The organism is Paracoccus mutanolyticus (assembly GCF_003285265.1).
Taxonomy (GTDB): domain Bacteria; phylum Pseudomonadota; class Alphaproteobacteria; order Rhodobacterales; family Rhodobacteraceae; genus Paracoccus; species Paracoccus yeei.
Map to the genome: position 1 here is coordinate 2,809,949 of NZ_CP030239.1, position 108,370 is coordinate 2,918,318.

Annotated in this window: 118 protein-coding genes and 42 pseudogenes (1 of these 160 only partly in view); 100 read left to right on the forward strand and 60 right to left on the reverse strand. The window is 63.9% G+C overall.

Annotated elements, in window-relative coordinates:
• Positions 1-23: 23 nt before the first annotated feature.
• The 3 genes from DPM13_RS15100 to DPM13_RS21165 all read right to left on the reverse strand — a co-directional run bounded on the left by DPM13_RS15100 (position 24) and on the right by DPM13_RS21165 (position 2,351).
• The gene (locus tag DPM13_RS15100; protein ID WP_112888317.1) at positions 24-1,310 is read right to left on the reverse strand and encodes an IS5 family transposase; all 1,287 of its coding nucleotides are present in this window, start codon (positions 1,308-1,310) and stop codon (positions 24-26) included.
• Between the two features lie 393 nt (positions 1,311-1,703).
• Entirely contained in the window at positions 1,704-1,829 is a 126-nt protein-coding gene (locus tag DPM13_RS25285; RefSeq protein WP_145963398.1) for an aromatic acid/H+ symport family MFS transporter, read from the reverse strand.
• 375 nt (positions 1,830-2,204) lie between these two features.
• On the reverse strand, positions 2,205-2,351 hold the full coding sequence (locus DPM13_RS21165) for a hypothetical protein (RefSeq protein ID WP_189654706.1): 147 nt from the start codon (positions 2,349-2,351) through the stop codon (positions 2,205-2,207).
• 316 nt (positions 2,352-2,667) lie between these two features.
• Here DPM13_RS21165 and DPM13_RS21170 point away from each other — a divergent pair.
• A pseudogene (locus DPM13_RS21170) lies at positions 2,668-3,367 on the forward strand (ABC transporter ATP-binding protein); the annotation flags it as partial.
• Between the two features lie 603 nt (positions 3,368-3,970).
• Here the strand turns inward: DPM13_RS21170 and DPM13_RS19935 are convergent.
• Positions 3,971-4,174 (reverse strand): hypothetical protein, encoded by a 204-nt coding sequence (locus DPM13_RS19935; RefSeq protein WP_145963399.1) that lies wholly within the window; start codon positions 4,172-4,174, stop codon positions 3,971-3,973.
• Between the two features lie 23 nt (positions 4,175-4,197).
• Between DPM13_RS19935 and DPM13_RS15115 the strand changes: the two genes are divergently transcribed.
• The 7 genes and pseudogenes from DPM13_RS15115 (at position 4,198) to DPM13_RS15140 (ending at position 7,131) form a co-directional block, all read left to right on the forward strand.
• Complete coding sequence (locus tag DPM13_RS15115; RefSeq protein ID WP_112888318.1) at positions 4,198-4,425, forward strand: hypothetical protein; 228 nt, start codon at positions 4,198-4,200, stop codon at positions 4,423-4,425.
• An 85-nt stretch (positions 4,426-4,510) separates the two neighbouring features.
• Positions 4,511-4,633, forward strand: a pseudogene (locus DPM13_RS26210) (ABC transporter substrate-binding protein); the annotation flags it as partial.
• A 57-nt stretch (positions 4,634-4,690) separates the two neighbouring features.
• A pseudogene (locus DPM13_RS15125) lies at positions 4,691-4,955 on the forward strand (hypothetical protein); the annotation flags it as partial.
• 548 nt (positions 4,956-5,503) lie between these two features.
• The gene (locus tag DPM13_RS27295; protein WP_145963401.1) at positions 5,504-5,806 is read left to right on the forward strand and encodes a hypothetical protein; all 303 of its coding nucleotides are present in this window, start codon (positions 5,504-5,506) and stop codon (positions 5,804-5,806) included.
• 501 nt (positions 5,807-6,307) lie between these two features.
• Complete coding sequence (locus DPM13_RS21175; protein ID WP_189654707.1) at positions 6,308-6,448, forward strand: hypothetical protein; 141 nt, start codon at positions 6,308-6,310, stop codon at positions 6,446-6,448.
• Between the two features lie 202 nt (positions 6,449-6,650).
• Positions 6,651-6,893: a hypothetical protein gene (locus DPM13_RS23795; protein ID WP_223252073.1), complete on the forward strand. Its 243-nt coding sequence runs from the start codon at positions 6,651-6,653 to the stop codon at positions 6,891-6,893.
• Positions 6,847-7,131: a hypothetical protein gene (locus DPM13_RS15140; RefSeq protein WP_145963402.1), complete on the forward strand. Its 285-nt coding sequence runs from the start codon at positions 6,847-6,849 to the stop codon at positions 7,129-7,131. Before DPM13_RS23795 ends, DPM13_RS15140 begins: the two co-directional genes overlap by 47 nt.
• 258 nt (positions 7,132-7,389) lie before the next feature.
• On the opposite strand, the gene DPM13_RS15145 is transcribed toward DPM13_RS15140, so the two are convergent.
• The 3 genes from DPM13_RS15145 to DPM13_RS21180 all read right to left on the reverse strand — a co-directional run bounded on the left by DPM13_RS15145 (position 7,390) and on the right by DPM13_RS21180 (position 8,440).
• Positions 7,390-7,605 (reverse strand): P-loop NTPase family protein, encoded by a 216-nt coding sequence (locus DPM13_RS15145; protein ID WP_112888321.1) that lies wholly within the window; start codon positions 7,603-7,605, stop codon positions 7,390-7,392.
• 216 nt (positions 7,606-7,821) lie between these two features.
• Complete coding sequence (locus DPM13_RS27300) at positions 7,822-8,166, reverse strand: peroxidase family protein (protein WP_397244757.1); 345 nt, start codon at positions 8,164-8,166, stop codon at positions 7,822-7,824.
• Between the two features lie 91 nt (positions 8,167-8,257).
• Positions 8,258-8,440 carry a hypothetical protein gene (locus tag DPM13_RS21180; protein ID WP_189654948.1) on the reverse strand — a complete coding sequence of 61 codons (183 nt, stop codon included), beginning with the start codon at positions 8,438-8,440 and terminating at the stop codon, positions 8,258-8,260.
• Between the two features lie 143 nt (positions 8,441-8,583).
• Here DPM13_RS21180 and DPM13_RS15170 point away from each other — a divergent pair.
• Positions 8,584-8,727, forward strand: a pseudogene (locus DPM13_RS15170) (GTP-binding protein); the annotation flags it as partial.
• 460 nt (positions 8,728-9,187) lie between these two features.
• Positions 9,188-9,472 (forward strand): helix-turn-helix domain-containing protein, encoded by a 285-nt coding sequence (locus DPM13_RS23805; protein WP_223252618.1) that lies wholly within the window; start codon positions 9,188-9,190, stop codon positions 9,470-9,472.
• Positions 9,473-9,508: 36 nt separating this feature from the next.
• Here DPM13_RS23805 and DPM13_RS15180 read toward each other — a convergent pair whose 3' ends face one another.
• Entirely contained in the window at positions 9,509-9,769 is a 261-nt protein-coding gene (locus tag DPM13_RS15180; RefSeq protein ID WP_223252075.1) for a hypothetical protein, read from the reverse strand.
• 196 nt (positions 9,770-9,965) lie between these two features.
• On the opposite strand from DPM13_RS15180, the gene DPM13_RS19945 reads away from it, so the two are divergent.
• The 7 genes and pseudogenes from DPM13_RS19945 to DPM13_RS27305 all read left to right on the forward strand — a co-directional run.
• Positions 9,966-10,211, forward strand: a complete 246-nt coding sequence (locus DPM13_RS19945; RefSeq protein WP_145963403.1) for a hypothetical protein — start codon at positions 9,966-9,968, stop codon at positions 10,209-10,211.
• A gap of 609 nt (positions 10,212-10,820) precedes the next feature.
• A complete protein-coding gene (locus tag DPM13_RS15195; protein WP_112888322.1) occupies positions 10,821-11,282 on the forward strand; it encodes a TraM recognition domain-containing protein in 462 nt (153 codons plus the stop codon).
• A gap of 203 nt (positions 11,283-11,485) precedes the next feature.
• Positions 11,486-11,617: a hypothetical protein gene (locus tag DPM13_RS25295; protein ID WP_262983149.1), complete on the forward strand. Its 132-nt coding sequence runs from the start codon at positions 11,486-11,488 to the stop codon at positions 11,615-11,617.
• A 16-nt stretch (positions 11,618-11,633) separates the two neighbouring features.
• Positions 11,634-11,801: pseudogene (locus DPM13_RS15205) on the forward strand (substrate-binding domain-containing protein); the annotation flags it as partial.
• A gap of 1,355 nt (positions 11,802-13,156) precedes the next feature.
• Entirely contained in the window at positions 13,157-13,324 is a 168-nt protein-coding gene (locus DPM13_RS21185; protein WP_189654708.1) for a hypothetical protein, read from the forward strand.
• A gap of 504 nt (positions 13,325-13,828) precedes the next feature.
• On the forward strand, positions 13,829-14,032 hold the full coding sequence (locus tag DPM13_RS21190; RefSeq protein WP_189654949.1) for a hypothetical protein: 204 nt from the start codon (positions 13,829-13,831) through the stop codon (positions 14,030-14,032).
• Positions 14,033-14,053: 21 nt separating this feature from the next.
• A pseudogene (locus DPM13_RS27305) lies at positions 14,054-14,173 on the forward strand (AAA family ATPase); the annotation flags it as partial.
• 537 nt (positions 14,174-14,710) lie between these two features.
• Here DPM13_RS27305 and DPM13_RS15230 read toward each other — a convergent pair.
• A complete protein-coding gene (locus DPM13_RS15230) occupies positions 14,711-14,971 on the reverse strand; it encodes a hypothetical protein (protein WP_112888324.1) in 261 nt (86 codons plus the stop codon).
• 177 nt (positions 14,972-15,148) lie between these two features.
• Here DPM13_RS15230 and DPM13_RS19955 point away from each other — a divergent pair, with 177 nt between their 5' ends.
• Positions 15,149-15,340, forward strand: coding sequence for a hypothetical protein (locus tag DPM13_RS19955; RefSeq protein ID WP_145963405.1), 192 nt, complete (start codon positions 15,149-15,151; stop codon positions 15,338-15,340).
• Between the two features lie 656 nt (positions 15,341-15,996).
• Here DPM13_RS19955 and DPM13_RS27310 read toward each other — a convergent pair.
• A pseudogene (locus tag DPM13_RS27310) lies at positions 15,997-16,396 on the reverse strand (DDE-type integrase/transposase/recombinase); the annotation flags it as partial.
• 327 nt (positions 16,397-16,723) lie between these two features.
• Here DPM13_RS27310 and DPM13_RS15250 point away from each other — a divergent pair.
• Positions 16,724-17,404: pseudogene (locus DPM13_RS15250) on the forward strand (IS110 family transposase); the annotation flags it as partial.
• Here DPM13_RS15250 and DPM13_RS27315 read toward each other — a convergent pair.
• From DPM13_RS27315 to DPM13_RS15270, 4 genes and pseudogenes are all read right to left on the reverse strand, one after another.
• Complete coding sequence (locus DPM13_RS27315; RefSeq protein WP_223252619.1) at positions 17,350-17,619, reverse strand: PLP-dependent transferase; 270 nt, start codon at positions 17,617-17,619, stop codon at positions 17,350-17,352. The pseudogene DPM13_RS15250 and the gene DPM13_RS27315 sit on opposite strands and share 55 nt — an antisense overlap.
• 385 nt (positions 17,620-18,004) lie before the next feature.
• A pseudogene (locus DPM13_RS15255) lies at positions 18,005-18,268 on the reverse strand (transposase); the annotation flags it as partial.
• A gap of 652 nt (positions 18,269-18,920) precedes the next feature.
• Positions 18,921-19,163, reverse strand: a pseudogene (locus DPM13_RS15265) (pyridoxal-phosphate dependent enzyme); the annotation flags it as partial.
• A 461-nt stretch (positions 19,164-19,624) separates the two neighbouring features.
• Positions 19,625-19,792: pseudogene (locus DPM13_RS15270) on the reverse strand (LysR family transcriptional regulator); the annotation flags it as partial.
• 485 nt (positions 19,793-20,277) lie between these two features.
• Between DPM13_RS15270 and DPM13_RS15280 the strand changes: the two are divergent.
• The 7 genes and pseudogenes from DPM13_RS15280 to DPM13_RS19965 all read left to right on the forward strand — a co-directional run bounded on the left by DPM13_RS15280 (position 20,278) and on the right by DPM13_RS19965 (position 23,679).
• Entirely contained in the window at positions 20,278-20,451 is a 174-nt protein-coding gene (locus DPM13_RS15280) for a hypothetical protein (protein WP_223252076.1), read from the forward strand.
• A gap of 3 nt (positions 20,452-20,454) precedes the next feature.
• Complete coding sequence (locus tag DPM13_RS19960) at positions 20,455-20,790, forward strand: hypothetical protein (protein WP_145963406.1); 336 nt, start codon at positions 20,455-20,457, stop codon at positions 20,788-20,790.
• A 324-nt stretch (positions 20,791-21,114) separates the two neighbouring features.
• On the forward strand, positions 21,115-21,300 hold the full coding sequence (locus DPM13_RS15285) for a hypothetical protein (RefSeq protein ID WP_189654710.1): 186 nt from the start codon (positions 21,115-21,117) through the stop codon (positions 21,298-21,300).
• Positions 21,301-21,522: 222 nt separating this feature from the next.
• A complete protein-coding gene (locus DPM13_RS21200; protein WP_189654950.1) occupies positions 21,523-21,702 on the forward strand; it encodes a hypothetical protein in 180 nt (59 codons plus the stop codon).
• Between the two features lie 454 nt (positions 21,703-22,156).
• Positions 22,157-22,846 carry a hypothetical protein gene (locus DPM13_RS21205; protein WP_189654711.1) on the forward strand — a complete coding sequence of 230 codons (690 nt, stop codon included), beginning with the start codon at positions 22,157-22,159 and terminating at the stop codon, positions 22,844-22,846.
• Positions 22,847-22,918: 72 nt separating this feature from the next.
• A pseudogene (locus tag DPM13_RS15295) lies at positions 22,919-23,069 on the forward strand (IS110 family transposase); the annotation flags it as partial.
• A 412-nt stretch (positions 23,070-23,481) separates the two neighbouring features.
• Positions 23,482-23,679: a hypothetical protein gene (locus DPM13_RS19965; protein ID WP_145963409.1), complete on the forward strand. Its 198-nt coding sequence runs from the start codon at positions 23,482-23,484 to the stop codon at positions 23,677-23,679.
• Positions 23,680-23,862: 183 nt separating this feature from the next.
• On the opposite strand, the gene DPM13_RS23840 is transcribed toward DPM13_RS19965, so the two are convergent.
• Positions 23,863-24,219, reverse strand: a complete 357-nt coding sequence (locus tag DPM13_RS23840) for a hypothetical protein (RefSeq protein ID WP_223252077.1) — start codon at positions 24,217-24,219, stop codon at positions 23,863-23,865.
• 89 nt (positions 24,220-24,308) lie between these two features.
• Between DPM13_RS23840 and DPM13_RS23845 the strand changes: the two genes are divergently transcribed.
• The 7 genes from DPM13_RS23845 (at position 24,309) to DPM13_RS23855 (ending at position 28,229) form a co-directional block, all read left to right on the forward strand.
• Positions 24,309-24,551 carry an ATP-binding cassette domain-containing protein gene (locus tag DPM13_RS23845; protein ID WP_223252078.1) on the forward strand — a complete coding sequence of 81 codons (243 nt, stop codon included), beginning with the start codon at positions 24,309-24,311 and terminating at the stop codon, positions 24,549-24,551.
• Positions 24,552-24,945: 394 nt separating this feature from the next.
• On the forward strand, positions 24,946-25,152 hold the full coding sequence (locus tag DPM13_RS15310; RefSeq protein WP_223252079.1) for an ABC transporter permease: 207 nt from the start codon (positions 24,946-24,948) through the stop codon (positions 25,150-25,152).
• 795 nt (positions 25,153-25,947) lie between these two features.
• A complete protein-coding gene (locus DPM13_RS15315; RefSeq protein ID WP_112888327.1) occupies positions 25,948-26,229 on the forward strand; it encodes a hypothetical protein in 282 nt (93 codons plus the stop codon).
• Positions 26,226-26,468 carry a hypothetical protein gene (locus tag DPM13_RS19975; RefSeq protein ID WP_145963410.1) on the forward strand — a complete coding sequence of 81 codons (243 nt, stop codon included), beginning with the start codon at positions 26,226-26,228 and terminating at the stop codon, positions 26,466-26,468. The genes DPM13_RS15315 and DPM13_RS19975 overlap by 4 nt, the downstream gene beginning before the upstream one ends.
• A 260-nt stretch (positions 26,469-26,728) precedes the next feature.
• Complete coding sequence (locus DPM13_RS15325; protein ID WP_189654712.1) at positions 26,729-26,905, forward strand: hypothetical protein; 177 nt, start codon at positions 26,729-26,731, stop codon at positions 26,903-26,905.
• A 119-nt stretch (positions 26,906-27,024) separates the two neighbouring features.
• Positions 27,025-27,405 (forward strand): efflux RND transporter permease subunit, encoded by a 381-nt coding sequence (locus DPM13_RS27730; RefSeq protein ID WP_112888329.1) that lies wholly within the window; start codon positions 27,025-27,027, stop codon positions 27,403-27,405.
• A 119-nt stretch (positions 27,406-27,524) separates the two neighbouring features.
• Positions 27,525-28,229: a hypothetical protein gene (locus DPM13_RS23855; RefSeq protein ID WP_317616329.1), complete on the forward strand. Its 705-nt coding sequence runs from the start codon at positions 27,525-27,527 to the stop codon at positions 28,227-28,229.
• Positions 28,230-28,664: 435 nt separating this feature from the next.
• Here DPM13_RS23855 and DPM13_RS15350 read toward each other — a convergent pair whose 3' ends face one another.
• The 7 genes and pseudogenes from DPM13_RS15350 to DPM13_RS15380 form a co-directional block, all read right to left on the reverse strand.
• A complete protein-coding gene (locus DPM13_RS15350) occupies positions 28,665-28,922 on the reverse strand; it encodes a RidA family protein (protein ID WP_112888330.1) in 258 nt (85 codons plus the stop codon).
• A 1,965-nt stretch (positions 28,923-30,887) separates the two neighbouring features.
• Positions 30,888-30,983: pseudogene (gene glnQ / locus DPM13_RS23860) on the reverse strand (glutamine ABC transporter ATP-binding protein GlnQ); the annotation flags it as partial.
• A gap of 246 nt (positions 30,984-31,229) precedes the next feature.
• Positions 31,230-31,565, reverse strand: a complete 336-nt coding sequence (locus DPM13_RS21215) for a hypothetical protein (RefSeq protein ID WP_189654713.1) — start codon at positions 31,563-31,565, stop codon at positions 31,230-31,232.
• Between the two features lie 288 nt (positions 31,566-31,853).
• Positions 31,854-32,150, reverse strand: coding sequence for a BCCT family transporter (locus DPM13_RS15365; protein WP_397244774.1), 297 nt, complete (start codon positions 32,148-32,150; stop codon positions 31,854-31,856).
• Positions 32,151-32,325: 175 nt separating this feature from the next.
• The gene (locus tag DPM13_RS27320) at positions 32,326-32,490 is read right to left on the reverse strand and encodes a BCCT family transporter (RefSeq protein WP_112888331.1); all 165 of its coding nucleotides are present in this window, start codon (positions 32,488-32,490) and stop codon (positions 32,326-32,328) included.
• A gap of 7 nt (positions 32,491-32,497) precedes the next feature.
• Complete coding sequence (locus DPM13_RS27325; RefSeq protein WP_112888332.1) at positions 32,498-32,710, reverse strand: BCCT family transporter; 213 nt, start codon at positions 32,708-32,710, stop codon at positions 32,498-32,500.
• Between the two features lie 86 nt (positions 32,711-32,796).
• Positions 32,797-32,919, reverse strand: a pseudogene (locus tag DPM13_RS15380) (IS481 family transposase); the annotation flags it as partial.
• A gap of 252 nt (positions 32,920-33,171) precedes the next feature.
• On the opposite strand from DPM13_RS15380, the gene DPM13_RS15385 reads away from it, so the two are divergent.
• Positions 33,172-33,480, forward strand: a complete 309-nt coding sequence (locus DPM13_RS15385) for a hypothetical protein (RefSeq protein WP_145963411.1) — start codon at positions 33,172-33,174, stop codon at positions 33,478-33,480.
• Here DPM13_RS15385 and DPM13_RS15390 read toward each other — a convergent pair.
• Positions 33,477-33,947, reverse strand: a complete 471-nt coding sequence (locus tag DPM13_RS15390; RefSeq protein WP_189654714.1) for a glycosyl hydrolase — start codon at positions 33,945-33,947, stop codon at positions 33,477-33,479. The genes DPM13_RS15385 and DPM13_RS15390 overlap by 4 nt on opposite strands.
• A 39-nt stretch (positions 33,948-33,986) precedes the next feature.
• The gene (locus DPM13_RS15395; RefSeq protein ID WP_112888335.1) at positions 33,987-34,661 is read right to left on the reverse strand and encodes an aldehyde dehydrogenase family protein; all 675 of its coding nucleotides are present in this window, start codon (positions 34,659-34,661) and stop codon (positions 33,987-33,989) included.
• 142 nt (positions 34,662-34,803) lie between these two features.
• On the opposite strand from DPM13_RS15395, the gene DPM13_RS21220 reads away from it, so the two are divergent.
• Complete coding sequence (locus tag DPM13_RS21220) at positions 34,804-34,965, forward strand: hypothetical protein (RefSeq protein WP_189654715.1); 162 nt, start codon at positions 34,804-34,806, stop codon at positions 34,963-34,965.
• Positions 34,966-35,941: 976 nt separating this feature from the next.
• Entirely contained in the window at positions 35,942-36,121 is a 180-nt protein-coding gene (locus tag DPM13_RS27330; RefSeq protein WP_397244781.1) for a DUF4277 domain-containing protein, read from the forward strand.
• Here DPM13_RS27330 and DPM13_RS15410 read toward each other — a convergent pair.
• Positions 36,097-37,404, reverse strand: a pseudogene (locus DPM13_RS15410) (IS5 family transposase); the annotation flags it as partial. The gene DPM13_RS27330 and the pseudogene DPM13_RS15410 sit on opposite strands and share 25 nt — an antisense overlap.
• A 547-nt stretch (positions 37,405-37,951) precedes the next feature.
• Positions 37,952-38,254 carry a hypothetical protein gene (locus DPM13_RS15415; protein ID WP_223252080.1) on the reverse strand — a complete coding sequence of 101 codons (303 nt, stop codon included), beginning with the start codon at positions 38,252-38,254 and terminating at the stop codon, positions 37,952-37,954.
• A gap of 1,199 nt (positions 38,255-39,453) precedes the next feature.
• Here DPM13_RS15415 and DPM13_RS21225 point away from each other — a divergent pair.
• The 4 genes and pseudogenes from DPM13_RS21225 to DPM13_RS15440 all read left to right on the forward strand — a co-directional run.
• Positions 39,454-39,684: a hypothetical protein gene (locus tag DPM13_RS21225; RefSeq protein ID WP_112888338.1), complete on the forward strand. Its 231-nt coding sequence runs from the start codon at positions 39,454-39,456 to the stop codon at positions 39,682-39,684.
• 593 nt (positions 39,685-40,277) lie between these two features.
• On the forward strand, positions 40,278-40,580 hold the full coding sequence (locus DPM13_RS15430; RefSeq protein WP_145963414.1) for an ABC transporter permease family protein: 303 nt from the start codon (positions 40,278-40,280) through the stop codon (positions 40,578-40,580).
• 384 nt (positions 40,581-40,964) lie between these two features.
• On the forward strand, positions 40,965-41,075 hold the full coding sequence (locus DPM13_RS27335; protein WP_223252081.1) for a hypothetical protein: 111 nt from the start codon (positions 40,965-40,967) through the stop codon (positions 41,073-41,075).
• A gap of 202 nt (positions 41,076-41,277) precedes the next feature.
• Positions 41,278-41,604 (forward strand): annotated as a pseudogene (locus DPM13_RS15440) (transposase); the annotation flags it as partial.
• Between the two features lie 152 nt (positions 41,605-41,756).
• Here DPM13_RS15440 and DPM13_RS27345 read toward each other — a convergent pair.
• Positions 41,757-42,248: a LysR substrate-binding domain-containing protein gene (locus tag DPM13_RS27345; protein ID WP_112888341.1), complete on the reverse strand. Its 492-nt coding sequence runs from the start codon at positions 42,246-42,248 to the stop codon at positions 41,757-41,759.
• Between the two features lie 51 nt (positions 42,249-42,299).
• On the opposite strand from DPM13_RS27345, the gene DPM13_RS23875 reads away from it, so the two are divergent.
• A complete protein-coding gene (locus tag DPM13_RS23875) occupies positions 42,300-42,614 on the forward strand; it encodes a substrate-binding domain-containing protein (RefSeq protein ID WP_223252082.1) in 315 nt (104 codons plus the stop codon).
• Between the two features lie 46 nt (positions 42,615-42,660).
• The gene (locus DPM13_RS15460; RefSeq protein WP_262983150.1) at positions 42,661-42,840 is read left to right on the forward strand and encodes a nitrilase-related carbon-nitrogen hydrolase; all 180 of its coding nucleotides are present in this window, start codon (positions 42,661-42,663) and stop codon (positions 42,838-42,840) included.
• 871 nt (positions 42,841-43,711) lie between these two features.
• Here DPM13_RS15460 and DPM13_RS21230 read toward each other — a convergent pair.
• Together DPM13_RS21230 and DPM13_RS21235 are read right to left on the reverse strand one after the other, a co-directional pair.
• Positions 43,712-43,864 carry a hypothetical protein gene (locus DPM13_RS21230; protein WP_189654717.1) on the reverse strand — a complete coding sequence of 51 codons (153 nt, stop codon included), beginning with the start codon at positions 43,862-43,864 and terminating at the stop codon, positions 43,712-43,714.
• A 387-nt stretch (positions 43,865-44,251) separates the two neighbouring features.
• Positions 44,252-44,560, reverse strand: coding sequence for a hypothetical protein (locus DPM13_RS21235; RefSeq protein ID WP_189654718.1), 309 nt, complete (start codon positions 44,558-44,560; stop codon positions 44,252-44,254).
• A gap of 595 nt (positions 44,561-45,155) precedes the next feature.
• Here DPM13_RS21235 and DPM13_RS23885 point away from each other — a divergent pair.
• Positions 45,156-45,581, forward strand: a pseudogene (locus DPM13_RS23885) (hypothetical protein); the annotation flags it as partial.
• Between the two features lie 107 nt (positions 45,582-45,688).
• Positions 45,689-45,940 (forward strand): annotated as a pseudogene (locus tag DPM13_RS23890) (ATP-binding cassette domain-containing protein); the annotation flags it as partial.
• Between the two features lie 487 nt (positions 45,941-46,427).
• Here DPM13_RS23890 and DPM13_RS27350 read toward each other — a convergent pair.
• The gene (locus tag DPM13_RS27350; RefSeq protein ID WP_397244789.1) at positions 46,428-46,598 is read right to left on the reverse strand and encodes an N-6 DNA methylase; all 171 of its coding nucleotides are present in this window, start codon (positions 46,596-46,598) and stop codon (positions 46,428-46,430) included.
• A gap of 563 nt (positions 46,599-47,161) precedes the next feature.
• Between DPM13_RS27350 and DPM13_RS15485 the strand changes: the two genes are divergently transcribed.
• The 3 genes from DPM13_RS15485 (at position 47,162) to DPM13_RS23900 (ending at position 49,533) form a co-directional block, all read left to right on the forward strand.
• Positions 47,162-47,404, forward strand: a complete 243-nt coding sequence (locus DPM13_RS15485; RefSeq protein WP_189654719.1) for a hypothetical protein — start codon at positions 47,162-47,164, stop codon at positions 47,402-47,404.
• Positions 47,405-48,727: 1,323 nt separating this feature from the next.
• Positions 48,728-49,015 carry a hypothetical protein gene (locus DPM13_RS15490; RefSeq protein WP_145963415.1) on the forward strand — a complete coding sequence of 96 codons (288 nt, stop codon included), beginning with the start codon at positions 48,728-48,730 and terminating at the stop codon, positions 49,013-49,015.
• A 110-nt stretch (positions 49,016-49,125) separates the two neighbouring features.
• On the forward strand, positions 49,126-49,533 hold the full coding sequence (locus DPM13_RS23900) for a hypothetical protein (RefSeq protein WP_223252083.1): 408 nt from the start codon (positions 49,126-49,128) through the stop codon (positions 49,531-49,533).
• A 150-nt stretch (positions 49,534-49,683) separates the two neighbouring features.
• Here the strand turns inward: DPM13_RS23900 and DPM13_RS15505 are convergent.
• Positions 49,684-49,818: pseudogene (locus tag DPM13_RS15505) on the reverse strand (IS3 family transposase); the annotation flags it as partial.
• Positions 49,819-49,879: 61 nt separating this feature from the next.
• Here DPM13_RS15505 and DPM13_RS21240 point away from each other — a divergent pair.
• From DPM13_RS21240 to istA, 7 genes and pseudogenes are all read left to right on the forward strand, one after another.
• Positions 49,880-50,020 (forward strand): hypothetical protein, encoded by a 141-nt coding sequence (locus tag DPM13_RS21240; RefSeq protein WP_189654720.1) that lies wholly within the window; start codon positions 49,880-49,882, stop codon positions 50,018-50,020.
• A gap of 99 nt (positions 50,021-50,119) precedes the next feature.
• A complete protein-coding gene (locus DPM13_RS19990) occupies positions 50,120-50,323 on the forward strand; it encodes a hypothetical protein (RefSeq protein ID WP_145963416.1) in 204 nt (67 codons plus the stop codon).
• Between the two features lie 368 nt (positions 50,324-50,691).
• Positions 50,692-50,865: pseudogene (locus DPM13_RS15515) on the forward strand (IS110 family transposase); the annotation flags it as partial.
• 189 nt (positions 50,866-51,054) lie between these two features.
• On the forward strand, positions 51,055-51,243 hold the full coding sequence (locus DPM13_RS21245; RefSeq protein ID WP_189654721.1) for a hypothetical protein: 189 nt from the start codon (positions 51,055-51,057) through the stop codon (positions 51,241-51,243).
• Positions 51,244-51,326: 83 nt separating this feature from the next.
• The gene (locus DPM13_RS21250; protein ID WP_189654951.1) at positions 51,327-51,581 is read left to right on the forward strand and encodes a hypothetical protein; all 255 of its coding nucleotides are present in this window, start codon (positions 51,327-51,329) and stop codon (positions 51,579-51,581) included.
• Between the two features lie 58 nt (positions 51,582-51,639).
• Positions 51,640-51,876, forward strand: a pseudogene (locus DPM13_RS15525) (sodium:solute symporter family transporter); the annotation flags it as partial.
• Positions 51,877-52,145: 269 nt separating this feature from the next.
• Positions 52,146-52,976, forward strand: a pseudogene (istA, locus tag DPM13_RS15530) (IS21 family transposase); the annotation flags it as partial.
• Between the two features lie 178 nt (positions 52,977-53,154).
• On the opposite strand, the pseudogene DPM13_RS15535 reads toward istA, so the two are convergent.
• The 3 genes and pseudogenes from DPM13_RS15535 to DPM13_RS23905 form a co-directional block, all read right to left on the reverse strand.
• Positions 53,155-53,388 (reverse strand): annotated as a pseudogene (locus DPM13_RS15535) (transposase domain-containing protein); the annotation flags it as partial.
• 335 nt (positions 53,389-53,723) lie between these two features.
• Positions 53,724-53,900 (reverse strand): hypothetical protein, encoded by a 177-nt coding sequence (locus tag DPM13_RS21255; protein WP_189654722.1) that lies wholly within the window; start codon positions 53,898-53,900, stop codon positions 53,724-53,726.
• 1,801 nt (positions 53,901-55,701) lie between these two features.
• A pseudogene (locus DPM13_RS23905) lies at positions 55,702-55,880 on the reverse strand (recombinase family protein); the annotation flags it as partial.
• A gap of 228 nt (positions 55,881-56,108) precedes the next feature.
• On the opposite strand from DPM13_RS23905, the pseudogene DPM13_RS15555 reads away from it, so the two are divergent.
• The 3 genes and pseudogenes from DPM13_RS15555 to DPM13_RS23915 form a co-directional block, all read left to right on the forward strand.
• Positions 56,109-57,218: pseudogene (locus tag DPM13_RS15555) on the forward strand (IS110 family transposase); the annotation flags it as partial.
• Positions 57,219-57,538: 320 nt separating this feature from the next.
• Positions 57,539-57,772 carry a hypothetical protein gene (locus DPM13_RS23910; RefSeq protein ID WP_223252084.1) on the forward strand — a complete coding sequence of 78 codons (234 nt, stop codon included), beginning with the start codon at positions 57,539-57,541 and terminating at the stop codon, positions 57,770-57,772.
• 94 nt (positions 57,773-57,866) lie between these two features.
• Positions 57,867-57,992, forward strand: a pseudogene (locus DPM13_RS23915) (acyl-CoA dehydrogenase family protein); the annotation flags it as partial.
• A 77-nt stretch (positions 57,993-58,069) separates the two neighbouring features.
• On the opposite strand, the gene DPM13_RS15570 reads toward DPM13_RS23915, so the two are convergent.
• Complete coding sequence (locus tag DPM13_RS15570; RefSeq protein ID WP_189654952.1) at positions 58,070-58,225, reverse strand: D-arabinono-1,4-lactone oxidase; 156 nt, start codon at positions 58,223-58,225, stop codon at positions 58,070-58,072.
• On the opposite strand from DPM13_RS15570, the gene DPM13_RS15575 reads away from it, so the two are divergent.
• On the forward strand, positions 58,226-58,564 hold the full coding sequence (locus DPM13_RS15575) for a hypothetical protein (protein WP_145963417.1): 339 nt from the start codon (positions 58,226-58,228) through the stop codon (positions 58,562-58,564).
• Between the two features lie 18 nt (positions 58,565-58,582).
• Here the strand turns inward: DPM13_RS15575 and tnpB are convergent, their stop codons facing one another.
• Both tnpB and DPM13_RS15585 read right to left on the reverse strand, forming a co-directional pair.
• Positions 58,583-58,744, reverse strand: coding sequence for an IS66 family insertion sequence element accessory protein TnpB (tnpB, locus tag DPM13_RS15580; RefSeq protein ID WP_145963418.1), 162 nt, complete (start codon positions 58,742-58,744; stop codon positions 58,583-58,585).
• Positions 58,745-58,812: 68 nt separating this feature from the next.
• Complete coding sequence (locus tag DPM13_RS15585; RefSeq protein ID WP_223252086.1) at positions 58,813-60,906, reverse strand: recombinase family protein; 2,094 nt, start codon at positions 60,904-60,906, stop codon at positions 58,813-58,815.
• Positions 60,907-61,133: 227 nt separating this feature from the next.
• Here DPM13_RS15585 and DPM13_RS19995 point away from each other — a divergent pair, with 227 nt between their 5' ends.
• The gene (locus DPM13_RS19995) at positions 61,134-61,340 is read left to right on the forward strand and encodes a hypothetical protein (protein WP_145963419.1); all 207 of its coding nucleotides are present in this window, start codon (positions 61,134-61,136) and stop codon (positions 61,338-61,340) included.
• A gap of 255 nt (positions 61,341-61,595) precedes the next feature.
• Positions 61,596-61,670: pseudogene (locus DPM13_RS27355) on the forward strand (hypothetical protein); the annotation flags it as partial.
• An 86-nt stretch (positions 61,671-61,756) separates the two neighbouring features.
• Here DPM13_RS27355 and DPM13_RS20000 read toward each other — a convergent pair.
• A complete protein-coding gene (locus DPM13_RS20000; RefSeq protein ID WP_145963420.1) occupies positions 61,757-62,071 on the reverse strand; it encodes a hypothetical protein in 315 nt (104 codons plus the stop codon).
• Positions 62,072-62,166: 95 nt separating this feature from the next.
• Between DPM13_RS20000 and DPM13_RS21260 the strand changes: the two genes are divergently transcribed.
• Positions 62,167-62,319 carry a hypothetical protein gene (locus DPM13_RS21260; RefSeq protein WP_189654723.1) on the forward strand — a complete coding sequence of 51 codons (153 nt, stop codon included), beginning with the start codon at positions 62,167-62,169 and terminating at the stop codon, positions 62,317-62,319.
• Positions 62,320-62,352: 33 nt separating this feature from the next.
• On the opposite strand, the gene DPM13_RS15595 is transcribed toward DPM13_RS21260, so the two are convergent.
• From DPM13_RS15595 to DPM13_RS21265, 4 genes are all read right to left on the reverse strand, one after another.
• Positions 62,353-62,679, reverse strand: a complete 327-nt coding sequence (locus DPM13_RS15595) for a hypothetical protein (protein ID WP_112888348.1) — start codon at positions 62,677-62,679, stop codon at positions 62,353-62,355.
• Positions 62,680-62,723: 44 nt separating this feature from the next.
• Entirely contained in the window at positions 62,724-63,716 is a 993-nt protein-coding gene (locus DPM13_RS23925) for a hydantoinase/oxoprolinase N-terminal domain-containing protein (protein WP_223252087.1), read from the reverse strand.
• Between the two features lie 189 nt (positions 63,717-63,905).
• Positions 63,906-64,172: a GntR family transcriptional regulator gene (locus DPM13_RS15610; RefSeq protein ID WP_112888349.1), complete on the reverse strand. Its 267-nt coding sequence runs from the start codon at positions 64,170-64,172 to the stop codon at positions 63,906-63,908.
• A 1,112-nt stretch (positions 64,173-65,284) separates the two neighbouring features.
• Positions 65,285-65,455: a hypothetical protein gene (locus DPM13_RS21265; protein WP_189654724.1), complete on the reverse strand. Its 171-nt coding sequence runs from the start codon at positions 65,453-65,455 to the stop codon at positions 65,285-65,287.
• A gap of 360 nt (positions 65,456-65,815) precedes the next feature.
• Here DPM13_RS21265 and DPM13_RS23930 point away from each other — a divergent pair.
• Positions 65,816-65,948: pseudogene (locus DPM13_RS23930) on the forward strand (DUF2924 domain-containing protein); the annotation flags it as partial.
• Positions 65,949-66,259: 311 nt separating this feature from the next.
• Here the strand turns inward: DPM13_RS23930 and DPM13_RS27360 are convergent.
• Entirely contained in the window at positions 66,260-66,901 is a 642-nt protein-coding gene (locus DPM13_RS27360) for a GTP-binding protein (RefSeq protein ID WP_397244803.1), read from the reverse strand.
• A 590-nt stretch (positions 66,902-67,491) separates the two neighbouring features.
• Here DPM13_RS27360 and DPM13_RS15625 point away from each other — a divergent pair.
• The 3 genes from DPM13_RS15625 to DPM13_RS20005 all read left to right on the forward strand — a co-directional run bounded on the left by DPM13_RS15625 (position 67,492) and on the right by DPM13_RS20005 (position 69,309).
• Positions 67,492-67,902, forward strand: a complete 411-nt coding sequence (locus DPM13_RS15625; protein WP_145963421.1) for a hypothetical protein — start codon at positions 67,492-67,494, stop codon at positions 67,900-67,902.
• A 241-nt stretch (positions 67,903-68,143) separates the two neighbouring features.
• A complete protein-coding gene (locus DPM13_RS15630) occupies positions 68,144-68,437 on the forward strand; it encodes a hypothetical protein (RefSeq protein WP_145963422.1) in 294 nt (97 codons plus the stop codon).
• Between the two features lie 116 nt (positions 68,438-68,553).
• Positions 68,554-69,309, forward strand: coding sequence for a hypothetical protein (locus DPM13_RS20005; protein WP_145963423.1), 756 nt, complete (start codon positions 68,554-68,556; stop codon positions 69,307-69,309).
• A gap of 136 nt (positions 69,310-69,445) precedes the next feature.
• On the opposite strand, the gene DPM13_RS15635 is transcribed toward DPM13_RS20005, so the two are convergent.
• On the reverse strand, positions 69,446-69,646 hold the full coding sequence (locus DPM13_RS15635; RefSeq protein WP_145963424.1) for a hypothetical protein: 201 nt from the start codon (positions 69,644-69,646) through the stop codon (positions 69,446-69,448).
• A gap of 56 nt (positions 69,647-69,702) precedes the next feature.
• Here DPM13_RS15635 and DPM13_RS21275 point away from each other — a divergent pair, with 56 nt between their 5' ends.
• The 3 genes from DPM13_RS21275 (at position 69,703) to DPM13_RS27365 (ending at position 71,930) form a co-directional block, all read left to right on the forward strand.
• A complete protein-coding gene (locus DPM13_RS21275; protein WP_189654725.1) occupies positions 69,703-69,846 on the forward strand; it encodes a hypothetical protein in 144 nt (47 codons plus the stop codon).
• A gap of 204 nt (positions 69,847-70,050) precedes the next feature.
• Positions 70,051-70,779, forward strand: a complete 729-nt coding sequence (locus tag DPM13_RS20010) for a hypothetical protein (protein ID WP_145963425.1) — start codon at positions 70,051-70,053, stop codon at positions 70,777-70,779.
• Between the two features lie 998 nt (positions 70,780-71,777).
• Positions 71,778-71,930, forward strand: a complete 153-nt coding sequence (locus tag DPM13_RS27365; RefSeq protein WP_189654726.1) for a hypothetical protein — start codon at positions 71,778-71,780, stop codon at positions 71,928-71,930.
• A gap of 254 nt (positions 71,931-72,184) precedes the next feature.
• On the opposite strand, the gene DPM13_RS20015 is transcribed toward DPM13_RS27365, so the two are convergent.
• Positions 72,185-72,373: a hypothetical protein gene (locus DPM13_RS20015; protein ID WP_145963426.1), complete on the reverse strand. Its 189-nt coding sequence runs from the start codon at positions 72,371-72,373 to the stop codon at positions 72,185-72,187.
• A 1,097-nt stretch (positions 72,374-73,470) separates the two neighbouring features.
• Between DPM13_RS20015 and DPM13_RS23940 the strand changes: the two are divergent.
• Positions 73,471-73,992: pseudogene (locus DPM13_RS23940) on the forward strand (transposase); the annotation flags it as partial.
• A gap of 8 nt (positions 73,993-74,000) precedes the next feature.
• Here DPM13_RS23940 and DPM13_RS15655 read toward each other — a convergent pair.
• Positions 74,001-74,767, reverse strand: a protein-coding gene (locus tag DPM13_RS15655) for an IS5 family transposase (RefSeq protein ID WP_262983151.1) whose coding sequence is annotated in 2 segments (ribosomal slippage) — positions 74,001-74,455 and positions 74,455-74,767 — 768 coding nt in all. Because the reading frame shifts where the segments join, the coding sequence is not laid out codon by codon here.
• Entirely contained in the window at positions 74,764-74,919 is a 156-nt protein-coding gene (locus DPM13_RS21285; protein WP_189654954.1) for a hypothetical protein, read from the reverse strand. Before DPM13_RS21285 ends, DPM13_RS15655 begins: the two co-directional genes overlap by 4 nt.
• Before the next feature lie 97 nt (positions 74,920-75,016).
• Between DPM13_RS21285 and DPM13_RS15665 the strand changes: the two are divergent.
• The 4 genes and pseudogenes from DPM13_RS15665 to DPM13_RS23950 all read left to right on the forward strand — a co-directional run.
• Positions 75,017-75,409, forward strand: a pseudogene (locus DPM13_RS15665) (IS701 family transposase); the annotation flags it as partial.
• An 898-nt stretch (positions 75,410-76,307) separates the two neighbouring features.
• Positions 76,308-76,472: a hypothetical protein gene (locus tag DPM13_RS15670; protein ID WP_223252088.1), complete on the forward strand. Its 165-nt coding sequence runs from the start codon at positions 76,308-76,310 to the stop codon at positions 76,470-76,472.
• Positions 76,473-76,802: 330 nt separating this feature from the next.
• On the forward strand, positions 76,803-77,096 hold the full coding sequence (locus DPM13_RS23945) for a lytic murein transglycosylase (RefSeq protein ID WP_223252089.1): 294 nt from the start codon (positions 76,803-76,805) through the stop codon (positions 77,094-77,096).
• Positions 77,097-77,264: 168 nt separating this feature from the next.
• Positions 77,265-77,735, forward strand: a complete 471-nt coding sequence (locus DPM13_RS23950) for a hypothetical protein (protein WP_223252090.1) — start codon at positions 77,265-77,267, stop codon at positions 77,733-77,735.
• A gap of 212 nt (positions 77,736-77,947) precedes the next feature.
• Here DPM13_RS23950 and DPM13_RS20025 read toward each other — a convergent pair whose 3' ends face one another.
• Positions 77,948-78,256, reverse strand: coding sequence for a hypothetical protein (locus tag DPM13_RS20025; RefSeq protein WP_145963429.1), 309 nt, complete (start codon positions 78,254-78,256; stop codon positions 77,948-77,950).
• 363 nt (positions 78,257-78,619) lie between these two features.
• On the opposite strand from DPM13_RS20025, the pseudogene DPM13_RS15695 reads away from it, so the two are divergent.
• From DPM13_RS15695 to DPM13_RS15710, 3 pseudogenes are all read left to right on the forward strand, one after another.
• Positions 78,620-78,890 (forward strand): annotated as a pseudogene (locus tag DPM13_RS15695) (ABC transporter substrate-binding protein); the annotation flags it as partial.
• 170 nt (positions 78,891-79,060) lie between these two features.
• A pseudogene (locus tag DPM13_RS23955) lies at positions 79,061-79,198 on the forward strand (SH3 domain-containing protein); the annotation flags it as partial.
• A 2,921-nt stretch (positions 79,199-82,119) separates the two neighbouring features.
• A pseudogene (locus tag DPM13_RS15710) lies at positions 82,120-82,389 on the forward strand (4-hydroxyphenylpyruvate dioxygenase); the annotation flags it as partial.
• An 827-nt stretch (positions 82,390-83,216) separates the two neighbouring features.
• Here DPM13_RS15710 and DPM13_RS20030 read toward each other — a convergent pair.
• Both DPM13_RS20030 and DPM13_RS27370 read right to left on the reverse strand, forming a co-directional pair.
• The gene (locus DPM13_RS20030; protein ID WP_189654728.1) at positions 83,217-83,420 is read right to left on the reverse strand and encodes a hypothetical protein; all 204 of its coding nucleotides are present in this window, start codon (positions 83,418-83,420) and stop codon (positions 83,217-83,219) included.
• 872 nt (positions 83,421-84,292) lie between these two features.
• Positions 84,293-84,502 carry an MBL fold metallo-hydrolase gene (locus DPM13_RS27370; protein ID WP_397244814.1) on the reverse strand — a complete coding sequence of 70 codons (210 nt, stop codon included), beginning with the start codon at positions 84,500-84,502 and terminating at the stop codon, positions 84,293-84,295.
• Between the two features lie 768 nt (positions 84,503-85,270).
• On the opposite strand from DPM13_RS27370, the gene DPM13_RS15725 reads away from it, so the two are divergent.
• Entirely contained in the window at positions 85,271-85,462 is a 192-nt protein-coding gene (locus DPM13_RS15725; RefSeq protein ID WP_112888359.1) for a hypothetical protein, read from the forward strand.
• Between the two features lie 1,516 nt (positions 85,463-86,978).
• On the opposite strand, the pseudogene DPM13_RS26230 reads toward DPM13_RS15725, so the two are convergent.
• Positions 86,979-87,089: pseudogene (locus DPM13_RS26230) on the reverse strand (carboxyl transferase domain-containing protein); the annotation flags it as partial.
• A 317-nt stretch (positions 87,090-87,406) separates the two neighbouring features.
• Between DPM13_RS26230 and DPM13_RS15735 the strand changes: the two are divergent.
• The 7 genes from DPM13_RS15735 (at position 87,407) to DPM13_RS20035 (ending at position 92,698) form a co-directional block, all read left to right on the forward strand.
• Positions 87,407-87,610 (forward strand): MBL fold metallo-hydrolase, encoded by a 204-nt coding sequence (locus DPM13_RS15735; RefSeq protein ID WP_223252091.1) that lies wholly within the window; start codon positions 87,407-87,409, stop codon positions 87,608-87,610.
• A 320-nt stretch (positions 87,611-87,930) separates the two neighbouring features.
• On the forward strand, positions 87,931-88,413 hold the full coding sequence (locus tag DPM13_RS27375; RefSeq protein WP_397244819.1) for a helix-turn-helix domain-containing protein: 483 nt from the start codon (positions 87,931-87,933) through the stop codon (positions 88,411-88,413).
• 1,134 nt (positions 88,414-89,547) lie between these two features.
• On the forward strand, positions 89,548-89,706 hold the full coding sequence (locus DPM13_RS21290) for a hypothetical protein (RefSeq protein WP_189654955.1): 159 nt from the start codon (positions 89,548-89,550) through the stop codon (positions 89,704-89,706).
• On the forward strand, positions 89,703-89,891 hold the full coding sequence (locus DPM13_RS15750; protein ID WP_112888361.1) for a hypothetical protein: 189 nt from the start codon (positions 89,703-89,705) through the stop codon (positions 89,889-89,891). The genes DPM13_RS21290 and DPM13_RS15750 overlap by 4 nt, the downstream gene beginning before the upstream one ends.
• 745 nt (positions 89,892-90,636) lie before the next feature.
• Positions 90,637-91,116: a hypothetical protein gene (locus tag DPM13_RS15760; protein ID WP_112888363.1), complete on the forward strand. Its 480-nt coding sequence runs from the start codon at positions 90,637-90,639 to the stop codon at positions 91,114-91,116.
• A 73-nt stretch (positions 91,117-91,189) separates the two neighbouring features.
• The gene (locus DPM13_RS21295) at positions 91,190-91,735 is read left to right on the forward strand and encodes a pentatricopeptide repeat-containing protein (protein WP_189654956.1); all 546 of its coding nucleotides are present in this window, start codon (positions 91,190-91,192) and stop codon (positions 91,733-91,735) included.
• Between the two features lie 435 nt (positions 91,736-92,170).
• Complete coding sequence (locus DPM13_RS20035) at positions 92,171-92,698, forward strand: hypothetical protein (protein WP_145963431.1); 528 nt, start codon at positions 92,171-92,173, stop codon at positions 92,696-92,698.
• Positions 92,699-93,227: 529 nt separating this feature from the next.
• Here DPM13_RS20035 and DPM13_RS23965 read toward each other — a convergent pair.
• A complete protein-coding gene (locus DPM13_RS23965; RefSeq protein ID WP_223252092.1) occupies positions 93,228-93,539 on the reverse strand; it encodes a hypothetical protein in 312 nt (103 codons plus the stop codon).
• Positions 93,475-93,612: a hypothetical protein gene (locus DPM13_RS25305; protein WP_262983152.1), complete on the reverse strand. Its 138-nt coding sequence runs from the start codon at positions 93,610-93,612 to the stop codon at positions 93,475-93,477. The genes DPM13_RS23965 and DPM13_RS25305 overlap by 65 nt, the downstream gene beginning before the upstream one ends.
• A 639-nt stretch (positions 93,613-94,251) precedes the next feature.
• On the opposite strand from DPM13_RS25305, the gene DPM13_RS15785 reads away from it, so the two are divergent.
• From DPM13_RS15785 to DPM13_RS15820, 9 genes and pseudogenes are all read left to right on the forward strand, one after another.
• On the forward strand, positions 94,252-94,662 hold the full coding sequence (locus tag DPM13_RS15785; protein ID WP_112888365.1) for a hypothetical protein: 411 nt from the start codon (positions 94,252-94,254) through the stop codon (positions 94,660-94,662).
• Between the two features lie 354 nt (positions 94,663-95,016).
• Complete coding sequence (locus DPM13_RS23970; RefSeq protein ID WP_262983153.1) at positions 95,017-95,271, forward strand: helicase RepA family protein; 255 nt, start codon at positions 95,017-95,019, stop codon at positions 95,269-95,271.
• Positions 95,272-95,333: 62 nt separating this feature from the next.
• Complete coding sequence (locus DPM13_RS15795; RefSeq protein WP_189654729.1) at positions 95,334-95,690, forward strand: AAA family ATPase; 357 nt, start codon at positions 95,334-95,336, stop codon at positions 95,688-95,690.
• Between the two features lie 318 nt (positions 95,691-96,008).
• Positions 96,009-96,170 carry a hypothetical protein gene (locus DPM13_RS21305; protein WP_189654730.1) on the forward strand — a complete coding sequence of 54 codons (162 nt, stop codon included), beginning with the start codon at positions 96,009-96,011 and terminating at the stop codon, positions 96,168-96,170.
• A 529-nt stretch (positions 96,171-96,699) separates the two neighbouring features.
• A pseudogene (locus tag DPM13_RS27380) lies at positions 96,700-96,777 on the forward strand (hypothetical protein); the annotation flags it as partial.
• A 716-nt stretch (positions 96,778-97,493) separates the two neighbouring features.
• Positions 97,494-97,697, forward strand: a complete 204-nt coding sequence (locus tag DPM13_RS15810) for a substrate-binding domain-containing protein (RefSeq protein ID WP_189654731.1) — start codon at positions 97,494-97,496, stop codon at positions 97,695-97,697.
• Between the two features lie 464 nt (positions 97,698-98,161).
• The gene (locus DPM13_RS23985; RefSeq protein WP_223252093.1) at positions 98,162-98,431 is read left to right on the forward strand and encodes a ParB/Srx family N-terminal domain-containing protein; all 270 of its coding nucleotides are present in this window, start codon (positions 98,162-98,164) and stop codon (positions 98,429-98,431) included.
• Between the two features lie 283 nt (positions 98,432-98,714).
• Positions 98,715-99,401, forward strand: a complete 687-nt coding sequence (locus DPM13_RS23990; protein ID WP_223252094.1) for a hypothetical protein — start codon at positions 98,715-98,717, stop codon at positions 99,399-99,401.
• Positions 99,402-99,468: 67 nt separating this feature from the next.
• Positions 99,469-99,726 (forward strand): DUF7220 family protein, encoded by a 258-nt coding sequence (locus DPM13_RS15820; RefSeq protein ID WP_317616331.1) that lies wholly within the window; start codon positions 99,469-99,471, stop codon positions 99,724-99,726.
• 781 nt (positions 99,727-100,507) lie between these two features.
• Here the strand turns inward: DPM13_RS15820 and DPM13_RS15825 are convergent.
• On the reverse strand, positions 100,508-100,711 hold the full coding sequence (locus DPM13_RS15825; RefSeq protein ID WP_145963432.1) for a hypothetical protein: 204 nt from the start codon (positions 100,709-100,711) through the stop codon (positions 100,508-100,510).
• Positions 100,712-101,219: 508 nt separating this feature from the next.
• Here DPM13_RS15825 and DPM13_RS23995 point away from each other — a divergent pair.
• Complete coding sequence (locus tag DPM13_RS23995; protein ID WP_223252663.1) at positions 101,220-101,405, forward strand: hypothetical protein; 186 nt, start codon at positions 101,220-101,222, stop codon at positions 101,403-101,405.
• Positions 101,406-101,977: 572 nt separating this feature from the next.
• Here DPM13_RS23995 and DPM13_RS24000 read toward each other — a convergent pair.
• Positions 101,978-102,136: pseudogene (locus DPM13_RS24000) on the reverse strand (acyl-CoA dehydrogenase); the annotation flags it as partial.
• 204 nt (positions 102,137-102,340) lie between these two features.
• On the opposite strand from DPM13_RS24000, the gene eutB reads away from it, so the two are divergent.
• Positions 102,341-102,952 carry an ethanolamine ammonia-lyase subunit EutB gene (gene eutB / locus DPM13_RS15840; RefSeq protein ID WP_262983154.1) on the forward strand — a complete coding sequence of 204 codons (612 nt, stop codon included), beginning with the start codon at positions 102,341-102,343 and terminating at the stop codon, positions 102,950-102,952.
• Here eutB and DPM13_RS21310 read toward each other — a convergent pair.
• The gene (locus DPM13_RS21310) at positions 102,949-103,203 is read right to left on the reverse strand and encodes a hypothetical protein (protein WP_189654732.1); all 255 of its coding nucleotides are present in this window, start codon (positions 103,201-103,203) and stop codon (positions 102,949-102,951) included. The two genes, eutB and DPM13_RS21310, sit on opposite strands and share 4 nt — an antisense overlap.
• A gap of 51 nt (positions 103,204-103,254) precedes the next feature.
• Here DPM13_RS21310 and DPM13_RS27385 point away from each other — a divergent pair.
• Positions 103,255-104,167: pseudogene (locus DPM13_RS27385) on the forward strand (integrase core domain-containing protein); the annotation flags it as partial.
• On the opposite strand, the gene DPM13_RS15855 reads toward DPM13_RS27385, so the two are convergent.
• Both DPM13_RS15855 and DPM13_RS15860 read right to left on the reverse strand, forming a co-directional pair.
• On the reverse strand, positions 104,145-104,390 hold the full coding sequence (locus tag DPM13_RS15855; RefSeq protein WP_112888371.1) for a hypothetical protein: 246 nt from the start codon (positions 104,388-104,390) through the stop codon (positions 104,145-104,147). The pseudogene DPM13_RS27385 and the gene DPM13_RS15855 sit on opposite strands and share 23 nt — an antisense overlap.
• 67 nt (positions 104,391-104,457) lie before the next feature.
• Positions 104,458-104,719: pseudogene (locus DPM13_RS15860) on the reverse strand (transposase domain-containing protein); the annotation flags it as partial.
• A gap of 216 nt (positions 104,720-104,935) precedes the next feature.
• Here DPM13_RS15860 and DPM13_RS15865 point away from each other — a divergent pair.
• Positions 104,936-106,119 (forward strand): annotated as a pseudogene (locus DPM13_RS15865) (IS110 family transposase).
• Positions 106,120-106,322: 203 nt separating this feature from the next.
• Here the strand turns inward: DPM13_RS15865 and DPM13_RS15870 are convergent.
• A pseudogene (locus DPM13_RS15870) lies at positions 106,323-106,820 on the reverse strand (IS256 family transposase); the annotation flags it as partial.
• Positions 106,821-106,922: 102 nt separating this feature from the next.
• Between DPM13_RS15870 and DPM13_RS27735 the strand changes: the two are divergent.
• The 3 genes and pseudogenes from DPM13_RS27735 to DPM13_RS20040 all read left to right on the forward strand — a co-directional run.
• Positions 106,923-107,221, forward strand: a pseudogene (locus DPM13_RS27735) (transposase); the annotation flags it as partial.
• Positions 107,222-107,232: 11 nt separating this feature from the next.
• A complete protein-coding gene (locus tag DPM13_RS15875) occupies positions 107,233-107,442 on the forward strand; it encodes a hypothetical protein (protein WP_112888372.1) in 210 nt (69 codons plus the stop codon).
• Between the two features lie 464 nt (positions 107,443-107,906).
• Positions 107,907-108,098, forward strand: a complete 192-nt coding sequence (locus tag DPM13_RS20040; RefSeq protein WP_189654733.1) for a hypothetical protein — start codon at positions 107,907-107,909, stop codon at positions 108,096-108,098.
• A 121-nt stretch (positions 108,099-108,219) separates the two neighbouring features.
• Here the strand turns inward: DPM13_RS20040 and DPM13_RS15885 are convergent.
• Positions 108,220-108,370 (reverse strand): annotated as a pseudogene (locus tag DPM13_RS15885) (IS256 family transposase); its annotated part runs 296 nt beyond the window's last position; the annotation flags it as partial.

Genomic DNA, 108,370 nt, shown 5'->3' on the forward strand with positions numbered 1-108,370 from the left:
CCTAGTCGGTTCTGAACAACTCCTCAGGCGGCCACTGCATGGCGGTGAAGGGTCCTTTCGCCCCGGATGATCGCCGTGATCAGGTGAAGCAATAGAGTCCAAAGAGCCCTGAGATGGGCGAGGATCTTGCGGATATTGTGCCCGCAGGCGCAGAGGACGGCGAAGACCGCGTCGCCGATGCGGCCTTTCAGCGGGCATCTGGCCAGGCGACCATCGCTCTTCATGTGCCCGATCTCAGGCTCGATGGCACTTCGTCGCCTGAGGAGCTTTGCCAGGAGCGGGGTGATGCCGCGTCTTGTGCCGCTGATCAGGACCTTGGTGGTCTCCACGCCATGGCCGCGATAGCCGCGATCGACGACGGCGAGATCCGGCACCTGCTCGGTCAGGATGGCAACCTGCTCCAGTGCAGGCGCCAATGTATGGCCGTCGTAGGGGTTGTCAGGGAAGCTGCGGGCGCCGACGACAAAGCCTCCGTCGAGGGTAGTAGCAAGGCTGACCTTGGTGCCGAACTCATAGCGGATGCGCGCCTTGCCCTTGGAGATGCAGTCGACCTCGGGCTCGTGCAGGGCGTAGATCTTGTTCTTGCTCTTCGGTGTCTGTTCGAGCAGGCGACCGACCAGCCAGAGCGCCTCCAGCACCCGTCCGCGCAGCGCGCCTTCGGGGATGTCCTGCAGGTGGCGGCGCAGGTCCCGGCGCACGCGGCCAACATAGCCCTTGAGTTGGCGCAGGGCCTTGCGCATGCGCTTGAACTGCCGGGCATGGGCATACCGCCCCACCTGGGCGGCCAGCCGCGGGGCAAGGCGCGCGTAGTTCTGGCGCAGATCGACCCCCGCTTCCTTCGCCAAGCCGACCAACAGCGCGCGGGCGCGCTCGTAAAGCCGCGCATCCGTGGGATGGGCGATGGTCTTTTCCATCACGGTCGTATCCACAGCCACCCGCTTCAGGCTCTTGTCGGTGACCGCGCCAGAAGCTCGGCCTGCCTCGATCGTCTTGGTCAGCAGCCACTCCACTCCTTCCTCCCCGATCCGCTTGCGCCAGCGCACCAGCGACGAGGGATCGATCGGGGGACGGTGCTGGAAGAACGTCTCGCCGGTGAAGTGCTGGTAATACGGGTTCTCGACCCACCGGGCGACGACTGCCTCGTCAGAGAGCTTGAAGGCGTGCTGGAGATACATGAGCCCCGCCACCAGGCGTGGAGATGTCGCTGGCCGTCCCTGGCGAGACGGAAAGAAGCTCGCCCACTCCCGTTCAAAGAAATCCCAGTCGATCAGTGCCGCAAGCTTCACCAACTCATGGCGGGCGTCGATCATGTCGACCAGTCTCGGGCGGAGCAGGTCATCCTGTTCAGGGGCGAGAGGATAGGCGAGAGGCAGAGCGGGAGAATGGCAGGCCTGCCAAGGGCCGCGATACGGAGTGGGAGAGATAGGACAGAGCCGCTCTAGCTCGAAGCGCGAACCTCATAACGTTCAGGACGGGAAGTGAGGCGCAAGCCGAATACCCCATCTGAACCCAGCCACCCCGCACGGTCGCAGGCATCGGACACAACGCGTCAACTCTTCTCTTTACAAACCAGTGAGCGGCTCACAACCTCAAGGTGAATTGATTACCAGTTAGCCGTGAGCTCCACTTGCCGATAGTCGATTACCCGCATGTCGCCGCTGCCAGCGCGGTCACGTCACGCCGAACGAAGCAGAGGAGGCCTTCTACGAAAGCGTGCCGAAAAAGCCGCCTAGGTTGAATACGGCCCCGGCATAGATCGCGCTTTCCAGCGGCAGGCCGGCCTGGACGGACAGCTGCGTGATCCAGGACACCAGGAAATAGAACGTCATGAAGACCAGAATGATCGAGGTCCAGCCGATGCCCGCAGGGCACGAAGATCATCGTCGTCGGGCCACGGCGGGCCATCCCCGCCATTCCACCAACAGGAGCTGCATCGCCCAGCATGAAGCTGTCCTGGTCATGAACGCTCATTATTTCCTCCGGTACTGCTAGACGCTTCCAACAACCTGCGGAGTCCTGTAGGATTGCGGCATGGCTTCAGTCACGTTCTCCGAATTGGTTCTGGCCGGCTTCATCATCAGGTTGGGATTCATATACATGGCGGTGTCGACGATCAGCCAGTTCTGGAGCGATGGACAGCCATTACCCAGATCGCCCTATTTTGCTGCCTCATTGTGGGAGTAACCGCCAGCGCAGGCTGATCGCTAGACCCAGCAGGCATAGGCGCTGGCGCAGGAGGCGGTGTAGTCCTCATCCGTCAGGTTGGTTACGTTCAGCTGCGCCCGCAGCCCTTCGTAATCGCGGTCGAAGGCGCCGAAATCATAGCCCACCGCCATGTCGAACGATCTCACGCCAGTTATCTCGTTGAAGGGATGACAAGCCACGCCACAGGACATCTGGCCGCGATAGCGTCCAATTACCAGATCCAACTGATCCAGCCGGTTCGTAGCCACGCCTGGTAGAAGTCACAAACCGGTGATGCGGGGTCTTCAAGGGACTGCCAAGTCCAAGTCGCAGCAGACCACGCGTGTCGTTGCAGAACGGACTCACACCGTCGCGAGCCCTAAATCAAATTTCGGAGGATGAACTCTGAGCTTGCCACAACTTTATTCCGTTCGCTATGTTTTTTTGCAAGCGTATGCAAATCGATTCCCGAGGGAGGGCGCGATGGCTGAGATCCAGCTGCGGAATGTCGGAAAGCGTTGGGGCTGCGATGCCTGGACGGCCATTTTCGATCGCTCGACGTCGTCATTCCCGACCGGACTTCATTGATGCTGCTTGGGCCTTCGGGCGTGGCAAGACCACTTGAGCAGCATATCGCCGGGCTGGAGAAGGGAATGAAGCTCTGAGATATTGATCGACGGTAAGGTGTCAAGATTTGCAGCACCGGACCGCGACGTGGGATGATGTTCCGGTAAAAGCAGCCGCTTATGACATGAATGTCTATGATAGCCTTCGGTTTCCGCTGAAGGTGCGGGGCATTTCGATGCAGCGTTCATGACGAAAAGGTGCGTCGCGCGGCCTCGATGGTAGAGCTGGACGATTTTCTGCATCGCAAGCCTGCGGAACTGTCCGGCGGTCAGCGTCAGCGCGTCGCCTTGGCCCGCGCCATCGTGCGAGAGCCAGATGTCTTCCTGATGGACGAGCCGTTGTCGAACCTTGACGCGAAGCTGCGGGTCTCGACGCGGGCGCAGATCAAGGATCTCAGCCACGAATTGGCTGTTACGACCATCATGCACCCATGATCAGGATCGCAGCGATGACGCTGGCCGACCGGGTCGTGGTGATGAAGAAGGGTGGTCCAGCGCATGGCAGCCCCACCGAGATCTATGATCGCCCAGCCAATACCAGCGTGGCCAGCTTCATCGTCACCTCGTGGTCCGAGGAAGAGGCCAGGAACTTCAACCGCGAGAAGCATTTCGAATATGACGAACGCTATGAGCGGGCGGCGGAATTCGTCGAGGTGGCCAAGGGGCTGTGGGATTCTTGGGACGAGGACGCCTTTCTGCGCGACAAGGACGCGGGCGTGTTCTTCGACCCCGGAAAGATGCATGTGCTGATGTGACCATGAACCATTCGGGCAAGCATTTCAGCGTTCGCGGCCCGCTGACCGGTGGCGCGGTGATCGACGCCAAAATGCCGTCAGGCACTGACGGAAAGGCTTTACATCTACCGTCGCAGTGAATCATCACCAACAACCCCGATGAGATAATCAAGCTCTTTTAACTACATTCTGTATCAAGTATGACGAAACATAAGCGCACTACGAAGACTAAGATGACGCCCGAAGACCACTATTCTTGGCGCTTTGTCGCTTGCGTCGACCTCGGACTGGGCAGACTTGCGCTTTTGACTATGACGTGACGCTCAAATCCCTGACCGCCGGATTCGCAGGCCTGGAAGGCCGCAACCGCGCGATGGCGGAGTGCGGAAACTTCTCGGCCATGCGTTGCACCAGGAATCAGGACAATCAACCCGACGCCCTTGCCGCCAATCCCGATCCTCCTCTGAGTGAGATCGGCGGCGTGGCGAATGACACGGTAATTCCGAGCAGAATGCCGGCAGCATCCGCACGCTGGACAAGCATGGTTGCCAGCTCTGGTCGGCCTGAGCCCGAAAGCTGATCGCCGTCGACGGCAAGATCATGGCGATCCATGATGTGAACGCCCAGCATGTGGTCATCGTGCCGCCCTATTCTTGGGCCTCGGCCGAAGATGCGAAGCGATTGCCGAGTGGTATTTCCCGCTGAATGCGTCGCTGTCGCTGGGGGTGGAGGGGTTCCGCCCCTCGGCCGTCACCTTCGCGACCGGCTGGCAGACCGCCTATTGGGTCGCCAAGCACCGTGCCAGCGCGGAAAAGCTGTATTTCGTACAGGACTTCGAGCCCGATCTTCTCGCCCGAGGCATCAAGGCGCTGGCACCCTGAAGGCGATGACCGCCAATGACCCTGAAATCTCGTGCCGTGATTCGACCAATGTTCGGCAGAAGGAACGCACCAGGGGAGGAATGAAATGCGAAAGTTTCTGCTGTCGACCGTTGCGGTCGGCCTGTCCGTCACGCCTGCGCTGGCCGAGGTTTCGGACGGCAAGGTCAAGATCGGCATTCTGAACGACCAGTCCGGCGTCTATGCCGACGACTTCGCTGTGCAGGGATGGCATGTTCTGGCCAAGAACATGACCGACGAACAGGCCTACGCCGCCGCGACGGTGCCGATCTTCGCGGATGATCCCCGGCCTCGGCTCCTCGGCCAGCTATGCGCCGGTGCCATTGCTGATCCTGATCTATGCGACGCTGCTGCGCAGACGCCTGCCGGAAACGGCGCGCGGCCTTGCCATCGGCGCCGGGATCCTGATCGTCTCGCTGACCTTCCGCACGCTGGACCAGCCGCTCTGCGGCGCCCTGCCCTTCGGCACCCATTTCCTGTGGCATGTGCTGAACGCGGTGATGCTGGGCTGATGACTGAACCCATTCTCCGCCGGACCGGGGGGTCGCCCTCTGCCGTCCGGCGGCCCCGAACAGACCCATGAGAAAGGCAGAGACATGAATTGACCGCACCTATGCCGCCTTTGAACGAAGTAAATCTTATCATGATGTTGCTGTTTCGCTGATGCCGCGATGGATGATCTGAACAGAAAGCTTCTGATGCGCCGGCCGTCTATGGAACGTTCGAGGCCAAACCTGCACCCCGCGTGCCCACGCCGCCTGCGTGACAGAACGCCAGCATGGGTACCCGTGCTGGATATTGCACGGCTCGATTGTCCAAGAGGCGCGGTGTCGGCCGAAGGCTGCATCGAACGTGTTCGACCCCGACGCACCTCCGGTGCCGAGGTTCACTGTTTTCGCCCGCGTTTCAGTCTATCGACTTTTGGAAGGCCCTGCGCTTTACCCTGACCTTCACGCTGTTCACCCTACCGCTTTCTGGGTCTGGGCCCGAGCATGTGCACTGAGTCCCGCAACAACACCGCCAAAAGGCCCGCATTCGTGATCTCGTCGAGGGTCACGACATGCTGGCACCGGTGATCGGCGCGATGCTGAAAGCGCGGGCTGCTTTGTGGGCGGAATTCACCCGGCTGCATCGCGAGATGCTGAAGATCTCCCGGGCCGATCCTGTTTGCCGGCGGCTGACGCGTGCGTGCCCGGCGTCGGAGCTCTGGTGCCGCGCTTTTGCCGCGATCGTCCGCATGCCTGGTTCCAGACCGTCAACATCGACCGCTGGACAGCGCGTGACGACGGCCAGCCTCGCGCTGGCTAGCGCCAGCGCATGTCGTGAGCAAGCATGTGATGCCGTCACAGCAATATGCCGATGAGCCGCTCAGGACGCGACCGCCTCTGCGGGGGCGATGGGCTTTTCCAGCCGGAGGACATGGCAGAACCTTGGTGGAATGACCGCCTGATCATACCCGGTGGCGAACAGGACGGCAACCGTTCCATCAGCTGGGCATAGGTCAGCGCCATGCTGACCATGATTGGAATATCCGTGGTGCGGATCCGAGCCGAAGCGCACCTGGCGCGATCATTCAAGGAGGAAACCTATGCAAGCCATTCAGAACCAACCCCATCAGATGCGGGAACTGACCTCGGCCGAATTGGCCGCGGTCGGCGGCGACCGCCGCATTCCCCATCTTCTGGTGCGGTGAGAGCTTCAAGCTCCCAACCGAAGCGACTCTGACTGAAGCAACTTTCACCGCTCCAAGCCCCCGATTTTATTCCCATAAGGGCGGCCGCGTCAGGGCAAGGACGTATGCCGGGTCTTGGTCAGCCTTGGAGCCGGTGATGATCTGGGCTACGGCCCGTGTTGCATCGGGCTGATGCGGCGCGGGATCTATCCGACATACGAGGCCGCCTATGTGAACCAGGCCTATGTCGTCGGGGTTTCGGTGGTGCTGCTGGTCTTCGGGCTGCTGCTGCTCAAGCGCTTTCACCGCGACCTGCTGGAACGCTGGGGCTGACGTGATGGGACTTTCGACCGAGCATTATAAGACCGTCTGGATCGACCGTGGATTTTCGAACAGCTTCCAAACCCGCTCATACGAGACGCTGGGTATAGTCGACCCCGACATGGCCGACTGGCGGGATATGGGCTGGCGCGGTCGGGATCAACCGCCTCGCTTTTGCTATTTTGGGTCGCGCAGAGTCTCCGTCGCCGCCTTCATGGTCGTGCTGGTCGCGGGCAGTTGCGCACTGGCCGCGCTGCTGCGTCCGGTCCTGGATCGGATCGGCGATTTCAGCCTGGCGGACACGCGGATCGGGATGATCCTGGTCTATTGCACCTTCAACCTGCCCTTCGCGATCTGGACCCTGCGCCCCACGCTGGATGGCATCCCGAAGGAACTGGACGAGGCCGCCTATGTCGACGGCGCAGCATCCTGCCTCCGAAGGGTCATCAGGCCGTGATCTGGACGCGCGTCAGGCCACGGGGCTGTTCAGCTTCGTGCTGCGCGATGCCGATACCGATGCCACCCGCTGCTTCCTGGATGCCCTGCGCCTGTTCCGGCCTGCAGGGCTTTCTCCGTGCATCCAAGCAACCTCGTTGGTCGCGGTCAGTGGCGGCGGTCTCGATCATCGGCCCCTGTTCCTTCTTGCGATGATCTTCCAACGCCAGATCGTCAGTGCCCTGACGCAGGGGCCGTGAAGGGCGATGAGCTCACGTTTTCGAGGGGGCGCCATGACGCCGGCCACCCCGCCGAACGAGGCTTGCAGAATGATATGGAACCAAGGGTGATTTTCTCACGATCTAGGTATATGTGGACCCATCTGCCACAAAATAGAGTAACCAGTATAAGCCCATGAAAGGATAAACTCCCCAACAATCACATACACCACCAAGGAAAAGCCATAACAATAAAAAAAAAACCTGTTGACTACCCCGGGCAATGGTGGACGGCCTGACCTAGAGCAACAGAGCAAGCTGACGCCGAATCAGTCCGTGCCCAGGTCCTCGATGGCGATCAGGGTGCCGCCCCAAGCCGAATTGCAGCAGTTCCATGGCTTTCTCGGTGACACGGCGCTCCTCCCGCAAGCTGTGCCGCAGGCCGAGAAGTGTTCGCAGCAACCCGTCGGGAAGCTGCGGGTGAAAGCCCATCAGCACGTTCTGCAGGACGGTCACCCATGCCCGGGAATTACTTGGCAGTGGGCCCGGACCCTGGCAAGCGGGTCGAGATGGAGTCGCAGATGAACGCCCTCCAGATCTGCACCCGTCCGAAGGCTTTGCTGGCCGGCGTTGCGGTCGAGGATTCGGAGAGCACAAATGGTTGACCTTGCGAGCGTGCAGCCCCGCCCCCGGCACCTGGGCCAGAGGAGGGCCGAATGATCATCACCTATCTCAAACGCGGCAATTCCGATGCCGCCGTGCCGAGGATGATGCCAAGACCCGCGCCGTGGTCGAGGCGACCCTGAAGGATATCGAGGCGCACGGGGATGCGTCTGTGCGCGAACTGCTCAGCAGTATTCGACACTTGATCAGCAGGACGATGGTCACGTTGCGCGCGGTCTGGAACACGCGCTCGTCGTCCCAGCCGGTGTGGGCTGTCTCGATCACGCCGGCAAGGCGGTTGTGTTCGCGCAGGAACAGCGTGTTCAGCATGGCGGTATAGGGCGTGCTGTTCCCGGCTGGATCCTTGGCCACAAGATCGACGGCACCCAGGCGGAATATGTTCGCATCCCCCATGGCGACAATTCGCTTTACCCGATCCCCGAAGGCTCGGACGATGAGGCGTTGGTGATGCTGTCCGACATCATGCCGACGGGCATGCCGCGCATCATCGCCTGCACGCCGCCGTTTCAGGCAAGCTAAACCGGCTGTCGGTCAACACCCCCGCGGTGCTGCTGAACAACGCGGGTGGGATCCAGGCGACGGTCACCATGGCCATCGGCACCCCGGAAAGCGGATTGACCGAGGAGTTGCTGTCGCCCGCGCTCAGCGGCTCGTTCGAGATGATCAAGTCGACCTTTGCCCCCCGCTCGGAAAGCGCCGCCGTCCGGCCCGCCGCCCCCCGCGAGGATGGCGGCGAAACCGCCGCCGATGCCGAACTCTGCGCGACCGACCTTCTGGGTCAGGCCGAACATGGCTACGATTGCGCCCGCGGACCTGCTGACCAAGGGTCGCAAGCTCGCCGAGGACTCGATTACCGTGATCGAGCGCACCCGCGCACTTGCCGAGCCGCTGCCCGTCGCCGCAACCTTCGATTTCCGGGACGAGAACGGCGACAGCCTATCGGATGTCTCGCGGTCGCCAAGACCTCGGCCGGGGCAGTGGACCTGCAGGTGATGACCGACCGCGACGACGGTCCTGGACACGATGACAAGCTCGGATCACGTTTCGTGGCCAGCGCACCAACGTCGAGCTGGCGACCAAGGAAACGGCACCAAGCGCACGCACCCGACCAGAAAACCTTTGTCGCCATACCTCGGCGACCAGTGTAGTCGGCCAGATGGAAAGATGCATTATCAGAAAGTTGACCACGGACCCGTATAGAGGCAATGATCGGCGAATACTCGAAGCGCCTGCATGCTGCAGGACCTGAAAGGATCACGGCCACGAACAATCCACGACCCCCACCTATCTCTACGTGGGTGAGGTCGGCAACACCCAGCGAAGCGGACCTGCGCGTAGCAGGGCTACCATAGCTGGCAGCGGATCGTCAACCAAAAAGTAGCAGGGCTATCATTTGAACGCGGTGCAATGCAAAATGGCGAGGGTCGCAACCGGCCTTGGGATACGTGAACTAGCGGCGCTGGCCGATGTTTCACCCAACACAATATCCCGCCTTGAACGCGGCGAGGATCTGAGACCGGGGACCATTCGACACCGCCTATCGCGATCTTCCGGCGCATGGCCGGAGATGGAACAGGACCTCGCCGCGGTCGGCATCCGACTGAATACGACGCTTCGTTCCGACTGGGTCGGCTATTGCAACGAGTGGCGGCAGGGAGCGGCATCAGGCCTCTCAGCGACATCTCTTTCAGCGAGATGAGCTGGGCGATGTCCACCGATCTTTCCTATCGGACAGCTAAGATTGCGATAGTTCCGCCATTTTCCTAGACAGCTCGATATGTTCGGCGGCATAGCCGAACGCGCCCGACATGCCGCAGCAAGAGCTTTCGATCACCTTCAGTTCAAGTCCCGGAACGCTGCGCAGGACGGTTTCGACCGGACCCATCGCGGCAAAGGCTTTCTGGTGGCAATGCCCGTGCAGATGCGCAATCTGGAGCTCTGAGAAGCACCCAAAGAGGGCGGCCCCGAGGTGCTGGAGATGAATCGTTTCTGGCATCCGCGGATGAACTGGTACAGTCCCAGTGGATCGGCATCCGGGCGCGGCATCGCCGACGTTAAGCAAGCGATGAACTATCAAGAAAGCATTACGTAAGAGAGTTACACATGCACAGGTCAATGGGCAGTATCTGGAAATATTGTATGTCACTTCTATCCACTTTCTATGGCGGCTGGTCAGGCCGCGTCAGGCCGCGATGTCTGAGATCGTCGATAAACTGGGTGCTCCGCATGTCTTGGTGAACTGTGCGGGCATTGCACCGGGCAAGCGCATCATCGGACGCAGCGGCCCGATGGACCTCGAAGAATTCGAGCGCGTGGTGCGTGTCAACCTGATCTTATCGGCAGTTGGGGGTCGATGTCTTCGCGCGGCTGCGCGTTCAACACGGCCCGCAATATCGCACCTATCTGGACTGGTGAAGCGTCAGGAAGCATCCAAGTGACATCCATCATGCCCCCCTTTTCCCTGCAGGGCCGCAAGGCGCTGGTGACCGGCGGCAGCCGCGGCATCGGCGCGGCCATCGCCCGCCTGTTCGCCGAGGCGGGCGCCAGCGTTGCCGGCACGGGGGGCAGGGCGCCTGGACGAGCAGCTGCCAATTGGTCGCGGGCGGCGGCACAGGCGCAGGTTCTGGATCGACCGACCGGACAGCGCTGGACGCGCTGTGTCGGGGGCGTTCACACGTCGGACTGGCCGGCTGGCGCGGCACGGCCCCGCCTGGACACCACCTCACCTTCCAAGAACGAACATCACCTGCGTTCGGCCTTTCTGCGGCCCGCCGATGGCGCAAGCGGCGCGGAGAAAGACAGGTCATCAGGGCAACATCCGCCGGCATCGGAGGTCCTCCTGGCCGGGCAGCGAGGGCAGCCGCCGGAATGGCCCAGCAGCAGGACTGAAGTGATGGGCTCGGGGCCCGGCTCGGGAAAGCGGAAAACCGTGTCGCTCATGTCTGTCCTCGTAAGGCGCCGCGTGGATCACCGATCGACCTTCGATAATCCCGAACGCGCCGCGTGGTCAGGAGAAGTTCGCCCTGCGCATTGGCGCGGCCCAGATCATGGGCGCGGTGCTGTATGCTGGCCTCGGACGCCGGTCATGGCGGTGGGTGTCGATGCTATCGACGCGGCTGGATCGGCGAACTGAGCTGGAAACGCTGCTCCATCAAGTCCAGAACGGCCCCGGCATCGAGTCCGCCGCGGGCATCAAGCTCTATCTCGCCCCCAACGACAAGAAGACCGCCGAAGAAGTCTCGGCAAGCCTCGGCAAGACCACGAAACTGTCGGTCAGCGACAGCCTGTCGCGCGCGATGGTGTCGCGCCGCTCGCGATCATCGACGGTCGTCGACCGTTTGCTGACATTCGGTTCACCGGACGAGGTGGTCGAGAAGCTGCACCAGTTCCGCGACGAGACCGGTCCCTTCAACCATCTGATCTATGCCGGGCATGACGGCCGGGCGCCGCTCGATGGAGTTGATGGCCGAGAAAGTCTCCCGACTCTCAGGTTGATGGGATCATCCTGACCCCGGACACCGTGACCGACATCGCAACGGCTGTGAGCAGGCGAGGTGCGCCGCACCGGCGTTCGCTGGTGGAAAGCGCAACAGGCGTGACCTGAGGCACTCGGCAACCGAACGAACTCAAGTCCCCCGCCGAATACTGGGAGACCGAGCCCCACCATCATCCGGAAGGCGCCTCGACCAACATCGGGTTCTGGGTCTACCTGATGAGCGACTGCCTGATGTTCGCGGTCCTTTTCGCCTGCTACGGCGTGATTTCCATGCCGACCTGGCCACGGCGACCGGCCGGCCCGTCGTCCACCAGCGCCACGACGAACCCGGCGCAGCGCCCCATCTGATGGCCGTCTTCGTGGCCAAGATCACATGGCCTTCGCGGTGATGGATGTGCTGCGTTTCGAATTGGGGCTGTCGGTCCCGCATGACGTGTCGGTCATAGGCTATGACGATGTGCCCCCCGCCGCGTGGCTGGCCTATGGCCTGACCACGATCCGCCAACGCGCCAACCTGATGGTGGCCGAGACCGCAGCCCCTGACCGGCAACACCGCCTATGCCGTTGCCCCGACGCGGCCCGGTCACGTCAGGATCGAGGGCCAGGAGTATCCCATCAAGGCGGCTATCGCGGCCGGCATCCTGCCCGAGGGCTGGACCCCCGAACAGGTTTTGAGAAGGGCTCAACCAAGCGGGATGTTCCTCGATGCATCTCGGGTCACCAAGGCGATCTCGACAACGTGCATACTTCGCCAACTCGAACAATACCCATCGTCGCGCTCGCCCCTTCGGCGGCTGCGCACCTCCATTACCTCGCCATGGCGACGCTGGCCGTTTTTCGACATGAGTCTGCTGGGGGAGCATGTGGTCTGGTCGGCGCCCCGGCCTACGGATTTCGGCCGCATCCAGCATCTCGACCGCGACGCATGGGCGACGGAGTCCTGACCGCGCCAGCGGCATCGCGCGGATCGGCCGCGCGGTGACCGCCCTTGAACCGGCAATCAGATCAGTGGGGCATGGACCTCGGGCATCAGGGCGCGATCGGAGGGCGCATGCGTGTTGTAGCCCCCCACCCAGAGCATCGCCGATCCTGATCATCCGCTACGCCGTGCCCCGCAGGCGATCAGCGTGGTCCGGCCGGGGACCGACCGGCCGCGCCTGCCCTCGGCGCCGCAGTCCCCCCCGCTGATCCTGTCGGTCGGCATTCTGCATCCCCGCAAGGGCCACGACATCCTGATCGAAGGATTTCGACAGCGCCGTGCAAGCCGACTAGCCCGACGGCTTGACGAACACACTCCACCGCTGCAGTGGACCCGGTTCTGGATGGGGCTGCGCGCCTCGTTCCCGACGCCGCCTTCACCATCCACCATCAGATCGGCTGCGACGATCCGGCGATGACTGCGCAACTGTCAGAATTACCAGTCAGATCCAGGGTCGCGTTCCGGTCAGCGGCGATTGACACGGGCCGGAGGGGATGCTCCTTTCATCAGGGCCATGTCAGTAATGGCGCGCTGGTGGCGGATGAAATCCGCGCGCCAGATCTCGGCGAAGGTGGTCTTGGTCATCTTCATCAACGCGCCCGACGTGATGGCAGCGCACCTCATGAGTACACGAGTCGAGGCACTCGGCAGATCCACGCGCACCGCGCCCGCCTGCGCGCCGGCGCGGGAAGCAGCGTCCGCCCGGCATCGGATCCAGACCGGCAGCCTGACTGACCCAGTCTCAAAGGAACAAGGCCAAGCCACGAGGACAAGCGGATCGCCGCGAGGGCGGAAATCATCAAGGACGTGGACAAGACCGCCTTCATCGAGGCTATGGCCCCGGTCTATGAGAAATACGTGACCACCCCCGAGGCGCGCGACCTGGTCAAGCGCATCCAGGAAACCCAGTGATCCGCGACCGCCCGGCGGCATCGTCGGCGCGGCGGGTCGCCGCCGAACTGCCGCAGGTATCGCTGCGCATCAGCAGCACAGGGCAGCATCCTTGTCCTGAAGCGGCGGCCTGGCCGTTCTGTACGGCAACCTTCTGGCAACCCAAGAAGGGCGAATGCAGTTGATTGATCACTATCAGATGGCATTTCCGGTTCAGAACATCGGCACTGATTACGCCATGTTCATGGCAATCCTGGGCAGCGGACGATGTTGAGGGCGACTAGAAGGTCGGGCAGGTCATCGAGGATGACTGCGCCCTACCTGCACCTTGTCGCCGGTACCTATTGCCCAGCCCGCTCCGGCAGGGCTTGCCAATGGCGGTCGCGACCGCCGGTGCTGACGGACAGCAGCTGAAGGCCTATCCCGAGGTCCTTCAGGATGTCTGAACGACGTGACCATGACCGGGCGGGCCAGTCACCTGCTGGGCATCATCGGGCCGAACGGTCCGATCCAGGATTTCCGCCGGCTTCGAGGTCGATTTCCTCGATCTCCAGCGGGCGGTTCGGCTCCCAGGCGATGGCGGCGCGGGTCTTCATGGCGATACTCCTCGGCTTGCATTCAGATGACGTGATGTTATTACATACTGAACGTGCTTGGAACCGGCCGGGGCGGTCGCGCTGGAACCCGCCATGACAGGCGAGGCCAGCCTGTATCGTGTCACCGCGACCGACGATCCGGCCGGCGACCTGGTGCGGCAATCGCGCCATCTGCTGCGGCTTTGCACGGCACCGCACCCCGCCGACGACAGCCAGTTGCTGTTCCTGCCCGCCGCCCTCGGCTTTCGCAGCGACGAGCGCGTGGTGATCAATCCCTCATACTACATGCCGCGCTAGGCCATGACGCACCAGGCGCTGGCCGCCGATATCCTGCTGGTACCGCTGGGCGCGTCCTTCCTTGAGTTCGACTCGACGGGGCGGTTCTTGACATGGAGGTTCTGCGCCAGGCCCGAGTCGCATTGCCGGCGTCGTGCTGGGCACCTCGCCCGGCCGAACTGGATGAGGCAAGGCATGTCGCGGCGCCAGATCGCGGCGGTTCGGCAGGACGGTCTGGCCGGGTCATTCGATATCCTCTGGTCGGCAAATGAGTTTGTCCGGCCGGATCCCTATCTTGCCAATTCTCGGCGCTGTGCCGCAGTTGGCGAAGGGCCGGGCCCCGGCCATGCTGGACCGGCTTCTGGCCCGCCTTGCCCCTGCCGGACTTGAAGACAAGTCGTAAGGGAGCTTCCGATGAACCCGACCCTGATCCTGCGCTGATCCACGCGGTCCTGTCCTTTTGCAGGCGTGGCCCTACACTCCGGTTGTTCCCCCCACAGTCGAGCCCGCAGATCGTGCCGCATCCGGCCAGCAAGGGGCATCCAACGCCACACGCCTAATCGCGATCGTGGAAGATCCGGAAAGCGACCTGCCGATGCCATCCCCACGCTGAAGGCTTTGATTGCAGCACTCGCGCATCTGGAGGCCTTCACGCATCTGCGGCCACCTGCCAGCGCCCCCAGATCGGCGCGTCGTGGGCTATGCCCGCATCCGCGAGCTGTCGGCCATCGCGGCCTGATGCGGATCGAGGTCCTGATGGTGCGCCCCGAGCACGACCTTATATCGCAGGCTCTCGCGCTCCTTCGAGCGGATCGCGGCGAGCTTGACCCGGCTGATCGGCGTCCGACTGGGGCGAGATCTATACCACCGGTCATCAAGGGCCTTGGCATCGCGGGCGCGCTGGCCAACGGCGTGATGCGCGATCTGGCGACCTGTCGGCCGGTTCCCGTGACGCGGCATCCGTCGTTCCCAGCCATTGCTTCATGCATCTGCGCGATATCGCGGCGGATGCCGGCGTGGATGTCGCCTATGTCCATCGCAGCTTCGGTTCCAAGGAAAGTTGTTCCAGGCGGTTCTGGCCGAGGCGTCCAGAAGCCATGGCGTCGCCGAGGTTAAGGCAGAGATCGCGCAGCCGCCATGCAAGACAGCCTTGCCGTCGATATTAGTCTGGATATGCCCGCCGCCCGGACGACTTCGGACAAAGTCCCGGCGCCGGCCGAGTTCGAGCGAGAGAAGCGGGAGGCCTGTATCCATAACCTCGGCCGCCGCATCGTCCGGCAGCCCGTGCTTCCCCGCCAAGCGGCCAATGCCCAAACCGTCGGCGCCTGATCCAAGCGCGTGCGCACATGCCGCTAATCGCTACTCAAGCAGCACGGTCGGACGGCATGCTGAATCCGGGAGCGGTCGTTGGCGGCGTCCAACAAGAATAATTTGTCGTTCTGTCGCAAATCTTGGTTTTTCGGGCCGGCGTTGAACGCCACTCTTCCCAGACAGCCGTAACATTTTCTGGTGGCCGGAACCGGCGGCACGGCCCTTCGCGCGCTACGCTGACCAGCCATCCCGGAAATTCGCAGGCGGGGCTGGCCTACGACCGGATCTGGTTGGGCGGATAGGCCGGCCTCCCACACGCCGAGCGGAGATCACAATGCCAGGTTGAGATACTTGATCTCCATATATTCCTCCAACGGGCAGCCAATGCCTTCGTCCTATCTGAGCATATGGTCTTCGCCTAGCCGGTAACCTGCCACTGCACTTTCATCTAGCCGCGACTTGAGCCGAGTTGGTGTTTACGCCGATCGGCGCAGGTTGAGCAATCGCCCGACGCGCGGAGCTTTCATCTCGCGCAGCGGGGCGGGCGATTGCGGTGGTCAGGTCCAGCGCGTGTGCCGTAATCTTTGTCCAGTGCCCAGCCCATGGCGGGTCAGTTCGGTGTTCCCGGCGCCGAAGCTGGCGCCGACGGGGTTGCGCAGGTTCCAGAAAGAAGCTCTTGAGCAGCTCGTCCCGCATCCGCCCGTTGAAACTTTCCACAAATCCGTTCTGCATCGGCTTGCCCGGGGCGATGTAATGCCACTCAATGTCGCGATCGGCGGCAAAGGTTAAGATCGCGTTACTGGTCAGTTCGGTGCCGTTGTCAGAGACGATCATCCCGGGCTTTCCGCGGCGTTCGATCAGGGCGGCCAGTTCTCGTGCCACGCGCCGCCCCGAGATTGAGGTGTCCGGGATCGCCGCCAAACATTCCCGGGTCACGTCATCGACGATGTTCAGCACCCGGAATCTTCGCCCGCAATCGAACTGGTCATGGACGAAATCCAGCGACCAGCGTGCATTGGGCCGCGCCTCGACCAGGATAGGGGCCCGTGTTCCGACCGCCTTGCGCCGCGCCGCCCACCGCGGGCGGCCCAACCCCGCGGAATAGACAGCAAACAATAATCGCTCAGCGGCTCGTTCGGGCCCAGCAGGAAGACTTGCGGCCGGTCCAGCAGAAAGGGCGTTTCGTTCAGCACGAATTCGATCGGCGCGGTGGTGGTCAGGCGCAGTTCTTCGGGGCCGAGTTCGTAGCGGACGTGGTTCGATCCGCGCCGGACGACCCGCGCCGGATGCTCGCCATAGCCGTGCCGCGGGCGCAGGCGCATGGTGATGCGTGGCATTCCCGTCAGGGGCTCGATCATGCGCACCAGGGTACATCGGCACACCATCAAACGGAGAGAAAGGATGCGCACAAAACCTGACCCTCAAACGGCGGCCTTCGGCATCGACATCGGCAAGAAGGTGTTCCACGTCGTCGCCCTGAACGCCGCTGGATCGGTGATTCAGCGCGCGAAGTTCTCGCGCGACACGTTGCTGGCCTTCTTCGATGCCGCGCCGAATGCACTCATCGGCATGGAGGCCTGCCCGGGCTCGCAATGGCTGGCGCGTCGGCTTGTCGCGATGGGCCATGATGCCCGGATCATTCCGGCGCGCTTCGTGAAGCCTTATGTCAAATCGAACAAGACCGACACGGTCGATGCGGCGGCGATTGCAGAGGCGGTGACGCGGCCGACGATGCGCTTCGTCGAGGTTCGCACACCCGAGCAGATCGATCTGCAAGCCCTGCATCGCATCCGCGACCGGCTCGTGGGGCAGCGGACGGCGCTGATCAACCAGGCGCGAGCCTTCTGCCTTGAATATGGACTGGCGATGCGCGTCGGCGCTGGCGGCTTTCATGCCGACATCCGTCGGCATCTGGGCAATGTGGAGAATGACCTGACCCCCGCCATGCGGGTGCTGCTCGAAGAGCTGCTCGATGACCTCGCCTACATCGAAGGGCGCATCAGGGCTGTGACCGGCAAGGTCGAAGCCTATGCCAGCCAGCACGACGCCGTCAGTCGCCTGGTGACCATCCCGGGCATCGGAGCTCTCGGCGCGACCGCGATCGTCGCAGCCGCAGGGGACGGACGGCAATTCCGCGCGGTGCGAATCTCGCGCTGGGGCTGGTGCCGGGGGGTTTCGCGAACCGCGACCGAACCCATCAGGATGTCCGAATGCCCGCCGGCATATTTCGTCAGCGCCTGCATCGAGACATCGACGCCCAGGTCCAGCGGCTTCTGCATCTGAACCGGGCGAACCATGCCCTCGGTGGCTGGCTCTCAGCCCTTGAGGCACGAACCCACCGCAACAAGGCCGTCGTCGCCTTGGCAAACAAGCTGACCCGGATCGTATGGGCTATCCTCACAAGGCCCGGCGCCATCTACCTGCCGTCGAGAGGCGCAGCGTTAAGCTGACCCTTCGGCCGCAGAACCGATTGCAGGGGAAAGTGATGACCAAACGGTTGATCGACCTGGGGTAAGCCACGCGCAAAAAAGCGGGACGCGATCCCGCACCACTAATCTGGAACCCGAGGGGCGGATCTCATCAAGGCCTTGCCGCCAAAAGCGGCTGACTGATCAGAGGCCGGATACATTTACGCAAGCCGGACGGCCACGCACGAAAACCTTGCAATAGCGGGGCGGACCATACATTTTTTGCAACCAGGTCCTTCATCGCCGCCAGATCCAGCATCTGCTCGGCCAGCAGCTTCTTCAGCTTGGCGTTCTCATCCTCGAGCCCCTTCAGCCGCTTCGCCTCCGACACCGTCATGCCGCCGAACTTGGCCTTCCAGTTGTAGAAGGTGCCTTCCGACATGCCGTGCTTCCGGCACAGGTCAGCGCACTTCGCGCCTGCCTCATGCTCTGCCAGGATGCCGATGATCTGTTCGTCCGTGAATCTCGTTCGCTTCATTTGTCCGTCCTCAAGTTCCACACAAATCCACGAAGGAACCCCACCAGGTCAGCTTCTACCTGGACGATTACGACCTTGCGTTTGGCAGGCCGTTAACTTCGACATCGCAAGCGGCCGAGAACTTGATGGCGGCTGGCTTGTTCGGAAAGTCTTCCCGAACTATGCCAGATCGGCGCAGTAGAATAGCACCAAGTCACCATCACCTCGACGTCGATCTCGGCCTTGCGCCACGAACGCCAGTACGCGCTAGCGCCTGGCGCGCATCTTCCGGGACCTGACCGGCTGCTTCGATCCACCGGTTGAGCGTGGCCTGTCACTGTGATGCCGCGCTCAGCCATGATCTCCTCGAGATCGCGGTATGACACGCCGTATCGCAGGCAGAAGAAGACCGCGTGCAGGATGATGTCCTTGGGAAACTGGGCACCTTTGAATGTAAGCTCATTGCTAATCCCCTTAGAACGACCAACCGCACATCCATCCTATCCTTCCGGCACCGACCTGCCGAGAACTTGGACAGAACCCCAAATGGACCTGGGACACACTCGCGGCCGACCGCGCCCCGACGATCAGCGGGGAGAAGGCCGACAACCGATGGCGCTGCAGCTCAAGCAAGCCGCGCGAGGGTGACCGCAGAAAGAAGATGGTGGCCGATTCCCGAAGGGTGGCACACCATCCATCCAAGCCCTTTTTCCGGCTGGCGGCGGACCCTTTTGAGGTACGTCTGGCCCGGCTTCAGCGCGCCCGAACGTTCGGCCTCTTCGATGATGTTCAGCGCCAGTCGGTCCTTGACCGAGGCGGCCGGGTTGAAGAATTCGCATTTGACATAAATCCTGACCCCCTCGGGCGCCAGGTTGTTGATCCGCACCACGGGCGTGTTGCCCACCGCCAAGGTCAGGGCGGTTTCGGCGTCCCAGGTCTCGAGACCCGTCGGCCGGAGGGTAGACCACATCGCGTACCACCCGCCCCGGTACCGTCGCCAGTGGGCGGTCGTACCAGATCGTGACCTGCCGCACCCCATCCGGGTCCGAGACATGGGCGGCAAAGACCGCCGCAACCGGGTCGAGATTCAGGGCAAGGGTGGAAGGAGCCGGTGAAGGCCAGACGGCTGGCGGTCCGTGCTGTAGGACAGCATGAAGTCGGCCTGCCGCGTCCGCAGCAGCGCATAGCAAGCCTCGCGGTTCGCCGAACCAGCCGGAGGTCATTGCCTGTCCTGTTGATGGTCGGATCAGCAGCGGCGCGCTGGCGGTGGTGACGGCGTGGTGGCTGGCGACCATCCGGGTGATTCGCGGCTGGCCGCGTGCCAGTTCGCTGCCAGGATGCCAAACCGCGGCATTGCGCATGTTCCTGAAACACCAGCCCGGCCTGCGTCAGCCGGATCTGGCTGCGGCTGCGGTCGAACAGCTGCACGCCCAGATCGGCCTCGAGCGCGGCGATCTGGCGCGACAGGGGCGGCTGCGCGATGTCAAGCCGGGTGGCCGCACGCCCGAAGTGAAGCTCCTCGGCCACGGCCAGGAAATACCGCATCCCTGCGGAGCGCAGCGCCACCTCCACGGCAACATCGCCATCAAGACGCCGAAAAACCATCGACGAAATAGACGAGACACGACCGAGGAGTGAACCGCAGAACAGCCTTAACTCAAGGTCGTCTGATGCTGCTGACTAGCTGTCCGCGCACTGCTTGGTCTGGCCAATCTGGCCCACCCCGACAGGAGCAGGATGAACCGCCTGTCCACGGACCTATGCCGCGCCTCCGGGAGGCCGCTCACGCTGCCATCCAGCGAATGCCCACGGGTCCGCAGCGATCTGCTTGTGGTCGGAGGGATCGCGAGCCTTGAAATCGCGCAAGGCGCCGATGAGGAATACCAGCTCGCGCCAACGGTGCGTGTTGTAGGCAGTCCCGGCGGAGCCTATGCCTTCAAGAACAGAGTCTGGGCTTGGGTCGCGCTCAGGTCCTCTCCCGACCAAGACCAGATCTCCAGCAAGGCCGAGAACTACAACCACAACAGTACATGCAGCTCGATCACCTGCACGGCGCGACGACCGAATGTTTCGCGGGCGGGCTGGACATGAACGCCGAGATGGAGAAGGTCGCCGACCGGATGCGCGCCCAGGGCCGCAAGGTCTATACGATCCCAGGCGGCGTGCTTGCCGCCGCCTGGGGTGCCGTCGAACAGGCGAACTGAAGCATGGCGACGAATGTCGGGGTCCTCAAAGCCACGCTTGGGCTTGATGCTGCCGGCTTTTCGTCCGGCATTGCCAAGGCCAAGACCGAAATCACCGGCCTCAAGGATACCGCCGACAAGGCCAGCACCAGTGCGTTCCGTGCCGGCGCCAATGCCAACAGGATGAGAACGTCTTCACGCTGGCCCATGCGACGGCGCAGAAGATCGGCGCCCCAGACGCGGTTCGGCGCGAAGATGGGCTGCCCATGGCCGATGTGGGCTGACCGTCTTTCCCGATCTCGAAGAGGCCATCGCCATGCACGAAAGGAACATGCGCGTGCCGCCCGGCGTTCCCGATGAAGGGTCCGGACCGGCAGATTGACCTATCCGCTGTGCAGTTGACGCAGGGGAGCGGCTGGTGTTCCTGCACACCGGCGGGGCGGCGGCGCTGTTCGGCTATGCGCGGCCATCGCATGATCATCGCCCGCCGTCTGCTGGCGGCCTGAGCCATGGCGCTGCGATCCCTTCCCGCGACCTATATGCGTGGCGGAACCAGCCGGGCGCTGTTCTTCGACCGCGCCGACCTGCCCTCGTGCTGGCTGCACGGTACGACACCGCCCCGGGCGCGGAGCGGAGCTTCGGCGCTGGCAGGTGCAGATGCCGCCTGTCGGGCCGGATCGTCCGTTGCCGCTTGTCCTCGAAGGCAAGGCCCGGCGGCAGGCCCATCGGACGGCGCTCCGCTTCGGCGACACGGTCCTCAGCTATGAGCAACTTCACCAAGGCATCAACCGCTTCGCCAATGGCTTCCTCTCACGCGGGTGCGCGTCTGGTGCTGGCGAGATCGACGTGAACCTGTGTCTCTCTGGATGATCTCGAGGCCAAATCCGCAGCATCGCCCGACGCGGTGATGGGCTCGACATGCGCGGGCATCTGTGCGACATGGCCGGCTGGCGGCGATCTGCGCGGCGGCGCGGGCTCCGCTGATCAGGACTGCGCGCATACTCGGCGCGCGCTGGCGGGTGCGGCGCAGCGGCGCGTCGGACGCGGCGGCCTTCAGCACCCAGGCCTACAAGCACCTGAATTCGGGCCAGGGTGGCATCCTCGCTGGCGGTCTATTACACCACGCTGATCCCGCTGCTGGCGGGGTTGCGGGCGGCGCCAGCGGCCTGGTTCGACCTGGTGCGCAGTTATGGCCGCGGCCGGTGGGCCGAACTGGCCCGCATGTCCACCTGCGCGCCGCGCTGCTGCGCCCGCGCTGGTCCGGATCGCTGATGCGGCGCCGCTGGCCCGCGCGCTGCGCCGCAGTGGCCTGTAGCCTGGCCCGCGCGCCGCAGCTGGTGCTGCCACACCGCCCGCCCAGGAAGAGTCGTCGGCAGTTCGTCCATCCGCCTGGCCGGGGCCTGCCGGCCACCGACCTTGTCGTTTCGCCGCAGCACAGGGTCCTGGTCCGTGGAGATGGAGCTGATGGTTCGGCGCCGAGAGCCCGTCGGCTTCGAATTCGGCCCACCGTAGCTGGCGCTATGTCGAGCCGCAGGCGGCGTGCCCCGCACCGTCGCGATCCTGGCGGGGCTCTCGACATGCGCCTGCGCTGACCTTCCGCTGGAGGATGCACGCTGATCGGACGTGATCATCACCGCCTGCGCCGCCCGCCTCGCTCGACGGGCAGATCTATGAGACGGCGGAGGGCAGGATCGGCATCCTGGGAGGCGCCTGGTCAGAGCCCGACGTGACGATCACGGCGGCCGATATCCTGTCCACTGAGATGGACGACAGCTACGACCCGTTCACCGCTGCTGGTACAATGTTCCCGCGGCGCCCCCGGCCGCATCGGATCAGCGCGGTGCCGATCCCGGACCGGTGCTCGCACGAATGGCCCGCGGTCTGGAACAGGCGGGGTTGCGGTGATTGCGATGCCATGATCCTGATCGACATTCCCCGGTCATCCGGCTGGTGGTGGACGATGCGGAACTTGCCCGCCGTCACGAGGAGATGGAGGCGCGCGGCAAGGATGCGTGGAAGCCCAAGGGCCGCAAGCGCCATGTTTCGCCCGCGCTGCGCGCTGATCGGCAGCTTCGACGCGACCGAAGCCGGCACCGGCGCCGGCGGCCTCATGCGCGACGACCCCCGCCTTGACGGTGATCTCGGAGGCGGGGACACCCCATTCCTCGGCCGCCGCGGCGACCAGCATGGCGCGGGCGGCGGCGCCGGCCTTGCGCATCTGCATGAAGCTGTTGGCTGCACGGAAGTTTCGCTGATCGCGCATGCGGCGGCGGAACATGCCGACACGTTGGACACACTGGATGCCTGGACGGCGCCATCGGCGAATTTGCGCATGGCGCGGACACGCCCCGGGGGGTGCGACACTGCGCGGGCTATGGCCATGGTGACGCGCTACGTTATGTTTTATCAAGCATAACGATTCGTGAGAGGGAGCGATGCGGTTTTACGCTGACGACCACCGCCGCTTGGCTGCTGGTCCGGCGACGCCGAGCCGTGGCATCGTATCGACCCATTACCTGCCACTCTACTTTCCGGAGGCGGACCGGTTCCATCGCAGCTCTCGCGGCGACTGGTTCCTGGCATTTCTGGAGGTCTTTCCGTCTCCCCACATGATCGCCGCCATGGACAAGGACGCCTTCAAGCTGGCCGAACCGGGCCGGTCGCCATCGGCGATCGCTGCTACGCAGGGGTAGATCTGCAGATGTTCTGCGGATCAAGTGATCGGCACCATCGAAAGCCTGATCGTGCGGAACGGCTCGGGATCTATCGCAGCGCGACGGAATGGAACCCCGGTACCGGCCGGACAACGGCACAGCGCTGATGGCGGCAGCGACCCTGCGTGCAGCACTGACGTGACCATCATGTCCATGCCGCCGACAGCGATCCCGGCGCGAAATCGGCCCAGACGCCGGTGTCCGAACCGAAGCAGAGGAAATCCTGCAGAACGCGCGGGTTGCCGCGCCCAATCAGTGAGGCAACCATGAGCGAACTGCGCCTTTACGGCACGGTCGGTTCGTCCTTTTGGGACGAGGACTATTCACCGCGCGCCAGGTGCGTGAACAGCTTGACGGAACCAAGCGCTATCCCATCGGCTTCTTCCACATGGATATTGCCGAGGTTCAGACGGGCGGAAGCTATACCGGCGCCTATCCCGCGCAGGTGCCGGTGACCTCGAGAGCAATTCCTTCCTGCCCGCCACTGAGCAGGCCAAGGCCGAATGGCTGGGCGGCGGCATCGCCGAGGCGCTGAAATCGACCGCGCAGTTCCTGAAGTCGGCGGGCCGGATCGACAGCGCCAGCGACGACTTACGCCCTATGTGACGGCCGACTTCCGCTTGGCGCGCAGTAACCTTATCAACTCACCCGCGCCCGGCGGGGCCGGCGCGCAGGGAAAGGACGGAGTCGCAGACCCTGGACATCGCCAACGCCTCGCTCATCTATCCGGCGCAGGCTGGCCGCGGCGGTCGTCGCTCTGCACGACATCTACCTGGACGTGGACAAGCCCGATCGTGGCGCCCTGGGGGCGACGGCATGGGCAAGTCGACGCTGCTGAAACCTGATGGCAGGGCTTCATGGCGCCCTTCAGGGGCAGATCACGCTGGACGGCCAGCGACGGTGACGGGCCGGGCGCCGAACGTCGGTCGTGTTTCAGAAACACGCGCTGCTGCCCTGGCTGAACGTGATCGACAATGTCGAATTCGGCCTGAAGCTGCAGGGCAGGCCAGCGGCCGATGCCGTCGCTGACCGGGACATGGCGCTGCTGGGCCTGCAGGATTTCCACCAAGCACATGATCTATCACCTGTCAGGTGGTCATGCGCCGATGGGATCGCTCGCGCACTAGACCTGCGATCCCAAAATCCTACTGACGGACGAACCGCATGGCGGCCCTGGACGCTCTGACCCGCGAAACCGTGCAGGAACTGCTGCTCAAGATCTGGCAGCAGACCGACAAGATGTATTTCTTCATCACCCACAGCGTCGAGGAGGCGCTGTTCCTGGGCTCGCGGCTGATCGTCATGTCGCCGCGCCCCGGCCGCATCACCCACACCTATGACCTGGACTTCAACAAACGCTTTCTGGCGGGGGAAACGCCCGTGCAGATCAATTCAGCCGCGACTTGATCAACGGACGAGGCCAACACTTACGAAGCGCATCATCTTCGCTTCGCTGACAGCCAGTGCGCCACTTGCTATTGCGGCGATGTGGGGCTCTGCCCTACTGAAGACGTTCCAATGACGAGCGCTATCATCGCGCTATCATCGCGCGAGAGGTGGCGCTCGGCGCCGGGCCGCCACGACGATCGGGCGCAGCAATACTGCTTTGGGCGCGTTTTATAGACGCCTGTCGTTCCGGATGGCGGTGACCGCCACGGCACGGAAGCCACGGCACGGAGATCGCCGTTCTGTTCTATAATGCCGTGCGCTTTGGCATGACCTACCGCGACCCGGGCGCGGCAGCCTATGAGGAACAACATCGCAGCCGTGTTCTGGCAAACCTCCACGGCCGCGCATCGGCGTGGCGCTGGCGGTAATCGCGGGCCTGACCCGGCTGGGCGAGGATCTGGTCGATGCGCCGATGCAGATGCTGCGCACGGTGCCCAACGTGGCGCTGATCCCGCTGTTGATCATCTGGTTCGGTATCGGCGAGGCGCCCAAGGTGGCGCTGATCGCCTGGCGGCTTTTCGCGCCCATGGCGATCGCGGCGCGGGCCGGAAGGCCCTAGGCCTTCCAAAAACCCAGCTCAAAACCTTTTGAGTTCTGGAAGGGTTTTGGTAGTCTGAGCGATATGATCCTCGGCTATGCCCGTGTTTCCACGGATGATCAGACCATCGGCTTTGGCTGGACGACGCTGGTCGCCGCCGAGATGGTCGCGGCCACCAGGGCATCGGCTACATGGCGCTGAGCGCCTCGAATACCTGCGCCTCGACGGTCATCATGGGGACATCGTGACGCGGCTATCGCCTATGCCTTCGACCTGCTGATGCGGACGCATCGAACGCGCGCTGATCCCCTGGAAGGGCAAGATCTGACCGCCTGACCGCCTGCCACCGAACTTCCGACCTGAATCACCGAAGATGCGGACCCCTCGAAGACTGCCGCGCGGGGTGGGCAGGGGTGCCGCCATATCGAACTGTCGGTCGGCTACGTCTCCCTGGCCGAGATCGAGCCGGAGATCTGGCGGCGGCTGGTCGTTCCCTGCGACTGGACGGCTGGATAGGCCACCTGATCCTGACCCGCGACGGCGCTGCGGCGCGGATCGAGGTCAGCTCCGCACCTCAAGGACGATTCCGCTACGCCTATGAGACCATCCGCACCTTCGCCGAGGCCCGAAAGCGCGATCGGCGATGTTGGAAGAACCGCAGAGCTGGCGTCGCGGCCGGGGGCGATCCCCTGCAATGCGCCGGCGCTTGGCAGCGTTGGCGGTGATGACCTTCGAGGCCGAACGACGGACACGGAAGGTCGCGGCCTGCCACACATGGCGCATGCGCACCTCCGCAGAAGGGCAGGGGCATCAAGGATGACCCGCAAGGGACTGCTGCTGACGGCCGCGACGATCCTGGCCATGGGCGGGGGCAGGGCGTCGCCGCGACCGCGCATCGCGATCGCGCTGTCCAAGGCCGACATCCTTATCGGCCCGGGCAACCAGCTGGCGCCGAGGCCAAGCGGAAACTTCGGCGACGTCGAGATCATCTATACCGGCCCGACCGACACCACCGCCGACGACAGCGCAGATGCGGATCGTGGCCTGCGGATCTGCTGGGCGGGCCGAGCTGGCCTACTGCTCGCCGGCCTGGCATGATCGCGCTGCCGGGGCCCTTGCCCGCGGCGCTGACCCGCCACCCCGCGCTGATCGCCCCCGCCCGGATGAACCGCCGCAATGCCGAGGCCGCTTGCGCGACATGCCGAAGGTCCTGTCAACAGCCGCGAGGACTACGGCCCGCCGACCACGCGCCCGAGCAGCTGCACGTGCTGGCACGCGATCTGGACTGGTGGCTGGGGCGGCGCCTGCATGGGATTCTTGGGAAGACGACGCCCTGACCCATGACAAGGCCTCGGGCCGGTTCTTCGACCCGGACAAGCTGCACCGGCTACCACGCGGCGCGTTCTTCCAGGTCGACGTACATGAAGCTTGCACCTGGCAGCGGGCCCGTGCCGAGGCCGTCCTGCCGCTTGCGAGGCCACGGCCCGCATCTCGCGCCTTGAGGGGATGGAGGAGCAGCCCGCACCGCCGACATCCGGTCGCGACATGCACGTCCGTCGCGGAACGGGTCCACGAAGCCGTGGGCGGACGTTGATCCATGGGTAAGGCCGCCCCTGCGCTTGTCCTTGTCCACGGCTATCTGATCGCGCACCATTATGATGCGGAACGCGGCCCGCGTGTCGAAGGCGGGCGGATCCGGATTCCCTCCGGCCCGGGCCTGGGCGTGACGCCCGACCTTTCCCGTTTCGGCGCGCCCGTCCTGTCGTTCGGATAGGCGCCGGTCTGGATCCATGACAAGGTCCTGGTCGCTTGCTCTGGTCGGCCTTCCATCGGCGGCATGATCGCGCAGGATCGCCGCCTTGGCCCCGGCCCCGATTGGGCGGCTGGTGCTCTATGGCACCGGGCGACATGGTGCCCTTCACCGCCTTCACCGCCCAAAGCTGGGACCAGCAGGCGCAAAGCCTGGCGCGCTATGGCGGCACCCGCGCCATGCAGATTTCGGGCGAGGCGGCGCAAGGCGTCTCCTCCGGTACGGCGATGGACGTGATGGAGGAGCTGGCCGCCTTGGCCGCGCTGACCGCATGGAGCTGGGACGGACGCGATCGGCTTCGGGTATTTCGCGCTGACGCTGATCCTGTGGCGCGACCTGCGGATCTTTCGCATCTACGAAGGCAGTTCGGAAATCCAGCGCAGCATCATCGCGCGCGGGCTGCTGGCCTGACGGTGCCCGGCGCGGCGCCGGCATCACGCGGCCCGGTCACGGGATGGCCTTGAACCAGCGCTGTCGCAGATGAGCAAGGACGTTCAACCGCGAAACCAAGCCGCAGCAAGAGGCCGAGATAAAGCGGATCGTCACGGAAACAAAGGCCGATCTGGTCGTCCTGGCGCGTTACATGCAGATTCTGTCCGACGATCTGGCGCAATTTCTGTCAGGCCGGTGCGCCGGCATGCTCTTGGCGCTGCTGCTGGGCGGCCATGAACTACCTGGCCGAGGACGGCACCCGGACCGCGCCGGGCGTTGCGCTGACGGCGCGCACGGTGCTGCGCTGGGGGTGGCGCTTCTACGGCGCGCATCGCCGGGGCATGCTGGCGTCCTTGGCGGCCCTGCTCGGCCCCAGGTGGTCGCGGGCGTGGTGCTGACCATCCTGATTCGGCCTGATCGCCGCGCGTTGAAACAGGGCTGTCGCTATGCACTGCGACCCCGGCTCGGCGGCGACTGCGGGGCCCGGCCGCTGGCGCTCGGGGCGGTGCTGCCGCGCCATGAACGGTCCGAACGCGACCTGGCCTTCACGGTGCTGTCGGTGACGGTGCTGTCCACGGTGGCGATGGGCTTTGCGACCGGGGCCGTCGATCTGTTCGGCGGTACGACCGGAACAGGTGGCGGTGTGTTCCTGGCGTCACCATCCATGACCTCACATGAACGGCGCGGCACGGCCCGGCAGACGGCCGCCACCACGGCGGTCTATAACCTGATGAACTCGGCTGCGGCGCTGGTCGGGGCCTATGCGGCATGGGATCCAGCGCGCGCGCGCTGCGACCGCGAAATCGGCGCTGAGCGGTCGCCGCTCTTGTACTCGTTGGCATCGTTGCGGGTGTAATAGTTGTAGAACACCCGACATGACGAACCCGGGGTGCGGGCATCCCGGTGGTCCTGCGCGGCTGGGCGGGCGGTCGCAGCGCAGGGCTCTGCGATCGCCAACGCCGCAGGGGCATCAGACCTCGCAGGCCGGATGCTCGACGTCGGCGAGAAGATCGGACTGAGGGCCGTACCGCTGACTAGGAGGCGAGAGAGCAACACTGTCCAGTTGCTGAACAGGAGCCTGCTATCAGTGAGGAAAATATTTGGGCGCAGTGATCATCCTGCGCCCAAGAGGTTGCAAGCCGAAAGCTCTCCTTCGCGAGGATGACGCCTTAGACGGCCAGCTAAAGGTCACGAACAAGATTTCGCCGATGGTCGAGACCGCGCCTATCGCTGACAGACTGACGTCACATGCACGCCACCATGCGCTGATGAGAGCGAGCGAGGAGCGCATCTACCCCAACTGATCAGCACGACGGAAAGGCAGCATGATGCAGACAAATCGCTTCGACATCGTTTCGCGGTCTCCGTGCACCACGATCATCTCGACCCGCATTCCTGTGCGAGCGAGGGGTACACCGCCGGTCGCGCGGGCAGAGGCGATGGCCCGATCCACCCATGTGCCAAACCGGTTCATTCCCGCGAAATCTGCCATAGGCCAACCGACCTGGACCGAAGCAATGTCAGTCTTGAAGCCGCCGATGCCCGCCATCACCGTAGCGATACTGCCAGGACATGTTCCAGAACTTGCACGGAAACTGATGCCCCTGCACCATGAATAGGAAAGGCCGGAAAAGGGCACCAGTCCGGCAAGGAAAGCGATTCCTCACCGACGATGACGGATTCACGCATGCGGACGAACCAGAACCTATGCGGGTCAGGGCCAAATCCCCCTTACGCCGAACCATGGATCGTTGGTCGTGGCGCACGGCAGACCCCGCGCGTGGCGTCAGAGCAGGACAGTCCGTGCGCATCGCCAAGGCATTCAGTTCCACGAGCGCGACAGCGACAGGGCCAGCATCTCACAGGAGTAGATGTGACTGGTAAATCAGACGGATACCTCTCCCCGACGGAGAAATCCTGAGCTGCAGCCTTATGTAACATGAGATGATAGAGTGTTTGATAAATGATAGAGATCATTAGCATTGTCTATTTTTGTCTTCGGCATGTGCAATTCCATTCCAGCCGAACGACAAGTCCGGATGCCTGATTCCACTGCACCTGATAATACGAAACCACCGCAACAGAAAACACCTGCCCGGCAGGTATTGCACCGCTGCGATAGCGTGAACGCCGCTGATCAGTGCCGTCACAAGTCTATACCGCGAACTCCAAAGAACACCGACGCGTCCCACCCACCCCGGCCGATGATCGTTGCCGTCCATTAGTCGGTGGGACAACATGGACGTGGATGGCCGCTGATGGCATAGTGTGGCGACCCTCGTGTCGACCACGGACAGAAGCATGATCCCGGCGGCGAGATGATCACTCGAAGGGACTTAACGGACGAAGGCCCATTACAGAAGCACTACTTTGGCGGATTATCATTATGGCGTTCTGCGATAAGCTTTTCACAATGAGGGCAACGTATCGGTGGCGGTTTCGCCAGTGCGTCGAGGATGGCCTGCCTGACGGCTGGCATGGTTGGTTGCGGGGGCGGTCCGGGTGGGCTGCCTTAAACAGAGCTGATGCGCACCCACTGCGAGACACGTGATCAGCGGCAGGCGGATCCATAGAAGTCCATGGCTGTGCATCTGCATGATGAATGCGCTATTCCGACAGCATCATCGGACCCCGAATCAACATCATCCCGGACCCTGAGAAAGCGTCGTGCATGGCGATCTGCACGCGCCGAAGGCATAAAACGGCCTGCGGCGAATACGGTTCGACATCTGGACCGACAAATTAGGTCGCGATCCATCCCCCGCAAGCCTTTCCACCGCGGCAACTTCCTGACCAGGACGTGCGATTCAAAGTGGCTGCTCGGGCACCGACAGCCTCGACACGACTGATCGCCGCAGGCGCGGTTCCAACTCTTCGCTCGGACACATACCAGAACCGGGCCGTGGATGCCGAGCTGAAAAAGTCGATATCCAACGCCCCTGGAAATGTCGCCCAGAACGCGTCCGCAGCGCCGCGATTGTCATCGAGCCATCGATGCGCTGAGTTTGCCGCTCGTCAGCGGTCATGGTCGCCAAGCGCATCGATCAGCGGGACCATGGGGCCCGAGCATCATGGATAGGGAGCATTGGCCTTGACCAAGGTCAGCTCCGCTTCCCCCCATTTCCAGAGGGCGTTCCACGGATGGGCCTCGGGTCTTGGCCAGTCAGCGAGCTTTTCCGCCACTTTTTCAACGTCGGCGCCTAACTCGGCCCGCATGATGGTTTGGAGGGGGTGAGCATCGCCTCGGGCTAACGTTCCTGCCAAAGGCATAAAATGGTCAAGAAATCCTAACCAGCCCGGCACCGACTAGGCATACTCCCGAACTCACGCCAAGGCCTCTTCCCGGCCTCCATCAATTTTGGGAACACGGTGACGCACAAGAACGGCGCCATTGGACCGAGGCACCTTGGCTTGCGACGCACCCCGGCGCCCGCTGGTTCAGGCCTGCCCGCTTTAGGGTCATGCAGGCTGGCCATGTCTCGCAAAAGCTGCGGACTCGCATGAACGCGTCGCTTCAGTGTCCCAAAACCTGGGACAAGAATTTCCGCGTGCGATCGCTTCTCGGCGCGGTGAAGAATTCCTCCGGCGCGGCCTCCTCGACGATTTCACCGCATCCATTTCCAAGAAGTTAAGATGCGGTCCCTGGCGGGCTGCCGTTGCGCACCACATGCGCAAACAGCCTGACCGAACGGTTGGCTCGGCTAAGTGTTAGTTCGCGAGGTGAAATCCGACCCGCTTCCTGCAAAGGAACGTTTTCTCCCAAGCGCATGCAGGTTCCGAGGGCGGGATCGCATAAATACGGGAAAGTAACCTCACAAACACTAGAAGCACCCGATCAAAAGCTGCATCGGGCAAATCATGGGAGAACGCGAGCAAGGCTATAGGTGCGGACCGGGCAGCATCGCGCGATGCACCGCACGACCAATGCCAGCATCAGCGGCCATTGCGGGCGGTCGAAGCGCAGCTTGTCTGCATAGGCGTCGATCCGGCGCAGGAACGACAACGCGGGCATGAGCGGGCGATTCTCTTGCAGGAATCCATCGCGCTTGCGGAGGGGGCAACCGCGCTGGCGCTTCTGATCGCGATGCAGTTCATCGTGACGTTCATTTCCGTCCGGTCGGAACGCTTCGCCAAGATCGTCCGGTCCGAGCCGGCGCTTCTGGTTCGCGAGCGGCTTTTTGGCCGCCAGCAACCTAGCCCGGCTGCCCAGGCTGCTGCGGGATGACCACAGGAACGCTGACGCGATGAGTTCAGCACCGTCCCTCCGGAGCTGTCGACATGAGCGCAGGCCATGATCCCCATCGCGCTTCCCCAGAAGCGAGCGCCATCCGAGGGCTCGCCTTCCGACATCGAGCAGCACGACGACATGGTCGGCTGGTCAGGTGCAACCTTCGATCCCGAAGATGCCAGGATCGACAGGATCGTCGAACGCTTTGACCAACTCGCGAAGAAATGGTCCCCGCGGCCAGCTGAAGCCCTTTCACGAACCGCATATAACGGGAGGCGTCTCGGAAATCGCGGTGCCACCAAAAGCCGTCATCCACAGGACCGAGATCAGCGAGGGCACGATCAGCACCGCGGTCAGGAACTGCCGCACGGTCCGCCCGCGCGAGACCCGGGCGATGAACATGCCGACAAAGGGCGACCAGCTGATCCACCAGGCCCAGTAGAAGGCGGTCCAGCCATGGCGAAAGTTGTCGTCGCTGCGCCCGAACGGATTGGACAGCGGCAGGATCTTGGCGTAAACTCCCATGCCACCGAGAAAGCCGCCGAGCATGTCCCAGGTCGGCCCAAGACCAGAAGAAACACCAGCAGCGCCAGGGCGAGCGGTATCGTCGAAGCTGAGAAAGGACTGATGACATTGGCACAGGCACCGAAATCGCCAAGTGTGTAAAGCGTCACAAGGGCCATGATCACGACCGCCTGCGTTGCAAACGTATCGGGAAGACCGGTCAGCGCGCTAAGGCCATGGCATCTGAAGACCCAGGATCCCGACGGCCCACGGTTCCGGCGACCACGGCGATCAGGCAGGTCCCGTCCGCGATCAATCCGATCGGCCCATGGATCGCGCGCTCGCCGAAGACCGGGTAGAGCAGTGTACGCGGGGCCAGCGGCAAGCCCTAGTCATAGGAATGCATCAGCATGACGCTGGTCAGCGAGCCAAGGATTGCCCAGGCAAGAAAGTCCCCAATGCGAGAAAGCTTTGGGCCAAGGCCATGTTGGCACGGGCCAGCAGTCCGCGGGCGCATCGCCGAAAACCGGCGGTGTTGCCAGGAAGTGCGCAATCGGCTCGCCTGCAGCCCAGAAAACACCGCCGCCCGCCAGCAGTGTACACATGATCACCGATGCCCAGTTGACGGTCTTGAATCGGGACAGGCAAGCCCCCCATGATCGGTTCGGCCACCCGGTAGGAACGCTGAGGACTTAGACCGTTGCGATATGTCGCCATCCACGTCGGGCAGTCGAGAGATGCCGTGACGCTGAAGGCACCGATGCAGCGCCGAGCGTGTCAGGTGCGGGATGGACGGCTGCAGGGCATAAAGGCAGAAAAAGAAGGCATGAACCCTCCCGAAAGCGCAAAGAGCAGCCTGTAGCCCGACAGGCACGGCCTGCCCCTGCGCAAAGCCAGCAATGCTCGCGCATAACGAACCTCCGCGAACGCCTATGATCAGTACGCGCTGCAGGCCCTTGCGCGGTAGGCCGGATCCCGCTACCCTGTGCGGGGCCGGAGCTGATGTCGAGGCCCAGGACCAATCGGCAGCCCAGACGCCCTCAGGATCTGTTTATCAAGCCCGGCAGTGTCAGGCCGGACCGCAGTTTCCAAAGCGCGGCGGGCCAGCCTGCGCCTGTCGGAACAGAAGGAACATCGCCGCGCCGCCAGGATGCAGCGCTGGTTCGGGCCCGAACGCATCCTGTGGATCATCCTGATGATCGTCGTCCTGACCGTCTCGATCGCACCGCTGGTCTTCGCGGTGGATGCCTCGTTCTACGAGGAAACCAACCGCAGGGTACAGGCCTGCCGTTCTCAGACGGTGGGGATAGACCGACAGGCCCAAAAACCCGCCAGAGACGCCAAGCGCTGCCCAGCAGCGGTCACACTTGTTTAGAAGGCCGGATGCCAAGCGCAGGCGGTTGGCAAGGCGATGGTTGCGATCCGGGAATAAGGGCTTGCCGACAGGGTGACGACGCCTGGCCGCCACCCAGGCCGATCCGGATCGAGACCCGCGACAACGGCAAGCTTCATGCGGAAATGTCCGGCCAGGTTCGCTACCTGCCGGAATATTACCACTATTTCGGCGGGCTGGCCGACAAGGTGGAAGGCGGCGTGCTGCCTTCCGACAAGCCCGATGTCTTTACCTATGCACGAGCCGTTCGAGCCGTTGGGGGTGGTGGTCTGTATCACGGCGCGCCAATCGGCCACGGCGATCTCTGTCACCCAGATCGGGCGCTCGTAAAGCCGATAGGTTTCTTCCAGCCGTTCGATCACCTGCCCGGCGTCCGGCGCGGAATAACTGTGAACGCCAATCGAATCGATTTTCAGGCCGCGCCGGTCGGCTTGCAGCATGAAGTTCATCATCCACCTGCCCCGCGCGTTGCAGCCCGCGCTGCGGCGTCAAAGCGACCGGTGCATGTAGGACGTCTTGACGATGGTGTAGAATTCCGCCGCATAGCGGCCCTGTTCGCGGGGGCCATAGCTGGACGCGCCGCGGCCGCCGAAGAGCGGGCATGATAGTCGGTTCCAGCCGTGCGAGTTGATCATGCCGCAACCTGCCCGCAGTCTGGCCGGAAATACCATGCGCGCGACAGGGTCCGGGTCACGATCCCGGCAGACAGGCCAAACTGGCGTGTCGTTGGCAACCGCCAGGGCCTCGTCATAATCCGCGACACGGATCACCGAGGCCACCGGGCCAAAGACCTCCTCGCGGTTGATGCGCATGTCGTTGCGCGTCTCGGTGAAAAGCGTCGGGGAAAGATAGAAGCCCGGCGTCTCGCGGTTCAGGCGCTGGCCGCGCACCGTGGCGCGGGCCCCCTCGGCTCGGCCCTTGGCGATGTAGCGAGCGTTCGCCCAAGCTGCCTGGCGCTGACCGCGATGGCCAAGCTGCGTCCCTTCCGCAAGCGCGTGGCCGAAATGCTGGAACGCGAACGCACGCATGATTTCTCGACGGCAGGGAACGGCGGTATGCTCTATCAGACGGCTAGAGGCTGTGCATATCTCACCGTTCCGCCAAAGGCGGCGCCTGCGGCATTGGCGACCGCCAGATCCAGATCCCGTCGGCCAGACGATCATGGGGTTCTACGACCCCGTTCCGTCTCCCTTGTTCATGCCACTTGGCAGACGCTGCAATGCCCCACCAACCCCGTCCGACCCGGTGAACTGATCGCATCGCGCTGGCGCCGAGATCGCCATTCAGACCGCGCAGGACTGGCACATGCTGGTGGTTGAGGAAGCCATCGACACGTCGCATCCGAGCGCCCTGCAATCGTTTCTCGGCAGCGCGACGGAACGGTTCGCGAAAACATCGCGCGGTTCCGCGATGCGCCTATCGAGGACGTGGTGGCCGCAGCCCGCCAGGCCGGGGTTCACGAAATGATCGGCCGCCTGCCCAAGGGTTACGAAACGCCTCTGCTCGATGCCGGGGCGCGCGCTCTCGGGCAATTTTCGTTGCGCAGGCATTCACCCGGTCCAGCGACAGATCGATGGGCTTTTCGCAAAGGATCGCCTTGCCTGCGGCGACCGACTGCTCGATCTCGCGCAATAAGCGCCCAATTTACTCGGAGCGCGTAGCAGTTCAACACCGACCGCCTCAGGACATCGGCCGCGTCTGGAGACGAGGCATTGCCCCATCCAGATTGCTGAGCACGAGCGGCGGCATCCAGTGCCGATCCTGCGTGTCCTCAACCGTGGCATTGGCCACTCCGGCCCAGGGGTTTTTCCGTACCGTGAGTCCTGCCCGCCTGCCAGCTGCCGTGCGAAGAAAGTTGCCTTGTCCAGGGTGATGCCGCGTCGCATGAGGATTCGCCCTTGCTGACAAGCGATAGCGATTCAAGCAATCTTGAAGATCTCATTCATCCAGTGCTCTTCAATCGTTGCTTGCGGCTCTTCGCGTCTTCCAAGTCAAACTCGTCAAGGATCACTGGTCGCCAGCAGTCAGTTCTAGGGCGGACACCTTCCACCGTATCGTGCGTGATGATGCTGTTGCAACCATCAGCGTCGGTGGTGATGTGAAATTGCTTGGCTCAGCTATAGATGTCTAACATACGTTAGGTGTGATGGTAATTGGTATACATCAGACACACTCAGTGAGGATTTAATCGAAGTGGCAGGCTATCTACGTCTGCGAATACTGCGGCTGGACGGTGCGGATCATGCTTTCCATCTGCATCAGATCAGTCAGTGTCACGGCGATTGCGACGGCATGTGTGGAGTTCGCCGGCGTTCAGCTTGAGATGCGCTCTCTTCAGACGCCGCCGTCCGAACGCGCATCCGTGCTGACGCAGGGCACCGAGCGGTATTGTTCGAGCCGAAACCAGAGCAGAGTCGAATGACAGCTCATCGGGCGGCTGCCTTTGAGGGATGGAACTGACTGCTCCAGACGCTATTGCAGATCCAGTCAGCATCAGGAGAGATCCAGCGAGAGCCCCGATGGCCTTGAGCGCCTGATTGGCCCCGGGATCTGTGCTGATGACCTCAATGATGATGTGCTCGGTCGCTGTCTCGATGCCCTCTTTGAGGCCGATGTCAGGTGAAGCAATAGAGTCCAAAGAGCCCTGAGATGGGCGAGGATCTTGCGGATATTGTGCCCGCAGGCGCAGAGGACGGCGAAGACCGCGTCGCCGATGCGGCCTTTCAGCGGGCATCTGGCCAGGCGACCATCGCTCTTCATGTGCCCGATCTCAGGCTCGATGGCACTTCGTCGCCTGAGGAGCTTTGCCAGGAGCGGGGTGATGCCGCGTCTTGTGCCGCTGATCAGGACCTTGGTGGTCTCCACGCCATGGCCGCGATAGCCGCGATCGACGACGGCGAGATCCGGCACCTGCTCGGTCAGGATGGCAACCTGCTCCAGTGCAGGCGCCAATGTATGGCCGTCGTAGGGGTTGTCAGGGAAGCTGCGGGCGCCGACGACAAAGCCTCCGTCGAGGGTAGTAGCAAGGCTGACCTTGGTGCCGAACTCATAGCGGATGCGCGCCTTGCCCTTGGAGATGCAGTCGACCTCGGGCTCGTGCAGGGCGTAGATCTTGTTCTTGCTCTTCGGTGTCTGTTCGAGCAGGCGACCGACCAGCCAGAGCGCCTCCAGCACCCGTCCGCGCAGCGCGCCTTCGGGGATGTCCTGCAGGTGGCGGCGCAGGTCCCGGCGCACGCGGCCAACATAGCCCTTGAGTTGGCGCAGGGCCTTGCGCATGCGCTTGAACTGCCGGGCATGGGCATACCGCCCCACCTGGGCGGCCAGCCGCGGGGCAAGGCGCGCGTAGTTCTGGCGCAGATCGACCCCCGCTTCCTTCGCCAAGCCGACCAACAGCGCGCGGGCGCGCTCGTAAAGCCGCGCATCCGTGGGATGGGCGATGGTCTTTTCCATCACGGTCGTATCCACAGCCACCCGCTTCAGGCTCTTGTCGGTGACCGCGCCAGAAGCTCGGCCTGCCTCGATCGTCTTGGTCAGCAGCCACTCCACTCCTTCCTCCCCGATCCGCTTGCGCCAGCGCACCAGCGACGAGGGATCGATCGGGGGACGGTGCTGGAAGAACGTCTCGCCGGTGAAGTGCTGGTAATACGGGTTCTCGACCCACCGGGCGACGACTGCCTCGTCAGAGAGCTTGAAGGCGTGCTGGAGATACATGAGCCCCGCCACCAGGCGTGGAGATGTCGCTGGCCGTCCCTGGCGAGACGGAAAGAAGCTCGCCCACTCCCGTTCAAAGAAATCCCAGTCGATCAGTGCCGCAAGCTTCACCAACTCATGGCGGGCGTCGATCATGTCGACCAGTCTCGGGCGGAGCAGGTCATCCTGTTCAGGGGCGCGGGAATGGGGCTTCATCGGCGACCGGAAATTGCAGGGTTACAGGTATAAACTCAAGCACCATTCAAGAGCCATACAAAATCGACAATCTCAAGCAGAGCAAAAGCAATGGACGCTAGACAGTTATCAGTGCTGAAACTACTACTACTACAGTATCAAAAGAGCAAAGCTATAATAAGCAAAATCCTTATCTCACTCCTATCTCAACTCTAGGTATTTGCGCTGATTTTGAAGCGCTCTTAGCTTTCCTTTGAGATCTTGCACCACGGTTACGTGGTAACCGACGAGGCCTTATTCGGCGACCTTGAAGATGGTGGCCTGTTGTTTATCAAGCCGGGCGATCCTCCGGGATTTCGTCACCTGTACAAAATTCGTCAGCCGGGGCGCCACAGCCCAGTTGTGGAGGTATTCTGGAATAGCCTGCCATATGCTGATAGCATATAATTAGGGTCAGCAGCATATGATGTCAACCCATAATATGTGCTATCAGCACAAAGCAATCGTGATGACGCCAGAACAATTCAAGTGGGCTAAGGCCATGATGGGCATGAGCAACCATGAACTATCAGAGTTCGATCACTTTGCATCCGATGGTCTCGCCATAGACGATGCAGGGCGCACCAGCGGCGATGAAGAACGCCATCTGCTGCGCGATGCGGTCCTTTTCCGCCTCAAGATCGCCGTCCAGCAGCAGACCCGAGAACCAGCCGCCGCAGACCGAGATCCCGAAACGGTCGAGGATCGGCCCCAGTTCGTCCATGTCCATCGGAAAGCGGCGGCCAGTCTCCATGCCCTTGTTCGCGACCCGCAGCGCGACACCGCGCTGCGCTCCGCCTCGGGCTGAGGACGATCTCGTCGTAATAGCCACCGGCCAGCGACCTTGAGGCCGGGACCAGCATCTTTCGCTATGTCGCCGTCAGAACTGAAGAGAACGATCTCGATGCCTCCCGCCAACCCGGGCAGATACACGAGAAGGCAGAGCTAGCCGACACCGAAAGACCGGGCCGTCGGCTGGAATTGTCGTTGAAACAACAGAGCGGCGCGAGTGGCCGCTGCCATGCGTCGCGGCCCAGCGGATCGCAGCCGTGGAGCGGCTGCCAGAAGTGTCAACGCGCCTATGCGGAACATGCCCGTCAAATGGCCCAACGCTGTCGCAATTCTCGTGGTTCATCGCGGCGGGCCTGGGGGCGCTCTTCTACTACCTGATCGCGCCCAAGGGCCTGAGCTACGCGGACCGTGATGGGGAATCCATCGCCGGTCCCTCAGCCAGCCCACTGAGACCGGAGACCATCGCCATGCGCCATGCGCACAGCTTCCTGGCCCTGGAGGCTCCTGTCGACGCAATGCCAGTGAACCCGGCGGGACGGCGCTGACAAACGACTGGCGCCTACCGTCCTCGGCCGTTCAGGTGAATTTCATTCATCTGGAAGAGGCGCATCGCGTGACGGATCCCCCTGCCCTTCCCCCGCTTGCCACGCTGCGCGCCTTCGAGGCCGCGGCGCGGCGCGGCAGCTTCCTGCTGGCGGCGGCCGATGACCATGCTGCAACGATCACCTCGGTCAACGGAGGTGGGAAGAGCGGCATCTGGTCATTTTCCTGTTTGCCCTCGGGCGAGGTACCACAGGACTTGGCAGCAGGCTTAACGCGCGAGGGCATGGCGTTGCACAACAGCTGGGACAAGAACGATCCGAAGGATGCGGCCAGCCATGTACCCTGCCAGCCGAGATGCTGGAGATCGGGGCAGATCGGTCTTTGCGCCCCGGCGACCGCGTTGGCACGTGCGACATCCGAGTGTCGAAGTATCGACGAAAGCCCGTCGCTGGCGAAAGCATGCCCGCGACGGGCTGGGGACAGCGTCTCTGAGGCCCATTACCTGCCAGGCAGCGCAGCGCTATCCGCGTCACACGTGAGCCAAGCGACAACACCATCGACCGCATGACCGCCAACAGCAAGAGGCCGAGGAGGCCCGTGCACCCACGGAACGCTTCATCGACCGTTTCCGCCGGTCTCAGGCCCGCGGTCGTCGCGTCTCGGCCCTGGTGATCGTGGTACGCCGATGGCTTGCCCATGCTCGACCACTGGAGCACGCGGACTGGCGATCCGGCGATCTGCTGCCCGACCGCCATGGTGATCTCGGGGCCGGCATCCACCGCATCGGACCTGATAAGCCATCTGGCCCTGATGCGTGGGTTGCTGATGAAAGGCGGCGCGGTGATTGAGGCGGCCGCGAAGACCACGCATGTCGCCTTCGACAAGACCGGCACCCTGACCCGGGGCAAGCCGGTCGTGTCCGCCTGATCCCTGATTCCGGCGTTTCCGAAACCGAGCTGCTGATCATGGCCGCCGGGCTGGAGCCCGGCTCGAACCATCCACTTGCGCAAGCGATCCAGCGCGCAGCAACGGCGGCCGAGATAGTGGTCCCGGCTGCGCGTGACGCGCGCACGGTGGCCGGACGAGGCGCCGAGCCATGGTGGGCGAGGCGAAGGCCTGGGTGTCTGCGCCGTCTCATGCTGCCGAAATCGGCGGGATCGATCGCGGCGGCCGGGCAGCGCGCCACTGGTTTGGAAGAGGAAGGCAAGACCGTTGTGGCCGTGTTCCGGGCCAGGCAACCCCATGGGCGTCGTGTTCGCGACAGCTCCCGCGGCTTGCCGCCGGGGCGCTCGGCAGTTGAGCGCCTTGGGCGTCAGCGCACCGGACCGGGGACAATCCTCGCACCGCAGGGCCATTGCAGGCACCTGGGCATCGCCTGCCGCGCGGGCAGCTGCCCGTGCGAGCTGATCGCGAGCCGTGCGCCGCCGGCGCGTCATGCTGATCGGTGATGGCATCATTGACGCCCCGGCCCGAAGATCCTGGGGTCGGCGAGTCCATGGGGTCGGGCATCGATGCGGCGCATGCCGCCGGGCGCCGGGGTCCTGTCGGTGTTCTTCTATGCCCGCCTGCCGCTGGTCTTGCGCGAATTCGGGACCTATGCGCTTTATCGGCTGGAATGTGCGCTGCGGTCCAGCGCGGTCCTGGGCTTCATCGGCCTGCCCACGCTGGGGTTCGAGCTGGACAGCTTCGAGCTGGACAGCTTTTTCCGCCAGGGCATGTACGGCGCCGTCGCGGCGGTGCTGATCCGCACCGAGGCCGGCATCCTGCTGATGAGGCGGGATGGCACGCCTGCATACGGCGATCAGGCACCGCCCATGCCGTAAGCGTCAGCGACCTCGCCAGAGATGGACGGAGACATGTTGTCAGTGACGATTAGGCCTGCGCGGGGGCGATCATGATCCGCAACCTGCCCCTGGGCTACGGCGTCAACGCGGCGGGATGGAGCCGGGGATGATGGGCAAACCACATCCGATGGAACTGCGAACGCGGGTCGTTGCGTATGTTGACGAAGGCCACGGGCATCGCACCACTGCACGGCATTTCCGTGTTTCACCGAAATTCGTCAACGATCTAGTCAAGTTGCGGCGTGAAACCGGATCTCTGGCGCCGCGGCGGCAAGGCAACGGCGGCAGGCGCGGCAAGCTGGCCGGTGTGACAAACTGGATCGAAGCCCGCGTCGCCGCCCGGGCGAGATTACGCTTGATGAGTTGGCCGCGGAACTCTCCGAGACCTATGGCATCGATGCCCACCGCAGCACCGTCTGGCGGGTTCTGCGCGGCCTCGGGCTGACGCACAAAAAAAGACCTGCAGGCGCTTGAGCAGAAGCGCAAGGATGTGGCCGATCTGCGGCGCATCTGGACCGCAAAACGTCAACCCTTCATGGCCAGACATGTGGAAAGGTTGGCCTTCATAGACGAGACCTCAGTCAAGACCAACATGGCCAAGACCACCGGTTAGGCGCCGTGCGGCCAGCGCCTTGTCGATCACGCGCCGTTCGGCCACTGGCGGACCCAGACCTTTGTCGCGGCCCTGCGCCATGATCGCCTCGACGCCCCTTGGGTTATCGACGGGGCGATGAATGCCGAGATGTTCGCCCTTTACATCGAAACCCAGTTGGCGCCGACATTGCGGCCCGGCGATGTGGTTATTCTCGACAACCTGTCCAGCCACAAGAGCCCCGGTGCCGCAGCGGCCCTGCTCAGTGTCGGCGCCTGGTTCCTCTTCCTGCCTCCATACAGCCCCGACCTGAACCCCATAGAAATCATTCGCCAATCTCAAGTCGCTGATCAGGAAAGCGGCCGCACGAACCTACGATCAACTATGGGCAGCCGTCGGCCAAGTCTGTGACCTTGAGCTGCTGCCGGTTTCGTGGACAGCGGGTTTAAGCTACTTCAAGCGCGTCATAGGTGAAAGCAATGACCTGGCCCTTGGCGTCTGTCTAGCGTTGTTGTTGGCATCATAGGTCATGGTCCAAAGACCGAGGCCGGGATCATCGGAGGTCAGCCGGTTGCCGTAAATATCATAGGTGAAGGCCCAACGGATGCCCTCTTGGTCGATAACCGATGCCAGCTGGCCAAGTCGGTCGTAGCGCAGCTGGATTTCGCGCAGATTGCTGGTCGCAGTCGTGACATCGGTCCCGGCAACATCGCGAAGGAGTCCGCGTCTCGCGCACGACGCGAGACCGCGTCCTCCGTCTCGTCACGGCAATGACGATCGGTGTCCGATCGGGTGCTTATCTCGCTTCCCAAGGCGATGAACGGCTGCTGGTGAAAGTCCTTGGGTTCAAGGACTGATTTGTCGCACATGAAGTGGCCGAGCGGCAGGACCGCCAGCATCGGCATGGTTCCCAAGGGTTCGCGCCGCACCTGAGGAAGATCAAACTCCAATGCACTGAAACCAACATCGAACTGTTGGGAACTCAAATGTTGGATCACGGCATGTGAGCTGCGGACCCGTAACCAGCAATGGATTCGGTTGGTAGATTGGCCCATTCGCACACCGTAAGAACGACTGCAGGGCAGGCATCGCCAGATCGACAGTCCTTGATCAATTCGCTTGATTCCGATGACAGGCGGATGTCATCGGCCGGTCGAGATGCGCAGGGCGACATCGCGCGCCAGCAGTCCCAGATCGAGAACTTTGTCGCGTCAGGCGTCGATGGCATCATCACAATGCTGGTCGATGCGGATTCAGGCCGGGCCATGTCCAAGATCGCCGAGCAGGCCGGCGTGCCGCTGGTCTTCGTCAACATGCTGCGCAGTTTTGCCCATTTCGAGACATTGATCGGGGACGTTCAGGACGGGCGCGATCTGGCGATGCGGCGAGCTTCATATCATAACCCAGAGATATACGCATGAATCGCATAAGATCGACACCTTCCCCTTCGGCGATATCCGGCTGGGGATGCAGATCTGCTACGACATCCGCTTTCCGGAAATCACCCGCATCCTGGCCTTGCAGGGGGCGGGTATCGTCACCTCGGTCTGGGCGTCGTTCGGCGGGCAGGACGTGCCGGTGCCGAGAGGCGGTGACGCCCAGGTGCCGGGCAATTTCGGCCTGGGTCATCTCGTTGACGCGAAATAGTGCCAGCACACTTCGGCGACGAAGGGCTCGGCCTCGGGCCGGTTTCGCCCAGCGGCTGTCATCGCTGTCGGCATGATCGCGCTGGTCAGGATGGCGGATAAGAGATCGTCACTTGGCCGGCTGGACTTTGCGTTCTGCCAGGATCTGAGCGCCAGGCCGACACGCTGGGCAACGAATTTTCCGCGAAGCATGAGCCACAGCGATCTGGGCACCGGCTCTCCGGGCATCGGCCAACAGGTTGCGGCGCGACTTTCTGCCCGTGGCGGCCATGCGATCCACTGCGGCTGCGGGTAGCACCGCGCAAGGCATGTCTTGCCAGCAGGGATGCGCCTTACCGGAAACGCCAGTGTGTCGGAGGTACGCGCGAAGACCGACGGCTTTGGAATCCGTTGTGACAACCGTCAGGCGCTCCGTCAAACCGGATCGATCTCTGCCGGGCTGGGAGCTGCGCAGCTTGGCCGCAACTGGGCTTCGCGCGCCAATTCGTGCGCAGCGGGGCGAGCTGCTGATCACCGAGCGTGTTGCCGACCGCCTCCCATTCCTGTCCAGCACCATCCGGCAGGTCGAGGAGGGTGGGCTTCAGATCGGCGGAACAACGGCCGTCCGACGTCGATACCGAATCTGTCGACATGGCCGGGATGGCGCGTCGCCTGCAGGTTTGGCCCAATCCGGCCGCATCGCGTGCTACGGCCTGGGCCGCGCTGCGGCTGAGACGCGCGACGGCATCGATGTGTCGCGCCCGGTCATGCCGCGATTGCCGTCGGCGGCCAGGCGGGTTCCCGGCTGCAGCACCTCGCCCACGCGCCGCAGGGTCTCGATGTCCTCTTCGACCTCTCGGCCCCCGATCTTGATTTGCAGGCGGCGTTTCTCGCTATCCCGGGGCGCCTGCCGCCTTGCGGCACCGCATCGCGCACGAACTGTCAGCGGCGACCATGATCGCCCGCCCCGGCGAAAGCGTCGCCGCCGGTGGTGGCGCCGAGAAGACGGCCTCGCGCAGCACGCCCGTCACCGGGGCGGGGCGCACGCCATATGCATGATGGGAGTCTGTTTCGCTGCCCTGGCCCTCGACGGCGCAAACGGTGCAAGCCTGCTGACCCCGGCGCGCGACGGCATGGTCTCACCGCCAGACCTGGCCCGCCGGATTGGGGTGCACCATGATGCGGATCAGCATCATCGGCGCCGGTCCCGCCGGCATGGCGCCGCCGATGGCGGCCGCGGAGGCATAGGGCCGCGCTGGCGAACAGGATCGCGTAGGGGGCCAGATCTATCGCATATGTCGCGGACGCCACAGGACGGGACTGGCTGGTCGCGGTTTCGCCAAAGCGCCGATCTCGTTTGGGGGCTGGATCATCCTTCGATTGCCTATGAGCCGGCGCGATGGTTTGGCGCCTCGACCCGCAGCAGGGCGTGATCAGGTCAGCGCGATGGACAAAGCCACATCGCCCATGCTCCTCATCTGCTGATCGCCACCGGCGCGCAGGCGTCCGGTGCCGTTCCCCGGCTGGACCCTGCCCGGGGTCATGCCCGTGGGCGCCGCGCAGATCCTGTGAACGCGCGAATCCTTCATCGCAATGATCGAATAGGGCGGGGTGGAGAAATGCGTGTTCACCTCGTGTTGCGGCGCAATGAGCGCCGCCGGATCGCGCCCAGTTGCACGGTCTGTTCGTCCAGCCTGTTGCGCGCCTTGGGCCCATGGCTGCCCAAGCCATGCCGGCGCCATGACGCTGGTCGACGGTCTGGGCCTGACCAGCGCATGCGGCGCTGGATCCCGCGGCACCACAGCGCAACGAACTTCCGGGCGGTGCAGACCGACGAGGGTCGGATCACGTTCGCTTCACCCGCGCAAAGGCAGGCAGGAGATGGAATCCGTCCTGCTGCTGACGCATCTGGGGGTATTTCCCAAACCCATCTGACGCGTTCGATGGGTCTTGAACACGAGCTATGCCCTGCGCAGCAGGCGATGCGCACAAGTTGGATGGTCTGGGATGTCATTCTTGCTGAGGCGATTCCCCGCAAGCGCAGCGTCGGCAGTTCTGGGGCAGCGAGACCGAGGCGCAGGGCGCGTTTCTGGCCAACGGCTGCACCTTGGGTCTGAACTGGGAATCGACGGGGCAGGCCATCGCGTCCGAGGGCTTCACCTTCATCGCACCGAAAGAGGGCGCCTTTGCATGGAGCCAGGGCTATCCCGTCCCACCCGCCGTTCTAGCCCCGCCGGATCGCGATCGGCTATACGCTGGGCAATCTATCGCGACCATTGGCAGGCGCATTGCGGGCTGGAGGTCGTGCTGCCCAATGGCGAGCTGATGCGCACCGGCATGGGCGCGCTGCCCGGCGCCAAGACTTTTGCCGAATACCGCTATGGTTTCGGCCCCTATGTGGACGGGCTGTTCAGCCAGGGCAATCGGACCAGGCCGATCGCAACAACTATTGCAATATTTAACGGACCGGTGTTTCTGTTGCGGTGGAGGATTTCACATGCAGCAGAATCAGCAGCCGGACCCGCTTCGGCTGGATGGAATTGCACATGCCTATGGCCCGAACAGGGTGCTGAAAGGCATCAACCTGACGCTCGGCGCGGGCGAAGTGCTCGCCTTGGTCGCCGCCCGGACGCGACAAAACCCGTGCCTCGGTGGCCCAACAGATCAGCTCGGGCCAGAACAACGGACATCGCTTCAGTCATCGAGGCGGTGGACATCATCCAGCCGAACGTCCTTTATTGCGGCGGATTCACCGAGGCGCAAAAGGTCGCGCATATGGCGCAGGGCTTCAACCTGACGATGTCGAACGGCGGCGGATGGCCGATCTTCAACGGCCGCCATGCTGGTGCGCAAGACCGGCGCGTACGGATGCCGAGGCGACCGCCATGCGCTTTCTGGAAAAGGTCCGCATTCCCGATCAGGCCGCCAATCATTTCCCCGGCCTTGTCGGGTGGCCAGCAGCAGCGCGTCGCCATTGCCCGCGCCCTGGCGATGGAGCCCGAGGTCATGCTGTTCGACGAACCGACCTCGGCCTTGATCCCGAACTGGTGGGCGAGGTTCTGGACGTGATCCTTGATCTGTCCAGAGAGGGGCGCACCATGCTGCTGGTGACGCATGAGCTGGCTTCGCCCGCCGCGCTCCAGTCTTCCAGATCGCGGACGGTGTAGAGGACGCGCCCGCCGACCTTGCGATAGGTCGGGCCGGTGCCATAGGTGCGATGCTTCTCAAGGGTTCGGATGATATGCAAACCAGTGGAGGAGACTTCCATGAACAGGCGAAGCCTCTTGCCGCCGCCGCCCTAGCAGCCCTCGCCACCGGCGCCCTTGCGCAGGCACCCTGCGCGATCGGGGTCGAAGGCGCCTATCCACCTATCTGCATAGACTGGACGCAAAACGAGAAATTCGGCCGAAAACCGATCGCCACCCGGAAGCTAGAGCGGACATATGACACAGGCGCTACACGAGCACCTCTTGGGCTTCGCAAAAGACCTCACTACGGCACTCAAGGCGCTGTCAGCGAACTCGTTTGCGCCCCATGAGGTCAAGCAGCTCCGAACTTTTTCAGCCGGTGAAGCGAGCTATTACCTCGGCGTCGCGGATGGATGGGTATCTAAGAAAGGCCCATCACGAGGGCCGGCAGGCAAGCGGCTGGGCGTGCAGCGCGGTTCCACCCACCAGTGCTATGCCGAGGCGGAACTTTCCCGTCCGTGACCTCGACCATGAAGCGCACAATGGAACGCGGCGTGTAGAATTCGCCGGAATCCCCCGCCGCGTCGCGCATTTCGCGCAGGAGGGTTTCATAAAGCCGGCCGAGCGTATGAATCTCGTCCGAGGAATCGAAGTGAATGCCGTCAATAAGATTGATGACATCGCGCAGCAGATAGCCGCGCCATGCGTTCAGCGCCCCGGAACACGCGTCCGCGACAACGGCACCTACAAGACCATCAACGACACGTACTTCCCCTTCGAATCACGGCGGCCGCCCCGAGCGAATGTAACGCAGCCGGGGGCGCATCCTGCAGCCCCATCCAACAGGAGGGCGCTTGCGACCTTCTCGAATGTCGCAACAGCTTCTGGCCGGGCTGTCACCACGGTCCAGCTTGCCCTTGCCTCTATGGTGCTGCCAACGTTCTTGCGGCATTGACGTGCAGCCAGCTTCGCCCATCCTCAGCCGCCAATGCGATGGACGGCGCCGATAACGACGGAGGTGCGCGGCGTGCCCGACCTGGTGCTGATCATGCGGCCTTCTTCGGCGGTCAGGTGCCGGCAACGCCATCGGCGCGGTGACAGGCCTGAGCGACTATGTCGAGATGGGCCGTTCGCCGCTGGCGCGCTGCCATCGGCATGCACTTCGAGCACCACCGACGGGGCTCGATCAAGGCTGTGCCGGCCGCTGCCAGATGCCAGGCGGGGATCAGCATCGGCATGGTCGCGTCCGCTGCTGTTCCGCCGCTCGAAGGCTATGGCACCGACCGGGTCGGGCGGTCCGGACTTACCGGCAAGGTCAAAAACCATACTGCCAGCCGCTTTGGCTCGGCCGCGCTCGTGTCGGTGATCGGCTTGCGATCTGGTCTACAACGCAACTGAGAGGGTAGCTCCACGGGATCGCTGTTCACCTTCAGGCGGCGGCCTTCGTGATCTATCTGGCGTTGACAGCTGTCTCCGATCTGGGGCTGCGCGATCTGGAACGCCGCTACAGCCGCGGCGTGGCGAGGGCGTGACGAGGAAATCTGCTCTCCTGGTTTCCCCTCGACCTGCACTGAGGCTGCGAAAACTCGACGGCTGCGCAATCGGCCATGCTCGAGCGGTTCAAGATCGGCCGTTGGCTGGCCTTGGGTGGCAGCGAGGTAACGCTGGCACGATTCGGATCGTCGCCCGCCATGCTTTACATTCCAGGGCTTGCGCCACTGCCGGTCTCGGGGCACGCAGATGCTCATCGTGGAGCGCCTCGTTGCGGCTTACGTCGCGGGCGGTCCTGAATTCCTCCGCAGCAGACATAGCGGATGTCCATGGTGGCTCCCCTTCAGCGCTGATTCCCGAGACGTTTGATGATGGAACATAGGCGCGATAGCACCGGCTTTCTGCGCCGGTGGCATCGCGGAACGCCCACGGGCGTGCTCGAGGCTGCCAAGACCACCATCGTCAGAGCGTCCATCACTCGGGCCGCATCGTGCTGCCCCTATCGACTAGCCGTCCATCCGTCGGCACCAGATTGAACGTCGATCATGGCAACACGGCTGGCCTGGTTGCCCATGGCGAGGGTCGATTTGGGGGTCGGGCGCTGGCTTGACGGCGGCTTCGCGGCAAGCGTATCCTGATCACCGCGGCCGGCCTGTATTCATCATCGTCTTTGCAACACGCGGCCGTCTTTGCTGATTGGAGCGGCGCTATCTGCGCCATCTGAACCGCCGCCGCGAACCCATCGCCCGCAACATCGCGCCACCCATGGAGGTCAAAGATTGAACGTTTCGCACACCAACCAGCGGCTGGCGCCGTTGCCGGCCGGCTTTTCCATGGGGCGCACCTCGGCTGCATCGGCGACCCAGGTTGAAAAACCGTCGAGTTCGTGATCGAAGGTGGCGCCTGCGCCACCGGTGGTGATCAGACGGTAAACGACATCCTGGCCGCAACAGGCTGTCTCGACGCACTGGCCGATTACGCGGCATGAACCGGCTGGGACAATTGGATGCCCGAAGGCTGCGCGCCCGCCCGCGCTGCGGCGAAGCGCGCGGAGCTGTTACCTGCTGGTCGAGGTGGCCAGCGGCTCGGCACTGGTGCCCCTGCATCCTGACGGCGCGGGCCTGGACAGGGTAAGGAGGCGCGGCTGTTCCAAGGGCCCGGAAGCATACCGCGTGGCGGGCCGTGGCAGAGAGGGCCGAGCGCTGTTTGGTCCAGCGAGGATCGGGGCTCGTGCCCGCCCGCCGCCGCCGCGCGGCTTCCGGGCAGGTCCAGCCCGCCAAGGTCGAAGACCGCCAGATACCCCATCGGCTCGGCCGTGCGCAGGTCGCGCCGGGCATGGCGCGTGACCAGCACGGGCGACAGCCGCGCATCCTCGGCACGGTGTCGAGGTGGCCGATCAGCGGCGGAGCAGGAGGCCAATGGGCCGAACTGAAGGCCCATCCCGACATCCAGCTATTACGGACATCATGCCTGGCCAAGAAGCAGGAAGCGCATCAGTCTGTCCGGGTGAATATCTAAGGTTGTGTCAATGACATTTTACTCAACCTATGACTATCACACCTTCCGTGCGACCGCCAGTTCAACCCACCGTCACCAGCAGCCGGAACGCGCGGCCGATCACCGCGGGGATGCACGCTGTCGATCTCGCGGCGCTGAACGAACGCGGCATCGCGCTGACCATCGTGGGCGATGTGAATTCGATCTCGGTCGCCGAACATGCGATGATGCAGTTGCTGGCCGGGGCCAAGCGCGTTCTGCTGGCCGCCCGCGGTCGCGAACCCGGTCAATGGGGCTGGCGCAACCTTCCGCAAGGCGCATCTGACGGCGCTGCTTTCGCTGCGATGCCTGTCATCGCTGCGGTCGCGACGCTTTCTGGCGGAACGCTTGGTCGATCGGGGGCTCGACGCGGGCCGGATCACCGTCCTGCCCAACCAGGTTCAGCCTGCGCCCCACCCGCAGCCATTCCGAAGGATCCCAGGCCTGCCCCCAAGCCTTCTGAACAGCCTTTATCCGCTTCGTCAGCGTGGAAAACATGATGCGGCTGGGCACAGCATCGGCGTCGAGACCGTGCTGAAGGACCTTGCCCGCTACCTCGAGGACGATTTCCGCCGCTGGGATCTGATCGCTGTCCCCACCGTCTGCTGCCGCTGTCCAAAGGCAAGCGCATCGGGGACGAAGTGCAATCGGTGGCGTGCGCAATGAACAAAATCATACGACCAGACATGATCCCGGTATTGCGGCCGCAACCGGACGCAGGATCCGTCGTTCAGCCACAATCGCCCTTTCTTCGGCTGTTTCATTGGCACTTTCAGCCGCCTGCGCCCGCCGCCACAAGCGCCATGGTCGCCCGCCATCTGGCGCCGAAGGGCGCCACCACCTGGCATGACCGGCAACGGCGCGCAATCCGAGTTCCAGGCCTTGGCCATGCGCGCGATCTGCGGGATCGACCGGCTGCGCTTTACGACATCGATCCGGCGCGACGGCGATAATTGGTGGGCCCTGTCAGGTCATGGCTCGATCTGACTGCCTGCGCCGCCAGGAGGCCATCGAGGCGCGGATTAATGGTTTCATCGACACCCTGCTACGGCCTGACAAGCAATACGCGACGATCCTGCCGACAACATGGTGGGCGCGGGAGTCCACATCAACGCCATCGGCGGCGACTGCCCCGGAAAGACCGAACTGCACGGCGACATCTGCGCCGATCGGACGTGTTCTGGAACACACCCCTCAGACCCGGTCGAGGGCGAGATCCAGCAGATGCCCGCCATTTTTCCGCGCCGCAGCTGGGCGGCGATGTCGGCGCTCGCCCGTCGTTCAGTGTGAAAGGCAGGTTCACGAATCCCATTCGTGGGTCTATTCGCTCGAGATTGCGCAGCGATTGGCGCGACCGGCGAGATCAGCGTGACCGCTTTCCAGAGCCTCGACCCCGGCATAGCCGGGATAGATGATCCCGTCAGGATTAGCCTCTACCGTCAAAAGCGCCGATTGCTGGATGCTCGCGAAGGCCCACGCATTGCGTCATCGCGCAAGGCATGGACCTTGCGCATCGTCCGACGGAGGCAGCAGAAGCGTCACGGGATCCTTTTCCATTGGCAGAATCTGCCTCGCAAAGGCTCTGATGATGTGACCGCCCCCCGACGGCCTCGAATGTGCCAGGGTGGGTCTGCAACGATCCACAAAGGGGAGCGGTCATGACGGAGACTATCACGGTCGGGCTCGATCTGGCGAAGAATGTGTTCCAGGTGCATGGAGCCGACGGCACAGGACGGGCCGTTCTGCGCAAGACGTTGCGGCGGGCTCAGGTGCTGGAATTTTTCAGCCAGCTGCCCTCTTGCGTCGTGGCGATAGAAGCTTGTGGCAGTGCGCAGCTGCCCTGCCGCACCGCCATCAGACCGCTTTCGCCCTTTTTGCCCTGACGCGGCTGGTCGTCACATCTTCCAGCATGGTTTTAGCTCTCCTCGCTGTCCGGGTCGGGCCGGCCTGAAAACGGCATTGCAGGTCCCGGTGATTCTGGTTATTCGAGTAACGTAATAACATTACGTTTACGAGGAATGGTGAACTTCGACACCTTCCGCCATCACCAGGGCGTCGCGCAGTTCGAAGAGCGTGATGTCAGGATCCTGGGTGACCAGTTCCTCGAAAAACGCCTGGAATGGCGCGAGCTTGCCTCGCCCAAGAGGGCGCCCCTGAGGCGCGGGATGAGCGATCCGGGTTTGCTCTCGGATCATCTGCGAGAACCGTGACGCCTGCTGGCGGACGGTCAGGCGCGTGCCTGCCGGAGCACTCCTGCTCGGGTGGCTGCGCGTGGCTGCTCAGCGCCGAATCAATGAAGGACTTTCCCATGACTTCTGTCTCCTTCCGCACCATCTCGACCATGTTCATCGCCGTCGCGGCATTCATGCTGCTCAGCGGCCTATGCTCCGATGCCCTGGCCCAAGCAACCAGTGGCATCGACTTCACCCGGGGGACCAATCTTGGAAACAGCGTGGTGGACTGGATCCGCGAATATCCCATGGTCTGGTTCTTCACGCTGGCGGTCATCTGCCTGGCCATCAGCGCAGCCATGGGCCGACTTTGTTGAACGAGCGGGAGGGCTTCTGGCCGGATCGGCCGCTGGCCGTGGAGCGGCTGCGGATCGATCGGCCATCAGCTTCGGCATGGCGCTGATGTTCGGCACGGCGGGCCTGCCGCATATCCTGATGCGCTTCTTCACCGTCCCCAGTGCCAAGGAAGCGCGCAAGTCGGTGATGTGGGCGACCGGCTGGATCGGCTATTTCTATCTGCTGACCTTCGTCATCGGCTTCGGCGCCATCACCTTCGTGCTGACCACGGCCCGAGTTCCTGGATGTCGCCATGACGCGACGGTTCACAGTGCCTGGCTTCACGCGGATTGTGGCTTCATGCGGTGACTCCGAGTATGTCAACGCCGACCTGTAGTCGCCAGCCGGGTCGTCATGCCTTGGAACTACTCGGCCCGCCTTACCGGCAGCAGTCGACAGGCACAGCGGTGCGCAGGGATTCGATCTTAGCGCGTCCGGCGTGCAATGCAGCCTGCTGTCTGGGCTGAGCGGCGTAGCTACAAAAGATAGTCTGGAAGTGCTTCGGGGGCCCGGGGTCGCGGGGCCCCCTTTGGGGGGCGGCGGGGCTGATCGTGGAGACAATCGCAAAAATCAGGCGGCTACATTTTACCGAGGGCAAGGGGATCAAGACGATCTGCCGCGATCTGAAGCTGTCGAAGAAGGTGGTGCGGAAGGTGATCCGCACCGGGATTACGGAGTTCACCTATACCCGGACCGTGCAGCCACGCCCGAAGCTGGGTGCCTGGCTGGAGGAACTTAACCGGTTGCTTGAGATCAATGCCGCGCGGGCCAGCCGGGAACGCCTGACGCTGATCCAGATCTACGAGGAACTGCGCGGCCTCGGTTATGAAGGCGGATATGATGCGGTCCGCCGCTATGCCTCGGTCCGGGCGCGCACTCAAAGCTCCGGTGCCTCGTCCGCCTTCGTGCCGCTGAGTTTTGCCCCCGGTGAAGCCTACCAGTTCGACTGGAGCCACGAGGTTGTCCTCATTGATGGGGCGACCACCACGATCAAGGTGGCCCATGTTCGCCTGTGCCACAGCCGGATGTTCTTCGTGCGGGCCTATCCACGCGAGACGCAGGAGATGGTGTTCGACGCCCATGATCGGGCTTTCGCCTTCTTCAAGGGCACCTGCACTCGCGGGATTTACGACAACATGAAGACAGCGGTGGAGACCATCTTCGTTGGCAAGGAGCGCCTCTACAATCGTCGATTCCTGCAGATGGCCAGCCATTATCTGGTCGATCCCATCGCCTGCACCCCGGCTTCGGGTTGGGAGAAAGGTCAGGTGGAGAGCCAGGTCGGCACGGTCCGCCAACGGTTCTTCTCGCCCCGGGTCAGGGTCAAGAGCTACGAGGAACTGAACGCTTGGCTTCTGGACAAAGTGCCAGCATGGCGTAGTCGATGGTTGCGAGCGCTTCCCACAAGTCGTTGGATTTGTATTTGAAACGATCACGTACCCATGCGGCGGCTGGGGCGAACTGGTAGCGTTCAATCCATTCGTCCATTTCTGCGGCGGTATGGCCAGAGCAGTTCGTGACGTCGTTCCGGACGGCGGTGACTGCGGTTGACATTCATCGTTGCTGCCAAGCCCACGGTGCGAGTTCGTCGATGCGGTTGATCTTGTGATCGGCAATGTGGGTCAGCACCCAAGTTAGCCAAGCCTCGGGGTCGATGCAGTTCATGCGGGCCGTCTCGATGAGGGTGTAAGCGATGGCGGCGCGGTCGCCACCGCGGGGCGATCCGGCGAAGAGCCAGGCTTTCCGGCCGAGGGCAATGCCCCGTAGGGCGCGCTCTGCCGCATTGTTCTGTGACACTTTGAAGGTGGTTGGCTAAGGAGTGTTCGACATGCGGCCCTTGCGCCGCGAGGGCCTTGACGACGCAAGATCTCAAGATCATCGGCCCGAGAATCGCCATGGCGCGCCTGGAACGACCTGCTCGGCAGGCAGGATCACCGTCCTGGATCATCCGCCGCACGGCCTGGCTGGTCGCCACGATAGCTTTCCGCGGCCTCGCGCAAGCGCAATCGCAAGCGGGCGGGCTTCTTCGTGCCGAGCGAAAGGCTGGATCCCGGCGGCCATGCGGAAGCGGGACGCGGATGGCGATCAGCAAGGTCGTGCACTTTACGCCGTGCCCATCCGGTCTAGGTGGCCGCAATCGGCGGCGGAAAATCGCGTTGCCATGCTTTCCATCCGACAAGCGGCCTGCCCAGGTCCTGCAACCGGTCGCCCAGCGATTCGGAGTCGATGGACTGGCCATTGACGTTGCGGGTGATGATCAGGCGATCCTCGTCGGAAAAATCGGCGATGATGTCCGCCATGCGCGCTGCGGAACAGTGCTGGCGGCTTCGGGTCGTGACACCCGGTGCCGACCAAGCTGCGGAAAGGTCCGCCGCCAGGCCCGCGAAGTCGGGCATCGCGCGGCCGCGCCGGGGTATCCGTCGCCTACCCTGCATCGCTTCACCGCCATCATCCGCACTCCTGGCACTTTTCCGGATACCGCGAGTTACAACCTCAGGTTCAGATCGTCAGGGTCGCGGCGGCATAGCGCCGTTCCGCAGCGATGCAGCGTTCGGACCGCGCCAGGACGGTGGCGAGCGCAAACCGGCGCTCGGCCTCCCTTTCTTCCTCTTCATAATCGGGCGCAATCCAGCGCGGCCTCGATCGCCCTCGGCTCGGCCGACGCGCAGAATCTCCGAGCGATCGCGCGCCACACGGGATCCGTCGAAGCTGATGGCAGCGCCGTAGGCCGTGCATGAGATTGGGCCGGTGCAGCGATAGACGCACGCCCCGGCAGGTAGCCGGCATAGGCGACGCCGCCGGCGGGGCCGGATTCCAGCATGTCCTCGGGGTGCGCGGCCGCTTCGGCCGACATGCACGCCGGCCGTCCTAGGCTTTGGCTGCCAGCAGCATCGTTCTGCCGTGTCCGCCCAATCGTCTGCGCGCCGGTCATCGCCAGGTCCACCCGCACGCCTCCGGCGGCGGCCAAGCGCCGTGGTCGGTGCCGGCCGTCGCCGTTCAACGTGTCGCTTCGCCCTTGGCATAGACATAGGCCCGGATGTCCTCGTAGACTGGATAGTTGCCGCCCACGGAATGGAAGCTTCCAGTGATAAAGTCCTTGGCCGCATCGCCGGCAGGGATCACATCCTCTTCCGAACCCGACCACCACCAGCCAATGATCCTGTCGTGCGCTGCCGAGCTGGCGAAACCGCTCGAAGATCAGCCGGATTACCTCGGGCCACAATCGATGAGGCGGGCAGATCGCCCGCCAGTATAGCGAGGCCGCCGCGGTTCGGACCAGCCGCTCCGCCGCTCCAGAGCAAGGTTCGCCCACCTCAGCCACTTGCTGCCGGCCGCGAATGCCGAGCAGCAGGCGTTTCAGCCGGCCGGCAAGGGAAAGGAGATGCCATCGATTACCATTTCCTGCGCCGTCGACACGCCCGCACAGTTCGAGCAGGTGGCAGTCGCTGCCGGTGCGCGCATCGGCTTGATAGGCGCAAAGCAGAGCACGGCGCCGACTTCCCCGGCGCACAAGGCGGCGACAAGCTTCTCGAGCCGGGCCGGGCCACGCATGCCGCTGCGCGCTGCGCAGGTGATCGTCGTCGATCACTGGGTGAACGACGTCCTGGAGTACCTGGGCAACGTGCCCCTGGACGAATACCGAACCCATCTGCACAACTTCTATGCGCTGCTGACCCAATTGGGCGTGCCGGTCGTTGGCGCACCTAGACCACCGACTTGCGCTGCTGACTGGTCACGTGGAAGGAGATCACCCTCCGTCTCCTCTCCCGACTTGCTCGTTCCCGACCGCTTCGGCACATTTGTACAAAGCTGCGACTTGCCTGCTGGCGCTACCGAGGGCTCATTCCGCGCAACCGCTCCGAGTCGAACTGCACCAGCACCTGCCTGGGGCTCGACGGCCCGACTGGGACAGCTTCTTTGCGACCCTCGCCGACATGAACTTCGACGGCGTGCTGTCGAACTGCGTCTTCGCCTGGGAAGACCGCGCCGAGGATAGCGCAAGGTCCGTCCTGAAGCAAACCAAAGACTACGTCGCAAAATACTGGAAATGAGGTCCAAGACCATGACCGTCAGAATTGGGTATCGGATCGGCAGCCATCGGCCACGACCGTCGACGCGGAGCCCGACGTTGAGCCCGTCCGTGCCTATGTCGACACGCTCGACCAACAGCGCCACAATGCGTGCCCCTGTTCGGCGGGGAAGAGTTCGTCCCAAAGCGGGTCGAACTGCTGCAGGGCCTCGCGGGCGTCGGCTTCGGTGATGCCGTCGGCGTGGCCCCTGCGGATGTGGATTGGAGCGTGGTCATGGTAGAGTTGCCGTGTCGGGACAGGGGCGTCGGAGTGCGAAGAAGCGGGCAGGCCGAATTGACTATGAGCTGCGAGCTCGCGTTGTTATCTGGCCGCCCCTGCGACTATCCCGTCTGCGCTGCGAGCGCGTATCCGTAGATGTCGCACAGCCCGCGCACTCCCCATCGGCAACAGGGAGGATTTTGCATGCGATCCATTGGAATGGATGTCCACCGAAGCTTCGCGCAGGTCGCGATCCTTGAGGGAGGAAAGACGACAGAGATCAGGATCGATCTTGATCATGAAGCGGTGGTGGCCTTCGGGCAGGCCCTACGTTCAGATGACGAGGTCGTTCTGGAAGCGACCGGCAATACCGCGGCCATCGTCAGACTTCTGACACCTTTCGTGGCGCGGGTCGTCATCGCGAACCCGCTGCAGGTGAAGGCCATCGCCCATGCACGGGTGAAGACCGACAAGGTGGACGCCAAAATTCTGGCGCAACTTCATGCCGCAGGGTTCCTGCCAGAAGTCTGGGCCGCAGATGATCAGACGCTGAACCTGCGGCGCCTCGTTTCCGAACGCGCCGCAGCGGTGAGATCAATCCGCCGGGTCAAGAGCCGGGTTCAGGCTGTTCTGCATGCGAACCTTGTCGCCAAATATACCGGGCACCTGTTTGGCAAGGGCGGCAGGAGATGGCTGGCCTCGGCACCGCTGCCGAAGGCAGAACGTGATCTGCTGATCCGGCATCTGGATGAGTTGGACTGGCTGGGGGGTAAGCTGGCAAAACTGGACCAAACATTGGCGGGAATTGCACTCGACGACAGCCGAATGCGCAAGTTGATGAGCATCGCCGGGATCAATGTCGCGGTCGCCACTGCGGTTATCGCCGCGATCGGCGACATCTCCCGCTTTTCCGCACCGGATCGTCTCGCAAGCTATTTCGGGCTGACACCCCGGATCCGACAGTCCGGCGATCGCGGTGCCATCCATGGTCGGATCTCAAAGCAGGGGAATACGATCGGGCGCACCATGCTGATAGAGGCCGCCTGGTCGGCGGCTTCCGTGCCAGGCCCGTTGCGGGCCTTCTTTCTTCGGATCAAGGATCGCAAGGGGCACAACGTCGCCGCCGTCGCGACCGCGCGCAAGATTGCAGCGCTGATCTGGCAACTGCTGACAAAGGAGGCCCCCTATCGATGGGCGCGCCCGGCCTTTGTCGCGATGAAGATGCGGAAGCTTGAGTTGCGCGCCGGGGCCCCGCGGGCTCATGGGCCAGCAGGTCCGGGCCACGACTATTGGATCAAGGAAATCCGTCACCGGGAGATGGAACTCCTCCAGCACGACATCCAGAAGTCGCATCATGACGTCTTCAACAGACACAGACCATCTTCAAAACCGAACAAGATCCTCGAGCGATGCCGGCAACCCACCGTCGCGCCATCTCGTCAAGGCTCAGCTTCGTCTGCCGCCAGCGCCCATGCGCTCCGAGAGGGAGGGAAGGCTGTAGCGGATCTCCATGCCAACGTCGATTTGCCCGGATGCGGGCAGTTGCAGGCAAACAGCCATCGGTTTCGAACACCGCCTTCATGTCGGCACGAAAGATGTTCTGATCGACATAGAAGTCGGCGGCAATCTTCGCGCCTGGTTTGCGGGTCGTGCCGGGCGATCCGGTGCGCCTGATGGCGGGTGGCATGGCCCCCGAGGCGCTGATCGAGCAGATCGCCACGGACATGGGCCTGCGCGATCCGATCTGGCAGCATCGGGTCTTCGATCCCGGCATTCCCATCGGCCTGCATCGAGCCGTGAGAACCAGGCGACCTATTTCCTGCCGCATCTGCTGGCCCTTTCGGTCGCCGGAGAAGCGGTGCCGCCGCCGGGGGCGCGCCTAGGCCGTGCGGTCTCGTCCCGGGCATAGGCCCAGAGCCGCGCCGTTGTGCTTTCCAGTGCCGGGCGCCAGCATGCGCACCGGCGTGCATCGGCTAGATCGACCGGGTGACGCAATACGTGGGCGAGCGCGTCGTCTTCGGCCGCCCCATCGGCCAGAACCAGGGCGTGCAATTCCCCATCGCCGAGGCCTTCATCGAGGTCGAGGCCGCGAACCTGATGCGCTCTGGCGGTAGCCGGCAGATGATGCGGCGCCCAGGCCAATATGGGCGAGGCGACCCGGTCCCGCCCGGCCGGCGCCGTCAGCGGAACAGCTGCGACAGATGGTCGTTCAGGTAGACGCCCTGCGGGTCCAGCTTGCGGCGCAATGCGCGGAAATCCTCGGCCCTGGGATAGATCGCGGTCACGTCCTCGCCGGTCAGGCGCAGGCGCCCGCCGCAACCGGCCAGGCGCGCCACTTGGCGCAGCTCCAGTTCCATCCGGGGGATGTGATCCGGGATCGGGCGACGCTTCGGTTTTCCTTCTCCTCGACGTCTGGTCAGCGTGACCCCAGCTATGTGAAGGCGGCGACCTCGCTGTCCTCGTCCTCGATCCGGGTTCAGTTCTCGAACCCGATCAACGTCAGGATCAGCCAGTTCGCACGGTTCACCGCCCAGATGGGCCAGGACCGCAGCGACCCCATCGGGCGTGGCCAGATCGGCCTCGACAGCCTCGGCATCCAGCTCCGCGGCGGTTTGGTGGATGGCGGGCTCATCGAGCGAGACGACTTAGTGCTGTATTCCCGATCGAATGCCTAAACGATGGGGATGAGCGCGTCACCCAGCCGATGCAGGCCGCTGTGTCCAGCGCGGATTGCGCCAGTCGATCCCTTCGAGAAGATAGCCAAGTTGGGCCGCCGAGACCGGAACGGCCGAGCCATTCTGGCTCACCGGCCAGATGAACTTCCCCGCCTCCAGCCGCTTCAGATACAGCGACATGCGGACCCCGTCGTGCCACAACACCTTGATCAGGTCACCCGATCACGTTTCATAATGCACCTCTTGTGTCAAAATCCGGGCAGAGGCATGGACCTGTCTGCCACCTTCTCAAGGGCTTGCCGTGGACGGCGCACAGCAATCTCCTGCAATCCTATCCGCACCGCCTCGGTCTCCAGCGCGTCAACCGGTATTTTCCAAGGCGCGGAATACATGATCTGCGTTGCGGGCAGAGTTTGCGATCGGATCAGCTTGTGCACCGAAGCGACGCATACGCCGAGCCGCTTGGCGGTAGCGTCGACACTCAAGGTCTTCGGGACCTCGGCATCAGGATCATAGGCCGGGATCGCGAGCTTGTCGCGCAACTCGGCGACACGAACGGTTGTCCATGTCTCCCCATCCTCGGTGCGGCAGCGCATCCGGTTGAGGGTGACGGCCAACTCCCTGTCAGGCCAGTGTCCGGCAAGCTTGCGGAGGACCTCCCGGGCTGTGAGCGGGCGACCTGGTGGGAACCGACCCGTCTTGCGTCGGGCCAGTCTGACCTCGGTATGGCGTCCGCCGATCCAATGAATGAGGAGAATGAACTCGTTCTCCTCCGCGTCGATGTCGATCACGACCTCCTCGATCAGCAGCCTGACCAGACGTTGTCTCGCGCGGGCATCGGTCCCAACCGCGTTCCAGACGGACGGCAGATCCGTGGCGAGCCGCATGAGAACGGCAGGATCGACCCCGGGTTTGGCCCGGAGCTCCGCGCCCAGTGCAGCAAGCTTGTGCTCTACCGCCGCGACCCGCTCCAGCGCCACGTTCCAGCGCGCCTCCAGGGTCCGGGCGACATGCCGTTTGGCAGGATCGACGTGCTCGTAGCGCCGCTCCGCCAGTTCCGCCGCATATCGGGCCTCATCGAGTTCCTTCTCGACCGCAAGCCGGACGGTCTCCTGCGCCTTGGCGGCCTGCTGCCCCGCCAGAAGGGCGGCCTGCACGGCCTGTCCGGAGACGGCCTCGAGAAGCTGGCTGGCAACAAGTGCATCGATACCTCCCCCGCCGGCACCGATGCACAGACCGGCCCCGACATGCCCGTCATCGCCGCGGCACTGATAACGGTGCGACAGGTCGGTCCCCGTCTTGTAGAACACCCGCATCATCCGGCCGCAGCGCGCGCAGCGGGCCATGCCCGACAACAGCGCCTGTCCGCCACGTCCCGATTTGCGGGCCGCGCGCTTCTGCATATGCGCGTTCTCTTCCAGCATGCGGCGGTTCTCCTCGTAGGCGCGCCAGTCGAGATATCCCTCGTGATTGTCCTTGATCAGCACGCTCCAGTCCGCGATCGCACGGTGGTGACCGCTGGTCTTGCGCGCTTGCCCATCGACCACCCCCGTCCGGTTCCCGGTCCGCCCAAAGGCATAAGCGCCAGCATAGATCGGGTTGTGCAGCACCTGCATCACGCTGTGATAGGCAGGCTTGCGCCAGGCGATCTTGCGCAAGGCGCCGTTCCGCAGCGCCACCGGCAGATGGATATCCGCCGCACGCAGCCACAGGAACACCTGCCGCCCGCTGCCCAACTCGCGGAACTTGGCGAAGATCAGACGGATGGCCTGCTGGACCCGTTCATCGGGATCCATCTCGATCCTGTCGTCCTCGCTCCAGCAGAAGCCCGGCGGAAGGGTGAAGCGCAGTTCGCCCCGGCTCGCCTTCGCGTCTCGGGCTGCCAGTCCGCGCTGGCGAAGGAGGCTCAGTTCGTATTCCGACATCGTTCCCTTCAGCCCCAGCAGCAGCCGGTCGTTCATCAGGCGGGGATCGTAGACCCCTTCCGGGTCAACCACCAAGGCTCCCGTCAGGGCGCAGAGATCGATCAGGTGATGCCAGTCGCGGCCATTGCGCGCGAGGCGCGAAGCCTCGATACAATAGACCGCTCCCACCGTCCCGGCACACACTTCCGCAACCAGGCGCTGAAAGCCCGGCCGCGCGATCTGACCGGAACCGGAGCGCCCGAGGTCCTCGTCGATCACCCGGACCTCCGCAAAGCCCATGTCGCGGGCGGCTTCCGCCATCTGGTATTGCCGCTTTTGGCTCTCCAGGTTGCCAAGGACCTGGCTCATCGTCGACTGACGGACATAAACGAGCGCACTGCGGGCGAGATGCTCAACGGTGATCTTTGCATGCATCATTTTGCGCGCCCTCCGCCATCTTGTTCGCGGCCACCAGCAGCAGCTCGGCCAAGGCCTCCAGAATTGCGGGTGTCGCTGGTGCTGCCGGGGGACGGTTCCGGCTGTCGTCCAACGGCAAGCAGAGCTGCTTGGGCTTCGGTTGTTTCGGCTGCGAGAGGCGTTTGGGTCGGCAGGGCATGCGCATCCTCCTCTGGAATCGGTCTTCCAGAGCATGGAGCACCTCCGGCATGACGCATCAGATCCAAGGTTCGGGCGAGCGCTTCCAAGGCCTCAAGCGCGACGAGGGGCGGTCCGCTGTCCAGCAGCGAACAGTAGGCGGGATCGCACATCCAGGGCGGCAGGGTTCGGAAAAATCCGGGTCGCTCTTCTACCAGGATCGAGTCCGAACCGTGTCGGCGGCCGCCATCACGGGCGTGCAGAACCCGGCCGAATAGCGGGTGCCAGGGATATTCGATCCGCAAATCTCGCAGTTTGTATGTACAAGAGCTTCGATCGCCACGCCGACCGCGGAACGCAAACACCGCACCGCCGGATCTGCTTCTAGCACCGCCTGGCCTGCGCCGCCAAGGCCGCGAAGCCCTTGCGCATGTCCGTCACCCCGCCGCGAGCCACACCCGCGTGGTGGCCGGCACCGGGATCATGCCGTCAGACCCCGAGCAGCCGCGCCAAAGCCTCGGGTCTAGCGCCCCGTGATCCGCAGCCCTGCCCGCCATGCAGGTTCGATCGCGAATCTATGCCCCCTGTCCGGCGATCTGCTGGACGTCGAGGCGCCGACCCCCTGGTATCCTGACGATGCTCGCCGTCAGGAATGCACGCGTTTCCAGCAGCACCACCTCGAAGCCTGCCATGATCAGACCATCACGCAGCCATTGCGACAGGGGACCCGCTTCGAGACCGATCCTGACCACCGGAAAGCCGAGCTCGGCAAAGCCGCGACAGGGCTTCCCGCGCCGTCCAGCGCTTCGTCTCCCGGGTGATCTTTCCCGAACTGTCCACCACGCAGATGCGGAAAGCCGGGACCGAGAACTGGAGTTTGAGCCCGGCTGGGATCAGACCGGACGCTACGGAAGGTCGCGCCCAGCGTCACGCCGAGGATCGCGGCAAAGGGCGGGCGCATCGGGCGGGTCCGCGCCACCAGCGGCAGTTCCAGCAGCGCGGCGACCATGGTTGCGCACATCGCCCCCAGCCCAGCATCAGGCCAGCGGCAGGTCGCGCACATGGAAGACCCATCCCCCCGCCAGCGCCAGGAAGATGGGAAACATGGCTAGCCTTGAAGGCGAGCTGGCGCTGCAGACGCAACCGTCTGCAGTGGTCGCGAATCCGGTCGCCGATGTCGATCTGGTCCGGATCGGTCAGCCCGAATGGCAACGAAGCGATGCAGTCGCGGGCACGCAGGGCAGCGACTGCCAATGATCGTTCAGCACGTGAACATACTCCGCATCTCGCTTACCTCCGGGCGGCTTCGAAGTCCCCGAGCAGGCCATAGGGCCGCACGAACAGGACCATGAGAATGATGAGGAAGATGATCGGCTCGGCGTAGAGGCTGGTTGCCGTAGCCGGCCGATCGCGATCTCGATGCCGCCTGAAGGCTCCGAGGCCGGCGGCAGTTGTCGCACCAGCGCTTCCGAGACGCCGGCCCAGCTTGCGCCCGTTTAGCGGCCCGTTCTGCAGCTGTTCCAGCAGATGGCAGCACCGCGATCGCTTTACTGCCTCACTCGGCTGAAGAATATTCGTCGGCGAGAACAACCCCGGCTGGTTCGTGTCCGCGATCATCGCCGGTATATCCACCCTCGCTAAATCCGACCACCAAGCAGGCATCAGATCGTCAACCGAGCCGCGGCCGGGCAGGGGCGGCAGGTGGAGACTGCCCGAGGATCGCGGATATCGCGGAGGATGGCCTCGGGGATGCCCTCGCCTGTGCCGACCAGGCTAAGAATGCTTTCGCGACTCAGATGCAGGCTGACGATCTCGGGCCCGTCCGATGGTGCGGCCAATTTGGCGATCAGGATGTTGCGGATATCCGGGCCGGGATCGTGATGCGAGACAGGCGGAACGAGCAAAGGACACCGACATGGGCAGTGCCGGGCCAAAGACACGCATCGACAAGCTGGTTCCGGATCGCCTTGCGCACGACCGGATCGAGCATGTAGTCGACGGCGGCCTTCGGACTGACATGCGGTCCGTCTCCCGAATGTGGTGACCAGGTCAGCAGCTCTGCACTTTCGGGTGGGTTGAGCAACGGGGTCTAGCGCGGAGCTTTGCGGGTAGCGCAGCGTCAGACCCAGTTCGATCCCAAGCACGCGCAGCTTCAGGCTAGCTTTAGGCGTGACCTCATGCGCTTTCCGGGAGAAAGCTGGGTTTCGCGGAACGTGCTCAGGTAGTTCTCGCGCGTGCGGTGAATATGGTTTTCCAACAGCAGCGCCAGTTCGTCGCGTCTCGCGTCCCGGCCTGCGCGTCCTGAACCGCCAAGCGGCACGACGCCGCACCGGGGGAAGGCTGCGTTCAACGCCCTCAGCTTGCCCCTGCGGAACGCCGGCTGCATGGCGCGGTGCAGGCGGTCCTCGCAGGGCGACGCCGACGGCAGCGCGAGGCATCGCGGTCGACGCCAAAGCGGATCCGCGTGAACGGATCGCCCCTGGTCTCGAACCGCGTTCGTATTCGCGCATCTCGGGGCAGATGCGTGCCGAAAGCGTGATGCGCAGTTCCGGCATGGCCGCGCGCAGGATCGCGCCGACGCGCGCCTCATGCGCCGGATTGGCATAGGAATGCAGCAGGCAGACCGCCACAGCCTCGATGCCGTTTTCGCGCAAGGGCGGGGACCTTCCCCTCGGGCCAGCGAGCATCCCTCAGTCCCGGTGCCGATACGCAGCGCGGGCAGGTTCCCGGCCATCAATGCCTGGGTGGCCTGGTTAAAGGGACGGGGCGTGCCGTCGGGAATGACGATGCGCAGCCTCGACACGCAACCAGATGGCTGGCTATCGGCAACGCTTGCCCGGCGATCATCGGCCATCCGTCCATATTCCCGCCACAGCTCGCGGCGCTGTCTGCGCCGCCTGCGCATCGACCAGCCGATAGCCGCTGCGCTCGCCCGAGGTCAGGACCCCCGCCTCTTCGAGCTGTTTCAGCGCAGCCCGCACGGGCGAGCGCGAGACGCGGAAGCCCCAGGTGGTTTCGACCGGCGTCGCCTTGATGCCCAGTTCCTTGGCCAGCGCGGGACCGATGCCGCCGGCCCAGCCCATGCCATCGGCCTCGGCACGCCGCGGCATCGCGCCTTCTTCTGCCTTCTCGGCCGCACCAGAAGCTGCGGCCGTCGTGTCCAGAGCCGAGCGCCGGCCGGCCGAAGCGGCTCCAGCGCCGCGCCATCGCCGGCTTGCAGCAGGGCCGGGCCTGAAAGCCCCGCGCCCGATGCCTGCGCCATCGGGCCGCGCCATGGGTCGCGGCATCGCGCGTGGCCAGATCGACGATGCCCGGCTCTCCATTCGCGATCATCTTCGACGGCAGTTCGGTGAAGCCGCGTCCCAGAGGCCGGCGAACGCCGTCGTCGAGCACCGCGTGAAAAACGATGACCGAGACCGCGCCCCCTGTCGCCGGGCCCGAGGCCGCGCCGAGCGACAGCCCCAAGCGCCAGCAGATCCTGGATTTTCGGCAAAGCTATCCGGGGAGCCGGGGCAAGGCCTCCGCCGGGCGGATGCCGCCCCCCAGCAGGGCGCGAGAAAGGGCCTCGCGCCCCAGCGCGCCACCATGGGCTTCAGCGATGGCGGACAGATCCAGATACCGCGCGATGTCCGGCGTGAGGTGGAAAACACCCGGTCGGGAAGGACCGACAGCACCGCACGCAGGTTCGAAAGTCCACAGCCACTACCGGCGGTGCTCGACAACAAGCGGCAAGGCAAGTGCGTGCCGCGGCTTCATTATCTAGAGGACCAAATCACCCGTGAAAGTTGTCGAGGTAAATGGCGGCATGGACCTCAGCCACCCGTGCCCTGCCAGAGGCGGTTCAGGTCGCCGATCGTTGGCACCTGTTGGAGAACTGACAACGACCGCGTCCGAAAACCGAAGCCGTCCGGCATGCTCGACGCTCGGTCAGGCCGTTGGCCACAAGCTCGGCCGCGATAGGGTACGAAGGTGCCGCGCGTTACCGGCCTGTTCCCAGGATTTCCATTCAAGATCAAAGTCTTGCATTCAAGGGTAACGGCGGAACGGCGGATCCGCTGCGCTGCGCCGCAATCTATGGCGCATGCGTGCGCGTGCGCCTGTATGTGCGTGCGTGCGCGTATGCATGCGCGTGTGCGCCACGGGCCGGGACAGCATCGTGCCATCCCTGATGAAAAGCGGTCGCCGCTGCGGCGCAGATGCGCTATGCGGCGCCGCGCCGGGGTCACTTGCCGAGAGCGGCGTTCCATTCGCGGAAAAAGCCGACGCGCTCCTGCGGCGACATGAACGTCAGCAGGTGGTCATCGACCGCGATGGGTTTCAGCGACCCGCCCACCATCTGGTTCAGGCTGTCGATGTTCAGCCCCTCGGTCACGTCGCCGCGCACCGACGGCAACCGCCGCCCCGCGGCCGGCCGGGGCTCAACCCCATGATGCCGACACAAGCCCAGGCCGATCAGAGCATCGGCCTGCGGCAGCTCTGCCCCAGTTGAGGGTGATGACTGTCGCCGCCGGTTGCGCCGCGGCCGGCACGCCGCAGAGTGCGGCGAGGATGATCGTCCGTGGCTCGGACAACGGGACAGATGGCTTACACCCATGAACGCCTCATTTGTGCCATTCGGACGAGGCCGCGGGCAGGATCTTGGCGAAGGCCGCCATGCTAAACACCTGGCGCGATCTGCCTACGCCCGGCATCGACCCCTATCGCCATCATCTGCAGATGTCACGATGGATTATGGCGGCACGGTTCGGCCGGCATCAGGTGCGCGACGTCGACGCCCGACCTGAAGAAACAGTGGCGCGACCTGTTCGACAGCGAGCCGCCGCCGTTCAACCGCCGCTCTGCTCGCAAGCCGTATCGCCTATGTCATCCGGATCGCCTATGCTGGCCGGGCTGAAAGCGAGCGAGGACGACCCAGACCGGCTGCATGCGGCTGCCGCAGGCGATCCGCAGCTTCGACGGCCGCGCCGCCCACCTGCTGGCTTCGAGGATAACATCCATTCCATGTGCCGCTTTCTGACCAGCAAGCAGCGCCGCACCCGCTGCATGCGGGCCGAGTGCGGGGCGGGCGACAGCTCACCCCGCGGTCGGAGGCGATCTGGCGTCGTCTACATCTGGCGGGCGGTGCTTGCGCTGCCCGACCTGCAGCGCTTGCGGCGATGCTGGGCGTGCGAAGGGCGACAGGCCGAGGCCGCGCAGCTCAAGGGCTGCAAGCCGATGTCGACGAGGCCGGATCCACAAAGGCGGCCAGCGCCGGGGCAAGCTGGCGGCCGGCTTCCGTCCAGCATGACCTGCTGCGCCGGATCCCACGCCCGAGCCGGACCCGGGCGGATGCAGGCCACCATCGCCGCGGCGCAGGCGGCCTTGCCGATCCTCCGCCCGCGTTGCCGCCCGCACCGCGCCGCCTTGGGTGGCGGCCGGCTGGCCCCCGCGGCAGGGGCGCTGGCGGCGCTGGCCGCGGTGCGCTGCTGTGCCGCGCCCGATGCGCCGCGCTGACCGACGGCGCCCCTGGGCCGAGGGGCGCAGCGCTGCGCGCGAAGCCGTGTGGGCCCGAGCGGCCGAGGCGCCCCCGGTCCGTGGACGGCGCATCCGATCCTGCCGCGCCGCCGGGCCGGGTTCTGGGAGCCCGCCCGCCGCAGCCAGCGCCCCCGGCCGCCACGGGCAAGCGGCCGACGCGCAGCGCCATGATGTCGGGGGTCACCAGATCATTCGTGATGACGGCGACCGATACGCCCGCGTCCTTGCAGATCGGCAGCAGGCGTTCGACCAGCCGGGTCTTGCCGCACCCGACCGGGCCACCGATCGATCCTTCCGCTTCCGCCCCCGGGCGACGGAATTTCACTGCGCAAGCTGGACCGGGATGCGACGAACTGGGACGTGTTCACGGTCCGTCCCGACGGCATCCGGCTGTCGGCCGAACTGTCGCGGCGGGTCCATGACGCGCCCGACCGCGCTGCCGTGGCCGGCCGGCTGGCCGCCCCCGACTAAGCGCCCAGGTCCGGGCCGCGCCCCGCGTCCCATGGTGGAACGATGATTTCGGGAAAGGAACCGCCATGTCCGCAGCATCCTTGCCGCCGCGCTGGTCAAGACCGCCTCTGCCGTGCAGGCCTGGCGATCGGCCCCTGCCGGTCCCGGCGGACGGCGACCGTTCTGGGGCCTCGGCACCACGGGAATATATTGCGTCAAGGCACCCTGCCCGGGCGCGGGGTGGTCCGCGTCCTTCCCGCCGGCCGCCGCGACCGCCCGCGGCCGGGCACGACCCTGCCCGCGGGGTAACCTTCTGCGCGCCGGCGACGACGACCTTGTCGCCGGGCTCGAGGCCGCCTTTGCCCGCCAGCGGTTGCGTGGTGGCCGAGGGTCACGTCGACGGCGAGACGCGGTGGTCCTGCGCATTGCCGGGGAACGCCGCCACTGGCCCCGAACGGCCGCGGCATGCGCGCGCGCTGCTGCTGGTCGCGCTGCTGCTGGGGGGCGGGGGTGCGGGCTTGCCCTGTCCGGCCCTGCGGCTGGGCCGGGCGGGTCGCGGGCGGTGGCGGCTGCGTGGCGGCCTTTGCCCTGCGCGATCTGGTGGTGACGGGCGACGCGCTGGCGACCGATGCGCAGGGCCGCGCTGGCGTCGGCGGCATCGACTATCGCCCCGGACGCCGCGACCGGCTGCAGGCGCAAATGGTCGTGGCCACGCTCGACCCCGCGACAGGGGCCGAGATCGCCCGCGCCGATCTGGGGATGCAGGGCCGGCCCGAGCAGTTGCGCCTGTCGCCCGACGGCACGGCCATGGCGATCGCTGCAACGCGCAAAGCTGCGACCAGCCGGGCGGCTGCCAGCCGCGCGATATCCGCGTGATGCGCGCGCGTCGGCGAAGGGCGATGGTCCGCGCGGGATCGCGCACCGCGACCGCCCCAGGATGTCCGAATGGCCGCGGCCTTCGTCAGCGTTTTCGCCCTCCGGCAATGGGTCTTTGCGCATGTCGCCGTCGACCCGGCCTGGGCCTGGGACCTGACGCCGGCCGAGGCGCGACCTGTCGGCCCGCCCCTCGCACCACGACGGGGCCGAGGATCACGAGCACGACGATTTCGACACGGTGGTGCTGGACCTGCCCGATGACGATCCCGGAGCGCGGCTGGACAGCGCCCGCTCGCCCGATGGGGACCGGATGTGCCATCCTGCCCGCCGCTTCGTGCCGGGCCCGTTCGCCGTGAGCCGCATCCGACCGCAAGTGAAGGCGCGGCGCGCAAGCATCGCCAGCGACCAGCTCCGGCCATCCTGTGGCATCTTGCAGCGGGCCGTGATCGTGGCGCTGGCCGGAAAGCCCGCGGCCGGAGCCGACAGCGAATGCGGCTTTACGCGGCGGGGGCGGGGAATGGGCGAGGTCGGCTGATCGCCGCGGCGGTGGTCGCGCTGGCCCTGGTCGGGGCGGCGGGCTTGCGACGGGGCACGGGTCGTGGGCCGCGGCTGGATCACCGTGCGCTGGGGCGCTCGGGCTGCCTTCGCACCGTGGGGTTCGAGGGCGTGGCGCTATCGCGCAACAGCATTGCCCAGCCACTGGGCGACGGTCGCGTGGTGATGGCGGTCGAGATGCGCACCCCCGATGGCTGGCGCCCGGGGCTGCTGGTCCTGGACCCCGAAACCGGCGCCGACAAGCGAGCGATCCGTGCCGCTGACGCGGCGGGTCGCGCTCTATTCCCCGCCTCTGGCGGCGGCCTGCTGATCGCCTACGGCGGCCGGCAACCCTGCAACGGAATGGGCGGCGATGCCGTCGCATCCAGCGTGACCACCTGTATTTCGCCAATGCGGCGGTGGAGCCCGTTCCACAACATGGCGCTGATCTCTCCGTTCACCACGCTGGAGGACGTGGCGCGCTACGAGGCCGTCTTTGCCGAGATGCTGGGCGAATCCTCGCCGCGGCAGCACGAGGCCGCTGGTCCTGCAGGACGCCGACGGCAGCCGGATCGCGGAACTGCCGGCGCGACTGGTCCGCCTTTCCAGCGGCGGTCTCGGCCAGCCCCTAAGGCTGCGCTGAGGGTCCAAGTCGATCATGGCGGCGACCGCATTCCGTCCTGCGAAGCCGCGACGGCCATATTGATCGCTGTCGTCGTCTGTCTTCCCGCCCCGCCCTTCTGCGATGCAATGACAACGACCTCGCCTTCATCCCCTCAATGCCAGCCATTGTCAGATTTGAGCATTTCCCGCTCTGAGCGCGAGCCAATGCCAGCAACTCATCGTCGTCGCGTCAATCTGACGCGGCCGTGATATCAGGTCTCGGGCTGGCGGGATGCGTTGCCCGCCGCGATCGATGCCGCACCCTCGGGGTCGGTCGTCGTCATGGGAGCGAACGGGCATCCGACGGCAGGCACTGCCGGGGACAGGGACGAGGTGGTGAAGCTGGTCAGACCCGGCCGCCACGAAACGTCGCTGCTGTGCAGCAGGGTGCATCGGCGGCAAAGTCGAAGCTGCGGTCGCGCCGCAGCCCGCCTTTGGCGATGTCGGTCATCGCCCAGCGCTCGGAAATGTTCCCGCCGTCGGGAATCGGCAGCAATCGTTCGGCGCCTGCCAGCTCCAGCGCCGTGCCGTCCGCCGCGGTCAGCACCACGGCCTTGCCGTGCTCGGCCCCCGCGACCAGCGCCCGGGTCGCGCGGCCGCGACATGTCGCAGCGCCAGATCGCCGAAGGGAACCAGCCAGTCGTGGCGCATGGCGCTGCCGTCGCGCAGCAGTCGCCCACGTATCCTCTGCCGATCCAGATAGCCGTTGCCGGCACCGTCCAGCCGGTCGAGACCTCGGCGGTGTAAAGCACCCGGTCGACACCGACAGGCCCGTTATAGGCCAGGTCCCGGTGCGGCCTGAGCTTGGCGCCCGAGGGCAGCAGCCCGTCCGCAATGGCCGGCGCGGCATTGTTGCGGTCCTGTACCTGCGGGACCGTATCGGCGCGCCAGGCGCCATGCCGATGAGGGCGTCGTCGCGAACACCAGATAGCCTGGCCGGTCAGCATCGCTGTGACTGCCGACAAGATCGGCCATCCGCTGCTGGCCGTGCTCGTCGGCAAAGCGGCGGCAACTGGCGGCAAAGCTGGATGGCCGGCGCCGCGCCATTCGCGCAACTCGCTGTCCAGATCACGCGGCGCGGAAGCCAGCCGCGCCTGTGGCTCCCGCGCGCGAGCAGATGCCCTCGCCGCATCGCGCAGCGCGCAGTTCGACTGCGCGCCGGGGGCCGTAGTCGATTTCCGCCTCGCGGCGCAGGCCCAGGCGGAATTGCGCCAGCGGCTGGACCGCCCCGGCCAGCCCCGGTCGATCCGGGGCGGCATGGGGTCGGCGGGGCGGTCGCCCAGTTCGCGCGCGACCGGCGCGGTTTCGCGCTGGCTCGGGCGCGCGCAATTCTCGGAGATCTGTGCGGGCAGGCCGGTGCAGAGCAGCGGCTGGTGGGAACTGTCGCCATCGCCGCGTGATCTGCGCGAGGCGGCCTCGGTCTGTTCGCCAGCCCCGGCGCCGCGTCCATCAGCGCGGCCATGTCCGCACATAGCCCGCCGCGTGTTGACGATGCGACCAGCCGGCCAGCGCATCGGCAGCGCAACGCGATCCGATCTACGCCCCGCGCAATGCCTCGCATGGGCGCGGTCGATTTCGGCACGGCTGAACAGCTCGGTGCGTATCCCTCAGTTGGCCAGCGGCTCTACATGGGCTGCGACGGCCCTCGCCAGGACCCAAATCCAAAACGTTCCTGGCTGAAGGACAACGCGCCCTTGGTGCCATAGACTTCGAAATCATGCCGCATCTTGCGCCAATACTCGAAATCCAGAAAAGTGCCTCCATTCGCAGTCAGGATCGAGAAGGGCCGAAGCCTTGCCTCGGCCTGAAGCCGACGCAGCGCCGAAATCTTGTCAAGGCCCGGCCAATCCTCGGCCTTGAGCATCACGCAGGAGGGGTGCGCCTGGGGCGAACATCTCTGCGGCGAAGAAGGTGCAGATGAGCGCAGGCACAGAAAAGTCTCGTTCCCGCTGGGCTGCCTTCAGATGAACCGAGCTGTCGTTTTGGCCCTGCGGGCGTGTATCCCTCCTGCGCAGCTGCCGGGCAACACGGCCCATAGCGCCCGCGGCCAGGGCGATAGGGATTTCGATACTGCAGACCGCGTAACGTCAAAAGCAGGAACCTTCATTGAGCGCCGCATGCTGGCGCGTTGGCACATGATGATCCCGGTGCCCCCGCTGCTGGCTGGGGATGGTCGCCGTGACCTCTGCCCCCCGGTTGCGGCAGAGCCGCCTAGGCCAGCGCCCTGATCTGCGTCGAGGCGCAGCGTGGCCAGCCCCTGCAGGAACCTAGGGCCTCGTTTCCATAAGCCCGGTGGCTGGCGTTCAGATGTCCAGCGTGGTCTCCCGCTCCCATTGGGTCAGGTGCGCGGTATAGGCGTTCCATTCCTGCGTTCTTCGTTGTCTTCGTACTTGATGAACGCCGCCGAGAAGGCATCCCCAAGCGCGCCTTTCAGTTCGGTGTCCTCGTCGAAGGCGCGGATGGCATCCAGCAGGTTCAGCAGTTTCGGCGCGCCCGCACCGCATCCATCACCCCGATGTCGCCCGCCACCGTTTCGACCAGCAGCATCCGGTTGTAGCTGTCCGGGGTTTCGCCCGGCGGCAGGTTTCCTGCTTGGTATGGTTTTCCGCCGGGCGCGCGGACCAGGCCAGCGCATAGCTGTCGCCGGCCAGCGCGATCGGGCCGGGCAGGCGCAGATGATGGTCGACTGCGCCTTCGCGGGTCCCAAGACAGGGCTGGTGAAAGCACTGGCCCCGCGCCGCGCGGCGGTTGAAGATGTCCAGATGCTTGCCCTCGGTATCGATCGCGGCTCCGGCCTTGGCGGTGCGTTCGAATGCGCCTCGATCACATAGCGGGGCGACACCAGCAGGTCAGCGCGCTCTTGCCCGACCCCGTCCACCTGGGCCAACTCGGCCGCGGCCCGGTCTCGAGGCGGCCAGGTTGTCGGTCGCCGCGTCGCCAGTCCAACGCCCGATCGTAGCAATCCAGCGTCGGAGGTCGCCGGCGCTTTCTTGCTGATGACTGGCCGGCCCAGCAGTGCTGTCAGCACCGTGCCAAGTGCTATCAACCGCGCCAGGCATTCCGGGCTTTGAAATTGCGGGATTTACTAGAAGGCGGCGACCGGATTACCCGATCGCCGCCTCTTGCCAGCTTGTGGAATGATCAGCGTAGAATTTCCGAAACCAATCCGAGAACCTGCACCACGATCTGCGACGGGGCATGGCGTCGACGGCAGCACGGCGCGGTCGGTGACCAGCCAGCCGATACAGCGGCAGCCGGCCAGCAGGCGTTTCATGCGAGGTGAAATTCCTGCCTGCGCTGCCACCTGATCCAGGGGCAAGGGATGTTCAATCGTCGAAGCCATAAGGGTCACGACCTGCCGCAACCGCGTCGATCCAGGAAGCGGCACGGCCCCAATCCCACCGCGTCGAGCCGCCACTCGATCTCCTGACCTCGGCCCGACGTGCGGCGGCCATAAGGTGACATGCCTTCGGTCAAGTCCTACTTCGGCTCACGCGGAGAATTTGAATGGGCACGCTGACATCGCTTCAGGATGGCGTCGATCTGACGAACGCCGCCTGATGCAGCCGCTCGTCTTGCAATGGCCGGGAGGGGAGCATGCCCTTCTCGCCTCGGCCTGTCCGAGCTGGAAACCATCCAGCAGGTACAGACAGGACGCGGCCTGCCGCCGGATTCCGTCGGCCCGTCTCGACAGGCTGCGCCACGTCGCATGCTGTCGTGGCTAGGTCACGCTCAGATCGAGGCTGCCGCCGTCGTCGAGCGCCGCCGTGGGCTGAACAGGATCCGGTCCTCGCCTGACGCTGAAAACCGCACCTCGGCGTCGCCCCGGGCACGGTGCACGGCCACCATCCGCCGCGAAGGCCTCGACGTCATGGCCCGGCATCCGGCTCTCCGACCGCGGCGTGGCACGTCATGGTTTCGGCAAGGACAGGCGCAGGCGAACAGCACCGCCGCAGCGCGAGGCCAACATGGCAATCTTTCGAAGATCTTTCCTGACGCTGGCCCCTCCATCGCACGACGCGGCGACGTGCTGCTGACCTGGTCGTGTCTGTCAGGGGGTGTCGGCCAGTCGCCGATCGGGGCCTTGCTGGGCACGAACCTTGCGTCGTAGACTGGACGCGGATTCAGGTCTTTCTTTATACGGAGCGAAGCCTACTGCGCTCGCTGCACTGCGCTTGTTCGACGGAATAGTTTTCGGTATCCTCGCCCTGTGATATTCGGTTTAGCCGAGTTGTTCTCTTCTACGGCGGCTTCGGCTTCGATTGGCAAAACTCCACTTCGCCATCTACTAGCATTACAGCTGCGTTTTCTTCTGATCTCTGAATCAATGGGTTACCATGATTTAGATGAGGTCATGGATGTCGGGATTGGCTGTCAAGGAAAACGTTGGAGCTTTGGGCTTCGTCGCTTCGGGATGTGAAGTCGCAGACGCGGGTTCTGTTCACACAGGAACGGGTTGCGGCATCGGCCGGTCAGTTTCTGGATGGCCTGCTGGGAAACGAACGGCGCAAGACCGGCTGGATGCGGGCCGAAGCGGCGGCGACAGGGCCCCTGGCGGCCGCACCGATTTCCTCGAGGCCACCTGCGCGGCGGCCGCGCTGCGCGAGGGCGTGATGCGCAACGCCTCGCTGCTGATCGGGCCGGGGGGTGTGCTGGGCAGCTATGTCAAGCTGTTTTTTGAAGCAGGGCCACGCCTCCTGTGGGGTCGCGCGCCAATATACGGGGTCGGCAGGAAAGATCACCAATTGCCAGATCGGCGTCTTCGCCAGCTACGTCTCGCAGCACGGACATGCTTTTATCGATCGGGCCCTCTATCTGCCGAAAGCATGGGCTGAAGCTCCGGTCAGACGAAGCCGGGCCCATGTGCCCGAGGCGGTGGAGTTCGCCACTAAGAGCGTGTTTCAAAACCATTTGGTCAGGGCTCTGAAGCAGATGATGGCGCAGGCCAGGATGGTGAGGGCGAGGTGAATTTCCGCCTTGCGTTCGTATCTGACGGCGAGGCGGCGAAATTGGGAAAGCCAGGCGAAGCTGCGTTCGACGACCCAGCGATGCTTTCCGAGATGGGCGCTGCTTTCGACACCCTTTCGGGCGATGCGATGCTTGATACTACGTTTGCTGCAAGCCCGGCGGCAGCGGGCATAGTCGTAGCCCTTGTCCGCATGGAGCTTGCCGGGCCGCTTGCGTGGCCGTCCCCGCTTACCTTGGACAGGAGGAATGGCATCAAGCAAAGGCTCAAGCATTCTACTATCGTGGAGGTTGGCGCCGCTGAGACGCACCGTCAGGGGAATGCCCCGCCTGTCAGTGATGATGTGGCGCTTCGTGCCGGGGCGGCCGCGATCCGTCGGGTTCGGCCCGATGACGTCGCCCCCTTTTTTGCCGCGATGGACGCACTGTCCATGCAGGCCCGGCTCCAGTCCAGGTGACCGGCGCGGTGCAACTGGTGCAGCAAGGTCCGATGCAACTGGTCCCAGATCCCGGCCAACTGCCAATCTCTGAGCCTTCGCCAGCATGTCACACCTGAGCCACAGCCCATCTCGGCGGGCAACATCCGCCAAGGGATACCGCTCATCAGGACAAAGAGGATCCCGGCCAGGGCAGCACGGTCCGATATCCGAGGCCGCCCGCCTTTCGAGGACAGAGATATGGGTGGCAGCAAGGGTTCGATCATGGCCCAAAGGCCATCAGAGACAAGGCGCAGGTGAACAAGACCGACCGCAATGAAGCGCGCGGGATTGCCCAGAAGGCCGTCATCATGCCCCCCATCGCCCGCAGCATGCCGGGGGTGTTTGTCATCACATAATCAGCCTCGGCAAAGTTCATGGTCCCGCCAATCGAGGGTCGATGGCGTTGGCATATCGAAATGAGCACTGCGTTCCGTCGCAGGCAAAAGGCTAAATTCTCTATGCGTTCCGTCGCCTTCAATTCCTGGGGGAAAGCCTATGCCGTCAGCGGGACGGCCGGGAGCATCGCGGAAGACTTGCCGCCCGAGGCTTGGCAGCGTCTTTCGGCTGGCACAGGAACCAAGGGCGAGCGCCTTCATGACTGGGTCTATATCGAACTGTCCGATCTCGATGCTGCGGATTTCAACGCAGATTTCGGCGAGCTCTGGACCCGAGGCCTGCTGATCCGGCGCAACATCGCTGATGGCGAGTTGGCGTTCTTCACCACATGGTGTCCGGAGGGCACGGGCATGGAAACACTGGTGCGTGTCGAAGGACATCGCTGGGCAATCGAGGACAGCTTCGAGACCGCAAAGAATGAACTCGGCCTCGATCACAACGAGACCCGTTCCTGGCACGGCGTCGATCGTTGATTGGCTATCGCTGGTCATGCATCCCCCTAATAGACGTTAACGCAACACTACACCGCACCAAAACGCAGTAACCAACGCATTGGCCGGCCCGCGACCGGGAATGCAGCTCCCACAGCCAAGCTGAGCACGGCCAACGTCAGATTGAACCGGCTTATATTATCGCTTGGTCGATGTGGCGAAGGGCTCATCAAGCCGCAGCAAGGCACGCACGACCTTCACAGAACCGCTGCCTGTAATGCGAGAATAGCTGCGGATGAGCCCGAAACCTGCCATCCATCCATCCGCTCTGGAACCGGCCTGTCCCGGCCTCGCCGCCCCGGCAGACACGCCTGCGAATCAGCCTGGCGACCAGATCAGCCTTTGCTGCATGGCTGAGGCTACCTGCAGGACGGCTACCGCACCTCGACCGCGCGAGGTCGCTGAAAGCGACCACCGCCTGCATCGGGCTTGCGGATACATGACGGAACCGATCCCGTTCAGGCCCCGCGCCGAAAAACGCAACCATCGACGCCCCACCGGGATGGATGCATTTACGACGCTCCGGCGATACGGCGAGGTTCTGGCACGGGAGGCAGGGCGCCGCGGCCTGCGCTCGGTGATCGCCTGCCGCACGAGCGTCCAAGCTGAGCCGCTGGCAAACGAGCTTGCCTGGCACCGCGCGATCGAGGTCGAGCAGGCCGCAGCCCAGGTAGGGGCTTGCCAGCGCTGCTCGATTGCCCGTTCCCTTTCGGCAACAGCGAGCCCCTCGTTGAGGCCTGGCTGGCGGCGAGAAGGTCCATACCATCGACTCACCGGCGACATCCCGGCGGCCACTTCTGCCACGACCTGAAGCGCATGCCCGGGACGTCCGCTATCCCGCTGCGTCCCGGGGCCGGCTTCGACATTGCCCAACCGGTTGCTGCAGGCTTCGCTGAAGGATTCGGCCGAGATCGACAATGCCTCGGCCAACCTGATGACGGTTTATGAACTGACGGGTCCGGCAACCCGCACCGAAACCCACAAGCGCTGTCGCGCCTATCTGGACGCGGTCGGGCGTGAAGTCGCCGCGACCACAAGCTGACGCCCGTCGGCAACGGCTATTGCATCCGGCGCATCCCGTTTCCCGGCTTCGCGCGCTGGGGGTGACGAACCGCATCGGCTATTTCCACCACATTCCCTGGCCCGCGCATGACCTAACAGCGCTGCCGCCCGCGCTTGCCTGTACGTGCGGCGCAGCCGCAGCTTTGCGACAGATTGCGACAAAATATTTCTGTAAGGTTTCTTGATGCTTGTGCCTGTAAGTGATTGAAGGCCCCAAGCCCGCGCAAGCCAGCCATCCCTCCCTCAGCCCCCCGATCCCGGAGCATGCGATGGCTACGCTTATCCCGCGCCCAGCAATGGGCACCGCCCTTTGCCTGTTGATCTCGATCCCGGCCTTCGCAGGAACTTCAAGGGTCAGGCGCGGGGGCAGGGGATCAGCGACCAGACGCTGGAATTCGCCTTCCGCGACGTGGTCTACAACCCCGAGGTGGTGAAGCGCAGCCAGAACCAGGCCGAGTTCAAGAAATCCCTGTGGGAGTATCTGGAAAACGCCGTGTCGGAAAAGCGGCAGACCAACGGCCGCGCGCGCTCAGCCTGGTATCGGTTGGCGTGGGCCTGTCGGTGGTACCCGAATCCGTGGCGCAGACGACCCGGCCCGGCGTGACCTATCGGCCCTATGCGGGTTACAACCCCGGCACCGGGCTGACCGTCCATGCCCGGCTGGACAACCGTTCGCCCCAGGTCATGAAAGTCCCTGGTTGGAGTGCTTGGAGCACTGGACTTGGGCATTTCTTAAAGAGCTATATGGCATGTGCTTTGAAAATATGCCATTATGGGCGTCATGGTAGCCGAACGAGCGCAAAACCTGAAGAGGCCTCGAGGCATGCCCGCATGGCCGATTGGACCGCGCCGCGACGGCAAGGGCTATGGCATCGCCTATGCGAAAAGCTTCGGCACCTATGTCGCCGAGGTGGTCGAGGTCGAGGATCGCGGCGGCACCCCGCGCGTCACCCGCGTCTGGTGCGCCGTCGATTGCGGCATCGCCGTCAACCCCAAAATGAGCGATGCCGCCGGAACCGTGCAGTACCGGCTCAACAACGGCTTCACTGTCGTCCGCGATGGGAACGGCCCCTGGAAGGCCGAGAAATCGCAGGAACGTGTTGCCGTCCTTTATGGTAGTCAACTGATCGAGACGCGCAAGGCCTTCACCTGGACGTTGTATGGCCAGCCACTGAGTGAGGCCAGCTACGGATGTAGGGCAACCCTTCGGGCTGCCTTTTGCATTGGGGGCAAACCGCCCTGACACGGGATAGTCATTGCGCAGGCCGCACAAATCCAGCCAGAAGCCGCGGTGTGGGTGTTTTCGAGCCGAAGAAGGGGGGCTCCTGGCGGTCGGTGATGTCGCTTCCACTGAGGTTGGCGCGGGGGCATCTTACGTCAGGTCAGTGGCACGGCTCGCTTGCCAGCAGCGATTGGACACGTCCCCCCTCCAAGTCGCACCCCGACCCATGCAATTCACCGACGATGATTCCGCATCTTGTTTAGCACCTTCAAGATAGGTTCAAATGCGCGGTTTCGCAAGTCCCTCCAGACTTTGCGATGCGGACTGTCTTTGCCTTCGTGAACTTGCCCATGACCTACGCTCCTGTCACCGCAGCATTTCTGCGGCCGGTGGATGCTGCGCATCTGGCACGCGCCCGTGCCGCTTCCGCCAGTGCACAGCAGGCCGTTTACGCGCCCGGCATCAACAAATGGGAGATCTTGCGCGAGTTGATTGCTGCGCGGACGGTCTTCGGTCTCAGCGATCGTGATCAGCAGCGACATCGAACGTCATTTCCACGCGCTGGTCGTCGAAGGCGCCGCGACGAACGTCACTGTCGAGCCCAGCCGCCGGCTCTACTTCCTGCAAGTGTCCGGGGGCGGGCACGCCGTAACGGCGGAGTCATTGCCCGGCGAAGATCGGTGCCGCCTTGCGCGCCATGAACGCGACAGTTCGGGAACCGGCTGCTAAGCTGCGGCTTGTCTTCGATCGCCTCATCGGCGCAGGGGTGTCGATCCTGTATGATGAGTTGATGCAGGGCATGCAACCGTCTGAGCGACCAACGATGTAGCCGAATGCGCCGTGTCCTGAACAGCGTCCTGCGATTCAGGAGGAGCCACTGAATCGTACGCGCCCGTGGCCGCCGAAACTTCTACTGGAACCGGGACGAGGCATCGCGCAAGTTCGCCGAGCGCTTCAAGGAACGGGCCGGCGTGATGCCGAACATGGTCCACGCCGGGACCTATTCCGCCGTGACCCAGTACCTGAAGGCCATCGAGGCCGCCGGCACGGATGAAACCGAGGCCGTCGCCGCCAAGCTGCACGAGATGCCGGTGGACGATGTCTTTGCCCAGGGCGGCAAGGTCGGCGCCAATGGCCGCCTGATCAAAGGATGTCTACCTGATGGAGGTGAAAGCAAACTGCGTCGGCTGATTACGAAGCACCGTATAGTGTTATCAGAGGCACCAGCTTTTAAGAACGCATAACCACATACCAGAAAAAAGACTTCAGCGCATCAAGGTCCAACGCCATGGTCAGAGAACTCTGAACCCGGCTTGTTCAGTCGGCGGCATCGGGAGTGCATGCGCATCGGCCTGCCTGACGGAACGCGCCTCACCCGCCAGAACTGCGTCACGAATAACGGTAAGGTCTGGTGCAGAGTCTCACTCACCGACAGGCCTGGTATCTCGGGTTACGTTTCAGCGGACTATCTGGCGCATCGCTGACAGCAACATGGTCGGCCCGATGATACGCGCGACGTCTTCGACGCGGTCTTTCTGACTATGCGCCCGCCGGTCGCAACGCGACAACCCCAGAAATCGGTCGACCGGCCGAGCATATCCATAGCGAACCCGCCACAAGACCTACTGGAGTGACGACCCGGCAGCCATGCCAGACGATCCGCTGGCGGATGGGTGCGCGCACAGGCGCTTCACGAATCGAGTAGACCGGCTTGTGCCTCGGCTCAACGCGCAACCGACAGCGGAGGCGGACGACACGCGGCTCCGCTTTCAGCAGGTGATCGTTCTGCCCTCGCACATGGTCGCTGACGCCGCGACCGAACAGCTGCGACTTCTACCCGAGCCATGTGCCGACATCCGTCGTACGCCAAAACAGAGCGGTCATTCTCCGATGAACTCGCGGTCCCCACCTGTCACCCTCGAGGACCTCGCCGGCGCTCACAGGCCGCGCAGGGACGTGCCGGGTTTGGCTGCTCGGGCCGCGGGTCAACGAGTACACGCCCTGATCGAGCCGGCTTCCTCGACCGCGACGATCCGCAGTGGTTGCTGATCGCGGCGTCGATGAACAAAACGACATCGGCCATGGCTCCGAGGATGGCCGGCTGCTCTGAACTGAGACCGGCCGCGGCGATCTTTGCTGGAAACACCCGCCGCGCCTGAACGACGGCTTCGATGCCGGGATTGTCTTGCATCGGCGTGACCCTTGGCGATACGGCCAGATTTTCTACGGTGCGATCGCGACCTCGGCGGCTTCATTGCCGGAAATCTCGTCGCCCGAGCGCCCAAGGGTCTTCTGTGCCGCAATCACAAACGGTGCGTATGGGTGGCGGACTATCTTGTCGTGGGTCAGGGCCTATTTGGTCTCGACGGAGCCGATGCCGTTGATGCAGGAGACCGAGCAACATCGCGAACTGTTCGGCGGCGCTCGGCAAACCCGTGCGATAGCATATCGAAGAGCGGATGAAACAACCGATGCACGATCCTTCCCGGGCGAGGATCCGGCGCTTCCAGGATCGCTGCATTCCGGCGGTAGCACCAAGCGAAACCGGCCGGTCGAACCGCTTCATCGGGATGGCCAGCGCCTGCTCGATCACAGGGAGTGCTGTCAGGTCCTAACGGGCGACAATACGCTCTGGCGGTCAAGAAAAAACAGTATAAAGCACAGGAGGTCGTGTTCGACCTGGCAACCGCGCGCTCACAGGCGGGGCCGAGGCCCTGTCTCAGGCTCTGGAGGCCGCAGCCCGAACGGCCGGACTCGCCGGCTGGACCCTACGCCCCAACGGCTTCGCTGTCGGCGAACTGACCCTGATGGGCGAAACGCGCCATCTGCGCAGCACCACTGCCCTGAGCGCCCGACATTTGGCCAGAACCGTGATCTTGCGGCCTTCTCCAAAGATGGTACATAGTGCGCGGGCGACGATCCGAATCGTGCCAGCGTTACCTCGCTGCCACCCAAGGCCAGCCAACGGCCGATCTTGAACCGCTCGAGCATGGCCGATTGCGCAGCCTCATCGGTCTTCCCGTTGCTCAGGAGGTCGCCCAGCGGCATCACCACATTGGGGCCGAGATGCGAGAACGGTGTGGGGGCAGCGGTTAGGACGATCCCGATGCCGCCATCTTGCCGGCTGCGCAGAATGACGTCGAGGCGCGACAGCGTCTTCGCCTGATCGAGACGTGATTGGATTGTTTCCCCGCAACCAGATATCTGACGGAGTGCTGTTCGGATCTGGCAGCTTCCAGTTCCTTCAGCCTTTACGCTGTCTCCTCGAGATTTTGGAACGGCAGGATTTCCTGCGCCGGGGTAAACAAGGATCCGTGCCGACGGTGATCCAAGGCCAGTGCATGTAGACAATGACGGCTGGTTCTTTAGCCGAAGTCGATGTCTGCCGGCGCAATTCATATGGACATCTGGGAGGGCAGCGCAGTCGACTTGCAGCGCGAGACTCCGCGATAGCGTTCGATTCAGCTCGGGTCAGGGGGGCCTTGGCTGGTATATCTTCGAAAATCGTAACGTGCTGGACATTCCGGCGGTGTTCGCAGGCCTTCTGACCGTCATCGTGATCGGTCTGGTGGTCGAAAACCTGATCTTTCGCATAACCATCGAACGCGAAATGCACACTTCGTGCCATGGCAGCTGTCAGAGGGCGGATCGATGTCTGGCCAAAGGGAGCCGGCAGCTTCAAGGTCTGAACTCATGTTTACTCATGACAAAGTATACTTAGCCGCAAGCTTGGGAATTTCCTGCTCGACCAATCGCAAGTATCGTTGGTTGCGTGCCCGGGAGCGGAACCTACGCCAAAGCGCGCCAAACTACGCAGACGCGCTCCGGTAGAAACTTTACCTGCGCGCAGCCGTGGTTGCACTGTGGCGGCAAGCAGGCAGGAGATGACAAAATAGAAAAACTGAGAAAATGCAGAGCCGAACACCGCGTGCGCGCAGCTCGGATAAAGAAGAGCTGGGGGTGAATCTTTCGGCGCCATAGGGCTCATCCTTTGAGGTTCTACTCTCCGGTAAACCCGGGGCGGTTCAGTCAATCACATGGCAGTCTGCTTGCTGACCTGAAGGCTGCCATTCATTCGGCCGAACTGACTGAATGGATACCCGGATTTCAGGATCTAGGAGCGCCAGCTAGTCGCCTAGCGTGTTTCCGCAGGCAACGAGTTGAACGAATATCGGACAACCGTTCATGCAGGTTGGCCTATGCGAGCAGCCGCCGCAGCGTTGGAGGAAAGTAGAGTCGGAATGAGCGGACGTTTTCCGAGCCGTGCCAGATGTCCAGAAGCGAAGGTTTCATTGAGCTGTCGCCTTCGACCAAGCGCTCTGACGACACGATACACCTTCATGCTCTTCGCAGACTGTCAGAGAGAACCGACCAGCATCGCAAGATCAACAGCGCGTTATTGGCATCCATTGGGGCGCCCGCCGTCTACGGCATCGGCGGCTCGCTTTTGTATTTCATCGACAAATATGGCGCCGAAGGCAGTGCCTATGAGGCCGATTACGCCTGGCTGGACGAGGTGAACCCCCGCCCCGAAGGCTTTGGCTTCTACTACCTCGACCACCTGACGCACAATGTCATCCGCGGCAACATGGACACCTGGTACAGGTTCTACCACGACACGTTCAACTTCCGCGAGATCAAGTATTTCGATATCAGTGGGCAGGCAGCCGGCCTATATCCACATGATGGTCAACGGAGCGAAGGCTATCGCCCGCTGATCTCGCAGATCTACGATTCCAGCAGCTAATACCTCGACAACGACTCGGTCTTCGCGGTCAAGGAGGAGCTGATCGGCGAATTCCGCAAGGCACCGGAAGTTGTCTGTGGCGGAGTCGATCGGGGTGTTGGTTGGGGTTCAACGCCGCCCAGCGCGCTGTGTAGGACCCTGACGACCTGAACCTCCGTGCACGGCGTCAAGGAATCAGCGAGCAGCCATTGCGCCCATGCCGGGTAGAGCGCAGCAGCAGAACACGCAAGATTGTCCACCAGTTGGCAAGTGATAATGTCCATAACTCGGGGAAGTGCGGCAGCCAATGGCTCGCGCTCACGCACAGAAAATGACAAGTAAATGAATTTTCAGAGCGCTAAGAAAATCCAAACCAGAGAGCGGGAAACATGACGCGAAGAAGCGATTCCGAAGGTTGTCATGGCATAGACAAAGAACCTGCTCGACGGCGAGGTAACGATAAGGCTCTAGTCAAGACAAAAACAAACAAATCTCGGCAGATTGGATCGACAGATACCGGGATTTCGAGCTCCTCGAGTTCGACAACGGCATGACCACCCGCAAAGCTCGAATCCATCGTGTCAAGGCTCCGACTCGGACGCAGGACAGTGGCCATGCGGCTCGATCAGGGTCTTCAGCACAGCCGAACATTGCGACGATAGACCAATGCCCAGGGCTGTCGGGACCGACAGGCCGCCGAGCCGAATTCGTTACGGCAACGAGGATGTCCCAGCAAAGCCATATAGAAAAAACGAAGTCGACGAAACGCGACGAGATCATGGAACGCCTCCTTTTCGGCATGGCATCGCCGTCTCCAGCGATGCCGCCACAACTGTGTCCCAGACATTGTCGTCATATGCTTCCTCGAGCACGCCTCCGACTGATTCAACTGCAAGGATGTCCTTGCCTTTGAGTACGGCCGGGTCGAAATCCTGATGGTATTTCTTGCGGATTCCCATGTCCGAGATTGAGAGTTTCATTGTAGGATGGCCAGTTATTTGTTTGTTACATCGTGGGTGTAGTTCTGCTCATGAAGCTTGCACAGCGACCCGTCGGCTACAGCTTCAAGGCATAGAGAAATCTCGCCCGAGCAACGGATCGGCCACAGGCAGGACTAAAATCGGACCATTCGACGCCATCGCGAAATCGGATGCTGCGATGTCGCAGAAGCAGATTGCACTGCACGTAGGCTCTGGCCGATTCGCCCAACAACGCCTCGTCCCCTCTGGACGGAATAGACTGCGCACCCTGCTTCACGGAATAGGGTGCACGCGCGATCGCGTTCCACCGAGCCGACATGCGTGGCGGCGTCCAAGAAGCACGCGGGCCACTCCGGCGGTGTTGCGTCAGGCCGCGGCTGCCTTGTCCAACCCATGATCGGTCAGGAGCTTATCGACACGTAGCCGACAGGCTGCGGGTCTGCATGATACGTCTCATTCCTGTTTGCAGCGGGCTTTCTATCTGCAATCATGCGAAATGAAAGTTAGCTCGTATCTGGAAAGCAGATGGATGCAGGTTTCCATTGAACAGCTCGAAGCCTTTGCCGCCGCCGCCGAGCAGGACTCAGCGTTCGCGAGAAGGGCTTTAACGGCGCAACGTCTTCGCTTCGTTTGCACTAGCCGGGGGCAATAGGCGGACGTTCAGCTGATATGCTCGGCAAAGTTCGGGCCGCCTCGCAAGCCGCGATCGCGGCGGTTTCGTTCGCTATGCGCGCGAGCAGATAGATAGCGGATCACGCACTTCAAGACCAGGGCGGCCGGGCAGGCGGGCCAACGCTTCGGTCAATGCCTGAGCACGGGCGAGGCTTGACGGCAAGGGACAACGTCATAGGCGAGGTCGAGTTGCCGTCGCTTTAAGAGTTGTGAACCAGAGGCCAGAATCTAACCGAGACGCACTCGCTATCGAACTCCGCCGTGGATAACGTAGTCCTCGACGAAGCGCCGGAAGATCTCATGCGCGTGGTGAAGCTTTCATGCCCCAGAATGGGAGCGCCGAGCATGTCGGCAAGCATCGACGCCCCGGCACAATGATCGGCATGTCCATGCGACAGCAGAATGGCCATGGACAGCTCCGCCGGAATTCCATTCACGAACAGATCGCCCAGTTCAGCCTTCGTGCTGTCGTTCTCGCCCGTGCCGACAATGGCCCGCAGTTCCTCGGAACGAAGGCCTGCGCGGGCAACCGCTGCGGCTCCGCACGACCAGCAGATCCGAATAGATGCACATAGTCCACCTAGCCGTACAAAACTCCAGTGACTAATCGGGGGGGTATTTCTGAACGCAAGTCGTTCACGCGGTGGATGTGCACTGCAAATGGCTCGTCCAGAAGAGTTGACGCGTTGTGTACGATGCCTGCGACCGTGCGGGGTGGCTGGGTTCAGATGGGGTAATCAAGCTTGTCACAGATCGCCTTCTAGCTATCCGCCGCCCAGAACGATATGAGTGTGCTTTAACTTCGTTGATGATGCCCCTGCTTGCGGGATTAGTGTTGACAGCTCGGTCGAGTTTGGCAAGGATTTTGTGAGCGCGGAGCGCTACCGGTTGTGTTTGATGGGCCATCATTTTTAAATTTCTGCTTGGGTTGGGGTGGAGGGTCTTGCGATAATTCTGCTTTCAGGTGCCCGGCGCTGCGATGGGCAGTGCGATGCGGATGCTCGAACAACCCGTGCTAGCCCGGGGCGACCGGATCGATACGAAATTGGTCGTGCATGAACGCCCATTTGGTGACGAGGACATGTATGCGGAAAGGCTGAGCAGCGTGCAACGCGTCGACAATCGCGCATGTTCGCCCGCTGGCGGCACTCCGATCAGTAAATAGAAGTCAATCCGCGATGCCCTCGATCGCGGTCACAGAAGAGGCGCCCTGTCCAGCTATCCCACCGTCAAGCCAGATCGGCTTCAACGTCTGGCCCCGAACAACGACGCACGAAAAGCCGGCACTGGACCGGGTCGAAGGCAAGACCGCCCAATTCAGCGACGGCACCAGCAAGCCGCTCGCAGCCATCAACCTCTGCACGGCCTAGCAATTCTAAAGCTGGGTTTGAGGTGATCATAGCCGAAATGTCGAAGTTTATCCTGTATCTTGCGATAGAAGAACAATGGGTTGGCGAACCCGGATGACGCTCAGCTGGCCCAACGCCCCCAGAGATGCGTCCCGAGAGACTAAACCGGACAACAACAGATAAGAGCGGCTAGACGCTTTACCTCGATCTTCTCTGCTCGGATGGAGCAGAAAGTTGTCGAGCTGCTGCGGAACTTCGCAAGGACTATCGCGCTTCGATCAGGACGCGAGAACGCGATAGTTCACGAGCAGACGATTTCGAGATGCCTCCATCCGCTTCTACCATAGCCCAGTTCCAAATCCTTCTCTTGACTCTGCAGGACAATTGAATCTGGGCACTATTGCTCGTACCAGCGAATTTACCGCGGACAAGCCGCTCCCGGTCACCAAGCACAAAAAGCCGTCGAAAGTCTTCCTCAGCTATGCTCGTGAAACTTCTCGACACGTTTTAAATGCCTAAAGACACTTTCCTGTTCGGGGCCCCAGCCACCCGACACCGGACTGCCGGGGGGCGGGGGGCTGCTGCTTGCGATCCTGGTTGCATGATTTGCTATTTCATCACGTGAACATGTATGTTAAATAATATAAAAGTTGACAAGAACATCTAGACCGTGCATATTCTTATTGTCTTGACCAGCGCCAGGATCTCATAGACCATCGCCTGATTGGCGCGCTGGTTCATATTCTATCCACAAAAACCATAGAGCAATCCCGAATGGTATGCGCAACCAGCTCGTCCTCCACAACGCATACTGCAACAGCCGGGCAACCACCTTCCGAAAAATCCTGCTGAACATAAAATTGCAAAATCTACGGCGGGTCCGGCCCATCCGACGATATTCTTGGCTCAAGGGCCCCTTTCGCAAGCCAGGGCAGCCATAGGCCGAAACTTCTGAGCCCCGCTCGCCGGGCCTGCATTGATCATGTCCGCCGTGAGCTGGGCGTTTACCTGCTGCAACGCACACAGACAGAGTTCCGCCCTCGCATAACCCGGGCAGCGTGATCACTGGTCCGCGCATGGATGACCGCTTCCCGTATGTGCTGCAGCCGCCATGCCGCGCTGCCATCCGTCGGCTTTCCGCCGAGACTGTGTAAAAACTTCCTTCTGTAGCACCGACTTATGAGCTCCTGTGCCTGAGATCAACGTGAGAAAGTTCTGCTCAACTTTGCCTGAAGCGCCACTTGGCGGAAATAGTTCTCGCCAGACCCGAGGATTTTGAGTTTTGACACAGCCTCGGCCCACCAGAGATGCGATGACACGGGCCGGCCTGCAAGGCAGCGATCCGGCTGAGGGCCTGCAAAGAAATCGACTGTGAATCATGACTTCCAGTGCAAGCCTCGATAAGCATGTAACGGACCAAAGACGCGTTGATGCTCTGCCCCCCTTGACGCAGACTTCAGTCATCGCAGAGGTGCGCCCGGAGAAGTCTCGCGATCAACATTTGCGTTTCTGGCGTCCGGTGCCGAAGCGCTCCTTGCTCCTCGAAATCCGAGCCGTCGACGATGCGGCCGATGATCTCGCGGATGTCATAGGGGGTCTTGGCGTCGACGGGGATGACGCCGGGGATCTGGGCGGGGTCCAGCACCGGGGCGACGGACGCCCTCAGCGGGATGGCACGGCGTGGGCTACCAGGCCCATCCCGCGTCGAGGACGAAGATGCCGGGGGGCTGGGGAAGCCGTCATGTCGACCAGCACGGCTTCGACCTTGCCGTCCTTGCTCAGGACCAGGTCGCTGATTTCGCCGATATCGTCCCAGTCGTCGCCGGCCGCGTTCAGCTCGTCGCGGATCGACGACGGCGGAGGGTAGGCGCGAGCGGACTCACCGCCCCGGTCACCCGGCCGGCCGCCCTAGCGGGGCGGGGCGTCGCATGCGCAATCGCCACGAAGGTATCTTCCGGGCTTTCGATGAAAATGGAGCCGGTCCGCTATCTGATCCTGACGCATTACCACGCGGTGCGCGTTCTGGGCGCCAGCGCCTTTGACGCGGGCGACATCGTCATGTCCGAGGCCTCGCGCGATCTGGTGGCCGAGCGCGGCGAGCAGGACTGGAAAAGCGAATTCGGCCGGATGCCGCGGCCTGGCCGAACGCCGACGAGGTGCCGGGCCTGACCTGGCGGAGCGGGCCCCGGCCGGTATCGGCCTCCGGACCAGCTGATGCAGTTCCTTCAACCTTTCAGAACCTTTGAAATTATGTGCAGTTCGAATCGGGCCGAAAATCGCTGAACAAAAGCCAAACGATTGCATGGGAATCGGCGGCCCGGATGGAGATCGAGAACGCGCATTTCATCCTCGATCTGCTTCGCGGCCTGATCGGATGGGCCATCAGCAAGGGCAGGGGGTTCTCGGGCGTTGTGTAATACCACCGGCGCTATCCGTCCGCATCCTGGACCTGGGGCATCGAGATCGCGCTGACTTCGGGGGAAAGCCGCATGCTCGGGCTGCTTCTGGACCATCCGGGCCAGGTGCTGACCCGGATGCGGCTGCTGGACCTGCACGCGGGCCGCGAGGCGCGGGCCTACGACCGGGCCGTCGACACACAGTTCCGGACAGCGAAGGCGGACTATGCCTGCTTCTACGGTTCCCGCGAGTGCCTGAAAATCCGCAAGCCGGCTCTGCTGGTTAACACGCGAAGAACGCGATCGTTTCGAGGCAGTGACGCTTTTGGCGGTGCCTCCGGCCGAAGTCCGCTGGCGGTTTTCACGCTTCTGCCGACTACCAGAGCGTCCGCTGCAATGGCCGGGAGTTCCGACTCGGTGCGATCCAGGCGCAGGTCGTGCGGACCCTGCATGCGGCGGCCATGCGGGGCGAGCCGTGGCAAAGCGGCAAGGCGGTGCTCTCGCAGGCCTGGACGCGCAGCCTCAACATGGCCGACGTTTGCGACAGTCCAAGAAGGAGCACGCAGCTGCTTATGAGCACACGGCCGCAGGGCCTAGCGATGCCGTGGGGCGAGCGGGCCTATGAGTCGAGAGCCCCACACCCCGGCCCAAAAGTTTTGGATCCGAAAAAAACATTATGCCGCTCGTAAGGCGGAAGGAAGCGCATCGGTCAGGAACCGAACCGGATACTTTCGTGCCCATGTTGATCGGGCCGGCTGATCCCCCACCGTATCCCACCGTCCCGGCGACATCCCCGCGCCGCGACGTGCACCCCCTCCCAACGACACACCTCGATACGACGATGCAAACCAGAACCTGCCGAACCAGACCGAACTCGCCACACGCTGGAGCATCTCGGCGCGAATCATCAACGCCGGGTTGGTATCGCGGCGAGAGGGCGGCGTCCCGGCAAGCAGGGGCTGGCCTTTCGGCTCGACTTGCTGCCGACCGTCCTTGAGATGCTGGGCAAGGCTAGGAAAGGCGGTGCGGCATGATGGCGCTTCGCATTTCCCGGCTCGGCGCGTGCCGTCTTCGGCTTGGCCACGACCGCGCCGCAATGCTGGCGTCGGCCTGATCGCGCGGCCGCACCCGGCGACACGCCGGTCTACCATGCGGCTTTCCGCGGTCGACGCGACCTCGATCATCTGGAAGGTGCCCGCCGAACAGCAGCGCGCCCAGGCCTCGTGGCATGGCCCGCTGCCGGCCGCCGAGCCGGGGCTGGCGACTCGCCAGGCCCGCATCGGCCCCGACCAGATCCGTGCATCGCCTCGCCAGGGCCAGACCCCGCCAGGCCGGTCCCGCCCTTTCCATGCGCCTCCTCGAAGCCGCCTGACTCCATCCATCCGGAGCCCCCATGATCCCCTTGACCCCCGAGCTCAGCAGCTATCACCTGCCCGCTGGCACATCAGTTCAGCGTCCGGTCGAACTGCTGGCCGACCCAGCGCGAGATCGAACCGACATCCGACAGGTCATCGACATGGCCGACGATGTTGCCAAAGCTGCGGCGGCGGGTGCCCAGCATCCCCAGGCACCAGCCCGGCTTGGTGGCAAGATTGGCAGGTTCGCATGCGTGGCGGTTTCCTCCTCGCCGACGTGCAGAGCGCGGCATAGTTGACGGTCAGTGCATACGCCCGGCCGCCATGGTCGAGCGTGATCTTGCCTTGCAGGTTCATGACAAGTCCTTACGGGGCGGAAACCGCGACGATCTGCGGCTTGCCTGAGGGCTATGCCGCCTGGCCCGAGGCGATCCGCCAGGGCTTCGAGCCCGCCCGCACCGTCAAGACCGGCACGCTGAAGGTCGAACTCCTGCCGCAGGAGGATCGCGCGTGAACCTGCCCATCATCACCGCCGACCAGCGGCTGGCCGAGCCGCGCGGCATCAAGGGCTGCATCTTCGCAGTCCGGCCGTCAATACCGGCGCGCTGGACGATCGATCCCGGCCCGGACGCGCATCGATCTATGGCGGCGATCTGGCCATCGACGGCGTGCCGGGGCGCGCCGCGCCGATCCGGCTGAGCTTTCGCGAAACCGTCGGTTCGGTCACCGGCGGGCCCACCGGCCCGCGCGACGAACTGCCCACCGCCCCGCGCAAGCAGCCGCATGGCAGTTCGGCGATCCGGCCCGAGGGGTGCCCGCAGTTCCGTCTTGCCGACCAAACCGCGCAGTTCTTTGGGCACTACCAATCGGGCAAAAAATCTGCCGTCTCGGTTCAAAGAGGTAGCGGTTCGCGGGGCCATGTGTGAGGGCGCGGATGATCGCCGGGCGAGGCAACTCGCAACCGAGGGCCGCGAACGCCCCCTTCGCAAAACCTCGATCACATGTCGGCCCATTCGAAGGCCGGCGCATTTTCCAGTGCGGCACGGTTGGCATTGAAGACAATGAAGTAATCGTTTTCGGAATCGCCGTCCGGAGTGATGTGCAGCTGGTCCATCGCTCACGGCCACGGCCCCGGCCCCCGCCAGCCCATCGATCATCCGCACGCCGTCATTGGCAAGTTGCGCCAGTTGCGTCGTTCCGGTCGCCTGCGCCAGGTCGCGCATGGCCTGCGGCATGTAGTATGAGGGATTGATCACCCGCGCTCGTCGCTGCGAAAGCCGACCTCGACGCCGCCCGAGATGGTCGCGGCCGTCACCGCCCTGATCCGCAAAGGCAAATCCAGATGAGCAGCCCCTATCTGCATATCAACGCGCCCAGTCCTGCACCAACATCATCGCGATGGGCGCGACCGGCCAGGTCGACTGAAATCGCCGCAGGGGAATTCATGACCTTCCTTGGTGCCCTGGGGCTATGCCACCCAGGGCACGACCGCTGCTATTTCTTCCAAGGCAGCGACGGGCGGATCATCTTTGCCATTCCCTATGAACAGGACTTCACCCTGATCGGCACGACCGACGTGGACCGACTGGGCCACATGGTGCCGCAGCATGATCCGCAGCATGCCTGGCTGGCCGGATCCGCAGGACCGTCTGCGCAAGGCGCTTTGGATGCCGTAATCCAGTCGCCTGGAGAGGGTGCACGAACGGCGCTGGCCCGGATTGATGATCGGGCTGTTGCAGCCGGACAGCGGTTGACGGGGCAGCTTGACCAGTCCCTGACTGGCACCGGGGTCGGCGCCCCATCAACGCGCCAGTTCAGCGACACCGGCTGCGTCTGCAAGGCGATATCCGCAGGGCGACCGGTTCAGCAGCAGCCCGCGTCGCCCGTACCGGGTCGTCACCTCCAGGGCGCAGCGAAGACCTAGCAACACATACGCCTATCGCCGCCGTCAAGCTGATCGGGCTGCAAAGCAGGAGATTCTGAATAGATTGGCGGAGATGAGACTGGCGGCGATGGACTTCCAGACATATGCAGGTGCTTATGTCGGGGCTGTTCTCGAGGGCGGTGATATCAACTCTAACGAAAAGACGCTTATTGAGAGTATCATGCGTCAGCATACCGGCGAAGCTTTCGGACGGGTTGCTGCCAGACATCGCCTCCCGTCGTCGATGCCGAGGCAGCGCGGGCACGAAGACGTCGACCAGCAGCCCATCGAGGTCGATCTGGGTGAGTTCGCGGCCCTCGTCGCTGCGATGCCCGCGCTCACCCCGGAAACCTCAGGCATCACGCGTGGCCGACACAAGCGCCGGACGATCGGCACGCCCGAGGGCGCCAACGCCTGCACCTTCTGGCTGATCGACGCGCTGTGCCGGCTGGGTCGCCACGACGAGGCGCGCGAGATCTTCGACGAGGTGCTGGCGCAGGCACCGGCTGGGCCTGCTGATCGCATCGGGCCACCTCGTCCCGCCCCCGATCTGCGCACGACGTCGGCGTGCAAGACCAGCTGCGCGCCGTCCGCAAGAGCGCCGCCGACTACGACATGACCGAGGTCGCACAGATCATGAACCGCGCGCCGGTGACGGACGAGGTGGTCCGGCACTGGCGGAAAAGGCAAGCGAGCGGCCGACCGTGGTCTTCTGTTCCACGGTCGCCCATGCCGAAAACGCGATGACGACTTCGACGGCGCTGTTTCGGCGGCCGACATCCATGGCGACCTCGGCTCGGTATGCGGCGCCGCATGCACCGCCGCCTATGCCTCGGGCGACCCGGATGCCGAATACATGGCGATCCGCACCAAGGCTGGGACCACACGCCCACCTCGCGTCGTGCTGCTGCGCTGACTTCCTACCTGACGCTTGGGCGCAGATGGTCGGGCGGGGAAGGGACACGATTGGGGCGCGAGGCAACCCCGTATCTGAAAGTCCCCGTCAACCTGCTGTGACGCAGGCGGCCTTTCGTTCGCATCAGGAGGAACAGACATGGATCGCCGCCAGATAGAGCCGGGATTCGCGGTCTCGGGGCAGCTTTTCCCGCAAGACCTGCCCGGCCTTGCAGGCGGAAATCCCGCTTGCCGCCATACATGCCCGCTCTGCGGCGGCCGCGGCCGCCTGTCCACACTGCGGGAGCATTTCGGACCATGTCCACAGCTCGGTATCGACGTCCGGACCGACGTTCCGAAGCGATCAAGCTTCGCATGGGTCGATCTCTTCGGCGATGACGCCGCGTTGATGGCCAGCGGCTTCAATGCCTGGGGCGGGATTTTCTTCCTCGGGGGCCGCTGGCACGCCGTTGGTGGCGCGAAGGGCCGGGCCCCCCGGCTTCTGGGCGTGGGGGAGCGGACGGTCTGCCTCGCGCAGGCCGATGACTGGCTGAACGAATACGGCCGTCGCGAGCGCCTGCAAATCGAAGCGCTGGCTGAAGCAGGCCGCGACCGAAAAGCGCTGCGATACCTGCCGCCCGAGTTCCGGCAGGACTATGGCCTGACCCGCTATCAGCCACGGCACTGATGACCTTCGGCTTCAACAAGCGCGAAATCCGCCAGCTCGTCGGCCGTGCCAGCCCGGACATCGGGAGGGCGGCGTGAACCATGTCGCGGAAGTCGCATCTGCACCCGCCAGGTTCCGACCGTGCACGCCTCTGGCACCCGCGCTTCGTGCCCTGCGCCGTCTGCCTGCGCCCCGCGCAAGGCTTCGGCTTCTTCATCCCGCCAAACCACGCCCCCGCAAGCATCGCTGGTTCTGCTCGATGCCCTGCCAGGCATGGTTCGCGGCCCGCCATCGAAAGGGACGGACCATGCAGGGATGACCGACGAAGAGCGCGAGGCCATCGCGATCGTGATGACGCGGCTTGGGCGCGCAGCTGGACCGGATCGGCTGGACCGGCGGCGAATCCATCACCGACTCACCGCTCGGTCGAATTACTGATCGCAACAGGCCGAGATTCGCGCATCGCCGCCACGGATTTCCTATCTGATGCACGGCACGACGACGGCGACGAATGCGCTGATCGAACGCAGCTACCCGGATGCCGCGCTGATCACCACCGCGGGTTCCACGCCACCCCGAACGATCCGGCGCAGCCCGGCAGGGCCATGCTCTGCGAGCCGCCCTGCAGTTCGAATTCGCGGGCGCGCCCAAGGATGAGGGCGCGGATTTCGGCGGTCAGACGCTGCGGATCTTCGAGATCGGCCACCATCTCGAGGATCTGGCCATCCGCTGGCTGCGCGCGGCCGGGCTCGACCTCTACACCCGCAAGGGCCATCGCCGCCGACGGCGAGCCAGCTCTATTCCGTCGCGGGCGGGCGGTGGTGGCCGCGGTGCAGTCCGATGCCGATACGATGCAGTTCATCCGCAGTGGCATTTCGTTCCACGACCACGGCGATCAAGACCATGAACGCCACGAACTGGCGGGCCTGCGTCAAGGACGGGGTCGCCGTCGCGAAGCCAGTCTATGCCGCGCAGATGGCACTCTGCCAGGCCACATGGCAGGGACCGTCCCCGGCATCTCGGCCAATGCGGCGCTGTGCACCGCGATCAACAAGGCACGGCCGAACTGCACCGCGAGCTTGTGCCCTTCGACGCAGGGCTCGCGCAGCGCATGTCGGACCGGGGCGTCCGTATCCGCAGGCGACCGATGCGGGCGAGCTGCTTCGGCGACGGCCCCGACTTCATGGAATGGCGGGTCAATGTCAAAAGCAGTGGCCGCGCGTTGCTGATGCTGTTTCTGTTCTCGGATGCGGGCCGACGATCGCCACCGACCCTGGCAGGACTTCAACGACGCCCCGGCGGCCGAAGATCGGTTGGCGCGGAGCTCGACCCGGTCCAGATCGCGACGTTCCTCGATGTCGTGTTCGGCTGGTGCGAAGGCCGATCCCGGTCCGAGGCCTGCCCGACATGGGGCGGGCAAGGGGGCTGGGCCCCAGACCCTGATCGCGCGACGCCACAGCATCAGGCCAGCTTGCGCAGCTGCGAGCTGCGCCTCGCGAAGCGGCCGTGCGATCTATGTGATCCCCGGCACGGTCGGACACAACGGCGAGGCCCGCGCTGAGCATGTCCGGCAGATGCAGGCGCTGGTCGTCGATCTCGACGAGGGCGACATCTCCGCCAAGCGGGACCACCTGATCCGCAACCTCGGCCCGGCGACGCTGACCATCGAGAGCGGCGGGTTGACGAAGGCCGGACAACCCAAGCTGCATCTGTGGTGGAAGCTGACCGAACCGGCCGAGGGCGAGGACCTGGCCCGGCTCTGCCAGCTGCGGGCGACGATGGCGCTGAAGGTCGGCGGTGACGACGCAATGTCGGTCGTGCTGCAAATTTGGGTGGCAGGCACTGCAAAAATGTCTGTCACGCTACACCCGTTGGAGGAGCCGATTTCGCCAGCGTCAGGCATCACAAGTTTGGGTCAGATGTATGACACACACATGCAACGCGCACGCCGGGTGCCGGGATGGTGGCGTCGCGACGGCACATAGGACAAGACCTGCCTCGACGACGTCTTGGTGACCCAGGTGCTGAGAGGGCGGGCAGGCACGGTCGTTTTGAGGGGGCATCGGGCACGATCGGCCATCTCATAAGAATGGTCCAGAAGGCCGGATGGCGAAGGAAGAGGGCTGGCAGGCGATCTGTGGCTACAACGCTGCGATGCTGCGGCTCTCCTGGACGATCGGCGTCTTCAGCGCGAGTCCGAGCGGCTCTGGGTCTGCGGGTGGAGACCGGGGCAAGCCTCGCGCAGTATATCGAACTGTCGCACAGCTATTCCCTCCTTTAGCCTCGGCCAGCTGCTCGATGACCGCAGCGCGCTGCCCGACGACATCATCGCGCCTCGCGTGCTCACCCCGGGCGGGCTGCTCGTCCTCGGCGGAGCGCCCAAGGTCGGCAAGAGCGACTTCCTGATCTCCTGGCTCGTCCACATGGCTGCCGGCGTGCCGTTCCTCGGCTTCACGCCGCCGCGGCCGCTGCGGGTATTCTACCTGCAGGCCGAGCTGCAGTATCACTACCTGCGCGAGCGCCTCCACCAGATCGGCCTGCCGTCCGAAGTCCTTGTTGCCGCCCGAGACGGCTTTGTGGCCACCCCCGGCTGAAGCTGCTGCCCGAGCTCGAGGGCAACATTCGCGTGTGCGCGCCATCCAGGCGACCTTACCGGATGCTCGCCCGGAAATCGTCTGCATCGATCCGATCCGGAACCTCTTCGCGGCATGGCGTCCTTTCACATGGCGGCAGCGGCGGCGAGAACGACAACAACGCGATGATGTTCTTCCTGCGGGAGCGCGTCGAGGCGCTGCAGGCGGCGGTCAATCCCGATGCCGGCGTCATCCTCGTCCACCACACGAAGAAGCTCTCGAAGCAGCAGGTGAAGGACGATCCGTTCCTGGCTCTCTCCGGTGCCAGTGCTCTCCGGGGCTACTACACCTCCGGCCTGATCCTGCACCGCCCCGACGACGATGCACCGGACCGCAGCTCTAGATGCCGTAATGGGCCCGCGCTGTTCAGATCGCCATGAAGGTGGCTGTCCCTCAGAGTGATGATGTTGAAACGGGGTCCGATGATGATGTCGGCCCCAAGCATCAGGCGAGGAACAGCCATGGACTACGTATGCAGGAATTGACGTGTCTCTGCCGAGCAGGCGGCCGAGGGGCGTCTCTATAGCGAAAAAAGGCGCCGACGTCTCGAAAACCGAAGGGGTGCTCCCACCGGCGTAAACCATGCCGGCGCGAACGGATCGCGTCGCGACCAAGGGACTGATCAAGTTCCGCCGGGAGTTCGCCGATCAGGGCTTCCCGCCACGCGGTCACACTACGGCTATCTCTGCGTCGAAGGGATGCGCTTCGGGGTCGACGAGCAGGTCGATCCGGAGACCGGAGAAGTGACCGGACAAGGGCTGCCGGTCCAGCCGAGCCATTACAAATGCGCCCACTCGGGCATGGTGCTGGAGGTCGAGAACCCTGCGGTCTGGGTCCATCCGGAGGGGCCCGATGTCTGACTTCGTAACATGCATCGCGCGGGCAAGGCGGCCATGGGCCAGTTCGTCGTAGATCGCGCGCAAATCCTTCGGTGCTGCGTCGATCTTGTCCCTGACGGTGACGACTGGCTTCCCAGCTTTGGCCTTCCCACCGCCCCCACGGCTTGGCACAGCCTCTTCCAACTCTTCAGCCAGTTTCGGCAGAACAGTCTGTGTATCAGCCCTTCAACGGTATCGAGTATGACGGCAATTTGTTCCTTCGTTGGTGCCCAGCCGCGGTGGGCTGGCGCAGCCAGTTACTGGAGAACGCCGCAGGTGCGTTCGGTACCACGCCCACCCCCAGGCGTTCCGAAGCACGCAACAAATGGCCCACCTCATCGAATACTCGGATGGCGTTACAACTCGCAGGTCCGAAAAACACGACGAAGGGATGCGCGCGATGACACCTTCCAACGAGGCACATAGAAGAGGAGACCATTTCTCATGGCGGACGTCCTTCGACACTCAACCCGACACGAGACCATCACCCGATGCTGCCTATTTCCTGACGATGAACCGCAGCGTCGTCCTTGATCTCGGCACGGAGGCAGGCAAGCGCGCCGCCCGCGAACTGGCGAAGCATGTCGACATCGTCGCGGTGAACTTCCGTCCGGGCATCGCCGAGAAGCTGGGGATCACCTATGAGAGCTCACCAGCGCCGAGAGCTGGACCGTCTGTCTGCGGCGCTGGCGCCACCGGATTGCAGAAACTTCGCCGCTCCACCGATGCCGCCCAGATGCGCCATGGCCCGGATGGCGTCCTGCGTGATAGGCGTCCCGCCGATGGTTTGGCCGATATATTGGTCCAGACCCCGAGGCATTACCTGATCCGGGATCGCTATGGCCGCCCGGGCAAGGGAAACGACAAGGGTAATGTCGAGGGTCTGGTGGGCTATTCGCGGCGTAACTTCATGGTGCCGATGCCGGAGTTCGCGAGCTGGGAAGCGTTCAACCTCTGCGCTGGAGGAGCAATGCGGCACGCCGCCGCGACCCCGATCAGGTCCGGCGCGATGGCTGGCACGAGCTGGGGCTGCTGGCGGTCTCGGTGGATGATCCGCGGCTGACCTGGCCCGAGCGGGAGATGGTCGTGCAGCTGGGCCGCAAGCTCTACGGCCCGGCCAGCAGCGGGAGGGAGGGCAGCGATGACCGACTGGACCCCGGCGCTGGTCGAGGAAGTCGAGCAGTTCGTCCTTCAGGATGAAAAGGACACCACCGAAAGCGTGTTCGCCGCGCTAGGCTTCGGCTTCGGAGGCTCGGGCCAGCGCAATGCGATGGTGTTCATCAAGCTCAAGCGATCAAGCTGCGGGTGGATTTCGCGGAATACGGCGCCACCGGCGCCAAGGGCATTGTCGATGTCCTGGAGGGGCGGGGCAACGTGCTGCTGGTCCGCGGGGTCAAGGGGTCGGGCAACGACAAGGACACCTATGACGGCCAGATCTCGGTGCTGCGTGACCGCCCCGAGATCAATATCGTCGGAGAGGTGAACGGCAATTGGTCCGGCCCCGCGTGATCGCGCTGGCCAGTGGCCGTAAGCCTGCGCGCCAGAGCGAAGATTGTCCGTCACCTGAGACACGGCACGCATTGGCCGCAGTCCATCGCCAGCCCTCTACCAGGCTCGAAGTTGTCATGCTCGCCAGAGCAGCGCGCGGGGCTGGAGGCAGACTGGCTTCAGGTATCCGCGAGAGCCGGCCGGGATCCACCCCGGCGAGTGGGCGGTTCCTTCAGGGCAATAGACGTAGACTGGCGGCGAAGCGCGGCACATCGATAGGACAGGGCCGGAATTTTGGGAAGCCACCCGGAAGCCAGATCCATATGACACAGCAGAAATAGGGGCATCACATGAGACGCAGGCCGTTGGGCCCGATCTCGATGGCGCCGCTGGACCCCGAGTGGACTCCAGCGCGGCATCCGGATCCGACATGCTGGGCACCCGATCTTCGCAACCCACCCGCCCATGACGGCGTTGCGGCCGCTGTGAATGATACCGGCGTTTCGCGCCTGGTGCCCTACGCGCGCAACGCCCGCAGCCACAGCGAGGCGCAGGTGGCCGAGATCGCGGGCTCGATCCGCGAGTTCGGCTTCGTGAACCCGGTGCTGATCGCCGAGGACGGCACGCTCATCGCCGGTCATGGCCGGGTGCTGGCCGCGCGGCTGCTGGGGATGGAGAAGTACCGACGATCACGCTGGCGGGGCTCTCGGACACCCAGCGTCGGGCCCTGGTCGCTGACAACCGCATCGCGCTGAATGGCCGGGTGGGACGAGGCGCTGCTGGCGCGGACTCGGCGACCTTCAGGCAGAGGGTTCGACGCTCACTCGGCATGGTCGGTTTCGCGGATGGCGAACTCGACCAGCTGCTGGCCTCGTGCCGGAGGGGGCGGGGTTGACGATAAGGCCGCGAGCAACCGTGCCGTGGTGACGATGGCGAACCGCCGCGAACCCGGCATCGCGCACGGGCGATCTCTGGATCCTCGGCGACCATCGGCTGCTCTGCGGCGACGCGACCTGCCACGACGACGTCCGCCGGCTGATGAACGGCGAGCGGGCGATCCTGTTCGCGACCGACCCGCCGTATCTGGTCGACTACGACGGCAGCAACCACCCGACCCGCAACAAGGACTGGTCGCAGTCCTATGGCGTGACCTGGGACGACAGTTCTCAGGGCGCGGAGCTTTACGACGGCTTCATCGGGGCCGCCGTGGCCGAGGCGATCACCGAGGATGCCGCGTGGTACTGCTGGCACGCCTCGCGCAGGCAGGCGATGCTCGAGGCCTGCTGGGAGAAGGCCGGGGCGTTTGTGCATCAGCAGATCATCTGGGTGAAGGACCGCGGGGTCCTGACCCGGTCGCATTACCTGTGGAAGCACGAGCCCTGCTTCATGGGCTGGCGCCGCCCGAACCGCCCGCCGAAGGTCGCCGAGCAAACGTTGCCCTCGACGTGGGAGATGCCGTCCTTCGGGAAGGACGAGCGGCCCGACCACCCGACGCCGAAACCGCTCGACGCCTTCGGCATCCCAATGCGCCAGCATGTGCGCAGGGCGGTCCCCGGCCGGTCTATTTCATCCATGCCTGCAATGATGCCAGTGAGCACAATTTCCGCCGCGTCTTCGCGATGGAGATCAGCCCGGCCTATGTCGATGTCGCCGTGGAACGCTGGCAGGCCGAGACCGGCAAGGACGCGATCCTCGATGGCGACGGCCGGACCTTCGCGCAGATGAGGACCGAGCGGCTGGCCGCCCCCCGCAAGCGCCGCCGGAGCAAGGCAGCATGAAACAATCACGCCTCATGTCGCTGGTCGAGTCCATCGCCAATGTCACCGTCGGATATGGCGTTGCCGTCGCCACGCAGATCCTGATCTTCCCGTTCTTCGGGCTGCACGTCACGCTGACGCAGAACATGGCGATGGGCGGGATTTTTACCATCGCATCGATAGTGCGTTCCTTCGCCTTGCGGCGGGTGTTCGAGGCTATGCGGGTCGCGGTGGCGGTGAGCACGAGGACCATGCGTCCCGCAGCGTTCAGCCGATCCATGACGGCACAGTAGATTCGCCATGTGGTCGCCTTTCAAAGCGCGCGGCGGAATCGGTAGATCGAGATCACGCGACTCGGGGGCAATCGGATGAGCTTCCGGCACCGCGCCGGGGCGAGGATCGTGTCGCGGATGCCTGCCAGCCATTCATCCGCGGCTCTCGTGATGCCCATCCTCGCAGGTAGGCCGACCTGTCAGATCATCCGCAGGTTCGGCCGATGTCATCGGGAAGGGGCGTCATTTCGCTGGGCAAGGCCGTCGAAGCTCGTGCCCGCATCGGTGCCTTCACCGCACGGGCCTGCGTCAGATCCCCTGCGGATCGCGCGACGGCATCGGCAAGTCGAGCTGGTCCTGCCATGTCGTGCCACGCCTCGGCATCCATTCGATCGACGGAACGCCGATCAAGTCAGGATCTGCGGCCGACCGACTGCTTGTCGCGGATCAGACCTCGCCCGGCTTGAACTCGGTCACGATGCCGGCGAATTGCATGACATGGCCACCCCACGCGCATCCAATTAGGTGCGAATATAGCGCCTTTTTCCACGCGCGTCGATCTTGCGACCTACTTCAGGGTGTAGACCCGACCGCGTCCTTGACCTTCTCAGGTCATGGTCCTGCAGCTTGCCCATCATCGAGGGCATGGCGCCTCGGACGATCTTGTATTGCACCGGAATCCCGGTGGCGATCTGCTCGATGGTGACGGCTTGGAGGAGCTGGTAAACTCGATCAGGGCTTCTGGGCAGAAGCTCCCAGTCCTACTGCGCCGCACCCTCAGGGACCCCTGCCTTCGTGGACTTTAGGCCTCCGGATCCCGAGCGTGGTCTGCGCCAGCGGCATCGCGCGCATGGTGATCGGGCTTCGCTCCTTCGGGTGAATAGAACGGGTGTTTGGCCGCCTGTTCCGGGGTGATTTCCTCGATCAGGCCCATGCTGATGGGCTTTTCGTTTTTGAACCACGCGCCGAAATAGTTGGTAGAAAGACATGTTTCGTTCTTCGGCACCGCGCCGGGCGTCCTCTTCGCTGTCGGCGACATAGGTGTGGCGCAGGACCATGATCTCCGTACTCGTGGGCGCGCATGCTGCCATCAGCAAGCTGGCCATGGGAACTTGCTTTGTCAGTCGGTTTAGTCGGGGGATGTTCAGGCGGCGTGTTCGCCTTCGCGGAACGCCATGTCGCTGATCTCGCGGAGGCGGGCGCGGTAGTGGTAGAGTGCCTTCATGCCCACAATGGTCTCGTCCGGGCTCGTTCGATGGCGAAGCCCAGGCGGAAGGGCGTTCCATCCGTCGATCACGGATGACGTAAAGGCCCACGACCTCGGGCTTTCAGTGGCGCGGCGGGTCTCTGGTGGCTCGAGCTATGAATACAGTTCTTCTGGACGACCGTTCGCTCTGTGGCATGCTTATCACCCAGAAAGGGCACCACCAGATAATCACAATCACCCCAATCCAAGCCGTCGTGCAGGGCTGAAGCGAGCACCTGACGCCGCCCATGTCGGGCTGTCGCGGGGCGTGATTCAGAAGGCGAAGACCGCCGAGCGACTGGTCCTCTATCCCGATGGCAGCATCAACGCGGCCGCCAGCGACGCTCGGCGCGCCGAGACGACGGAGCAGTTCAAGCCGCAAGCCGCCTGCGCCGAAGCTCAAACCGGCCCTGAGGCCGGCTTGTCCGCAGCGGTCGATACGATGCGCGAGTAGAGCCTTTCGGTTCCGTCCGTCGGGGGCGGCAGCGACCGCACGCGAAGCCGGCTATTAAGGTCTGAAGGCGCAGGAGCGTCGCATCGGCTTCAGACGCTGGGGGGGTTGTCGGCGGGCCCGCGCGCTGGCGCTGGCGTTCCGGCGGCGCGGGAGGAACAGGACGCATTCGTGACTGGCCGGCGCGCGCGGCGGCGCTGATGGGGCCGATCGGGCGTCGAGCCAGCCGCGTCAGATGGTCCTGGAGAAACTGTCCGTGCTCACCTCGACGAGCTTGCCGAGGTCCGGCCCGACTTTCGGTGATGATGAAGCACTGACGGACTTCGACGGCGCGGGCGAGACCGCCACGCCCGAGGGCACGGTCTGCGGCCCGACCCGACCTGACCGGCTCGGAATGGGCGGCCGGCTACCGGTGCTCGCGGGCCAGCGCTCGGCCAACCGGGGCGATCGCCACGCCGCGCCGCCCGACATGCGCGAAACATGTCGGCTATGCCGGGGTCCGGCAGCGGATCGTGTTCATGAGGCCGCGCAGGTCGGCGCGACCGGGCGGGCAACACTGACGGGCGCGTCCGCCGCGGCGGGGCCAAATGCTGGCGGTCCAGCCCGTATTGGCGGGCGCGGAACCAGCAATCCTCGGCCGCGCCCATCGCGCCCCAGCTGATGCCATAGCGCGCGCGGTTCAGGCAGCCAAAGGGACCGCCCATGCCCTCGACGCCGGGCAGCAGCGCATCTTCGCAAGGAGCTCGCGGGCGGCATCCTGATTCATGACAGCGCGAACCGGCCGCGGGCTGCGCTCCATTCTGGCCCGAGAGCACCTCGCATGGTCGAGGCCTTCCGGCCTCGCCCAGGACGGAGGAAGGCGATCCGGTCACGCTGGCCGAGGCGTCGACGGACTTCGCCCTCGGCGAGGTTCTGCAGGCTCGACGCCCGCCATTCGGGTGCTGAGCCGGATCGAGCGGGAGTTCGAGGCCAGCGACCAACGGCGGTTCATCGTGCCGTGTCCGCATTGCGGGGCGATGCAGTGGCCGAAGTTCGACCGGCTGCGCTGGCGAAGGGCCGCCCGGAGACGGCGGATATCATGCGAGGGCTGCGATCCGCCCTCGCGGAGCACCCTGACGTCGATGCTGGAGGGCGGCGAAAGGCGGGCGACAGCCACGGCCACCGATCCGACCACGGTCGGGTATCACCTCTCGGCGCTTCATGCGGCCGTCAGCAAGCTGATGCGCGACCGGATCGTCCGGGTCGCGCGCAAGGCCGAGGTCGTCACCGCCTTCCGCAACACCATCGGCAGGCAGGGCACGCTGGCCACGCGGCTGCAACCCAACCATCCCGCCGATGATCCGCGCGGCATCGCGGTCTCGGTGCTGGACGGGCTGTTGCACGGCGCGGGCGATGCGAAGGACCGGATCGAGGTCGAGACCGGGGACGGACAGCGGGCTGGAAAGCTGGCTGGTGCAGTCGTGCTCGAGCCGGTCCAGGCGGCCGACGCCGTCTACTGCTCGGAAGGTGGCCGGAAGCGTGCAGCACGAGCGCGGCGCCGATGCAGTTAGGCAGGCTCGTCGTCAGATAGGGCAATGAGGTAATCCTCCCCATGGTCAAGGGGATGCGGAGGTAGAATTTTCTCGGCAGGATGCGCAAAGAGATTGCGATGAAGAAGAGCCGTTTCACCGATGCCCAGATCATGGGCGTGCTGCGTCAGGCCGAGGCCGGGCTGGCCGCGTCTGATCCGGCCGATCGCCTTGACCCGAAAGAAGGCGTTCTTCGCCGGCCATGACGAGAGAGGGCGATACTGGGCGCCCATGTCTATATAGGCCCCGATGTGGGGGGGGGGGTCGAGAAGTGGTTGCCCGAAGCCATGTTCGCCGATCTCAGCATGCAGGCCGATCTGCTTCGAGAGGCTCTGGGAAAAAAGTGACGCGTCCAGCTCAGCGCCGGGAGCTGGCCGAGAAGGCGGTGGCGACGAAGGGGGTTAGCATCGCGCTGGCCTGCCGGGCGTTCGGCGTCAGCGAGACCTGCTTTCGCTATAGTCCGAAGCGTGACGACGAGAACGAGATGATTGCCGATCTGCGTCCGGTTGCGGCCGCAATACCGGGATCATGTCTGGTCGTATGATTTTGTTCATTGCCGCACCGATGATGGCAAGGTGTTCCGGACGTTGAACATCCTTGATGAGTTCAGTCGCGAATGTCTGACGATCAAGGTGCGGCGCAGGCTGAATTCGACAGAAGCGTGATTGATGCGCTGACCGATCTGTTCATCTTGCGCGGCGTGCCCGCCTTCATGCCGCTCGGCGTGCCCGACGGGAAGGATTTGCCGCTTGAGGCATCAGTTCAACCGGGGGGCTGGGTATCGAGGTCGATTTTTCGCTGCCCGCCGAGCGGGTCGTCCGAGCCCTGAACCAGATCATTGAATGGCGCGGCAAACCGCTGGCGATCCGGGTCGATAACGGCCCGGAATACGTCAGTGCCACGCTGACAATCTGGGCCGAGAAGCAGGGCATCGCCCTGACCTACATCCAGCCCGGAAAGCCGCAGCAGAACGCCTATGTCGAGCGCTACAACCGGACGGTTCGGCACGAATGGCTCGACCTCTACATCTTTGAAACCATCGAGGAGGTGCAGCAGATCGCCACCGAATGGCTATGGACCTACAACAACGAACGCCCAAATGGGCTTAGCCGGAGCCAGCCAGAAGCGAACCTGATCCGTAATGCTACGGCGAAGAATCGTAACCGGCCGATTGTTACCGCGGCGGTTGAGCCTTGAAGCGTTGCACGAGTTCAGGATCGCTGACGAAGTCGTCGAGGAACTGGTGCCAGGTTTCCGCTGTGAGGCGCGCGTCTCTGAGCATGTCCGTTAGTTCGTCGATGCCGTCGTCGGTCAGGGCCGTGATGGCCTCGTCCAGCATCCTGGCGACGTGAGATCGCGCCGTGCTGAGGTTGTCGTCGATGCCGTCGTCGGTCAGGGCCGTGATGGCCTCGTCCAGCATCCTGGCGACGTAGTCGAGAGTGCAGATATGGGTGATCGGTTGCCATCAGGCGGACTGCGGTTGACATTCATCGTTGCTGCCAAGCCCACGGTGCGAGTTCGTCGATGCGGTTGATCTTGTGATCGGCAATGTGGGTCAGCACCCAAGTTAGGCCTGGGGGTCGAGGCCGTTCATCTTGGCGGTTTCAATGAGCGTCATGGCGCGGGCCAGCGTTTCGGCGCCGGTATCGGCCCCCGCGAAGAGCCAATTTTTTCTTCCGAGTCCGATCGGGCGCAGGGCCCGCTCGGCCGGGTTGTTGTCGTGATGCAGATACGACCGTCGTCGAGGAACGACGGACCGGCACGGAAGAGTCGCCATAGTCTGGAAGGGGCGTCGGAGTGCGAAGAAGCGGGCAGGCCGAATTGACTATGAGCTGCGAGCTCGCGTTGTTATCTGGCCGCCCCTGCGACTATCCCGTCTGCGCTGCGAGCGCGTATCCGTAGATGTCGCACAGCCCGCGCACTCCCCATCGGCAACAGGGAGGATTTTGCATGCGATCCATTGGAATGGATGTCCACCGAAGCTTCGCGCAGGTCGCGATCCTTGAGGGAGGAAAGACGACAGAGATCAGGATCGATCTTGATCATGAAGCGGTGGTGGCCTTCGGGCAGGCCCTACGTTCAGATGACGAGGTCGTTCTGGAAGCGACCGGCAATACCGCGGCCATCGTCAGACTTCTGACACCTTTCGTGGCGCGGGTCGTCATCGCGAACCCGCTGCAGGTGAAGGCCATCGCCCATGCACGGGTGAAGACCGACAAGGTGGACGCCAAAATTCTGGCGCAACTTCATGCCGCAGGGTTCCTGCCAGAAGTCTGGGCCGCAGATGATCAGACGCTGAACCTGCGGCGCCTCGTTTCCGAACGCGCCGCAGCGGTGAGATCAATCCGCCGGGTCAAGAGCCGGGTTCAGGCTGTTCTGCATGCGAACCTTGTCGCCAAATATACCGGGCACCTGTTTGGCAAGGGCGGCAGGAGATGGCTGGCCTCGGCACCGCTGCCGAAGGCAGAACGTGATCTGCTGATCCGGCATCTGGATGAGTTGGACTGGCTGGGGGGTAAGCTGGCAAAACTGGACCAAACATTGGCGGGAATTGCACTCGACGACAGCCGAATGCGCAAGTTGATGAGCATCGCCGGGATCAATGTCGCGGTCGCCACTGCGGTTATCGCCGCGATCGGCGACATCTCCCGCTTTTCCGCACCGGATCGTCTCGCAAGCTATTTCGGGCTGACACCCCGGATCCGACAGTCCGGCGATCGCGGTGCCATCCATGGTCGGATCTCAAAGCAGGGGAATACGATCGGGCGCACCATGCTGATAGAGGCCGCCTGGTCGGCGGCTTCCGTGCCAGGCCCGTTGCGGGCCTTCTTTCTTCGGATCAAGGATCGCAAGGGGCACAACGTCGCCGCCGTCGCGACCGCGCGCAAGATTGCAGCGCTGATCTGGCAACTGCTGACAAAGGAGGCCCCCTATCGATGGGCGCGCCCGGCCTTTGTCGCGATGAAGATGCGGAAGCTTGAGTTGCGCGCCGGGGCCCCGCGGGCTCATGGGCCAGCAGGTCCGGGCCACGACTATTGGATCAAGGAAATCCGTCACCGGGAGATGGAACTCGTCGCACAAGCAGAAGCGGCCTATGCCCGCATGGTTGAAGGTGGACGGACACACCATCAAAACCGAACAAGACCTGAGAAAGGGGCTGTTCAACAACATCCGTGTCGATCCCCACCCGGCCGTCCTCAAGGAACAGGCTGAAGCGTCCCGGCGGCTCAGCCCGTAACGGAAGCCTTGGGAGTGTCAGGAACTCTGTGTATCTGAGCGGGCCCATGCGGTTTTCAGGGGAGTGTCAGGAACTCTGTGTATCTGAGCGGGCCCATGCGGTTTTCAGATACGTTCAGGCGTCGAAGCGCCCGGCGAACATTATGGCCAGCTGATTGCGGGCCGCAACCCACTCCCGGACGGTGCGGCCGCCCTTCTCGAAGTTGCGGATGGCCAGGAAGATCAGCTTCGTGGCAGCTTCCTCGGTCGGGAAGGAGCCCTTGGTCTTCAGCGTTTTCCGCAGCACCCGGTTCAGCGATTCCACTGCGTTGGTCGTATAGATGATCTTCCGGATCGCCGCGCTGAAGGCATAGAACGGCGTGACCTCGGCCCATGCCCGGCGCCAGGCCGGGGCGATGGACGGGTATTTCCCGGCCCACTTTTCCTCGAATACCTCCAACTGGCGGGCGGCCTCCTCGGCGGTCGGGGCCTCGTAGATCGGGCGCAGATCGGCGGCCACCGCCTTGCGGTCCTTCCAGCTGCAGAAGTTCATCGAATGCCGGATCAGATGGACGATACAGGTCTGGACCATGGTCTCGGGGAAGGCCGTGGTGATAGCCTCCGGGAAGCCTTCAGCCCGTCAACAACGAGCGGCGATCAGGATGTCCTTTCAGGATCGCTTCGTTTTCGGACTGGGCTTGCCTGGTGTCGAATCGATCCTCAAGGGTACTGGTCGTTGACCTGGCTTCGCGGTATTGCTGATATCGACTGGAACGAATCGGCCGACCGGGCATTGACCCGACGGTATGCAGTTCGCTTGATGCTGGCAGGTTTCAGGCTCGGCATTGTCCATGACCGGCGATGTGCGTGAGGCGGCGGTCAATCGCGATCACGCTGGTTTGTGGTTACGAGCAGCATGAGGCTCTGCCCGATCATCGTCGCTGCGCGATTCGCCAGCGCTCGGGTGCCGAACGTTTTCAGCGAACTGCGTCGCACGGTCAGGCCGCGTCCACCGCGAACATCGCGACGTCGGAGAGATTGACATCATGCTTGCGAAGCCGTTCGGCATCCTGCCTGGCGCTAGCCTCCTTGCCGACCAGGCGCTCGAAGCGGTTGTCGATGCCAACATGCGCCGATCACCAGAGCCGACAGCCGATCAGGTTCAGGAGGCGGAGGCGATCATGATCGCCACGCATGCAGCAACTGCTCGCCATCCCCGCCTGCGCCGGGACAGCAGCCGGTCGATAAGGATCTGATGTTCCTGCAGGCCAAGCCGGCGAGGAACATGAGGGTATGGTGATCGCCGGACGGCTCGATGCTGCGGCTACACCACCGACCGGGCGATCAGCATCGCGACGATGGATACCGGCTATGCCTACGCCAAGGACGGCCGGGTGCTTGAGGAACACCGCATCGAAGCCCGCTTCCCGACCAATCCGAACAGGCTCCAGGCAAAGTCATTCCTACGCGCCTTGCGAGCGCCATGGGCCAGAGGCGACAAGCATGCTGCTGTCCGCAGGCAAGACCGCGGCCCAAAGGCAAGCTCCAGCGCGGTCCTATCCAGTATCGTCATGCCCGCGCCAAGGACTGTGGCGGCTGCCCGTTGCGGGCTCGCTGTGTCAGCCCCTCACGTCACGCCCGCGTCGTCGCGCCCAACGCAGCCAGTCCATGCCTGCCCCGATCGAGGATTTCAGCGATCGGTTGAGGCCCGGCGATGAGCATGGCTCGCCTCACCTCTTGGCTTTTGGTGCTGCTGCTTTCGACCGCGGCCATCGCACAGGACATTGTCCTGCCCGCGCCGTCCGACGAAACCGCTGCCGACAACGGCCGCACCCAGGCTTTCCTGACGGCTGCCGCCATCAACCTCAAACGGCTCGCAGTTGCACTCGATCCGTTAATAGATGCCGCTTGACGGCTCGCCGCGCCAAATCGACTCCTGCGGGCGCGTCTCGGCTCTTAGGATCGCGCAGAACCGCCTTCGGCGGCCACCGCCTTCCAGCTGCATGCAGTCTGTCATCAGAAGCATCGGGATCCATCAGATGGACGATACAGGTCTGGACCATGGTCTCGGGGAAGGCCGTGGTGATAGCCTCCGGGAAGCCCTTCAGCCCGTCAACAACGGCGATCAGGATGTCCTGAACGCCCCGGTTGCGCAGTTCATTCATCACCGACAGCCAGAACTTG

Coding starts and splice junctions, on each gene's coding strand:
- DPM13_RS27730 (WP_112888329.1), top strand. CDS start 27,025: ATGGCACCGGGCGACATGGTGCCCTTCACCGCCTTCACCGCCCAAAGC.
- DPM13_RS20030 (WP_189654728.1), bottom strand. CDS start 83,420: ATGAAACTCTCAATCTCGGACATGGGAATCCGCAAGAAATACCATCAG.
- DPM13_RS27300 (WP_397244757.1), bottom strand. CDS start 8,166: ATGGGGGATGCGAACATATTCCGCCTGGGTGCCGTCGATCTTGTGGCC.
- DPM13_RS25295 (WP_262983149.1), top strand. CDS start 11,486: ATGAGCGACTGCCTGATGTTCGCGGTCCTTTTCGCCTGCTACGGCGTG.
- DPM13_RS23965 (WP_223252092.1), bottom strand. CDS start 93,539: ATGAACTGCATCGTATCGGCATCGGACTGCACCGCGGCCACCACCGCC.
- DPM13_RS27295 (WP_145963401.1), top strand. CDS start 5,504: ATGCTGGCACCGGTGATCGGCGCGATGCTGAAAGCGCGGGCTGCTTTG.
- DPM13_RS15395 (WP_112888335.1), bottom strand. CDS start 34,661: ATGATCGTCTGGCCGACGGGATCTGGATCTGGCGGTCGCCAATGCCGC.
- DPM13_RS15795 (WP_189654729.1), top strand. CDS start 95,334: ATGCTCGCCCGGAAATCGTCTGCATCGATCCGATCCGGAACCTCTTCG.
- DPM13_RS23840 (WP_223252077.1), bottom strand. CDS start 24,219: ATGTGCTTGGTGGAAATCCTGCAGGCCCAGCAGCGCCATGTCCCGGTC.
- DPM13_RS19995 (WP_145963419.1), top strand. CDS start 61,134: ATGACGCATCAGATCCAAGGTTCGGGCGAGCGCTTCCAAGGCCTCAAG.
- DPM13_RS15390 (WP_189654714.1), bottom strand. CDS start 33,947: ATGAACTTCATGCTGCAAGCCGACCGGCGCGGCCTGAAAATCGATTCG.
- DPM13_RS15760 (WP_112888363.1), top strand. CDS start 90,637: ATGACCTTCCTTGGTGCCCTGGGGCTATGCCACCCAGGGCACGACCGC.
- DPM13_RS23805 (WP_223252618.1), top strand. CDS start 9,188: ATGGCGAGGGTCGCAACCGGCCTTGGGATACGTGAACTAGCGGCGCTG.
- DPM13_RS19975 (WP_145963410.1), top strand. CDS start 26,226: ATGATCGCGCTGCCGGGGCCCTTGCCCGCGGCGCTGACCCGCCACCCC.
- DPM13_RS15855 (WP_112888371.1), bottom strand. CDS start 104,390: ATGCTGGACGAGGCCATCACGGCCCTGACCGACGACGGCATCGACGAC.
- DPM13_RS20040 (WP_189654733.1), top strand. CDS start 107,907: ATGGCTCGCCTCACCTCTTGGCTTTTGGTGCTGCTGCTTTCGACCGCG.
- DPM13_RS15485 (WP_189654719.1), top strand. CDS start 47,162: ATGCACTTCGAGCACCACCGACGGGGCTCGATCAAGGCTGTGCCGGCC.
- DPM13_RS15625 (WP_145963421.1), top strand. CDS start 67,492: ATGCGCGCGCGCTGCTGCTGGTCGCGCTGCTGCTGGGGGGCGGGGGTG.
- DPM13_RS25285 (WP_145963398.1), bottom strand. CDS start 1,829: ATGACGTTCTATTTCCTGGTGTCCTGGATCACGCAGCTGTCCGTCCAG.
- DPM13_RS19990 (WP_145963416.1), top strand. CDS start 50,120: ATGGTGGGCGCGGGAGTCCACATCAACGCCATCGGCGGCGACTGCCCC.
- DPM13_RS19960 (WP_145963406.1), top strand. CDS start 20,455: ATGGCGACGAATGTCGGGGTCCTCAAAGCCACGCTTGGGCTTGATGCT.
- DPM13_RS21220 (WP_189654715.1), top strand. CDS start 34,804: ATGCTGGTGGTTGAGGAAGCCATCGACACGTCGCATCCGAGCGCCCTG.
- DPM13_RS23950 (WP_223252090.1), top strand. CDS start 77,265: ATGGGCGTCATGGTAGCCGAACGAGCGCAAAACCTGAAGAGGCCTCGA.
- DPM13_RS27370 (WP_397244814.1), bottom strand. CDS start 84,502: ATGGCCATTCTGCTGTCGCATGGACATGCCGATCATTGTGCCGGGGCG.
- DPM13_RS15280 (WP_223252076.1), top strand. CDS start 20,278: ATGCAGCTCGATCACCTGCACGGCGCGACGACCGAATGTTTCGCGGGC.
- DPM13_RS21190 (WP_189654949.1), top strand. CDS start 13,829: ATGACAGGCGAGGCCAGCCTGTATCGTGTCACCGCGACCGACGATCCG.
- DPM13_RS15140 (WP_145963402.1), top strand. CDS start 6,847: ATGTCGACGGCGCAGCATCCTGCCTCCGAAGGGTCATCAGGCCGTGAT.
- DPM13_RS15875 (WP_112888372.1), top strand. CDS start 107,233: ATGCTTGCGAAGCCGTTCGGCATCCTGCCTGGCGCTAGCCTCCTTGCC.
- DPM13_RS15195 (WP_112888322.1), top strand. CDS start 10,821: ATGGGCGCGGTGCTGTATGCTGGCCTCGGACGCCGGTCATGGCGGTGG.
- DPM13_RS20025 (WP_145963429.1), bottom strand. CDS start 78,256: ATGTCGCTGCTGATCACGATCGCTGAGACCGAAGACCGTCCGCGCAGC.
- DPM13_RS15785 (WP_112888365.1), top strand. CDS start 94,252: ATGCAGGCGCTGGTCGTCGATCTCGACGAGGGCGACATCTCCGCCAAG.
- DPM13_RS27345 (WP_112888341.1), bottom strand. CDS start 42,248: ATGGGCCAATCTACCAACCGAATCCATTGCTGGTTACGGGTCCGCAGC.
- DPM13_RS15460 (WP_262983150.1), top strand. CDS start 42,661: ATGCAGATCTGCTACGACATCCGCTTTCCGGAAATCACCCGCATCCTG.
- DPM13_RS21260 (WP_189654723.1), top strand. CDS start 62,167: ATGGCTAGCCTTGAAGGCGAGCTGGCGCTGCAGACGCAACCGTCTGCA.
- DPM13_RS15325 (WP_189654712.1), top strand. CDS start 26,729: ATGGGTAAGGCCGCCCCTGCGCTTGTCCTTGTCCACGGCTATCTGATC.
- DPM13_RS19955 (WP_145963405.1), top strand. CDS start 15,149: ATGCAAGACAGCCTTGCCGTCGATATTAGTCTGGATATGCCCGCCGCC.
- DPM13_RS15230 (WP_112888324.1), bottom strand. CDS start 14,971: ATGCCGCGTCACGGGAACCGGCCGACAGGTCGCCAGATCGCGCATCAC.
- DPM13_RS23845 (WP_223252078.1), top strand. CDS start 24,309: ATGGCGGCCCTGGACGCTCTGACCCGCGAAACCGTGCAGGAACTGCTG.
- DPM13_RS27315 (WP_223252619.1), bottom strand. CDS start 17,619: ATGGTTCGCCCGGTTCAGATGCAGAAGCCGCTGGACCTGGGCGTCGAT.
- DPM13_RS20035 (WP_145963431.1), top strand. CDS start 92,171: ATGGATCGCCGCCAGATAGAGCCGGGATTCGCGGTCTCGGGGCAGCTT.
- DPM13_RS27365 (WP_189654726.1), top strand. CDS start 71,778: ATGGTCGACTGCGCCTTCGCGGGTCCCAAGACAGGGCTGGTGAAAGCA.
- DPM13_RS21285 (WP_189654954.1), bottom strand. CDS start 74,919: ATGAACTTTGCCGAGGCTGATTATGTGATGACAAACACCCCCGGCATG.
- DPM13_RS23795 (WP_223252073.1), top strand. CDS start 6,651: ATGGTCGTGCTGGTCGCGGGCAGTTGCGCACTGGCCGCGCTGCTGCGT.
- DPM13_RS15315 (WP_112888327.1), top strand. CDS start 25,948: ATGACCCGCAAGGGACTGCTGCTGACGGCCGCGACGATCCTGGCCATG.
- DPM13_RS21295 (WP_189654956.1), top strand. CDS start 91,190: ATGAGACTGGCGGCGATGGACTTCCAGACATATGCAGGTGCTTATGTC.
- DPM13_RS21235 (WP_189654718.1), bottom strand. CDS start 44,560: ATGGCGCCGGCATGGCTTGGGCAGCCATGGGCCCAAGGCGCGCAACAG.
- DPM13_RS15610 (WP_112888349.1), bottom strand. CDS start 64,172: ATGCCGCGGCGTGCCGAGGCCGATGGCATGGGCTGGGCCGGCGGCATC.
- DPM13_RS15180 (WP_223252075.1), bottom strand. CDS start 9,769: ATGCCAGAAACGATTCATCTCCAGCACCTCGGGGCCGCCCTCTTTGGG.
- DPM13_RS21305 (WP_189654730.1), top strand. CDS start 96,009: ATGCGCTTCGGGGTCGACGAGCAGGTCGATCCGGAGACCGGAGAAGTG.
- DPM13_RS19945 (WP_145963403.1), top strand. CDS start 9,966: ATGTCTGAGATCGTCGATAAACTGGGTGCTCCGCATGTCTTGGTGAAC.
- DPM13_RS21255 (WP_189654722.1), bottom strand. CDS start 53,900: ATGGCGGACATCATCGCCGATTTTTCCGACGAGGATCGCCTGATCATC.
- DPM13_RS15725 (WP_112888359.1), top strand. CDS start 85,271: ATGCCCTCGATCGCGGTCACAGAAGAGGCGCCCTGTCCAGCTATCCCA.
- DPM13_RS20000 (WP_145963420.1), bottom strand. CDS start 62,071: ATGGTCGCCGCGCTGCTGGAACTGCCGCTGGTGGCGCGGACCCGCCCG.
- DPM13_RS15595 (WP_112888348.1), bottom strand. CDS start 62,679: ATGATCGCGGACACGAACCAGCCGGGGTTGTTCTCGCCGACGAATATT.
- DPM13_RS15365 (WP_397244774.1), bottom strand. CDS start 32,150: ATGCTCGGCGGCTTTCTCGGTGGCATGGGAGTTTACGCCAAGATCCTG.
- DPM13_RS23900 (WP_223252083.1), top strand. CDS start 49,126: ATGCACGCTGTCGATCTCGCGGCGCTGAACGAACGCGGCATCGCGCTG.
- DPM13_RS21290 (WP_189654955.1), top strand. CDS start 89,548: ATGACAAGTCCTTACGGGGCGGAAACCGCGACGATCTGCGGCTTGCCT.
- DPM13_RS21225 (WP_112888338.1), top strand. CDS start 39,454: ATGCTCGACCACTGGAGCACGCGGACTGGCGATCCGGCGATCTGCTGC.
- DPM13_RS21310 (WP_189654732.1), bottom strand. CDS start 103,203: ATGGGCGCCCAGTATCGCCCTCTCTCGTCATGGCCGGCGAAGAACGCC.
- DPM13_RS15820 (WP_317616331.1), top strand. CDS start 99,469: ATGTCGCTGGTCGAGTCCATCGCCAATGTCACCGTCGGATATGGCGTT.
- DPM13_RS21275 (WP_189654725.1), top strand. CDS start 69,703: ATGTCGCAGCGCCAGATCGCCGAAGGGAACCAGCCAGTCGTGGCGCAT.
- DPM13_RS23990 (WP_223252094.1), top strand. CDS start 98,715: ATGAACGGCGAGCGGGCGATCCTGTTCGCGACCGACCCGCCGTATCTG.
- DPM13_RS15100 (WP_112888317.1), bottom strand. CDS start 1,310: ATGATCGACGCCCGCCATGAGTTGGTGAAGCTTGCGGCACTGATCGAC.
- DPM13_RS20015 (WP_145963426.1), bottom strand. CDS start 72,373: ATGAAACGCCTGCTGGCCGGCTGCCGCTGTATCGGCTGGCTGGTCACC.
- DPM13_RS27350 (WP_397244789.1), bottom strand. CDS start 46,598: ATGCGCGACGCGGCGGGGGATTCCGGCGAATTCTACACGCCGCGTTCC.
- DPM13_RS21250 (WP_189654951.1), top strand. CDS start 51,327: ATGAAGGACTTTCCCATGACTTCTGTCTCCTTCCGCACCATCTCGACC.
- DPM13_RS15585 (WP_223252086.1), bottom strand. CDS start 60,906: ATGATGCATGCAAAGATCACCGTTGAGCATCTCGCCCGCAGTGCGCTC.
- tnpB (WP_145963418.1), bottom strand. CDS start 58,744: ATGTCGCTGTATCTGAAGCGGCTGGAGGCGGGGAAGTTCATCTGGCCG.
- DPM13_RS21240 (WP_189654720.1), top strand. CDS start 49,880: ATGACCGGCAACGGCGCGCAATCCGAGTTCCAGGCCTTGGCCATGCGC.
- DPM13_RS21175 (WP_189654707.1), top strand. CDS start 6,308: ATGCGGCGCGGGATCTATCCGACATACGAGGCCGCCTATGTGAACCAG.
- DPM13_RS23855 (WP_317616329.1), top strand. CDS start 27,525: ATGCAGATTCTGTCCGACGATCTGGCGCAATTTCTGTCAGGCCGGTGC.
- DPM13_RS15350 (WP_112888330.1), bottom strand. CDS start 28,922: ATGGCGGGCATCGGCGGCTTCAAGACTGACATTGCTTCGGTCCAGGTC.
- DPM13_RS15735 (WP_223252091.1), top strand. CDS start 87,407: ATGAAAATGGAGCCGGTCCGCTATCTGATCCTGACGCATTACCACGCG.
- DPM13_RS27375 (WP_397244819.1), top strand. CDS start 87,931: ATGCTCGGGCTGCTTCTGGACCATCCGGGCCAGGTGCTGACCCGGATG.
- DPM13_RS19935 (WP_145963399.1), bottom strand. CDS start 4,174: ATGCTGGGCGTTCACATCATGGATCGCCATGATCTTGCCGTCGACGGC.
- DPM13_RS15430 (WP_145963414.1), top strand. CDS start 40,278: ATGCCGCCGGGCGCCGGGGTCCTGTCGGTGTTCTTCTATGCCCGCCTG.
- DPM13_RS27325 (WP_112888332.1), bottom strand. CDS start 32,710: ATGTGTACACTGCTGGCGGGCGGCGGTGTTTTCTGGGCTGCAGGCGAG.